This window comes from Mycobacterium sp. NTMscope_MAC_269 (assembly GCF_976985695.1).
This window is the reverse complement of sequence record NZ_OZ335668.1, coordinates 3,465,902-3,577,084: the sequence shown is the minus strand read 5'-3', so window position 1 is coordinate 3,577,084 and position 111,183 is coordinate 3,465,902. Positions and strand designations below refer to the sequence as shown.

Sequence of the window (111,183 nt, the reverse complement as noted above, 5' to 3'; positions counted from 1 at the left end):
TTCGGGGAACTGTGTCATGAATGCGCCCGAAGTGTTCGACCAGCGTGACGACGACGGCGTGGTCGTCTTGCTCAATCCCAGTCCAACGGCCGACCAGGCCGAAGGCGCGCGGCGGGCGGCGGCCGCCTGCCCCGCCCTGGCCATCCACGTTGAAGAGTGAAATACGGCGAGGAATAAAAAATGTCAGACATTCTGACGAGTGCCACAACAGAGCAGACCTCCGAGATTCCGGACTACCCGATGGCCAGGCAGCCGCGCTGCCCGTTTGCCCCGCCACCGGATGTCATGGCACTGGCCGAGGCCAGGCCGCTGTCGCGGGTGCGCATCTGGGACGGCAGCACGCCGTGGCTCATCACCGGTTACGAGCAAGTGCGCGAGCTGTTCTCGGATTCACGGGTCAGCGTCGACGACCGGGTACCCGGCTTCCCGCACTGGAACGAGGGCATGTTGTCGACCGTGCACAAGCGGCCCCGCTCGGTGTTCACCTCCGACGGTGAGGAACACACCCGGTTCCGCCGCATGCTGTCCAAGCCGTTCACCTTCCGGCGCGTGGAGGGTCTGCGGCCGACGATCCAGCAGATCACCGACGACCACATCGATACGATGCTGGCCGGCCCGCAGCCGGCGGACGTCGTTGCCGCCATTGCGCTTCCGGTCCCGTCGCTGGTGATCAGCCAAATGCTCGGCGTGCCCTACGAGGACGCCGAGATGTTCCAGCACCACGCCAACGTTGGCCTCGCGCGCTTCGCCGCCGCCGAGGACACCATGAAGGGTGCGATGAGCCTGCACAAGTACCTGGCTCAGCTGGTCGAAGCCAAGATGGAAAACCCCGCGGAAGACGCTGTTTCCGATCTCGCCGAGCGGGTCAAGGCCGGCGAGCTCAGCGTCAAGGAAGCCGCGCAGTTGGGCACCGGACTGCTGATCGCCGGGCACGAGACGACCGCGAACATGATCGGGCTCGGAGTGCTTGCGTTGCTGGAGAATCCGGACCAGGCCGCCGTCATCCGCGACGCCGAGGACCCGAAGATTCTTGCCAACGCGGTGGAGGAATTGCTGCGCTACCTCAGCATCATTCAAAACGGACAGCGCCGCGTCGCTGTGGAAGACATTCATATCTGTGGCGAGACCATCCGCGCGAACGAAGGCATCATCATCGACCTGGCGCCGGCGAACTGGGACGCGCAGGCGTTTGCCGAACCGGATCGCCTGTACCTGCATCGCTCGGGAGCCGATCGCAACGTCGCCTTCGGCTACGGCCGCCACCAGTGTGTCGGACAACAACTGGCGCGGGCGGAACTGCAGATCGTGTTCCAGACGCTGCTGCGCCGCATCCCGACCATGGCCCTGGCCGTGCCGATCGACGAGGTCCCGTTCAAACATGACCGCCTCGCCTACGGCGTCTATGAACTTCCGGTGACCTGGTAGCCCAGCTCGCTGCCTTGAAAAAACTGCTGAAAAAACTGCGGATCCGAATGGAGGGTCAAAGATGACGACTCAAGCAAGCACGCTCTACCCGCCCGGAGGCTATGGCGCTCCGAAGGATCGGCGTGGCCACGCCGCCGGCAGCGATGTGGGACTGCCCGCGGGAACCGTGGTCTTCTCGGCCGACAACCACATCTCGCTCGCCGATGACATTTTCTACCAACGCTTCCCGGACGACATGAAAGACAAGGCGCCGCGGATCTGGTACGAGGACGGCGCCTACCAGGTCGGCCGCAAGGGGCAATCGTTCCTGCCGGGTGATTTCAGCGCGGTCCTGATGCAGTACGACGACCTGCCCGGCGCCGCCAGCACCAACATCGAGGCCCGGATTCAGGAATTGCACGACGACGGGGTCGAGAAGGAACTGGCGTTCCCCAACGCGGTGCTGGCGTTGTTCCACTACCCGGACAAGCAGCTTCGCGAGCTTGCCTTTCGCATCTACAACGAATACATCGCCGAACTGCAGGAGCGCTCGAACGGCCGCTTCTACGGCGCCGGCCTGATCAACTGGTGGGATCCGCAGGGCACCCGCAAGACTCTCGAAGAGCTGAAGTCATTGGGGCTCAAGACGTTCCTGCTGCCGCTCAACCCGGGCAAGGACGACGACGGCAACATCATCGACTACGGCAGCACCGCGATGCGGCCGGTGTGGGACGAGATCGAAGCCGCCGGGCTTCCGGTGACCCACCACATCGGGGAGACCCCACCGAAGACCCCGTGCCAGTTCAATAGTGTGGTGGTCGGCATGATGATCAACATCGACGGCTTCCGCGAGCAGTTCGCCAAGTATCTGTTCACCGGAATTCTCGATGATCACCCGGGCCTGCGGATCGGTTGGTTCGAGGGCGGAATCGCCTGGGTTCCTTGGGCTTTGCAGGATGCCGATCACCTGATGGGCTCGTACCAACACATGTTCAACCGGACGCTCGAGCACGAACCGCGCTACTACTGGGACACCCACATGAGCGCGTCGTTCATGGTTGACCCCCTGGGTCTGCAGCTGATCGATCAGATCGGGGTGGACAAGGTGATGTGGTCCAGCGACTATCCGCACAACGAGAGCACGTACGGCTATTCCGAGAAGTCGCTGAAGGCCGTTGTCGACGCGGTGGGTCCGGCGAACGCGGCGAAGATCGTCAGCGACAACGTCACGAAGTTCCTGGGTCTGTAGGGATGACGCTCGCGCAACTGCACACCAACACCGGTAACGGACTGGTGATTCCCGAAACGCCCGACCTCGCGCGCCTGCGCCGCGAGACGGGAGCCCGGCTGCGGTCGGCGATGACCGAGCGTGGCGTCGACGCGATGATCCTGCTCGGCAACAACGCCGTCGTCTACGCAACGGGCGCCAGTTGGCCCCTGGGCGACGCCGGGCTGTCTTATGTCGAGCGTCCTGTGGCCGTGGTACTCGCCGACGACGAGTGGCCGCACCTGTTCCTCCCGTTCCGGGAGGGGGCTTCACAGGAGTCGGACCTGCCCGCCGACCACCTGCACGGGCCGGTCTATCTCGAGTTCGACGAAGGCGTGGCCCATTTCGCGCGGACGATCGCCGAGCTGATTCCGGCCAAAGCGGTGGTCGCGGTCGACGAATGCACGGGGGCGATGTCGCGCGCCGCGAAAGCCCTGTTCCCGAACGGTGCCCCGGTCGACGCCGCGGCCATCGTCAGCGCGGCCAAGTCAGTCAAGACGCCGGATGAATTGTCGTGCATGCGCACCGCCATCCGGATCACCGACGAGGCCATGGTCGAGGTGCAAAAACGCCTGGCGCCCGGGATCCGTCAGATCGATTTGTCCGCAAGCTTTTTGCGTCGCGCCTTCGAGTTGGGCGCCACGGCCAGCATGCTCGAACCGATTTGGCAGGTGATGCCGCCGAGCAAGGCCGAAGGCGTGTGGACCACGCACGGCGACTTGGCGCTGCCACTGCTGAGCACCGAGCGCGAGCTGGCCGAGGGTGACGTGCTGTGGACCGACGTCAGCATCACCTACCAGGGCTACTGCTCCGACTTCGGACGTACCTGGATCGTCGGGCGCGACCCCTCCCCGCGCCAACAGGCGCAGTTCGACACCTGGTTCGAGATCATGACCGCCGTGCTGGGCGTCGCCAAGGCCGGAGCCACGGCGGCGGATCTGGGCCGGGCCGCGATCAAGGCCAACGGCGGCACCAAGCCCTGGCTGCCGCACTTCTACCTGGGCCATGGCATCGGCGTCAACGCCGCCGAAATGCCCATGATCGGAACCGATCTCGGCCAGGAGTTCGACGAGAATTTCGTTCTTCAATCCGGAATGGTGCTGGTCCTGGAGCCGGTGGTGTGGGAGGACGGCACCGGCGGCTACCGCAGTGAAGAGGTCCTGGTGATTACCGAGGAAGGCTGGATCCGTTTGACCGACTACCCCTATGACCCCTATGGGAACTGAAGTCCTGCCCGACGAGCGCACGCTGCGCTCGGGCCGTCGCCAGCGGGCTCTTGACCAGATGGCGGCGCACGATCTCGATGTTCTGGTCCTCGGTCGGCAAGCCAATGTCCGTTACGTCACCGGCGCGCCGCAGTTGTGGGTCGCCGGCACCCGGCCGTTCGGCCCGACCTGTGTGGTGGTGCGTGAGACCGGAGCCGTGCACCTCCTCAGCACGTGGGACGAGGGCGTGCCCGACGACATCCCCCACGAGAACCTTTACGGCATCTCCTGGAACCCGATGAACACGATGTCGGCGCTGCAGCGCATCGACGGTGCGGCCTGTGCTCGGCGCGTCGGAACCGATGCGCTCTCACCGGTTTTCGCCCAGCTGCTGCCGACCGCGTTCCCCAACGCACAGCTGGTCGACGGTGAGCTCGCGATGCGGGCGGCGCGCCGTGTCAAGACGGCCGAGGAGATCGCCGCGGTGCGGGAATCCGTCACGGTGGCCGAAACGGCGCTGGCGGCCGCGGTCGCCGAGTTGCGTCCGGGGGTCAGCGAACAAGCGCTGGCCGGTGTCGTGTTGGAGGCCTCGGCGGCCGGCGGCGTGAGCACGCCGTCGAATCAAGACGTGGCATGGGTGACCTCGCGCACGCACCCGTGGCGACGCGCCGACGCCGACAGCCGCATCCGGGACGGCGATCTGGTGGCGTTCTCCGCCGGAGTCCTGGCCGGGGGCTATGTCGGCGAGGTGGGACGCACCTGGCCGGCCGGCAAGAAGCAGGTGCCCGGCGGCGTGGCGCTGTACCGGCGCTGGGACAGCCTGTGGGACAGGCTGATCGAAGCCTGCCGGCCCGGCGCCGGAGCGAGCGAACTGATGGCCGCCTACCAAGCCGCGGGGGAGCCGGACCCACCGATGCCGGTGGCCCGCGGCCTGGGCATGGGGTTCGACCCACCCGTCGTCTCCCAGCATCTGCCCGCGACCGCGGCCGAAGAACGCTTGGAGCCCGGAATGGTGCTCGCCGTGACCGGCTATGTGTGGGAAGAAGGAGTCGGCGCGGTGTTCGGGCGAGAAGCGGTCCTGATCACCGCCGACGGCCCCGAAGTGCTCACCGCGAGCCCGTTCTGGCAGCCCTAGCCATGCCCGACCCTGCCGAGCCCTCCGGGCCGCCGGCCGAGGAGATCATCCGGTACGACAAAGACGTCAAGACGCGGATCGCCACGATCACGTTCGACCGGCCGGATTACCTCAACGCGCCGACGATCGCGGCGCGCCTGCGTTACGCGGATCTGTTGCACCGCGCGAACATTGACGACGACGTCAGGGTTCTGGTGGTCCGGGGGGCCGGCGACGACCTTGGCTCCGGGGCCGACCTGGTCGAGGTGATGCGGGTCCGCGATGAGGCCGACCAAGGGCCACGGCTCGCCGAATACCGGATCGGCGCCGAGGAAGTCAGGCACCCGCCGGAGGGCTCGTTTCGCAACGGTGCCACGCTCGGTCAGTGGTATGCCAATCCGAATTCCGGCATCCGCGGCCTGCAGGATTTCAAGAAGATCAGCATCCTCGAGGCCAAGGGCTACTGCTACGGCTGGCACTTTTACCAGGCCGCCGATGCCGACCTGGTGATCGCCAGCGACGACGCCCTGTTCGGGCATCCGTCGTTCCGGTATTACGGCTGGGGTCCCCGCATGTGGTGGTGGGCGCAGACCATGGGCATCCGCAAGTTCCAGGAGATGGTGTTTACCGGACGGGCTTTCACCGCTGCCGAGATGTACGACTGCAACTTTCTCAACAGCGTGGTGCCCAGGGATGAACTCGCGGCGGAGGTCGAAAAGTACGCCTTGGCCTGCGCCCGCAATCGTCCCACCGACACCGTCTTCATGCAGAAGGTCTTCTTCGAAATCATGAAGCAGTTCCAGGGCGAGTATCTGGGCAGCATGCTCAGCGGCGTCTTCGAGTCGATGGGCGGCATGGTCCGCCCTGATGCCGGTGATGAACTGACGCTCGCCGGCGCCATGGAACAGGGTCTGGGGGATGCGGTCAAAGACAACGACGGCAAGTTCCCCGCCGATTGGCGGCTGAGCAAGAAGGCGCGCAAAAAAGCCAAGTCGAAGAAAAAGAATCCGTGACGCAACACCTGGCCGACCCGCCGCTGACCGGCTATACGGTGATCGATCTGTCCACCGGCATAGCCGGCGCCTACTGCACCAAGTTGCTCTGCGACGGCGGCGCCGACATCGTGAAAGTCGAACCCCCCGACGGCGATCCGCTACGCAAGTGGTCGGCCTCGGGCGCGACCATCCCGGCTGCTGGCGACGGCGCGTTGTTCAGCTTCTTGGCTGGTGCAAAGCACAGCGTCACTGCCGATCCGGCCGGCCACGACGACACCGAGCTGGTGAACCGGCTGCTGGCCTCCGCGGACGCGGTGGTCTGGTCTGCCGGTTCGGCGGTGGCCGACCACCCGGCTTTTTCGCCCGGCACCATCCATCGGCGCCACCCGCACTTGACCGTCACGGCGATCACACCGTTCGGATTGGAAGGCCCCTGGCGCGACCGCGCCGCAACAGAATTCACCCTGCAGGCGTGGTCGGGAGGAATCGTCGGGCTCGGCCGCGGCGAGCAGGAGCGCCCGCCCGTCTTCGTCGGCGGTCAGGTCGGCGAGTATCTGGCCGGCGCCTATGCCAGCGCGGCCACGCTCGCGTCGCGATGGCGCCGAATCGACGGTGGGGCAGGGGAACTGCTGGACCTGTCAATCCTCGAGACCCAGATCCTCTGCCTCACGTACTACCCGGTGTCCTACTTCGAGGTGCTCGGTCGGCCGTGGCGAGACATGCGACGGCCGACGATCCCGGGGGTGGCCCGGGCAAAAGACGGCCTGGTGGATCTCGGCTGCGGGACCGCGCCGCAGTGGTTCGACCTGTGCGCGATGGTGGGCCACCCGGAGTGGATCGACGAGGATTCACCGCTGTCGATCACGGAGCAGGCCAACATCCACGCCGACGAGCTCTTCGGCTGGCTGGCCGACACCACGGTCGACGAAATCCGGGAACTGGCATCGGCCTTTCGCATCCCGAACGCGCCCGTGGCCAACGGCGCGAACGTCACGTCGTTCGATCAGTTCGTGGAACGCGGTTCATTCGTCCGAAATCCGCGCGACGGCTTCCAGCAGCCGAGTCACCCCTACCGGATGCGGCCGGCGCAGTTGCGCACGCCGCAGCCGGCGCCGCGACTGGGGGAGCACACCGAGCATTACCGGGCCGCGGACCTCCCTGCGCGGCCCGCGCCGGCCGGCGTAGTGAAACCGTTGCCGCTCAATGGTCTTCGAGTGTTGGATATGACGACGTTCTGGGCGGGGCCCTGCGCCACGCACCTGCTGGCCATGCTCGGCGCCGAGGTCATCCACGTCGAATCCACCCGGCGCCCGGACGGCACACGGCTGATCGCCGGCGTGCCGGTCACCGAGGACCAGTGGTGGGAGAAGTCGCCTATCTTCGAGGCCCTGAACACCAACAAGAAGGGCCTGACGCTGGACCTGCAGAGCCCGCGCGGCAAGGAGTTGTTGCGCCGGCTCATCGCCACCTGCGACGTGGTCGTGGAAAACTTCACCCCGCGGGTGCTGGACCAGCTCGGGCTGGATTTCGCCACCGTTCAATCGATTCGGCCCGACGTGGTGATGGTGCGGATGCCCGGATTCGGTCTCGAAGGGCCATGGCGTGATAATCCGGCCTTCGCCTACGTCATCGAGGCCGCGTCCGGAGTCAGTTGGCTCACCGGCTACCCGGATCGCACACCGTATGACCCGTATTCGATCGGCGACCCCAACGCCGGCGTGCATGCGGCCAACGCGCTGCTGCTGGCGCTGGAACATCGCCGCCGCACCGGCGAGGGCGTGTTCGTCGAGGCGGCGATGGTCGATGCGGCCCTGAGCATCTCCGCCGAGCAGGTCATCGAGTACTCGGCGTACGGGGCGCTGCTGGAGCGTGCCGGCAACCGCGGGCCGACGGCGGCACCACAGAACCTCTACCGCACCGCGGATATCGACGAATTCGGCCGGCTCGACAGCTGGGTGGCCATTGCCGTGGCCCGCGACGAACAGTGGGTAAACCTGTGTCGTGCCATCGGATCACCCTCCTGGGCAACCGCTCCGGAGTTGTCGACGCACACCGGCCGCAGCGAGCACCACGATCTGATCGACGCACAGCTCGCAGCGTGGTGCGAAGGCCGCACCCGCGACGAGATCGTCGCCACCCTCTGGGGTGCCGGGGTGCCGGTGGCCAAGGTCATGCAACCGCATCGCCAAACCGAGTTGGAACAGTTGGCGTTCCGCGGTTTCTTCGAAGAAGTCGACCACCCGGTCAACGGCCCGGCTAGGCTCAGCACCGTGCCGATGAGATGCTCCGCCGGGCCCACCGCGTTCCACACCGAGCACGCGCCACTGCTGGGGCAGCACAACCACGAGCTGCTTACCGGACTCGGGTTGTCCGACGCCGAGATCGCCGCCCTGGAATCCGACGGTGTCATCGGCCGCGCCCCGGCGATGCACACGGCCGGCTGAGCGACGATGGCGATCGACCCCTCGAATATCCTCCTCACTGGTCGCGTCGCGGTGGTGACCGGCGGGGGCGCGGGCATCGGCCGCGGCATCGCGGCCGGGATGGCCGCTTTCGGCGCCCGGGTGGCGATCTGGGAGCGCGACCCCCAAACCTGCACGCAGGCAGCCGAATCCATCGACGGACTGGGAATCGTCACCGACGTCCGAGACAGCGGCCAGGTGGACGCCGCGCTGGAACGCACCATCGCAGATCTGGGCACTCCGACGATTCTGGTGAACAATGCCGGTGGCGTGTTCTCTTCGCCGCTGCTGGAAACCAGCGAGAACGGTTGGGACGCGCTCTATCGCGCCAACCTGCGCCACGTGCTGCTGTGCAGCCAGCGGGTCGCCCGAAAGATGGTGTCGGAGAGCCTGCCCGGCAGCATCATCTCGCTGACCTCGATCGAGGGCGTACGAGCGGCGCCGGGCTACGCCGCTTACGCGGCCGCCAAGGCCGGTGTCATCAATTACACGAAGACCGCGGCGCTGGAATTGGCTTCCCATGGGATCCGGGTCAACGCGATAGCGCCCGACATCACGCTCACCGAGGGGCTCGCGCAGCTCGGCGGCGAGGCCGCGACGAGCGCAATGCGCGACATGGTGCCGATGGGACGTCCCGGCCATGTCGACGAAATCGCCGGCGCTGCGGTGTTTCTGGCCTCGGACATGGCGACCTATCTGACCGGGCAGACGCTGCACATCGACGGCGGAACCCAAGCCTCCAGCGGGTGGTATCACGACCCACAGACCGGCGACTACCGGCTGGGCCCACCGAGCCATTCGGGCTAGTGCGTCCAGCCCTCGGCGGCCTGTTCGTCGAAGGTCTGGTCGATGCGCTCGAACCTGCGGCGAATCGAGGCCCGCGCGGCCGCATGCGGCAGGATATACAGCCGGTTGGCCAGAATGGCATCGGCGGTCAGCCGCGCGACATCGTCGGCGGTGACGCTCTCGTCCTGGGTGGGCAACGTTCCGAACGCTCCCTCGGGACTGGCCGACAGCCCGTAGTCCGCGCCGCGAATCCGTTCCGAATTCGAGACCAACTTGGTTTCCACGACCATCGGGCACAACACCGACACGCCAATGCCATTGGCCTTGACCTCACGCGCCAGCGTTTCGGCGAGCCCGACCACACCGTATTTGGCGACGCCGTAGGTCCCCAGACCGGCGTTGGGCACCAGGCCGGCGAAGGACGCGGTGAACGCGATGTGCCCCCCACTGCCCTGCTCGATCAACCTGGGCACGAATGCCTCGACGGCATGGATCGATCCCCACAGGTCGATGTCGATCACCCAGCGCCAGTCCTCGTGGTTCATCTCGCCCATCGCACCCGCGACGACGATGCCGGCATTGCTGAAAACGACGTCGACGCTGCCGAGCAACCGGAAGGCCTCGTCGGCGAGGTGAACCATCTCGTCGAGATTCCGGACGTCACAGACCACGCCGTGCGCGTCGAAGCCCTCGCCGCGCAGCCGATTCACCGCCTGGTCCAGCGCGGGCGCATCGACGTCGGAAAGCACCAAGCGGGCGCCGCGGCGGGCGAACTCGGTGGCGGTGGCCAAGCCGATGCCGCTGGCACCGCCGGTGACCACGGCCCCGCGGCCGTCGAAGCTAGACAGAAATCCGTCCATGGGACGGAACTCTATTTCAGGCAGCTACCCGCGTCGATCGGCAGGGTGACACCGGTGATGTAACGGGCCTCGTCGGAGGCGAAGAACAGCACCGCGTTGCTGATGTCGATCGGCTCGACCCAGGGGATCGGCAGCGTGTGGAACAACTGACAGATCGGCGCCATGTCGTCGGGACCCGGGTTCTCCAGGTCCGGCCGGAACATCTTGAAGGTGCCTTCGTTGTGCAGCATCGGAGTCTTGACATGCGTGGGGTGCACGGAGTTGACGCGAATCATGTGCTGTCCCAACTCAACTCCGAAGGCGCGCATCAGCCCGACGACACCGTGCTTGGCCGCGACGTAGTGGCCGGTGTGGGGGTAGGCCTTCAGCCCGCCGACCGAGCTGGTCAGGATGATGGATCCGCCGTTGCCGCCGGCAATTAGGTGCGGCACACCGGCTTTCACGGTCTTCCACACCCCGGCCAGGTTGATGTCGATCATCTCGGTCCAGTCTTCTTCGCTGGTCTTGTCCAAAGTCTCGCCGCCGTTACCGATTCCGGCGTTGGCCACGATGATGTCGAGCCGGCCGAGTTGTTCCACGCCACTGTCCACGGCCGCCTTGAGGGCGTCGTAGTCGCGCACGTCGACCTCGGCCGTGAAGATCCTGCGGTTATGCCCCTTGACCAGGTCGGCGGTCTCGGCCAGGTCCTCGGGTGTCGACGCCGGGATCGCGGTGTCCACCACGCCCTCGCGGATGGGCTTGCAGATGTCGACGGCGATGATGTCGGCGCCCTCCTCCGCCAGCCGCACCGCATGGCTGCGGCCCTGGCCGCGCGCCGCTCCGGTGACCAAGGCGACTTTGCCCTCAACACGTCCGGTCATGGCTACCTCAACTCCTGACTTGATCTGATCGGCACGCCTGCGCGGAGAACAATCGCGTCCCCGGATCGTGGGTCTTGCCGCTTTTGAACTCTGTCATTCGGCCATCACGGGTGTCAATGACGAATCCGTTTCGGCTATTCGTGGTTCTAGATATTAGAGAATCTCATTCTCACCGGCAAACGGCGTGCGCTATTTGGTCAGCTGTGGAGTGAGGAAGATTACGGCCGCCGGCGACGGCGCCCGGGCGCTACGCGACGAAGCCGCGCGAGCAGAAGTCCCAGACCTCTTCTGCGGTGATGGGGTGGGTCGTCGCGTCGTCGGGCCCGCCGCTGGACTGCGCGATGAACATCACCGTCTGCATCGTCATGGCCGCCACGCGCTTGGGGTTGATGGTGTTGCGCAGCTTGTCCGCCTCGTGCGCCGCGTCCATCAGTTCCGTCAGCAACGCCAGTAACGGCGCGTGAGCGACCTTGACCTCGGCCGGATGCGTCACCAGCAGTCGAGGAGCAAAGTCGGTGAACAGGGGGCGCTTGGCGGTCGGATCCGGGCGGGAGGCCTCGTACAACAGTTGTACGGCGACCTGCAGCCGCTCCAGCGGATCGGTGTGGCTCTCTGTGGCGGCGCGGATCTGGTCCGCGGAGCGGCTGAGCGCATCTTCGAACAGCGCCAGCAACAGTTCGTGCTTGCCGTCGAACTGCAGGTAGAAGCTGCGCAGCGACTGGCGGGAACGGTCGACGACCTCCTGCACGGTAAAGTCGGTGCTGCCCTTTTCGATGATGATGGCTTGGGCGGCGTCGAGGAAGCGCTGAACACGTTGCGCCGCCCGCAATTTCGCAGTCTTGATGGACCGCTCGACAGCACGCTGCTTCCAGGCCGGCTCTTCGCTCGGATTGGTCACGGCCGACTCAGGTGATTGCCGCGCTGGGAGAACATGGTTGGACTCTACCGGAGAACGCCGTGACATCGCTGCGCTCGACCCCCTCACGGATCACGTGTCGGAGATTATAACTTTCTTGCCACGAGAATACTATTCTCTTAGACGTGTGTAGGGAAGCGTAATCGCAAGAGTGAACCGCGCCGTTGGCGGAAAGCCTGATTTACCGCCGGCGCACGTACGCTCAGGACCACTCCGGGAAGTGCCGTGCAGCTGACGTTTGACGCCAACGTGGAGGCGTTCCGCGCCGAATTCGTCGCTTTCCTCGATGAGCATCTTCCCGCCGCGGCCGAGGCGCTGGATCGGCCGCAGTCGAGCTCGGACATCCCGGCGTGGGCACGCCAATGGCAACGCCTGCTGTTCGACAGCGGGTGGCTACTGCCCGGCAACCCGCCGGAGTTCGGCGGGCGCAACGCGACACTGCTGCAGCAATACGTGTACCAAGAAGAGTTGTCGCGACGTCGGATCTACCAAAGTTTCAACCCGCAGGGCGTGGGCATCATCGCGGCGTCGCTGTTGACGTTCGGCACCCCGGAACAGAAGCAGCGATGGGCGGTGCCGATCCTGCGGGCGGAGATCACCGCGTCGCTGGGCATGAGCGAACCGGGCGCGGGATCGGACCTCGCGTCGCTGAAAACCCGGGCGGTGCTTGACGGTGACCACTTCGTCGTCAACGGGCAGAAGGTGTGGACCTCGGGCGCCCACCACGCCGATGTGCTGTTGACATTCGTGCGCACAGATCCGGACGCACCAAAACACAAGGGCATCAGCGCATTACTGATTCCCACCGACACCCCAGGTGTGGTCCGCCGTCCGTTCGCCTCGGTCGGCGACATCGAAGACGTCGACTTCAACGAGGTCTTCTTCACCGATGCGCGGGTGCCGGCCGAGAACCTGGTGGGTGAGCTCAACGCGGGCTGGCGCGTCGCGACCGGTTCGCTCGGTCACGAACGCGCGATGCTGTGGCTGGATTACGCAGACATGTTGCACGCGCTGACCGTCGAGTCCCGCCCCTCGGGGCCCGTCCAGCGGGACCGCTACGCGACGCTGGTGATGGACTTCTACGCGATGCGACTGCTCGGGTCGGCGACGCTGGCCAAGGCGGCGCGCGGTGAAGAGGACGTCCCGGCCCAGTCGGTGCTCAAGCTGCTCGGCTCGGAGGCGATGCAGCGCGCCTGCGAGGACGCGCTGGCCGCCAAGGGCGGCGACGGACTGGTGTTGCACGGGATTACCGCGCCGTTCGCCCCGCTCAACCTGGACAGCCACTACGGTGCCTGGTTCGACCGGTACACGCGCACCTTCGCCGCGACTATCGCCGGCGGCACCTCGGAGATTCAGCGCAACATCATCGCCGAACGCGTCCTCGGGCTACCGCGGAATTGATCGGCGCGTCAGTGCTTCTGGACGTCCAGGCTGGCGTAGTAGCCGATAGCGACGAGACCCACCAGGATCGCGATCACCCCTAAAACCATTCCGGCCGACGCGGTTCGGGGATTGTTCGCCTCGCCACGGGTAACGCGGCGCCGGGCGATGTCGCCCGTCACCACCGCCGCGATGCCGAACGGCACTCCCAGCATCATCCAGCACGTGATGAGCCCGACCAGACCCAGCAGCAGCGAGGCGACGCCGACCTCGTTTCGCGGTGCCTCGGGGTGACTCATTGCGTCCCATCCTTGTGGTGTCGGGACGAGTCTACGTGGATATCACCTGGCAACTGTCAGGGCGCAGGCAGCGCCGTCACAGCTGGGCAAGCCGCAGCGCGGATCCCGTTGCCACCAGCGCGCTTCCGGCTTCGCGGGTGAGTTCTCGCGCGCTTCCCAGGAGGCCGTCGAGGATGAGCGAGCGCTTGATGTGATGGTGCAGCGGGTGTTCGGCGGTGAATCCGACACCGCCGAGCACCTGCTGGCAGTGACGTGCGGCGGTCAGCGCAGCCTGGCCGGCCGCGGCTTTGGCCAGCAGGGAGGCCAGCCCCTCGTCGTCGCACTCGGTGGCGGCCTGCAACGTCGCCTCGGCACCCTCGATGGCCACCAGTGTCTCGGCCAGTCGGTGTCGGATCGCCTGGAAGGAGCTGATGTGCCGACCGAACTGAACGCGGTCCAGGGCGTGCTGACGGGCCAGCGAGAGCATCGCGCGGCTGGTGCCGACCAGCCACCACCCCAGGGCCCGCCAACCCGCCTGCAGTGCGGCCGTGGGCAACGGATCGCCCTGCGGCACAGGGTGTATGGGAAGCAGCTCGTCGATCCCCGAATCGGACTCGTCGCGGCGCTCCCAGAGCACCCAGGACCCGCCGGCGAACGGCAGCGCCAGCGCGCCCCCGGGCGCATCACCGGCGGCGCACAGCACCACGTCGTTGAGCACGGGCGCGTGCGAGCCTGTCTCGCCGAGCAGCCTGAACACCAACGGTATTGCGATGTCGGGCATTTCGTCGAGCATGTCGCGCCATCCGAGATCGGTCAGCGCGGCGTCCAGCTTGGCTCCCGACGCCGCGCCCATCGTCGTCCGCAACGAGTCGGTCAGCAGCCGCAGCGACTCGGCGTCTGACTCGTTATCCGGCGAAGACGTCACGGTTCACTCCTTCCCGAGGTCGAGCAGCCGGCGGGCGATGATATTGCGCTGAATCTCGGCGGTGCCGCCATAGATCGTCGCCGCGCGCGAGTACAGGTACTCCGAACGCCACGGTGTGTCTTCGAGTTCGAGCTTCCCCGGCAACAGGTCGTGGACGGTGTCGTAGAGCCGCTGCTCGGCGGCGGCCAGCAATACCTTGTCGATGGAGGTTTCGGGGCCCAACCGGGCCCCGTCGCGCATCCGATGCTGAGTGGCGCGCGACCGGCAGCGCAAGGTATGCAGCGCCAGATATGCTCCGCCAAGCGCGGATTCGTCGGGTTCATTGTTTTCGGATGCTTCGGCGATGAGGTCGTCGAAGCGGGAATAGAGGTAGGCGATCCGCTGCCAGAAGCAGGACGAACGCTCAAAGGGCAGCAGGTCCATGGCGAGTCGCCACCCGTCCCCGGGCCGGCCGAGCATCCGGCTCGCCGGAATCACCACGTCGTCGTAGTACACCTCGCAGAATTCGTCCACGCCGTGCATCGTTCGCAGCGGCCGGACGGTGATGCCGGGGGTGTCGAGGTCGACGAAGAAGGCGGTGATGCCGTCGTAGCCGGGCTCGGTGCGGGTGAGCAGGACGCACCGCGTCGAGAACTGCGCGAAGCTCGTCCACACCTTTTGCCCGTTGACGATCCAGTTGTCGCCTTGTTGGGTCGCGCGGGTCGTCAGCGAGGCGAGGTCACTGCCGGATCCCGGCTCGGAAAAGCCCTGACACCATTGCTCTTCGCCGCTCAGCAGCCGCGGCACCATTTCCGCGGCGAGCTCTGGGGGTGCGTAGTCGATCATGGTGGGCGCGAGCACTTCGAGCATCGAGTACGGCCCGGGTTCGGCCAGGCGGCGACCGACCACTTCTTCGCCGACGACCGCCCGCAGGACCGCCGGACCGCCCAATCCGCCGACTTCTTTCGGCCAGCCGTAACGCATCCAATCGGCGTCGTAGAGCGCGCGACTGACCCGGGCGAACTGCTGCATATGGCCCTGCAGCGAGTGGTCGGGCCCGGGTGTCAGGTCGTTGTCGTCGAGCCACGCGCGCAGGTCTGCTCGGAACTGCTCGACATTCACCGCACTGTCGATTGCGTGGCTCCTTAGGTCGTTGCCTGCGCCGCCGAGTCACCGGCGGGACGCCCGATGGCGTGCGGGCGCCCGGAATCGTGCACACCGCTGCGCCGGATGAAGGTCATCGCGCGGGTCTTCAGGCGCCACCCGTCGGCGGTCCGCACATAGGTGTCGCGATAGTAGCCGATCCGCATGTCGTGACTGGAATGGTCGATGAAGCACAGCGGTTGGGTTCCGGTTGCCGCGTCACCGTCAAGGTCGACCACCGCGGTCCCGGTGAGGAACAAGCCCTTTGGGGCTGCGGCCACCAGTTCCGGGAAACGGTTCAGGCTGTAGGTTTCGCCGAACGCGCTGTAGGTTCCGTCCGGGGTGAAGACGGCGACGAGTCCGTCGATGTCCTGCTGGGTGATGGTCACCGCGTAGCGGCCGAGCAGCTGCTGGATCTCGACGAGGTCGTCAGTTTTGGTCGGCTTTGTTGACATAGACCTTGCCACCTTTCATCACGAAGCTGACGTTACGGGTAACGGTGATGTCTTCCAACGGGTTTCCGGGCACGGCGATGATATCGGCGAGCTGGTCGGCCGCGAGGCGTCCCCGGTCGGTCGAGTTGATGAGCTCGGCCGCGGTGGTGGTGGCCGCGCGCAGCACCGCCAAAGGCGGCAAACCCCACTCCACCAGCGTGACGAGTTCGTCGGCGTTCTTGCCGTGGGGTATCGCCGGTGCGTCGGTGCCGACCGCGATTTTCACGCCGGCCTCATAGGCGGCTTTGACCGATGTCTTCGCCTTCGGGAACATCTCGGCGGCCTTGTCCTGTAACTCCTTCGGGGCGCGGGACACGTCCATCGCCTCGGCGAGCCTGCGGGTGGTCACCAGGAACCGGTCGTTGTCGACCAGCATCTGGATGGCCTCGTCGTCCATCAGGAAGCCGTGTTCGATGCAGTCGATACCGCACGCGACCGCGTGCTTGACCGCTTCCGCACCGTGGGTGTGCGCGGCGACGCGCAGCCCGCGCCGGTGCGCCTCGTCAACGATCGCGCGCAGCTCCTCATCCGAATAATGTTGTGCGCCAGCCTCACCGGTCAACGACATCACGCCGCCGGAGACACACACCTTGATCAGTTCGGCGCCGTGCTTGATCTGGTATCGCACCGCCTTGCGGATCTCGTCAATTCCATTGGCGATGCCCTCCTCGACCGTGAGCTCGAGTGCGCCCGGCATGAAGGCGGCGAACATCGTGGGGTCCAGGTGCCCGCCGGTGGGCGTGATGGCGTGGCCGGCCGGGACGATTCGGGGCCCCTCGATCCAGCCCGCGTCAATCGCCTTGCCCAGCGCGACATCCAGCAGGTACCCGCCGGTCTTGACGAACAGACCGAGGTTGCGCACGGTCGTGAACCCGGCGTGCAGCGTGCGTCGGGCGTTCCCGACCGCACGCAGCACCCGCGTCGGCGGGTCGTCCTGCACCTGCGACAGCCCGGGCGTCTCGCCCCGGCCGCCCATCAGGAGGTTGACCTCCATGTCCATCAGTCCCGGCAGCAGAATCTGGTCGCCGAGATCGATGATTTCGCCTTCGGGGTCGCCCCCGATACCGACGATCCGGTCACCCTCGATCCGCACGATGCCGGGCCGAACGATCTCGCCGCTATCAACGTCGAGAAGCCCGGCGGCCTTGAGCGTCAGCACGTGTCAGATCACCGGTTCCCGAAGCACTTCGACCCACGCCGCACCGCTGTCGGGGACGCGCGGCTGCTTCCATGCCTCGATCGGGAACGACACCATGACCAACGATTGCATAATGTGCATCAGGGTCTTTGCGTCATCCGGCAGATCGTCCAGCGGATACTTGTCGCAGTACGCGATTACGTCGTTCAGCAACGGGAAGGCGGCGTCGTAGAACTCCTGCATCTGAGGCATCGTCGAGGCCAGCCGTTTGGCGTAACGCTCGGGCTCAGTGGCCAGATCCCAGTCCAAATAGGGCTCGAGGGCGGCGAATTCAGACGGTAGCGCCATTGCGCTGGTACTCCTTCACGTAGTTGCTGGTCGTGTGGTGCAGATGGCGGATCAGGACTTCCTGGTCACACAGCAGGAACTCCTTGACGGCCCGGGTGCCGATCATGGTCTGGGTCGCTTCCAAGGTGTTGGCGTCCTGCAACGCATACTCCTTGAACGTCACGGCGGCCAGCTCCTGGGCCAGGCGTTCCCGCGCATTGCGCGGCGGGACGAAATACAGCGTGGACTCGAAGATGTGCTTGTCCACCGCGGTCGGCCAGTAATGGTAGGTCAGGTACCAGCCGGGTTCCCAGATCAGCAGCATGAAGTTCGGGTAGAACAGCCACGAGTCGATGCCCCACTGCGGCACCCGCTTCACGTTGACACCCGAAGGCAGCTCGAGCTTTTCGATGATCTCGGGCTTGTCCCAGGGGCCGAACAATCCGCTGCGCAACACCTGGTCCATCGGCTTGACCATGGACATGTCCGGGGGTGGCGCCTGACCGCCCCAGGTCGACTGCAGGCTGTGCGGGCCGGCTACCTCGTAGTGCAGCGCCTCGTAGCCGAACTTCTGGATCTTGGCGGCTTCTTCCTTGGTGTACTGCCCCTGGTGCAGGATCGGCGCGTGGTAGAACTCGACGAACGCGTCGATGAACAGCTTCCAGTTGCTGCCGACCTCGGCCCGGTAGGAGTAGGCCTCCGTCATCTCGCCGAAGGGGTAGCCCTCGATGCTCTTGGCCAGCGGCCCGAGGTAGTCGGTGAGTGGCGCCGCGTTGTCGTCGAAGTTGATGAAGATGAAGCCTTCCCACACTTCGCAGCGGACGGGCGCGAGGCCGTAGTCGCCCTTGTCGACATTGAAGAACTCTTCTTCTTGCTGGATGAAGGTCAGGTCACCGTCGAGGTTGTAGCGCCACGCGTGGTACTTGCAGGTGAACTGCCGGCAGGTGCCGGAGGTCTCCTCGTTGGGAAAGTCGTTCCACACCAGCTTGTTTCCGCGGTGGCGGCAGACGTTGTGATATGCCTTGACCGAGCCGTCCTTGGTCTTGACGATGATCACCGACGTGCCCTTGCCTGCGGACGGCAGTTCTCGGGTGAAGTAGCTGCCGGTGCGGGGGAGCCGGTTGACCCTTCCGACGTTCAGCCACATGCGCCGGAAGACCGCCTCACGCTCGGCTTCGAAGAATGCGGGATCGATCGAGTCGGTGTAGTCGACCGGCTCGGTGCCCAGTTCGGGATAGTTTTCTGTCCAGCTGCCGGCGGCTGGCTTGGGGAAGTGCGGCAACGTTCTTACTCCTCTTACTCGGCGTTGTTCGTGGCTGTGGCGGGGTGTTCGAGCTCGATGCCAAATGTGTTGAAGGCCATGGCCAGCAGGGCGTAGCAGCCGACCGTGAAGACGAAATCCATGCGTTGCTGGTCGTTGAGGCGCTCGCCCAGCGCCGCCCACGTGCGGTCGGACATTTCCGAGTTGTCCTCGAGTTCGTCGACCGCGGTGATCACGGCTTGGTCGAACGCGTCGAGGCCCTCCCCGCGTTGCACTGCCGCGATCTGGTCGTCGGTGATCCCTTCGTCCTTGGCCATGCTGACGTGGTGGGACAACTCGTAGGCGCACTGCCGACGATGGGCCACCCGCAGGATGGCCAGTTCGCGGATGCGAGGCGGCAGGGTCGACGACGTCAGCAGGTGCACATTGAATCGAAGGAACGCCTTGGCGAGCGCCGGGTGGTGCGCCAGCGTGGACAACGCGTTGTTGGTGTCCGCTGCACGCATGGCCGAGAGAGCCTGCTGGGTAGCCTCGTCCCACTGATCGGCGGGGAGTGGCCGCAAGCGCATTGGCAGTGTCCTCTCGGTGAAAGAGAATCATATTCTCATTTGCAACTAACAGACTGGCACGAAACGTGCGCCCGGTCAATGCCGGCGTGTTGTCCGAGCACAAGCGCGGTCACCGCGCGGTCTCCGCGGTGGTCGGGATGGCTGCCGTAGTGATGAGAGGTGCGGCGCCGTCGCGTCGCTGCGTCGCCGCGGGTCCTACCTCACCGCATCGCCGCTCGGCGGCGGCAAAGTCGCCGGTTCCTTCGGCCGCTGGTCAGGCGGGTGCAGGCGTGCCGGGCCAGCTATGGATGTTGATTCTCGCCTGGCGAGAAGATAGTTTTCATTTTAGTGATCTTGGCACGGGACAGCGTTTCGCCGAGGCTGTGATCGATTCGGTGAGACCGACGGAAGGGACGGCCATGAACAAAGAAGACATGATCCTGATCAGCGTCGACGACCACACCGTCGAACCGCCCGACATGTTCAAGAACCATCTGTCGAAGAAGTACCAGGACGACGCGCCACGGCTGGTGCACAACGCCGACGGGTCGGACATGTGGAAGTTCCGCGACACCGTCATCCCCAATGTCGCGCTGAACGCGGTGGCCGGGCGCCCCAAGGAGGAGTACGGCATCGAGCCGACGGGGCTCGACGAGATCCGGCCGGGTTGTTACAACGTGGACGAGCGCGTCAAGGACATGAACGCCGGCGGCATCCTGGCCTCGATCTGCTTCCCGTCGTTCCCCGGCTTTGCGGGGCGCTTGTTCGCCACCGATGACAACGACTTCTCGATCGCGTTGGTGCAGGCCTACAACGACTGGCACATCGACGAATGGTGCGGCGCCTACCCGGCACGGTTCATCCCGATGGCGATCCCGGTCATCTGGGACGCCGAGGCGTGCGCCGCCGAGGTGCGACGGGTCGCCAAGAAGGGCGTGCACGCCCTGACGTTTACCGAGAACCCGGCCGCGATGGGTTACCCCAGTTTCCACGACGACTATTGGGCCCCGCTGTGGAAGGCGTTGTGCGACACCGACACCGTGATGAACGTGCACATCGGTTCTTCGGGGCGCCTGGCGATCACCGCGCCCGACGCACCGATGGACGTGATGATCACGCTGCAGCCGATGAACATCGTGCAGGCCGCCGCCGACCTGTTGTGGTCCAAGCCGATCAAGGACTACCCGGACCTGAAGATCGCGCTGTCCGAGGGTGGGACGGGCTGGATCCCCTACTTCCTGGAGCGCGCGGACCGGACCTTCGAGATGCACTCCGCCTGGACGCACCAGGACTTCAACGGCAAGCTGCCCAGCGAGGTTTTCCGCGACCACTTCCTGACCTGCTTCATCAGCGACAAGGTCGGCGTGGCGCTGCGCAACATGATCGGGATCGACAACATCTGCTGGGAAGCCGACTACCCGCACAGCGACTCGATGTGGCCGGGTGCGCCGGAGGAGCTCTGGGATGTCTTGTCCATCAACAGCGTTCCCGACGACGAGATCAACAAGATGACGTACGAGAACGCGATGCGCTGGTACTCGTTCGACCCGTTCACGCACATTTCCCGCGAACAGGCGACCGTCGGCGCGCTGCGCAAAGCCGCCGAGGGGCACGATGTGTCCATCAAGGCCCAGGGCCACGAAAAGGACGGCCGAGGCGGCTCGTCCTTCGCGGATTTCGCGGCCAACGCCAAAGCCCTTTCGGGTAACAAGGACTGATCTGGCGAGCAGACGCAGAATCGCACTGCTCGGGCGAGATTCGTGCGATTCTGCGTCTGCTCGCGCTGAGGACGAGGAGTGCCACCAGTGGGTGGAATGAACTTTGAGCTGACCGAGGACCAGGAACTGATCCGACGGTCCGTCGCGGAGTTGGCGCGCAAGTTCGACGACCAGTACTGGATGGAAAAAGACCAGGCGCACGAATTCCCGACCGAGTTCTACCGCGCCATCGCCGAAGGCGGCTGGTTGGGGATGACCATCCCCACCGAATACGGCGGCCACGGCCTCGGCATCACCGAAGCGACCATCTTGCTCGAGGAGGTCGCCAAGTCCGGCGGCGCCATGAACGCCGCCAGCTCGATTCACCTGTCCATCTTCGGCATGCAACCCGTGGTGGTGCACGGCTCCGATGAGCTCAAGGCACGGACGCTGCCCGCGGTCGCGACCGGCGAGGTTCATGTCTGCTTCGGGGTGACCGAACCCGGTGCGGGACTTGATACTTCGCGCATCACCACGTTCGCCAAGCGCGACGGCGACAAGTACATCGTCAACGGTCGCAAGGTGTGGATCTCCAAAGCGTTGGAGTCCTCCAAAATCCTGTTGCTCACCCGGACCCAGAGCTATGACGAGGTCACCAAGAAGACCGACGGGATGACGCTGTTCCTCACCGACCTCGACCGTAGCCGGGTCGACATCCGCCCGATCCGCAAGATGGGCCGCAACGCCGTCAGCTCCAACGAGCTGTTCATCGACAACCTCGAGGTGCCGGTCGAGGACCGAGTCGGCGAGGAGGGCAAGGGATTCCAGTACATCCTCGACGGTCTGAACCCGGAGCGGATGCTGATCGCCGCCGAGGCCCTCGGTATCGGCCGGGTGGCGCTGGAGAAGGCGGTGAAATACGGCAACGAGCGCGAGGTCTTCGGGCGGCCAATCGGGATGAACCAGGGCCTGCAGTTCCCGCTCGCCGATTCGCTGGCCCGGCTCGACGCCGCCGAGCTGATGCTGCGCAAGGCGACCTGGCTGTATGACAACGGCAAATCCTGTGGGCGCGAGGCCAATACGGCCAAATACCTGTGCGCCGATGCCGGCTTCACCGCCGCCGATCGGGCGTTGCAGACTCACGGCGGCATGGGTTACGCCGAGGAGTACCACATCACCCGCTACTTCCGCGAGGCCCGGCTGATGAAGATCGCGCCGGTAAGCCAGGAGATGATTTTGAATTTCCTGGGAGCCAACGTGTTGAAGTTGCCGAGGAGCTACTGATGCGGGGCGGCTGCCGCCGGTCGACGGCGGCATGGTGATGTGACGCGCGCTCGACACCGATGACTTCCGCTTTTGGGGCCGACGGCCCGCTGTTGCTGTCGGACGACCGCGACGGGGTGCGCACACTCACCCTCAACCGGCCGCGACGCAAGAACGCGATCAACCCGCAATTGTGGGTTGCATTGCGCGATGCGCTCGATGCCGCCGGTCGTGATCCGCGCGTGCGCGCACTCGTGCTCACCGGCTCCGGGGGCAGCTTCTGCTCGGGAGCGGATATCTCGATGCCCGAGGACATCCATCCGAAGTACAAGCTGCAGCGCCTGACCGACGTGGCGCTGGCGTTGCATGAGCTTTCGATCCCGACGATCGCCAAGGTGACCGGGGTGGCCGTCGGGGCGGGATGGAATCTCGCGCTGGGTTGTGACTTGGTGGTCGCGACCCCGGAATCGACGTTCTGTCAGATCTTTTCCAAGCGTGGCCTGTCGATCGACCTCGGCGGTTCCTGGCTGCTGCCCAAAATAGTTGGCCTGCAACAGGCGAAGCGGCTCGCCTTGCTGGCGGACACAATCGACGCCGCGGAGGCGTGCGCGCTGAACCTGGTGACCTGGGTGGTGTCGGCGGCAGAGATCGACGCCTTCGTCACGGATCTCGCCGATCGGCTGGCCGCCGGACCCCCGATCGCGCTCGCCCACACCAAGGCGTTGCTCAACGAGGGCGCCGACCGCACCTTGCGCGAGGCGCTGGCCGGCGAGGCCCGCGCACAGGGAGTCAACTTCGCCACCGCGGACGCCGCGGCGGCCTATGTCGCTTTCGCGCAGCGGCGGGAGCCGTCGTTTACTGGTCGGTGGGCCCTCTCGAAATCCGGCGCGGAGCCGGATTCGGGCGAGAAACAATCGGAGTAGAGATATGCGTGAAACAGTCATCGTCGAGGCCGTGCGGACCGCGGTCGGGAAGCGCAACGGCGCCCTTTCCGGCATGCACGCCGCCGACCTGTCCGCGGTCGTCCTCAACGAACTCGTGGAACGCACGGGCATCGGGCCCGAGATCATCGACGACGTGGTGTGGGGCTGTGTCTCCCAGGTGGGCGACCAGTCCAGCAACATCGGCCGCTACGCCGTGTTGGCCGCCGGCTGGCCGGAAAGCATTCCCGGGACCACCGTCAACCGCGCCTGCGGTTCCAGCCAGCAGGCGCTGGACTTCGCCGTGCAGGCGGTGATGTCGGGCCAACAGGATGTCGTCGTGGCCGGCGGTGTCGAGGTCATGAGCCGCGTCCCGCTCGGTTCGGCGCGCGCCTCCGGCATGCCGTATGGCCCGAAAGTGCTTGCCCGCTATGACGATTTCTCCTTCAACCAGGGGCTGTCGGCGGAGATGATCGCCACAAAGTGGGGCTTCTCGCGCACCCGGGTCGACGAATACAGCGTCGAGTCCCACGAGCGGGCCGCCGCAGCCCAGGACGGCGGCGCGTTCACCGACCAGATCGTGCCGGTGTTCATCGACGGCGCCGAGAACAACGTCGTGGCCGCCGACGAGGGCGTGCGGCGCGGGAGCAGCGTGGAGAAGCTGGCCGCGCTCAAGCCGGCCTTCGCCGAGGACGGCGTCATCCATGCCGGCAACTCCTCGCAGATCTCCGACGGTGCCGCCGCGCTTCTCGTGACCACCGCCGAGATGGCCGTCGAGCTGGGCCTGACCCCGATCGTGCGGTACGTGGCGGGCGCGGTCACCGGGGCGGATCCGGTGCTCATGCTCACCGGGCCCATTCCCGCGACCGAGAAGGTGCTGCGCAAAGCTGGCGTCGCTCTGTCCGACGTGGGCGTGTTCGAGGTCAACGAGGCCTTCGCGCCAGTGCCGCTGGCGTGGCTGGCGGAAACCGGCGCGGACCCCGCCCGGACGAATCCGCTGGGCGGCGCCATCGCGCTCGGACACCCGTTGGGCGCTTCGGGCGCCGTGCTGATGACCCGCATGGCACATCACATGCGCGACAACGGGATTCGGTACGGTCTGCAGACCATGTGCGAGGGCGGCGGAACCGCCAACGCGACGCTGGTCGAGCTTGTCGGCTAGGGGCGGCCCTCACGAAAAACCACCCCCGGGTGACCCTTGTCACAGCGCGCAAACTAACCTACTGTGTGTTCACTAGGTTGGTTGAGCCGCCAGCCGAAGCCATTCGCTTCAGGGAGTCCAGTTGGCCGTCGCACGGCGCTACGACACGCTTCTCGCCAAGGGCGAGGACCGCAAGCAACGGATCCTCGACGTCGCCCAACGCCTGCTCACCCGCAACGGTTGGCGCAGCACGACGCTCGCCCAGATCGCCGGTGAGGCGGGGGTGACCCCGGCCGGCCTGCTGCATCACTTCGAATCGAAGGAGCAGCTGCTGCACGCCGTGCTCGACGCGCGCGACCTCGACGACGACACACACGCCGACCGGACCGGCGATCTCTTCGACCAGATCGCCCAGGTCGCCGATCGCTTCAACCGCGCACCAGAACTGGTCGGCACGTTCACCGTCTTGCTGGTCGAAAGCATCCTGCCCGACGCCCCACTGCACGACCGCATGCTGGCCAGGCACCGGGCCGCGGTCGACATCATCGCCGAGCAGATTCGGCGTGGTCAGGCCGAGGCCCGGTATCGGCAGGACATAGACGCGGTCGCCAAGGCCGTAGAGATCCTCGCGTTCGTCCACGGAATGGAAACCACATGGTTGCTCGATCCTTCGATACCGCTCCCCGCGGTGTTCAAGCAGTACGCCGAGACACTGGCGCGGGACTTCGCACCCGCGAAGAAACCCGCGACGACATGAGATACCGGCTCGACGTCGTCGCCGCCACGGTCATCGACGTGGTGCGATTCGCCGGCGGCTGGATCTTCGACCGGTCGATGGCGGGATGGGACGTCACGGTGTTGGTCGCGGACCACCCCGATGACCGGCCCCTGCAGATCGTCGGCGCCCAGGTGCTCGATCTCGAGGACGCCCTGACGGCGGTGCATTCACGACCCCGTCCGCAGGCCCTGGCGGCCGCGGCCGACCTGTTCGGCTGCGATCCGCGGGTGCGCCAGGGCGTGCTGCAGGCCCTCGATCACGGCGTCACCGAGGTCACGCTGTGGGGCGAGAACTGGCCGTCCGAACTCGACGAGAGCGTCGGCCTGGTGCAACACCAGCTGAGCATGGCCGCGCAGACGTTCAAGGCCAAGGCGCTGGCGGCCGCGTCGAACGCCGCGGGCGCGCCGCACCTGCCCGTGGGGCATGTCGAGACCTTCCGGAGCGGGCTTTTGGCGTGGCCGTCGGTCGCCGCCGATCTGGTGCCCGCCAGCTGAGCCGGTTTGCGGGCGGCGCGAGGCGCCCATTCCCGCGTGCGCAGCGGGACCCCGCGTTGACGACCACCCCGCCCTATGGAAATGTAATACTCATCTGCGAGAGGCACGTTCTCACTAGCCGAGATTCAAGGAGCAGGAGATGACGAACGAATTCTCCGAGTTGGACTTCTTCCGCGGCAGCGAGCTCATCGAGGACCCGTACCCGTACTACGAGGCGCTGCGCCAGCGGTGCCCGGTCACGCGGGAAAGCCATCACGACGTCACCATGATCACCGGCTGGGACGAGGCGTGCGCGGTGCTCAACGACGCCGAGACGTGGTCGTCGTGCATCTCGGTGACCGGACCTTTCCCGGGCTTTCCGGTGCCGCTCGAAGGTGACGACATCACCGAGATGATCGAGCGGCACCGCGACGAGCTGCCCTTCAGCGACCAACTGCCCACGCTCGACCCGCCGACCCACACCAACCACCGCTCCCTGCTGATGCGGCTGATCACCCCCAAGCGCCTCAAGGAGAACGAGGACGCGATGTGGGTGCTCGCCGACCAGGCGCTCGACGAGTTCCTGGCGCCCGGCCACGGCGAATGGATCAAGGGCTTCGCCGGTCCCTTCACGCTGCTGGTGATCGCCGATCTGCTGGGCGTGCCCATGGAAGACCGCGACAAATTCGTCAAGGGCATCCGCGAACACTCGGGTGGCGGCGTCGGCGGCACCGGCAAGGAATCGCTGGCCCACAGCCCGCTGGAATTCCTCTACGGCCTGTTCTCCGACTACATCCGCGACCGTCGCCGCGAACCCCGCGACGACGTGCTGACCGGCCTGGCCACCGCGACCTATCCCGACGGTTCGACCCCCGACGTCGAAGACGTGGCCCGCGTCGCCAGCAACGTCTTCTCGGCGGGCCAGGAGACCACCGTGCGGCTGCTCGGTGCCGCGCTGCAGACCCTGGGGGAGCGGCCCGACGTCCAGGCGCAGTTGCGCAAGGACCGCAGCCTGATCCCCAACTTCATCGAGGAGTCGCTGCGCCACGAGAGCCCGGTCAAGGGTGACTTCCGGATGAACCGGGTGCCCGTCAATGTCGGTGGCGTCGACCTGCCCGCCGGCACCACCGTGATGATCGTGCAGGCCGCGGCCAACCGCGACCCGCGCCGGTTCGAGGACCCCGCCAGCTTCGACCCGGCCCGCAAGAACGCCCGACAGCACATCTCCTTCGGCCGCGGAATTCACAGCTGCCCGGGCGCGCCACTGGCGCGGGCCGAAACCCGGGTGGCGCTCGAGCGGCTGCTCGACCGCACGACCGACATCAGGATCAACGAGGACAAGCACGGTCCGGCGAACGACCGCCGCTTCCAATATGTTCCGACGTACATCCTGCGCGGTCTGACCGAACTGCACCTGGAGTTCACGCTGGCATGAAGGTCTGGGTAGACGATCAGCGGTGTCGCGGCCACGGGATGTGTCTGACGCTGTGTCCCGACGTGTTCAGCCTGACTGACGATGGCTACGCCGAAGCGATAGATTCCGATGTCCCAACGGAACTGGAAGCCGACGCCCGGGAGGCCATTCAATGCTGTCCCGAGCAGGCGATCAGCGAGAAGTAACTAATCCACAGGCAGGCAAGGAGATTCGGCGTGGCAAAAGGTTATGTCATCCTGACCGAGGCGATCAAGGACCCGGAGGGCATGAAGGCGTACGCCCAGGCGGCCGGATCGGCGATGAGTGGTGCCACGATTCTCGCGGTGGACACCGCACCCAAAGTCATCGAAGGTGACTGGCACGGCGACCAGACCGTCGTGCTGGAATTCGAATCGGTGGACGCCGCGCGCGCGTGGTACGAGTCCGAGGGCTATCAAAAGGCGGCGAAATTGCGCCAGGCGGCCGCCGATTGCAACGCGGTCATCCTCTCCGGATTCTGATCGCTACTCTCCGACGATGGAGATTGCCTGCCGAGGGCACTGACGGACGGCCTCGCGCACGTCCGCCTCGTTCTCCGGTGTGACTTCTTCCTGGTGGACGGTCAACATGTCGTCGTCGCCGAGTTCGAAGATGTCCGGGTTGATGCCCATGCAGACACCGTTGCTCTCGCAGAGTCCCCAATCGACTTCGATCTTCTTCGTCATCGTGGCCCCCTCAACGAAGCACCTTGACGGGCACGTTCTTCCAGCCCGCGACGTTTTGCATGTTCACCCGTTTGCATCCGGCCCAGTCCACCTCGTAGCGCGGCATGAAGTCGAGCAGCCGTTCGAGCGCGATCCTGCTTTCCAGGCGCGCCAGCGCGGCGCCGAGGCAGCTGTGAATCCCGTACCCGAGGCCGAGGTGCTGCGCCTCGGTCTGGTCGCGCTCGATGTCGAAGGTGTCGGCGTCCGTGAAGGCCTCCGGGTCGCGGTTGGCCGCGGCACCGCACAGGAACACCGGTTTGCCCGCCGGAATGACGCCGCCGCTGACGTGCGCCTCTTTAAGGGTGTAGCGAACGTTGTACTGCACCGGCCCCTCGTAGCGCAGTAGCTCCTCGACCGCGCCGGGGATCTTGTCCCGGTCCTCCTGCAGCTTCTGCCACTGGTCGGGGTGGCGGGCGAAGATCACCGCGGCGTTGCCCATCAGTTTGGTGACGGTCTCGGCGCCCGCGCCTCCCAGAAGGGTTGCGAACCCGCAGATCTCGATGTCGTCGAGCTTACGTAGCTGGCCGTCTTCGCCGGGGATCTCCGCCGCGATCAGCCGACTGATCATGTCGTCCTGCGGTTCCTGGCGCCGCTCCTGGACCAGGCTGAAGTAGTACATCGCCGTGTCGATGTTGGCCTGCACGCCGGCTTCGCTGACCTCGATCTGGCCGGGCTCATGATGCAGGCTGGTGTCGATCCAGTGGCGGACCTGCTGACGGTATTCCTCCGGCACCCCGGCCATCCGGGTGATGACCTCCACCGGGAACGGCCCCGAGAAGTCCTGCACGACGTCGAAGTTGTCCGAGTCGACCGCGCCCAGGTACTTGTCGATCACCTCGATGATGGTCTCGCGCTGCGACTGAATCGCCCTGGGCGTGAACGCCTTGTTGAGCAGGCTGCGCATGTGGCGATGCTCCGGCGGATCCATGAAGATGATCGACTTCTGTTCGGCGGTTACACCCCGGCGCACCATCGCCAGGTCGCAGCCGCGCGCCGACGAATACGTCTCGAAGTCCTTGAACGCGGCCGACACGTCTTCGTGGCGGGTCAGCGCGTAGAAGTCCTCTTTTTCGTCGTAATACAGGGGCGCGTCTTCGCGCATCCGCCGATAGATGTCGAACGGATTGTTGAAGTAGTCCTCGGAGTACGGATCGAAGACGACCTTCGGTTTTGTCACTGCATCCTCCTGCGCGGCGAGGTCGGGCTGAAACCTTTACAGCGGAGTCCCTGACTGTAACGCTAACGGTAATACCTTCGTGACGAACCGGGAAGACCAAAACGCTGGCATCTCAAACACTCTTCGCGACGTCGATCGTCGTGATGACGCCCTCCAGCGCACCCAGACCGCTGCCCAGTTCCGCGGCGATGTCGCGGACGACCGCCACGTCCTTGCCGACGAAGTCGCCGGTTACCTCGATGAACGACGTGACGGACCCGCACCCCGCGACGAGGTCCAGCACCCGGCTGGCCGCGCTGCCGTGGCCCAGCGCGGTCAGCAACGCTGATTCGGGCACGCCCAATCGCTCGCCCAGGCGGACGGCCTCCGCGAGCAGCCCGATCTGTCCCGCGAAAAGGGCGTTGTTGACCAGCTTCACCTTCTGGCCGGCGCCGACGGGCCCGACGTGTAGGACCGGATCTCCGTAGCAATCCAGCAGCGGCCGCACCCGGTCCACCGCCGGCTCGGCGCCGCCCACGAACAGCGTGAGCCGGCCGGCCGCGATGTCGTGCGGGCCCCCGCTGACCGCGGCGTCGACGACGTCGACGTGAGCGGCGCGCGCGGCGATGGCTTCGACCGTATTGGGGCTGGCGGTGGTGTGCACCACCAGCGTTGCACCCGACGGCATGGCCGGTAGCAATTCCCCGCCCAGGCACACCTGGCGTACCTGCTCGTCGGTGAACACGCAGAGCACCACCGCGTCGGCGTGTGCGCCGGCGTCGGTCGCCTCCGCGACGACGTGCGCGCCCAGTTGCTCGAGCTCGCGGCGCTTTTCAGCGGTCCGGCCCAGGGCGTGCACATCGTGACCGGCCGCCATCAGGCGACTCATCATGGGACGGCCCATCCGCCCCGCGCCGATGAATCCGACCCTCAACGGGGGTGCTCCATCAGCGTCAGCGCGGCGTCGGCCGCCGCGAGCACGGCGCCGCCGTCGGCGCCGGCCTGATCGGCAAGGTCGACGACCAGCCGGACATCCTTTTGCAACAGCCCCCCGGCAACACCGGCCAGCCGATCCAGCCCGCCGATGCCACCAAGGGCATTGAGCGCAAAGCTGTTTCCGCTGCTGCGCGAGACGACCTCGGTGAGGCGCTCGGGGGCGACGCCCAGCGCGTCCGCCAGCGACAGGGCGGCCGCGGCGGTGGCGAGGTTGGCGGTGAACAGCAAGTTGTTGAGCAGCTTGGTGGTTTGCCCCGACCCCAGCTCGCCGAGATGAACGACCGGATCGGCGTAGGTTTCGAAGACCGGACGGCAGCGTTCGACGGCCTCGGTGTCACCGCCGGCCATCACGAGCAAGCGGCCTTCCGCCGCCGCCCCGCCGCCACCGCTCACCGGCGCATCGACGATCGAAACGCCGACCGCCCCAGCCCGCTTCGCCAGCTCTCGGCACGTCGTGGGATGCACGGTGCTGTGCACCGCGATGATGCCGCCGGGCGCCATCGCCGACAGCAATCCGCCTTCGCCGCCGGTGAGTTGGTCGATGTCGGCGTCGCCGACGACACAGAGGCAGACCAGGTCACTGGCCGCGGCGAGTTCGGCCGGCGAAGCGGCGATCTCGGCCGGGGTGTCGGCGAACGCTTCGAGGGTCGCGGGCCGGCGCGCCCACAGCGTGGTGGGGTAGCCGCCCTCGGCGATCCGTCGCGCCATTGGCCCGCCCTGACTGCCCAACCCGATGAACCCGACGCGCATCAACCGGCCTCCTCGTCCGCCGAGCGTGACGCTGCAGTCACATTCGTGCTCGAAAGTGACTGTGGCGTCACAGTCGAGGAGCCGTCCGGGCGTGAGGCTGCCTCAGCCACGCATTCGTCCGCGAACGCCAGGACCTTGGCGTGGTAGGCGGGCGCCGTGTGGCCCAAACTGATGTTGTGTCCCGCATCGGGCTGTCGATGAACGGTGAACCGGGGTGTTGCGGAGAACAACTCCGCAATTTCGTCCATCGCCGAAGCGTCGTTCTGCCACACCTTTTCGTGCTCCGCGATGCTGAACTGCACCGGCACACGGATGGTGGGGGCGAGCGCCGGGAAATCCTGGCGTGCCCAGTTCGACACCATGCGGTCCTCGTAGGACGGGGCCGTCGGGGAGACCGTCGCCCCGTTGAGAACCTCGGGCGGATACAGGCTTTCGGGCTGCCACAACAGGTCACGCAATCCCGCGGGACGACGTTCACGCGTCGCCGCCTTCAGGATGTCGCGGGCCGCCGGGTGATAGTGCCGGCCGGTCCCGGCCAATTCGATGCCGAGCAGATCCGCGCCGCGCGAGACCCCTCCCTCCGAGGCCATCCGCATGACAAGTTCGCAGCCGCCCGAATGGCCCATCAGGAAGAGCCCGGCGCCGCGAGGCTTTTGCCCGAGGATGCGATCCACCGCCCCGTAGGCGAGATCGACTCGCTGCTCGGGTTCGGCCATTGCCTCCGGATAGGGGGCCGAACTGCCATAGCCGGGCCGGTCGAGTGCGATGACGGTGAATCCCGCTGCGGCGCCGGTGCGTAACAGTGAGGACGACGGGTGGCCGGGACAATCAAAGTACACGGCGGTGGTGCCGCCGCCGTGGATGGCCACGAGCACGGCCTTCGGGTCGGGGGTCTCGGCGACGATCGCCGACATCGGTACCCCGCCGACGATGACGAGCCTGGGGCGCGGAGTGCTCACGTGCCGGACCGCAGCAGGATCGCGCCGCTGGGAGTGAGGCCACCGCTGCTGACCACACCGACGCGGGCGTCGGCGACCTGGCGGTCACCGCCCTCCCCGCGCAGCTGGGTGACGGCTTCGTGCAGCAGGCCCATGCCGTGGGTGCGGCCGTGCGACAGCTGACCGCCGTGCGTGTTGAGCGGAAGCTGGCCATCGCGGGCAATGTTCTTGCCGCCGTCCAGGAATTCCTTGGCCTCACCGATCCCGCAGAATCCGAGCGCCTCGATCCAAGACAGGCAGTTCATGGTGAACCCGTCGTACAGCTCGGCCACGTCCACGTCGGCTGGTCGCAGCGAGGTTCGCGTCCACATGTGCGCCGCCTGGCCCAGTACCTGCGGCTCGTGCGTGAGAGTGCTTTGATCCCAATCGATTCGCTCGATGATCTGGGTTCCCACTGCCTCCACCAGCACGGGCGGCTTGGCCAGGTCGCGGGCGGCGTCGACGGCGGAGACGATGACGGCGATCGCGCCGTCACAGGGCACATCGCAGTCGTAGAGGCCGAAGGGCGTGGTGATCGGCCGCGCGCCGAGGTAGTCCTCCATCGTCATCGGAGACCGGTAGATCGCGGTGGGGTTGAGCTCGGCGTTGGCTCGCTGGTTGAGCGCGATCCAGCCCAGCGTCTCTTTGGTGGTGCCATAGCGGTGAAAGTGCCGCTGCGCGTTCATCGCCAGGGTGTGCGCCGCGGAGGTCGCGCCGAATGGCATCTGCCAGCCCGACATCCGGCCCGCTGAAGCACCGGGCGGGGCGATCTTGCCCTGCTTCATCAGCTCGCCGTGAGTGGCTTCCCACAGCGTCCGGAAGCACAGCACGTGACGGGCCAACCCGCCCGCGACGGCGAGCATCGCGGCGATCACCGAGCCGCCCGGGCCGAAGGTCTCCATGGCGCCGTTGTGCCATGTCGGCCGGATGCCCAGCGCGGCCTCGAGGGCGGTGACGCCACCCTCCCCGAATCCGGCGACGTTGATCGCGCCGGGGTAGGTCGACAGGCCGTCGATGTCGGCGAGCGTCAGTCCGGCGTCGGCGACGGCCGCCTCGCAGGCCCGCACCGTCAGCGCCAGCGGATTCTGCATCAGACGGCGTCCGATCGGCGACATGCCGATCCCGGTGAGCGCGACCTTGTCTTCGAACTTGTCCGTGGTGAGCATGGGGCGGACGTGTTCACCGAAGCGCTCAGGCGCGATCTCGTCGACCGGCAGGGGAGCCGGCTCAGCGTCGGCCACGGGCCGAAACAGCGGAAACCACACGTCCTCGACGTGTTCGAATACCACCTCGACCTGTTGGCCGAGTTCGAGATGCTCTGGCTCGCAGTCCACGATGTTGGTGGTCAAGCGCACCCGCGGATCTTCGGCGATCGCCACCTGCGCGATCACATACGGGGCCGCCAGTCCGGGCAGGCTGAAGCGCTCGTTGATGGTGAATCCGGCGAGGGTCGCCTTGCCGGAGACCGCACGGACGCCCACATCCAACGAGCGGCAGTATCGGCACACCGGTGCGGGCGGATGGATCAGCGATTCGCAGCCCTTGCATTCCTGCAGGCGTAGCTTTCCGTCGGCGCCCGAGGTCCAGAAGAACTCGTTGTCCTCGGTGATCAGGGGCAGTGGGCGTGCGGGTGACACGTCACCTCCGGGAGTCGCGCGGCCGGCCCGGTAGGGCCGTTATACGAATCGGAGAATCACGTTATCACCTGCGAGCAGGCATGACCTAGACCGCACCTGAGGTGCGAGCACCGTCAGTACGGCACCCAGGTCCCGGTGAAATAGGTACCCCATTGCTGAAAGCCGACGCTCCACATCGGTTCGTTCGGTGACCACGATGGCCGTGGCGGAGGTGGCGGCGGCACATCCTGCGCCGTAAACGACGGCGCGTATTCCGGCGCAGCGGTGTACCAGTCGGGCAGTGGCGGCGGCGGTTTGCACTCTTCGGTAGTCCGATTCCACGACATGTTGCGATCGCACTCCGCCGAGCCGATCGCCGGGGTTGCGATCACCCCGACCGCCATTGCCGCGAAGGCGACCGCAACGACGGCGGTCGAACGACGAACAAACCACTGCATGGTGGGCCTCCTAGTGGGGCCTTTCCGACGTTGGCGGGTTCTAGCTTATTCCGTCGATACCGCCACGACCAGGAGAAGTTCATCCGCGAAAGACACCGCACTCTCGTGGCTTTTCCGTTCGGTCGACAGTTATGCTCCAAGCGCGGTATCAAGTACTTAACATTCGGAGGGCTGATTGCTCGAAGCGGAGAAGGTCCTGATCACCGGGGCGACGGGCAAGATCGGGTTTCCCATCGCGCGCGCTTTGGCCGCCGCGGGAAACGAGGTGTGGGGCGCCGCGCGCCTGAAAGACGCCACTGCCCGGGAAAAACTTGTTGAGGCCGGCATCAAACCGGTCGCGCTGGACGTCGGTGCCGGCGACTTCTCCGGTCTCCCTGACGATTTCACCTACGTCTTTCACGCGGCGGTGGAGCCCGGCGCGGATGACTGGGGCCACTGCGTCGAAACCAATGCGCAGATGTCGGGCGAATTGCTCTACCACTGCGGGGCCGCCAAGGGCTTTGTATTGTGCTCGACCGGCTCGATTTACGCGTACCAGGGGCACCGCCCCTTGAGCGAGGCCGACCCGCCGGGGGTACCGCTGCGCGCCAACTACAGCTTCTCCAAGGTTGCGGCAGAGGCGGTTTGCACGTGGATCGCCAGGCATTTTCGCATTCCGCTGACCATCATCCGGATCTGTTCGACCTACGGGCCGCAGGGCGGTGCGCCCGCCGACCGCCTCGATGCGATGCTGGCGGGCAAGGCCATTCGACTGCATCCCGACCGGCCCAACAACTACAACCCCATCTATGAAGACGACTACGTGGAGCTCGGTGTCCGCGCCATGGAAGTGGCCGCGACACCCCCGGTCGTGGTGAACTGGGCCGGAAGCGAAACGGTCAGTGTCGAGGACTACTGCAACTTCATGGGTGAGCTGATCGGCGTCGAGCCCATCTTCGAATACACACCCGACGCGCACACGCCGCTGTGGCCGGACGTCACCCACATGCACGAGGTGCTCGGCCGCACGAAGATACCGTGGCGTGAGGGCTTCCGCCGCATGATTGCGGCCCGTCACCCCGAAATAGCGCTGCCCCAGCGCGATTCGGCACGACCGTGAGGACGAACGCGATGCATCTTCCCGGCACACCCTCGGACGAGGTCACCGAGGTCCTGGCCACCGGCGACGGCGGGATCACCACCCTGTTCGTGTCCATGGCGACCCGCCACCCAGAAGGCAAGGACGCCGAATACCTACGCTGGCACACCCTGGACCACCGCCCGGAACAACACCGTCTGGCCGCGGTGCGCGCCTCGTTGCGCCTGGTGTCGACGCCGGCCTGCCGCTCGGCGCGTGCGTTTAGCGACGGGCCGCTGAACGCTGTCGACCACGTGATGACCTACTTCTTCGCCGACACCGCCGGCCTGCACGATTTCAACGAACTGTCCACCGCCCTCGGCAACGCCGGCCGCAAGCTGCCCCTGCTGCCCCCGGTGGAGCGCGGCGTGTACGACGTCCAGCGCAAGGCGGCGGCGACCCGGATCAAGGCCGGATCTGACGTCCTGCCCTGGCTGCCCGCGCGGGGCGTGTACCTGTTGGTCGAACGGGGATCGGCATCGACGAACCCGCTGCTCCACATCGACGGCGTCACCGGCGTCTGGTCCGCGCTTTCGCGCCAGGTCGACGCCAAACTGGCCAGCGCCCAGGGCAATCAGTCGATCACGTACTGCTTCCTGGACGACGACCCGATCGCCACCGCGGAACGGATGCGGCCGGCGCTGACTGACCGCTGGGCCGGCGACGGCGTCGAACCCCTGTTCGCCGCACCGTTTTTCGCGGTGGTGCCCTACGAGTGGGACCGATATGTCCCATAGGCAAGGAAAGACGAGGGCCGCATGCGCATCGGCTTGATGGTTGGCTCCGACAAGGAGCGCTCGCGTGCCGACCGGCTGGCCGGGCTGATCGACGACGGCGCCGGCGCCGAAGCCGCCGGCTTCACCGCGTTCTGGATCCCCCAGGTCCCCGGGTACCTCGACGCGATGACCGCCGTAACACTGATCGGGCAGGCAACCGACCGCATCGAGATCGGGACGGCGGTCGTGCCGATCCAGACGCGCCACCCGATGATCATGGCGCAACAAGCCTTGACCACTCAGATCGCGTGCGGTGGGCGGTTCACGCTCGGCATCGGCCCGTCACACCATTGGATCGTCAGCGGCCAACTGGGACTGCCCTATGACCGCCCGGCGCGCCTGATGGGCGACTACCTCGACGTGCTCGCCGCGTCGTTCGCCGGGCCCGGCGCCGTCGATATCGACAACGAAAGCTATTGCGTCCATTCGCCGGTGGACGTCACGGACGCCTACGGCGTGCCCGTCTTGCTGTCGGCGCTGGGACCGGCGATGCTGCGACTCGCGGGCGAGCGGGCCGCCGGCACCATTCTGTGGATGGCCGACGAGCGAGCGATCGGTGACCACGTCGTTCCGCGCATCAGCGCGGCGGCGACCAGGGCGCAGCGGTCCGCGCCACGAATCGTCGCCGGGGTCCCCGTCGCCCTGTGTTCGGCCAACGACATCGGCGATGCTCGCGCCTATGCCAGCGAGGTGCTCGGGCACGCGGATTTCTCGCCGAACTATGTGCGGCTGCTCGAACACGGCGACGCCGAGGACGTCGGCGACACCATGGCGGCCGGCGATGAGTCGGCCGTCCTGGCGCGGCTGCGCCGCTACCGTGACGCCGGCGTGACCGATCTGGCGGCGCGAATTGTCCCCCTGGGCAAGGATGTTGACGAACGGGCGAAATCACGGCGCCGAACCCAGGAGTTCCTGTCCTCGCTGGGTCCCGAGTTGTGACCTCGTCACAGGGTCCCGCTTCGTGACTAGCGTGTCGGCAGGCCGAGGACCCGCTGGGCGATGATGTTGCGCTGAATCTCCGAGGTGCCGCCGGCGATGGTGCCCGCGTAGCTGCTGATGTAGCGGGCAAACCAGCTGGCGGTGAAAAGGTCGGGGGCGTAAGGGTTGTACGGGGCCGTCAGCGCCTTGGCGCGCAACCCGTCGAGGCCGGCCGCGTCCAGCGCGTGCCGCAGCGCGCTCTGTTCGGCCTCCGACCCGAAGACCTTCAGCACCGACAGAGCCGCGACGTCGACGTCGCCGCGGGCCGCGCTCCCCAGCGCCGCCGAACCGAGCAGCCGCAGCGCGTAGTAGTCCATCACGATGGTGGCGTAGTGGTCCGCGTTCACCTCGTCGGTCGGCTGGTAGTCCTCGAGCAGTTGCTCGAACCGGTTGGCGAACGCCATCCACATCAGGGTGCGCTCGTGGCCGAGCGACCCGTTGGCGACTCGCCATCCGCCGTTGAGCGGGCCGACCAGGTTGTCCGCGGGTACCCGGACGTCGTTGAAGAACACCTCGTTGAAGTCGAGTTCGTCGCGGTCATAGACCGAGGCGAAGGGGCGGCGCTCCACCCCAGGGGTATCGGTCGGAATGAGCAGCGCGCTGATCCCCTTGTGCCGCGGCGCATCTGGGTCGGTACGAACGAATGTCAGGATGACGTCGGCGTCATGGGCCCCGGAGGTCCACACCTTCTGCCCGTTGACCACGAAGACATCGCCCACCAACTCGGCCTTTGTCCGCAGCCCGGCCAGGTCGGAGCCGGCTCCGGGCTCGCTCATTCCCAGTGACGCGGTCTTGTCGGCCCGCAGAATCGGGACGGCCCAGCGCTGCTTTTGCTCCTCGGTCCCGAACGACAGCAGCGACGCGGCGATGATGCCGACGCCCTGGGGATTGAAGCAGTGATAGATCCGGCGCCGCGAGAGTTCTTCGCGGTGCACGAACTGCTGCAGGATGTTTGCGCTGCGGCCACCGAATTCCGGCGGGTTGCCGGGCAGCAGCCATCCGTGGTCGAACTGGAGCCGCTGCCAGCGCCGCGACCATTCGGGCACGTGCGACGTCGATGAGGGGCGCTCCGCGGCCTGCGCCTCCGGCGGCAGATGTTCGTCGAGAAAGGCGACGAACTCCGCGCGGAAGGCTTCTACCTCGGTGTCAAAGGTGAGCTGCATCGTCGCTAAAAATCAGACCCGTAGCGGCTCAACGCGTGAAACCCCATTCGGCTTCGTTCTCTTCGGTTTTGAGGTTCTCGGCCGGATCCTCGGTATCGGCGAGTGGCGGCTGGGGGGAGCGAACGGTGCGCTGGCCGATTTCGGTGATCGCGTGCACGGGGCAGTCGAGTAGCGCCCGCATGACCGCATCGCGGTCCGCCTCCGCCACCGTGCCGTCACCGATGAGGGACGCGTACCCCCAGTCGTCCAGCGAAAAGTATCCCGGCGCGTGTTTGGCGCAGATGCCGAAGCCGTCGCAAATCGTGCGGTCCAGACGGATTTTCATGCTTGCCTCGCGCCTTCCGCCTCGTAGGGGCGATCGGCACGGAATGCGCCGCGGGCACAGCCCGGGCACGTGCCGCCGAGGTGCGCACCGACCTCGTCCGGGAACTGATCGAGCAGGCTGGCGGCCACATTGGTGGCGGCATCCAGAGTGGCGCATGCCCCGCGCCCGCGCAGCACCACCGACCAGCGGCGCAACCGCTCGACGTCCTCTGTGGTAGCGGCGCCGTCACGCAGGGCGCCGGCCGCGGCGGCCATCGCCGCCGTCCCGTTGAAGCACGAGCCGCACTGTCCGGCGTTTTCGCGATCGAAATAGGCCAGCACCGAGGCCGCCACCGCCACGGGACAATCGTCGGTGATGACCGAGATCGCGCCACAGCCCAGACCGCTGCCGACCCGCCGCATCGTCTCGTGGTCCAGCGTGGTCTCCAGCACAGAGCGGTTGAGCAGGCCGGCGAAATAGCCGCCCATCAACGCTCCCCGCACCTGGTCGGCCGGGACGCCATGCAGGGCAAGCAATTCGGTGAACGGCAGCCCGTGGGGGAGTTCGTAGAGGACCGGCGGACGCCCGGCCCCGCTGATCGTGGCCAGGAAGGTGCCCGGCGACAGCGGTGTGCCCTGCGCCCGGAACGCCGCCGCGCCGTGCCGTTGCAGGTAGGGCAGGTTGGCCAAGGTCTCGACATTGCTCACCAAGGTGGGCCGGTCATCGACGCCCGCCTCGAAGGGGCGCGGCGGCTTGTCCGTTGGCTTGGCCGGTCCGTCGTTGATCGCGCGGACCGCGGCGGTCTCCTCGCCGGCCACGTAGCCGGCCGGCACGGTCAGCATAGTGATCGTCACGCCGAGAGCGTCGGGACCCAGTTCGCCAAGCGCTGTTTCGACGCTGTGCGCCGAATCCGGGTCCGACACATAGATGTAGGCGCGATCGGCGGCCACAATCGTCGCGGCCAATCGCAGTCCGTCCAGGACCAGGTGGGGGCGGTTGCGCAGCAGCCAGCGGTCCTTGATCGACGCCGGTTCTCCCTCTTCGCCGTTTGCGACGACGACGGGGCCGCCGGTGTCCGCCAGCAGGCGCCCGTTCTCGCGCACCGTACGCAGTTTCACCGCAAGCGGGAAGGCCGCACCGCCCCGGCCGACCAGCCCGCCGTTCTCCACCTCGCTCAGCAACGCGTCGGTGTCGGTCAGCGGGTGATAGCCGCCGGCCTGCCGGTAGGCGGCCAGGTCTTCCCGACCGGCCTGCTCGGACAGCAGCCGGGGTGTGCATCCGGCGGGGACGACGGTGGTGGTGGTTGTGGACTGAGTGGTGTTCAAAGCTGGCCTGCCATCGTCTTAGTTAGGCTTGCACGCATGCGAACTGCGGTGGTGCGTGTCAACGTCGACCCGGAAAGCGTGCTCACGCCCGCACAGCTACGTGACGGCATGGCAGCTCTCCACGAGCTCGCGGCCGCGGTCGGCGCCGACGTGGTCAAAAACGACCTCGCCACCATGCCGGTGCGCCGCCGCGAGGTTGAATTGCTCATTGCGGCCGATGACGGCGGCGCTGCCCAAAAAACCGCAATCGGTGTGTGCGCCAAAGCGTTCGGCAACGCCCCTCGCCCGGGCGTGATCACCTTTGTCAGCCGGGGGACCAACGACGACGCGCACGGGGTGCTGTCCGCGTTCGGGCTGACCGGTGAGATCGAGCGGACCCCGGGCGACGACGGCTTCGACATCGTTTACGTGACGCTTCGCGAGGAGGACCTCGAACGGATTCCGGAAAGCCGGGTGCACACGGCGCTGGAGGCGTCGCTCAACTGCGAGGTCCACATTCGGACTAGGTAGGAGTTTCACAAGACGACGTAGCGCCATTACGAGCCCAGGAATTCGAGGATCGCGGGTGCCGCCTGCACCCACGTGTCGAACATGTTGAAATGCTGGACCCTGCCGGCGGCGCGGTCTTCGGACGCGCGCTCCCAGGCGTCCTCCGGCCACGGCGGATCGATCAGCTTCGATCCCTTGATCAGGCAGCTCACCTCCAGCGACGTCCGCTTGGGGTGATCCATGTCGTTCTCGCCGCCACGAATGATCAACGTGGGCACCGTGATCCGGTCGAACATCTCGTCCTCGACGCCCGGAATCGTTTGCCCTGGCTTGGAGACGAACGCGTTGAGCCAGCGCAGCATCACCTTGAGGAATTCGCCGGAGTCGAAGTCGAGGAACCGCTGCTTATTGTCCGGGTTCTCCTCGATGCGTTCGCGCCACTCGGTCACCTTCACCACGCCGTCCATCCCGGTGCCCCGCACCGCGAGGATGCTGGGAATGATGTAGAAGGAGCCGAGCACGAAGGTGCCGTAGGTGCCGCCGACGATGTTCCACACGACGAGCTTGGTGACCATCTCGGGGTAGAGCATCGTGGTCAGCATGGAATCCCTTGCCCCACCGGAGCCGCCGGCCAGGATGCAGCGCTCGAAGCCCAGGCCCGTCACCAGCTTGTACAGCGTTTCGGCGCGCATGTGGGATTCGCTTTGCCCGTAGAACTGCACATCTGAGGCGCCGCAATTGGGCCGATCCCACAGCAGCACCCGGTAGCCGCCCGCGACCAGGGCGTCGGCCAGCGGGCGCAGGCCGGGGATCTCCTTGCTGAACCGGCCGCCGGGCGTCAGGGCAATGAGATCGCCTGAGTCACCGAGGATTTCGTAGACGACATTTCCCCCGTTGATCTCGATAGAAGGCACCCGATTCTCCTGTAGTTAGGCCTGTACCAACACGTCGTTGCCGACGACGCGCACCGGATAGGTGCGGATGCTCCATTCCGGCTTCACCGCGGTGGTGCCGGTCGCCAGCTCGAAACCCCACTGGTGCCACGGGCAGTAGATGTATTCCAGGTCGCGCACCATCACCGAGTCACCGGGCGCGGTCTCGTCGACGATCGTGCGTCCCCGGGCGCGTCCCGAACACAGCGGACCGCCTTGGTGGGGGCAGTAATTCGCGATGGCGTAGAAGGTGCCGTTGACGTTGTAGACGCCGACTCCGTGCCGTCCGATCGGTACCAGTTTGTGTGTGCCCGGCGGGATTTCGTCCACCGTGGCAACAACATGCTCGCGGCCCTGGGCGAGACGGGGCTCGGGGCGCCTTGTGGTTGCCCCTTCCTCTTGAGTCGTCAATTCAAAGCACCCGGGTCTGACCCTCGAGAACCGGAACGGTCTCGGGCAGGTGATACGTCGCGATGCCGTTCTTGTACATCACCGCGTCCCGTGCGTGCTTGGGTAGGTGCTTGACCAACCAGCGGGGGTCGTCGAACGTCCAGTGCGGGTAGTCGGAGGAGAACAGCAGGATCTTCTCGCACTCCATCCATTCCAGCGCGCGGGTCAGCTCGGTCTTGTCCTCCGGGTAGTCCAGCGGCTGCGTGGTGAACTTGATGTGGTCCTTGACGTATTCGGACGGCTTGCGCTTGATGTCCAGCCACGACTTGCGCGCCTCGTAGATCGAATCCATGCGCCACATCAACGGCAGAATCCAGCTGAACGCGTGCTCGACGAACACGATCCGCAGCGTCGGGAAGCGGTCGAACGTTCCGTCGAAGATCAGGCTCATCACCTGGTTGGCGGCCAGCAGCGAGTAGGTGACCATGAAATCGTGGTTGTAGCTGGGGTACCCGACCGGCGGCATGGGCAGCTCGTCGAAGTGGCTGCGCGACAGGTGGCAACTCACAGTGATGTCGTGCTTGGTGGCGGCCGCCCAGATCGCGTCGTACTTGGGGTTGCCCCATGATGGCCGTGGCTCGGCTTTGATCAGGATCTGCGCCATGTAGGGGTGTCCGGCCCAGCGCTCGATCTCGCGGACCGACTCTTCGGGCTCCTCGATGGCGAGGCAGATCGAACCGCGCCACCGCTCGTGCCAGTTGTTGTGGCTGTCCAGCCAGTGATTGGCCTGCCAGTCGTTGAGTGCGACCGACATCGCGTGCTGCGCTTCGGGAATGCGCGCCGGATACGCGGCCGGTTCCAGGATCGCGATGTCGGAGCCGGCCTCCATGATCAGCTGTCGGAACGCCAAGTCCGGGTCGCTGCAGGGGAATTCGCCGTTGGCGGGGAAGGAGTCCACCCGCATCGCGTACGAGTGCGCGTAGTCCGGGGCGTCATAGTAGATCTGCTCACCCACGTTGCGGGTGAGGAAGTACTTGCTGCGCCAGGGCTCGGGGATGTACGGGAGGAGCTCTCCGCGCTTGGGTGCCGGGTGGACGTCCGAGTCGACGCACCGGACGGCGATGCGCTCGGCAGCGGGAAGCCGCTCCTGAGAATGGGTCAAACTCATCTGAAACTCCTCGTCTTTTTCGGTCCGCCCGCGTCCACTTCTACTGTGCGCCCACCCCGGCGGGAATGTCTATGCCGTAGAGCTGCGCCGCGTTACGCCAGCACAGCTTCTCGCGCTGTTCGGCAGAGATCGCGCTGGGCAGCTTTGTGATATCGCCGCACTGCCAGTGCGGATAGCTGGAGCCGAACATCACCATGTCGTCCTTGCCGGTGAAGCCGAACCACTCGCCGGCGAACTCGACGTCGCCGGGGCCGTCGAGGCTGCCCTGGACGAAATACACGTGACCGGGCAGGTAGTCGCTGGGGATCCGCGGGGACCACGGCGTCTGCTCCAGGTGCGGCCGGCCGAACGTGTCCATCCGCCAGATGAAGGGCGTCACGAAGTCGGCGGCGCCATCGCCCCACACGAACTTGAGGCCGTCGAACCGCTCGAAAACTCCCTCGGCGATCATGTTCATCAGGTGATACAGATAGTTCAGCGCCATGAAGCTGACGTAGTGCTCGTAGGTCCGGGTGTTCCCGGACGGCGTCGGGGGAAACGCGACACCCGACCCGACCTCGATGTGCGCGGCCACCGGCAGGCCGGCGTCGACCGCGGCTTCCCAGATCGGCCAGAACTGCGGTTTGCCGTACAGCTCGCGGGACTGCAGCGGGACGCCGATCTGAACCACGCGGGGATGGGAACGCCATCTCTCGATCTCGCGCAAAGCGCCGGGGATGTCGTCGGGGTTGATCCGGATGGTGCCGCGGAAGCGGTCGCCGAACTCGCTGGATTCCAGCCAGTTCGACACCATCATTTCGTTGTGCGCGGCGTGCAGCGCGGTGCCCAGGTGCCGGTCCGGCATGATGCCCCGGGCCATCGGGTGCAGGACCGCCACGTCGACCCCGCGCTTCGTAAACAGTTCGGTGGCAACGAAATCCGGATCCGACCCGGGGTACTGCCGGTCCGGCCCCTCGGTGTTGGGCGCGTACTCCCCGCCGGGGGCGCCATACCAGTCCATCTCGTAATCGGGGAAGCCGCGGCTCTTGAACGGCTCGCGCAGAGTCTTCCGCAGTGCCTTGTTGGACGGGAAGAAGATGTGCACGCTCGCGTCGATCAGCGGTGTGCTTGTCCCGTCAGCGTGTGTGATCACGAGAGCCACCCTTCGGCTCCGGCGCCGGCCGAAACGGGCTGCGCGAGGTCATATGATAGCCAATCTAACATTTTCGTGAGCGGTCAATCAATGGGTTTCCGGTAAGCATTTCGTTTAGTCATTATCGCTGGTAGTAAGCTTTTTGTGGGCTCGTGAGCAAGTGTCGTTCTTCATTCCGGATAATACCATTCTCCGGGTTGGTGAGCGATAGGATCCGCGTGCCCGACGCGGCGGACACCCGCAACAAACGCGACGGGACGGCCCGCGAAAGCTAGGCCGGGGGCTGGCCCACGGTGACGCCTGCGGCCCGCTCCAGCGGTTTGATCACCGTCGTGAAATCGGACTCGGGCCCTTCGTCGCGGGCGACCGCCTCCCACATCCGGGCGGTCGTCTCCGCGACCTCAGCGGGCACGCCGAGCGCCTTCGCCTCGTCGAGGTAAAGACGCACATCCTTGACCATCAGGCCGGTGGCAAAGCCGTAATCGAAGGTGCGCGGCAGGATCGCGCGGGGAAACTTGTCGCGGCTTGCGCTCGTCGCGCCCGAGCCCGCGTTGAGCACCTCGATCATCACAGCGGGGTCGAGTCCGGCTTTGACTCCCATGACGACCACTTCGGCGGTGGCGGCCAACACGTTGGCCGCCAAGATGTTGTTGGCCAGCTTCATCGTCTGCGCCGAACCGGGTTTGTCTCCGACATACACGGGCCGGCCGAGGGCTTCGAGCACCGTTCGGATGGCGTCGAATTCGCCGCGCGGGCCCGACGCCATGAGCGCCAGCGTCCCCTTCTCGGCGCCGCCGACGCCGCCGCTGACCGGGCTGTCGATCCGCACGATGTTCCGTTCGGCGAGGAGGTCGTGGATCTGCATCGCCATTTGGCTGCCGACAGTGGACAAGTCGACGAAGCGCTTGATCCGTTCGCCCTCGATCACGCCCGCCGCGCCGGTGGCCACCTCCAGCGATGCGCCCGGCGTGGGCAGGCTGGCCAGCACCGTGTCGGCGCGATCGGCGACCTCTTGGGGCGACGACGCCGGGCGCGCGCCCAGCGCGACCATGCGCTCGAGTGCCGAGCTGCGTGTGTCGAAGGCGACGACGTCGTGCTTTTCCTGAATCAGGCGGCATGCCATGGGAAAGCCCATGTTTCCCAGCCCGACGAACCCGAGCTTCATGACTGTTCCAGCTCGGCGAACGCCTCGCGCGCGATGCGAAAGCTGTCGACCGCGGCCGGCACGCCGCCGTAAATGGCCACCTGCAGAAAGATCTCGCGAATCTCCTCGCGAGTGACACCGTTGGTCAGCGCCGCTTTGACGTGCATCCGCAATTCGTTGGGGCGATTGAGCACCGCGATCATGGCCAGGTTGAGCATGCTGCGGGTCTTGCGCGGCAGTTCCTCGCGGCCCCACACGGCGCCCCAGCAGTACTCGGTGACGAGATCTTGCAGGGGGCCGGTGAAGTCGTCCGCGCCGGCCAGCGCGCGCTCGACGTACTCCGCGCCCAGGACGTCCGAGCGGATTTGGAGGCCCCGCCGGTAGGTTTCGCGATCCACTGCGTTCTCCTTCAAAGACGCACCACGACAGTCTTGGTGGCGCTGAATGTGTCGAGGGCTTCATAGCCCTTCTCGCGGCCATAGCCCGATTTCTTGAAACCTCCGAAAGGCAGTTCCACCCCGCCGCCGGCGCCATAGGTATTCACGTAGACCTGGCCGGCGCGGATGTTTGCCGCGAGTCGGTGCGCACGGGACAGTTCGGTGGTCCACACCGCGCCGAGCAGGCCGTACGGCGTGCCGTTGGCCAGCTCGACCGCTTCGTCTTCGGTGCAAAACCGGTTGACGGTCAGCACCGGACCGAAGATCTCCTCCTGAGCGATCGGCGACGCGGGGTCGGGGTCGTCGATGATCGTCGGGCAGAAGTATGCGCCCTCGGCCAAGCGTGGGTCGTCGGGAGGTGCTCCACCGCAAAGAATTTCGCCCTTGACGTTGGTGGCGAGCATGGATCGCACTCGATGCTGTTGTTTTCGCGAGATCAACGGTCCGAGGTCGTGGTCCTCGATACCGGGCCCGATCGTGGCCGAAGTCAAACGTTGGCGGACCATCTCGACGACGGTGCCGTGAATCGCGTCGTGTACCAGCAGGCGTGAGCCGGCCGAGCAGGTTTGACCCGCGTTCTGCAGAATCGCCTTCGCGATCGACTCCGACGCGCGGGCCAAATCCGCATCGGGAAAGACGATCTGCGGGGACTTGCCGCCCAACTCGAGCGTCGTGGGTGTGACGCGATCGGCCGCGGCGTGGGCGACCACCGAACCGATCTGAGTCGACCCGACAAACCCAAGGTGATCGACATCGGGGTGTGCCGTAAGGGCCGCACCGGCTTCGGCGCCGATGCCGGTCACCACGTTGAACACTCCCCGTGGCAGTCCGGCCTGCACCGCCAACGTGGCGAGTTCCACTGCCGTTCTGGGTGTTTCGTCGGCGGGTTTGACCACCGCGCAGTTACCCACCGCGATGGCGGGCGCCACGGCGCGGGCGAGCAATTGCATCGGGTAGTTCCAGGCGATGATGTGACCGGTTACCCCGAAGGGCTCGCGACTCGTATAGACATGCAAATCTGTTGAGAGCGGGATGGTTTGGCCGTAGTAGGAGTCGATGGCGTGGCCGTAGAAACGGAAGTAACGCGCGGCAACAGCGGCGTCCGCGCGGGCCTGGCTCAGCGGTTTGCCGGTGTCCTCGCTCTCCATCCGGGCTAATCGCTCGTGATTCTGCTCGATGCGATCGGCGATCCGCGTCAACAGGATTGCCCGCACTTGCGGCGACGTGTCTCGCCACGGGGCCGACGCCGCTCGGGCCGCCTTGACGGCGTGATCCATTTCGTCGACGCCGCCGCGCGCCACCGGTCCGAGGGATCGTCCGGTGGCTGGATCGATGTTGTCGTACACGTCTGCCGAAGCAATCGTTTCGCCGTTGATGAACGACTGTGTGATGGCCACGGTGCCCCTTGACGTCTTTCGTCGTGCCGACGGTTATCTACACGTTAATGTATATTTCTGCGGCATACTCGATGGCGTGGTCACCGCAGCCCGGCGAGGACGTCCGACGCAGGCCGAAGCCAAGAAGCTGCAACAAAAGCTGCGTAAGGCCGCCGTCGCGACGTTCGTCAAGCATGGCTACGACGGCGCCAGCATGGACGCAATCGCCAAAGCGGCCGGCATCACCCGGCGCACGCTCTATGCGCGCTATCCGGACAAGCGCGCGGTCTTCCTCGACGTCATTCCGTGGGCGCTGACGCGCCGGACGGAGCGTGACGCCACCCAAGACGTCGGTGACGGTGATCTGCGGACCGCCTTGGTCGCGGTCGGTCGGGCCGGTCTGCAGCGGGCGATCGATCCGGACATCGTCCGCCTGACGCGGATCGCGATGAACGAATCCGCACGGTTTCCCGAGTTCGCCGTCAGCGCGCACTCGATGACGTGGTCGCCGCGCCACCGGCAGGTGATGGACCTGCTTCGCCACCACCAAGGGGCCGGGACCATCGAGGTCGACGATCTCGAATTGGCCGCCGGCCACTTCATCGCGCTGGTCGAGCATCTGCCCGCGCGGCTCGCGGACTGCGGAATCTATCGCAGTGCGGAGGAAGAGGAGCGTCACTTGCAACACGCCGTCGACCTCTTCATACGCGGCGTACTGCGCAACCGCTGAGGGCACGCGATCCTCAGGCGGCGGCCGCCTCGAATTAGCAAGTTGTGCAACGAAATCTGCGCGTTATGGCCGGCAGCCCTGGACCATTAATATCCATTAGTGTTTACTTAACTGCGATGGCATCAACCTAAGGAGCACCGGATGGCATCAGCGGTAGAGCGCCTAGTGCAGCTGGTCGGGGCAGACGACTGCTTCGACATCGACCCCGCCGAACTGCGGCCCCTGCAGTTGCAGGCCGCCAACGAGCGCCTTGCGGCCCAGGCCCAGCGCATTCCGCTGCTGGCCAACCGTGTGGAATCCGGCGGGATCAAACACATCACCCAGCCCGCCGACTTGGTGCCACTGCTGTTCGCGCACACCACCTACAAGACGTACGCCGAAGGGTGGCTGAACGACGGCCGCTGGGACCGCATGGGCAAGTGGCTGGCCACCGTCTCCACCCGTGACGTGGAGGGCCTCGACACGGCCGAAGTGCAGACGCTGGATGACTGGCTCAAGCGGCTGGAGACCGTCGGGCATTATCTGTCGTGTTCGAGCGGCACCACCGGCAAGCCCGCCATGCTCTCGTGCACGGAGGGTGATATCGAACTCTCGGCTCGAATCAACAGCGCGGCGCTGCTGTGGGCCACCGGCATCACCCGCGGTGAGGACCGCAAATTCCTGGGCCTGGGCCCGCAATTCGCCGCCCCTCGCGAGGACGCGATCCGGCAGGCGATGGTCGATTGCTTTTCGTCGCGATACCCGCCTTACCAATTCGGCGACGGGGAACCGATCACCGTCGGGTCGATGGTCGACATGATCACGCTACGGCGCAAGCTCGCCGACGGCACCGCACGCCCGAATGAGATCGCGGAGTTCGAACGTATCGCCACCCAGCGTGCGAGCGACATGGACCTCTCGGCCAAGAAGGCGATCGACGCAGTGATCGAGGCCCGAGAGCTGCCCCTGCTGGCGACCGGCATGTTCGCCACGCTCTATCAGATCGCCGAAGGCGTCCGGGCCAAGGGGCACGGCGGTGACGATTTCAATCGCGATAACGCGATGATGGTCGCCGGCGGTCTCAAAGGCGCTGCGCTACCGGAGAATTATCGCGAATACGTGCTCGAGACGTTCAACATCGCCGCAGAGCGGCTGTATCACGCATACAGCATGCGTGAAATCAATGCGACGTTCCCGCTGTGTCACGCCGAGCGGTACCACGTCTCGCCCTGGGTGATCCTGCTGCCGCTGGATACCGCGGGCGAGAAACTAAATGATCCCGACGATGATGAATTCGAGGCCCGCGCAGCATTTTTCGACGCCTCGATCGAAGGCCGCTGGGGCGGGGTAATCAGCGGAGACCGGGTCAGTGTGCGTTTCGGCACGTGTCGGTGCGGCCACCAGGGACCCACGGTCGGCCGTGACATCACGCGCTATTCCGACCTGCCGGGAGGAGACAAGATTACCTGCGCGGGCAGCATCGACGCCTATGTGCGTGGTGTTTCATGACGACAGCCGATGTCCTGATGGCGCCTCATTTCGTCCAGGGAAGGCTGGTTGAAGGCGCGGCGACCCGGCACCGCTCGCGCGATCTGGGCGCTGACTTCGCCACTCCCGCAATCGACCTCGATGCGCTGGTGATGCCTCGGTCGCAGTTGCCGCCCCTGCTGGACGTCAAGCTCGAGGAGATCATCGATTTCCTGGCCGAAACGGGCGAACGTCTGCAGCTGGAGCGCAATCCGCATTTGCAGCAATGCCTTGACCTGATCGCCGCCACGAATCCCTTGCCGCGCCGCGTTGTCGAAAGCCTCTACCGCCAAGCCCCGACGTATCTGACCAAGCCGCTGCTAAAGAGCATGGTCGATGCGAATTTCGCCGATCGCGAGGCTTTGGACGGATGGGTGGAGCGGGTCGACATCTACGGCAACAAGGGTGCGGTGCGGGCGTTTCCGTCGCGAATGGTGCACATGCTTGCCGGCAACGCTCCGTCGGGATGTGTCGCGTCGATCGCGCAGGGCGCCCTGGTCAAGGCGGTCAACCTGTTCAAGCTGCCGTCAAGTGATCCCTTCACCACGGTCGCGGTGCTGCGCACCATGGCGGAGATCGACCCGAAACACCCTGTGGTGCGGTCGATGTCGGCGATCTACTGGCAGGGCGGCGACACCACCATTGAACGCACCCTCTATCGGCCGCAGTACTTCGACAAGATCGTCGCCTGGGGAGGCGGCGAGGCGATCAACAACGTGATCCAATACCTGGGCCCGGGGATTCAACTGATTTCTTTTGATCCGAAGTCCTCGATTTCGATGATCGGGCGCGAGGCCTTCGAGTCCGAAGACCGCACCATCGATGTCGCCGAATGGCTGGCCACTGACACGACGGTGTTCAACCAGGAAGCCTGCCTGGCAAGCCGCTTCGCGTTCGTGGAAGGTGAACGGGCCCAAGTCGAATCGCTGTGCGAGGCGCTGGCGCGGCGCCTGGCCGTGGACCGCGATTTCGCGTCTGCGGTGGGCCCCCCGGTGCCGTCGGAAATGCGCGACGAGATCCAGGTGGCCGAAGCGATGGGTGATCTCAAGGTTTGGGGTGACTTCGACGGGCACGGGTTGGTGATCCTGTCGGACCGGCCGGTCGAGTTTCAGCCCGCGAACAAGACATCGAATGTCGTCATGGTCCCGTCCCTCGACGACGCCGTCCGCTACGTCAACGTCGCCACGCAAACGATCGGGGTGTATCCGTACGAACGCAAGGCGCAGCTGCGGGATCTGTTGGCAAGCGCCGGCGCTCAACGGCTGTGCCGGCTCGGCACCGCGAATGCGCATGTCCTGGGCAGTCCACACGACGCGATGTATCCGTTGCAGCGATTCGTCCATTGGATGGGCGACGACGACATCACTGCGGCCGACGTGTGAGGCCGGCCCCCGCCGCACGCTAGGTTGCGTCAGGGAGCCGACGTTGAGGAGAAGCGATGACCGGAGCAAGCGCTGACGTCTGGGAAGTGATGGCGACCGCCCGAACGATCCGGCGCTTCACCGACGAACCGGTGGACGACGCGACCCTGACGCGGTGCCTCGAGGCGGCGCGGTGGGCTCCCTCGGGTGCCAATGCCCAGGGCTGGCGTTTCGTGGTGCTGCGCTCGCCCGAGCAGCGCGCCGTGGTGGCCAAGGCCGCCGCCCACGCGCTGGAGGTGATCGAGCCGGTCTACGGGATGTGCCGGCCCGCCGACGGCGACGACAGCCGTCGCGCCCGCACCTACCGTGCGACCTACGAATTGCACGACCGCGCCGGCGAATTCACGTCGGTGTTGTTCGCGCAGGCGCACTATCCGACGGCGTCGGAACTGTTGCTCGGCGGTTCGATCTTTCCCGCAATGCAGAACTTTCTGCTCGCCGCCCGCGCCCAGGGGCTCGGCGCCTGCATGACCAGCTGGGCCTCGTACGGCGGTGAACAACTGCTGCGCGACGCCGTCGGTATTCCTGAGGGTTGGATGGTCGCCGGCCACATTGTGGTCGGGTGGCCCAAGGGCAATCATGGGCCACTGCGCCGCCGTCCGCTCGCCGAGTTCGTGAACCTCGACCGCTGGGATGGTGCCGCCGACGGGCTGCTGACCAGCGGCTAGCTCGCGGGAGCAATTCGGCTCGTCATGGACAGTTCGGTGATCCCATGCCCGGATTCAGAGATTATTACTTCCGCAACCGAGAATGATATTCTCGCCGTGACAGTCACGACGAGAGGCGGCGCGGATGCTGTTGGAGTTCGATGCTGACCAGCGACTGTGGCAGGACACGGTGCGCGATGCCGTCACCAAGCAGTGCCCGCCGTCGTTGGTGCGCAGCGTGGCCGAGGAGGGCGTCGACCCGAGCCCGCTGTGGAAGTCGTACGTCGATCAGGGTTGGACCGAGCTGAACGACCCGGAGAGCACGGTCGAGCTCGCCATCGTGCTCGAAGAACTGGGCCGCGCGACCGACCCCACCCCGTTCCTGGCGACGATGAGCCAGTTCGCGCCGCTGGTGGCGGAGCGCTTCGACCCGCACGAGTCGGGCACGGCCGTGTACGGCGGGGTGGTCGCGTACCGCGACGCCGACGGCTGGGTGTTGGACGGCACGGCGCGCCATGTGCTCGACGGCGACCGTGTCGACCGCCTGGCGGTGGTGACCGATGCGGGCGTGTTCCTCGCCGCGTCGAGCCAGGTGTCGGCCCGCCGCTCGGCGGTCTTCGACCCCGTCCTGCACGTGGCCGATCTGTCGTTCAGCGAGGTCCGGGTCCCCGATACCGCCCGGCTCACGGTCGACCACGAGCGCGCACACCATATTGCGTTGACGGGCATGGCGATCACCATGGTCGGCGCCTGCCAGCGCATCCTCGACCTGGTCCTCGAGCATGTGGGGAGCCGCCAGCAGTTCGGTGTGCCGATCGGATCGTTCCAGGCGGTGCAGCACAAGGCCGCAGACATGCACGTCGCGGTGCAACGGGCGAGGGCGTTGGCCTACTTCGCCGCGCTGACAATCGCGGCCGACGATCCGCGCCGCCGGCTGGCGGCCGCGATGGCCAAGGCCTCGGCGGGGGAGTGCCAGTCGTTGGTTTTCCGCCACGGCCTGCAGCTGCACGGCGCGATGGGATTCACGTGGGAGAACGACCTGCAGTTCGCGCTCAAGCGTGCGAAAGCGGGCGAACTCATGTTGGGCGGCGCGGGAGAACATCGGGCGCGGATCGCTGAGGAATATCGTGCAGCTGACTTTTGATCCCGACGTCGAGGAGTTCCGGTCCGAGTTTTCGGCATTTCTCGACGAAAACCTGCCTCCCGCAAGCGAAACGAGCGAGCGACCGCGATCGGTTTCGCACATGCCCGACTGGGCTCGCCGTTGGCAACGGCTCCTCTTCGACAACGGCTGGTTGCTGCCCAGCCAGCCACCGGAATACGGCGGCCGCAACGCGACGGTGCTGCAGCAGTTCGTCTATTTGGAAGAGCTGAGCCGCCGCCGCATCTATCACAGCTTCAACCCGCAGGGTGTGAATATCGTTGCGGCATCGCTATTGTCGTTCGGCAGCGACGAGCAGAAGCAACGCTGGGCCGTGCCCGTCCTGCGCGCCGAAATGACGGCGTCGCTGGGGATGAGCGAACCCAGCGCGGGTTCTGACCTGGCGTCGCTGCGTACCCGCGCGGTGCGAGACGGTGATCACTTCGTCGTCAACGGGCAAAAGGTGTGGACGTCCGGGGCCCACGACGCCGACTTCTTGTTGACCTTTGTGCGGACGGATCCGGATGCGCCCAAGCACAAGGGAATCAGCGCGCTGATCATTCCTACGGACACCCCCGGCGTCGTCCGCCGGCCCTTCCCGTCGATCTGCTCGATCGAGGACACCGACTTCAACGAGGTGTTCTTCACCGACGCGCGGGTGCCCGCCGAGAACCTGGTCGGTGAACTCAACCAGGGATGGATGGTGGCCAACGGTTCACTGGGCCACGAGCGCACCATGATGTGGCTGGGCTTCGCGGACCGTCTCGAGAACATGATCGACGATTTCCATCCCGCTACCGACGTCGAACGCGACCAGTACGCCACGACGATCATGGACCGACAGGCGCTGCGCCTGCTGGGCTCGGCCGCCTTGGCCCGCACCGCCCGTGGCGAAGACGACGTGGCCGCGATCTCGGTGCTCAAGCTGCTCGGTTCCGAGGCTGAATTGCGCGGGATGGAGCTGGCGCTGACCTCCGCGGGCGCCGACGGGCTCATTCATCCCGGTCAGACCGGGCCGTACGCGCACATGAACCTCGACCATTACTTCGCCAGCTGGTTTGAGCGCTTTGCCCGCAGCTTCTCCGGGACCATCGCCGGCGGCACGTCCGAAATCCAGCGCAACATCATCGCCCAGCGGGTGCTCGGCCTCCCCCGCGGCTAGGGCTTCAGAGTGCCTGTCCAGAGACCCTGCTGGGCAACGGGATTCGGGGCGCGCCCGGGGTACCCAGCTGGCCGGCCAGCCAGGGCAGCGCGGTGGCGAAGGCCATGCCCGCGGTCGGCCAGTCGTGTTTTCCGCTCTGGGCGACCACCGCGCAGTCGATGCCCTGCGCCCGGCCCAGCGCGCACAGGGACGCCGCGGCCGCTGCCTGGTTGGTCGGGTCGGTGACGCCGCGGCTCGCGAGAGCCATTGCGGCGGAATCGATCGCGGTGACGTCGCGACGCGGTGCCGGCGAACCGCCCGACGAGATCGCGAACCAACCGGAGACCCCGGTGTACTGGCCATGGCGGTTTATCACCGTCGTCGGATCGAAATCCGCCCATGCCTCGGCGTTCCCGCCGAACAGGTCGGCGATGGTCTGTTCCTTGGTTCCGGTGTTCGGGGTCAAATCGCCCTCGATATCGACGAACGCGCTGAACTGGGTGGGTTGCTTGACGGCCAGGTTTACCGCGCATGTTCCGCCCATCGACCAGCCGACGACGCCCCAGCGCGACGGGTCCGCGCTGACGCCGAAGTTCGAGACCAGGTAGGGCACAACGTCTTTGGTGAGATGGTCGGCGGCGTTGCCGCGCCGTCCGTTGACGCATTCGGTGTCGTTGTCGAACGCCCCTCCCGGGTCGGCGAAGACCAGCACCGGCGCGTTGCCGCCGTGCGCAGCCGCGAAGGCGTCGACCGTGTCCACGGCATTGCCGGCGCGCACCCAATCAGCGGGCGTGTTGATCACGCCGCCGATCATCATCACCGCCGGCAGCTGCGGGGGCGGATAGCTGGCGAACCACGCCGGCGGCAGGTACACGAGTTCCTCGCGATGTTTGAAGTGCGATGCGTCGGCGGGGATCGTCACCGGCACGAGGCTGCCGCGGGCCGGCTTGGCGCCCTTCGCCGCCATCGTGGTGATGGTGGCCTTGTCGGTCTGGTCGGGCAGCGGTACGGAGGTGAAGTGATTCCACGCGCTCTGCACCGTCTGGAAATAGCCGACCCATTGGTTGAGCACCAGCAGTGAACAGAGCAGACACAGCGGGACTGCCAGGATCGACAGGCCCCGCCGCCACCAGCGCGCACCGCGCCAACCCAGGATCAGGACCGCCGCGGCCATACCGGCCAACGCCATCCACACATACAGTGCCCGCGGCACCGGCGCGCTGATGCAACGGTGGGCCCCGACGGCCGCCACGGCCCCGACGGCGGCGGCGACCGGCAGCGAGAGCAGGCGCCAACGACGCGATCGCCACCCCGCGGCCAGCCCGACCGAGATCGGGGCGATGACCTGGGCCGTCACCGGCACCCAACCGTGCATCAGCGATATGTGGTTGCCCAGTACCGACATGGCGATTCCTCCTCTCAGGCGCCAGCCTTGAGGCGGCGTGAGGAAAGGATCGGACGGCGGGCTCGGGGAAACCTTGGTGGATTCTTGGAGCGTGGGCAGGCGGCCGCCGCCCGGTGTGAAGCCATGGCTTTGAGCGTGACGCCACGGTGGCTTTCCTCGGCGTGTCGCCGCCCTCAGCGCACAGTCAAAGCCGTGGGTTCACACTCGACGAGAAGCCGCCGGGCACATCTAGACGGGGTCGAATTTGGTGATCAGCCACTTGCCGTTGACCTGGCTCAGGCTCACCAGCACGCTGCTGGAGGCCATCGCCGGGTCGGGGTTGTCCTTGCTCGTGGTGCTCTGATCGACCAGCACCAGCACGACTGCCGAATTCGGATGCAGCTCCTGAACCGCGGCCCCCAGCACCCGGGCGTTGGTTTTCAGTGACTTCTGTTTGGCTGCCGGGGCGACGATTTGTTCGGTGAACTGGTTGTAGTACGACAAGAAGTCGCCGGACAGGTGCGACTTGGCGGCGGCGAAGTCCTTATCGAGTGATTCCGGCGAGTAGGAGAGCAGCGCGACCGTTCCGTCGGACGCCGCATTGACGACCGCGCTCGCGACGCCGGCGTCGGTCTGCTTGTCGGGCCGGTACTGCTTGAAGTACAGCCACGCCGCCCCGCCACCGGAAAGCAGCAGCAGCACAATCAGAATCACCGGAACGATTTTCGCCCCGCGCCGCGTGCGGGGGGCACCGGTTTCGCTGGGCTCGGTTTGTTCGATCGAGTCGTCGGCGGTGTCGATGCCGGGCTCGTCCTCACTCATGGGATGAACTCCACGTTGGACATCTTGTATTGCCCACCTTCGTCTTTGACGGTCACCTTGAGCCGCCAATTGCGCGGCTCGTCCTTGGCGCCAGCGGCGTTGGTGATGCGCGAGGTCGCGGCGACGAGAACCAACGCGAAATCCCCGTTGATGGATTGCACGGCCGCCGCATTCACGGTGCCTTGAGTAACCACCTTGGACTGCTCGACGACGGTCGTGAAATCTTTTGCGCGCGCCTGGAAATCGTCGTGGAACTGGCCGGTCGAGCTGTCGATCACCCGCTGGACATCCTCCTTGGCCTTATTGAAGTCCATGGACGTCAAGTTGACGACACCCTGTCTGGCTCCCGCGAGAACGTTCGCGACGCGCTGGCTGCGCTCGTTGACTTGATGGCGGTTCCACATCATGTATCCGCTGGCCGCGACGAAGGCGCAGATGAGCAGGATGACGGCCGCTTTCCACGCCACCGACCAAGAGGGCAGCCGCACGCGTCGCCGGCGGCCGGCGGGCTCAGCTTCCGATTCCGCGCCTTCGGCGGTTTCGTCGGAGACTTTTTCGTGCTCCGCCTCGACGGCGTCGGCAGTGTCGGCGACGTCCTCGTCGGCCTTTGCCTCGGCACCGTCGGGTGCTTCCTCGTCGGCAACTACCGTTTCTTGGGCTTCCGAGGCCTCCTCCTCGGCGGCCGCTGCCTGAGCCTCTTTCTCGGCTTCGGCGAGCGCCTCGCGCCGCAGTCGGGCGGCGCGGGCGCGGGCACGCGCCGCGGCGGCCAGCGCTTCGGCTTCGGCCGCCTCGGCCTCGGCTTCCTCGAGCAACGCATTGACGTCGGCTTTCGAGGTGGTCGAATCTTGGGGCGCTTTCTTGGCCTCAGCCATCGTGCTTGCCGACTCCTCTAGGTCTCACGCGGCTAGAATCGCACGAGCGAAAACGGCCAGCTGTTGGTGCCCCCCGGTCCGCCCCCGCAGCCGGTGTCGAACGTCGAGTCGACCTGACCCTCCAGCGTCACCGCATCCCACGAGTACACGTCATGCGAGGGAAAGAACTGGACCACGCAGCGCACACCGTCGGGCACATCAACAGCCATGGTGTAGCGACCGTTGGACAGGTGGGCCTCTCCCCGGTAGACCGTCGCCTGCCCATTGGGCTGCGGAGTCGCGTATATCTGCAGGCATCCCGGCTGATTAGGGACGCACGGGTTGATCGACCAAACCCAGAAATGGCCGGGATCCCGGTCCGAGTTCACGCTGTAGTTGGCATACAGCATGTCCGCGTGGGCGGCGGGCGTGATGGTCAGCGCGGTCATGGCAAGCGCAAGGCTCAATGCGAATCGCTTCACCCGGTGCGTCTCCCATCTCTGCTCACGCAATTGGCCCCAATATAGGGCTTGGTCATGCTGAACAGGCCTACTCGTAGAAATTGTGAGCGGCTCAGTCGATGACCGCGGTTTCCTTGCGTTCGGTGATCGGCCGTGCGAGCTCTTGCTCGTCGCAGATGCGTTGCAGCTTTTCGAGCGTCTCGTCCAGGCCGGCTCCGACCTTGCGGCCGGGCGTGAAGGTGGCCGGCAGCTTACGCATGCCCTGGATGACACCGATGGTCTCGTAGTGGACGGTTCCCTCCGGATCGCACTGGTAGTCGGGCATCCGGTCGAGTACCGCGGTCAGCATGGATTTGAACACGGTCCGCGCCACGTTCGACCCGATGCACCGGTGGACCCCCAGCCCGAAGCTGAAGTGCCGATTACCTTTGCGGTCGAGCACAATCTTGTCCGGATCGGCGAACACCGCCGGGTCGCGGTTGGCCATCGCCCACGAAATCCACAGCCGCTCACCCTCTTTGAACCTGATGCCGTCGAGCTCGGTGTCGTCGGCGAAGGTCCTGCCGTCCCCGGCCGCCGGGGTGAAGTAGCGCAGGAACTCCTCGGTCGCGGGGTCGAGCAGAGTCTTGCGCTCGTCGCTGAGCAGCTGCCGTTGATCGGGGTGCTCCGAAAGCCATTCCAGCGAGTGGGCGGTCAGCGCGGTCGTGGTGTCGAATCCGCCGCCGATGACCAGCCCGAGGTTCCCCAGGATTTCCAGCTCCGGCGCGGGCTCGCCATCGATGCGCATCTCAAGCAGGCCGTTCACGATGCCGGGCCGCGGGTTTTCGCGAATCTCGATCATGTTGTTGACCATGTCGAGCCCCATCTCCCGGTGCATCGCGGTGACCCGCTCGATGTCGGGGGAGTGCTCGGGCGTGTACACCGCGGCGTGCACCGGCTCGCTGTACATGTTCCACTTCTTCAGCGGGATACCGAGCATGGCCAGGGTGAAGACGGCGGGAACGATGTTGGCGAGATCGTCGACGAAGTCGATGCTGCCGCTCTCGATCTTCTCGTCGAGGCAGGCGCGCGTCACGTCGTCGATGAACGGCTCCCAGCGCTTGATCGCCGCCGGCGACAAATAGGGGTTGAGCACGGTCCGGTAGGTGCGGTGCTCGGGGTCGTCCATTTCCAGGATGCCGCCGCGTACCGCGCTGACGCGGTTGGCCGTGGGGATCGAGATGCCTTTGTAGCCACGGCGTTCGCCGTGGATATCGTGGTCGTTGGAGACCGCGGGGCAGCGCGCCAGCTCGAAAACCTCGTGGCTGCCGGCTGCCACCCAGTGGCCGCCGTAGGTTTCCGTCCAGGCCATGGGGCACTTGGCGTGCATCTCTTCGGTGATCGTCTTGAACTGCGACCGGTACTCGGAAGAATGCCGATCGAAGTGGTATCGGTTCTTTTTGCGGTCGCCGTCGTTGACGACGTCGTCGACACTCAACGCTTTGTCTCCCTCAGTGTTTCGTTTCTACGACTTCGGTGCCGGCTCAGTCTTCGGTGATCATGATGGCCTGCTCGGGACAGGAGTGCGCCGCCTCACGCACCTGGTCCTCCCGATCGGCGGGCACCACTTCGTCGATCGCCGACGAGCTTCCGTCGATATCGCTGAGCTGAAACGAATCCGGAGCGATCATCGCGCACAAGGTATGGCCCTGGCATCGTTCCGGATCCACCCAGACCTTCACGACTTTCTCCTCTCACCTGATGCTGGTTACCGGGGCTGACGAATCGCTACCGCTCAGGTGTTGCGACCGCCGTTGACGCCCAAAATCTGACCGGTGATGTAGCCGGCTTCCTCGGACACCAGAAACGCGCATGCCGCGGCGATGTCCTCGGGCGTGCCGATCCGGCGGACCGGGGTCCGGGCGATGGTGTCGTCGATGTCGCCGAGGAAGCCGTTCTTCTCGGCGGCGCGCAGCATCGGGGTGTCGATGAAGCCGGGCGGCACGGCGTTGACCGTGATGCCCTTGGGTCCGTACTCGAGTGCCAGCGACTTCGTCAGGCCGTTGACCGCCGACTTGGCCGCCACGTAGTGACTCATGTAGGGCGCGCCGGAATGCGTGCTCGACGAAGAGATATTGACGATGCGTCCCCACCCGGCCTCGACCATGTCGGGCAGCACCGCTTGCACGGTGTGGAAGACGCCGTTGAGGTTGACGTCGATCACCCGTCGCCAATCCTCGAAGGTGATGTTGTGGAACTTCTTGAAGCCGTCGAGTCCGGCGGCGTTGACCAGAACCGTCACCGGGCCGAGTTGCGCTCGGATGGCCGACATCGCGGCGTCCACTTGCGACCGGTCGGTCACGTCGGCGGTGAAAGTGAAGTCGGCGTCCGACGGTCGCAAGTCGATGGTGGCGACGTTCAAGCCATCGGCGCGTAGCCGCTGCACGACGGCAAGCCCGATGCCGGATCCGCCACCGGTGACCACCGCAGTCTTCATGTTGAGGCCTCTACTCCGACGGGGGCCATTTCAGCCACAAAGAATCTCCCTTACAATTATGAGAACCTTACTCTCCACGCGGAGTGGCGTGCAACACGCCCGCGAAACCATGTTCGGCCTGCGTCGAGAGCGAGGCAGCGGCGACTTCTGGTCGTTTGCGCCGCTGGTCAGCACCTCGATCTCATTCCTGAGACTTTCTTGAATTATCGAAACTCGAATGTAAGATTCGCCGGGGAAGAGAATGAAATTATCGTGATCGTCACCACACCAGGGGGTACCGGCATGCCTGCGCAGGACACGGCAGAACCCGCCGTTGGGTCCACAGCGACCATCGCGGAAGCCGCGCCTGAGTCGGGCCCAGAGCGCCGTCTGTTGATCGACGGCCGGCTCGTCGCCGCCGGCGAGACATTCCCTTCGATCAACCCCGCCACGGGCGCGGTCATCGGGCGGGCCCCCGACGCCGGCGCCGCGGAAGCCGAAGCGGCGATCGCGGCCGCGCGGCGCGCCTTCGATGACACCAGCTGGGCCACCGATGTCGAGTTGCGCATCCGCTGCCTCGACCAGCTGCATTCCGCACTCGTCGAGCACGCCGACGAGCTGCGTGAGCTCACCATCGCCGAAGTCGGCGCCACTCGCGCGCTCACGCACGGCGCACAACTCGACGAGCCGATCGGCATCGTGCGCTTCTACGCGGATCTGCTGCGCACCTATCAGTTCTCCGAAGACCTCGGAGAACGGGAATCGCGGGGCATGCGCCACCACCGCTGGGTGGAAAAGGAAGCCGCCGGGGTGGTCGGCGCCATCATCGCCTACAACTATCCGAATCAGCTCGCGCTCGCCAAGCTGGCACCGGCGCTGGCCGCGGGATGCACGGCCGTGCTCAAGGGCGCCCCGGACACTCCGCTGATCACCTTGGCGCTCGGCGAGCTGATCGCCAACCACACCGACATTCCCGCCGGCGTGGTCAACGTGCTCAGTTCGTCGGACCCCGCCTCCGGAGTCGCGCTGACCACCAGCCCGGACGTCGACGTCATCACCTTCACCGGATCGACCGATGTCGGGCGCAAGATCATGGCCGCCTCCAGCGAGACCGTCAAGCGCGTCTTCCTGGAGCTGGGTGGCAAGTCCGCGGCGATCATGCTCGACGATGCCGACTTCGCCAACGCCGCGCTGTTCGCGGCCTTCAGCATGGTGACGCACGCGGGCCAGGGGTGTGCGCTCACGTCCCGGCTCCTGGTGCCCCGATCGCACCACGACGAAATCGTCGACCTGATCGCGCAGAATTTCGCCAAGGTCAGTCACGGCGACCCGGCCGACCCCAAGACCTACATGGGGCCGCTGATCAACGAACGGCAGCGGGACAAAGTCGACGGCATGGTCCAGCGCGCCGTAGCCGCCGGGGCAACCCTGGTCACGGGTGGCAAGCGGCTCGATCCCGGCTACTTCTATGCGCCGACGCTGCTCACCAACGTCGACCCCGACAGCGAGATCGCGCAGGAAGAGGTCTTCGGGCCGGTGCTCGTGGTGATCGCGTTCGACGATGACGACGATGCGGTGCGCATCGCCAACAATTCGATCTACGGACTGGCGGGCGCGGTGTTCAGCCGCGACCAGGACCGGGCGCTGGCAGTGGCGCGCCGGATCCGGACCGGATCATTTTCGATCAACGGCGGCAACTACTTTGGCGCCGACAGCCCGTTCGGGGGCTTCAAGCAGTCGGGCGTCGGCCGCGAGATGGGAGTGGCGGGGTTGGAAGAGTTCCTGGAGCGCAAGACCTTCGCCGTTCCCGCCGCGCCGGCCAAGGGGGCGGGCGCGTGAGGCCGCTCGAGGGCATCAGGGTCTTGGAAGTCGCCATGTACGGGTTCGTCCCGTCGGCGGGCGCGGTGCTCGCCGAATGGGGCGCCGACGTGGTCAAAGTCGAGCACGCCGTGACCGGCGATCCGCAGCGCGGCCTCCGCCAGACCGGCATGTTGCGCGTCGACGGCGATCCCAACCCCAACATCGAGCACGCCAACCGGGGCAAGCGCAGCATTGGGCTGGACATGTCGGTGCCCGAGGGCAAGGAAGTGCTCTACGAGCTCGCCCGCCGCGCCGATGTATTCCTCACCAGCTTCCTTCCCGCTCATCGGAAGAAGTTCGGCATCGACGTCGACGACATCCGTACGGTCAATCCGAACATCGTCTACGCCCGCGGTAGCGCACTCGGCCCGCGTGGCACCGAGTCGGAAAAGGGCGGCTACGACATGACCGCTTTCTGGTGCCGCGCCGGAACCGCGGCGACCATCACCCCCGCGGGGATGCCGGGGATGATCGCGCCGCCCGGCCCCGCCTACGGCGACACCATCTCGGGCACCAACCTCGCCGGCGGCATCGCAGCGGCGCTGCTCAAACGTGAGCGCACCGGCGAACCCTCCGTCGTCGATGTGTCGCTGCTGGGCAGTGGGCTGTGGTCGATGGGGCACACCGTCGCGCTGACAAAGCATCTTGGGCAGCGGCTCGAGGCGCCCCCGCCCGGCGTGCACGGCGCGCCCAACAATCCGCTGGTGGGCCTGTACACAACATCCGACGGCCGCTACATCTCGTTCGTGATGATGCAGCCCACCAAGTTCTGGGCTGACGTGTGCCGCCACGTCGACCTGCCGGAGCTGGCCGACGATCCGCGTTTCGTCACGGCGGAGGAGATCGCCGCCAACACGGCGGATGCGGTGGAGCTTTTGAGCAAGGCCATCGCAACCCGCACCCTGACCGAGTGGAGCGAACGCTTCGCCACGCTGTCCGGGCCGTGGGCGCCGGTGCAGGACACCCTGCAAGCCGTCGACGACGCGCAGATCCGCTCGAACGAGTACCTAGTGCAAGCGGGTGAGCTCGAGTTGGTTGCCAACCCGGTACAGTTCGACGTCGCCGCGCCACAGACCGGACCGGCGCCCGGGTTCGCTGAGCAGACCGACGAAATCCTGATGGAACTCGGGCTCGATTGGGATCGCATCATCGAGCTCAAGACGGCCGGCGCCGTCACCTAGAACCGGAGCCGCCTGCAATGTTTCAGCCCAGCAACACAAGTGACGATGCCTGTCGCCGCGCAGCGGTTACGGGTTGTCGCATAACGCTTATTCACTTTTCACTCCGCCCGGACGCAGCATGAGTCATAATCGCCGGACGCTTCAAGACGTGGAGCCCCTCGTTTTGCAGCGCCAACTCACGCAACAGAACGGAGGACTGGCGTGAGCGAGGCCGCCGTTGTCACATCGAAGGTCGATGCCGGAAATTGGCTGCCCTCTGAGCATTTCGCCCTCGTCAGCGCGGCTTTACACCTGTCAATGCTGCCGAATGTACCGCACTCGTTGCGCCACAACAAGACTGTCGGTCTCGTAGCGCGGGAAGGGGCTGGCGCCCATGGCAACCAAGGGAGCTGACCACTGGTCGACGGGATTGCCCGCGCTCAAACTCAAGTTCGACCTCTCGGGTCCCATGCACGCCGTCGGGGCCTTGTTCGCGATGTCGGCCGACGCGGTCAAGTTCCTGTTCCGCCGGCCGTTCCAGTGGCGCGAGTTCTTGGAGCAGTCCTGGTTCGTCGCGCGGGTGTCGCTGGCTCCCACTCTGTTAGTAGCGATCCCGTTTACCGTCCTCGTCAGCTTCACGCTCAACATTCTGTTGCGCGAACTCGGCGCTGCGGACCTCTCCGGCGCGGGTGCCGCGTTCGGTGCCGTCACCCAGCTCGGACCACTGGTCACGGTGTTGATCGTGGCGGGCGCGGGTGCCACGGCGATGTGTGCGGACCTGGGGTCGCGAACGATTCGTGAGGAAATCGACGCGATGGAGGTGCTGGGCATCAACCCGATCCAGCGGTTGGTGACACCGCGCATGCTGGCTTCCGGGTTGGTCGCGTTTTTGCTGAACAGCCTCGTCGTCATCATCGGCGTCCTTGGCGGCTACGTCTTTTCGGTGTTTGTCCAAGACGTCAATCCCGGTGCGTTCGCCGCGGGTATCACGTTGCTCACCGGCGTTCCGGAGGTCGTCATTTCCTGCATCAAGGCAGCGCTTTTCGGACTCATCGCCGGCTTGGTCGCCTGCTATCGGGGCCTGTCGATCACCGGCGGTGGCGCCAAGGCCGTGGGCAACGCGGTGAACGAAACCGTGGTCTATGCCTTCATGTCGCTGTTCGTCGTCAACGTGGTGGTCACCGCGATCGGCATCAAAATGACGGCGAAGTAGGGCTGCGATGGCATTGAGGGCCGTATACCCGCGACTGACCCGGCAGTTCGAGAGGCCGGTCGCCTTCTTCGGGCGGATCGGTGACCACAGCCTGTTCTACGGTAAGGCGCTCGCCGGAGTCCCCTTCGCGGCCACCCGTTACACCCGCGAAGTCGTTCGACTGGTTGCCGAGATCAGCATGGGCGCGGGCACTTTGGCGATGATCGGCGGAACCGTGGTGATCGTCGGCTTCCTGACGCTCGCGGCGGGCGGCACGCTGGCCATTCAGGGTTACACCTCGCTGGGCAATATCGGCATCGAGGCGCTGACGGGCTTCTTGGCCGCATTCATCAACGTGCGTATCGCGGCACCGGTGGTCGCCGGGATCGGCTTGGCGGCCACCTTCGGCGCCGGCGTGACCGCTCAGTTGGGTGCGATGCGGATCAACGAAGAGGTCGATGCCTTGGAGAGCATGGCGATTCGGCCGGTCGCCTACTTGGTCAGCACCAGGATCCTGGCGGGAATGATGGCGATCACCCCGCTGTACAGCATCGCCGTGATCCTGTCGTTCGTGGCCAGTCAGTTCACCACGACGTTCTTGCTCGGGCAGTCGCAGGGCTTGTACCAGCACTACTTCAACACGTTCCTGAACCCGATCGACCTCTTGTGGTCGTTCCTACAGGCCATCTTGATGGCGCTCACCATCCTGCTGATCCACACCTACTACGGCTATTTCGCTTCGGGCGGGCCGGCCGGTGTCGGCAACGCGACCGGCAACGCGGTGCGCACCTCGCTCATCGTCGTGGTGTCGGTGACGCTGTTGGTCTCGCTCTCTATTTACGGTACGAACGGCAACTTCAACCTGTCCGGTTAGCAGAGGAGGTGGAACGGAAGTGACGCAGAGTGTGCCAGCGGGTCGCGGCGCGGTCGCCGGCCGACCGGCGCGCACCGGCCATGCGCGGCCGCCGGCCGGACGGAGTTATTTGCCACCCCTGCTCGGGCTGGCCACCGTTCTCATCATCGGTCTGATCTTCGCCGTGGCGGTGGGTCTGTTCCAGGGCTCCTTCACCGAAACCGTGCCGGTGACGGTGATCTCGAAACGGGCCGGCCTCGTCATGAACCCCGACGCCAAGGTCAAGATGCGCGGCGTGCAGGTGGGCAAGGTCGCCTCGATCGAACCCCTGGCCAATGGGGAAGCGGCCATTCATTTGGCGATGGATCCGTCGCAGTTGCACTTCATCCCCGGCAACGTGCTCGTCGACATCGCGTCATCGACGGTGTTCGGTGCCAAGTCAGTCCTGCTGGTAGAGCCTGACCAGCCCTCGGCGCAGCGGTTGCACAGCGGCCAGACGCTACAGGGTCAGCACGTCATGGTCGAAATCAACACGGTGTTCCAACAACTGGTGTCGGTCCTGAGCCACATCGATCCGCCGAAGCTCAACGAGTCGCTCGGTGCGCTGGCGCAGGCGTTCAGCGGGCGGGGTCCACAGCTCGGCCAGTCGCTGAGCGACCTGGATTCCTTTCTCGCCAAGCTGGAGCCGAGCCTGCCCGCATTCAGACATGACCTCTCCGTCTTACCGGTGGTGTCCAACGCCTATGCCGACGCGGCACCCGACCTCATGAAGACCGCCTCCAACGCCACCCGGATCAGCAAGACGCTTGTCGACGAGCAGCACAATCTCGATGCATTGCTGATCAGCGCGATCGGCCTGGCCGACATCGGCAACGACGTCTTGTCGACGAACCGTCAACCGCTGACGGACGTGGTGCATTTGCTGGCGCCGACCACCGATCTGACCAATGAGTACGCGCCCGCGCTCAACTGTGCTTTCGCCGGACTCGCAGTGATAACGCACGGGGCGCCGTTGTCGGAACCCAGCATCAATATCTCAGCGAGCCTCACGTGGGGCGCCGAACGCTATCGGTATCCGACGAACCTGCCCAAGGTCGCGGCCACGGGTGGTCCGCAATGTGTGGGTCTGCCGAAGCTGCCGTTCAATACGGCCCCGCCGCAACTGATCGCCGATACCGGCGCCAACCCGGTGAACTACGGAAACCCACAGCTGTTGCTCAACTTCGATGGTCTCAAGCAGCTGTTGTACGGACCGATCGCCGGCCCGCCGCGCAACCCCGCTCAGATCGGACAGCCCGGATGAGAACACGCGCCACGCTGATCAAGTTCGGAATCTTCGCGGTCGTGATGGCGATCCTGACCGCGTTCCTGTTCTTCATCTTCGGCCAGTACCGGACGGGTTCGACGAACGGGTATTCGGCGGTCTTCACGGACGTATCGCGGCTGAAGCCGGGACAGTCGGTGCGGGTCGCCGGGATCCGTGTGGGCACGGTCGACAGCGTTTCCCTGCGGCCCGACAAAAAAGTTGTGGTGAAGTTCGACGCCGACCGCAACGTCGTGCTCACCGAGGGCACCAGGGCCGCGGTGCGCTACCTGAACCTGGTGGGCGATCGCTACCTCGAACTCGTCGATGGGCCGGGCTCACCCAAGCGCCTGTCCGCCGGGGGTCAGATTCCCGTCAGCCGCACCGCGCCCGCGCTTGACCTCGACCTGCTGCTCGGTGGACTGAAACCCGTTACGCAGGGCCTGAATGCGCGCGACGTCAACGCGCTGACCTCGGGACTGCTGCAGGTCTTCCAGGGTCAGGGCGGGACTATCGAGTCACTGTTCACCAAGACGACGTCGTTTTCGAACGCCTTGGCCGACAACGATCAAACCGTGCAGCAACTGATCGACAACCTCAACATCGTGATCGGCACGGTTGCCAAGGACGGCAAACAGTTCTCCGGCGCAATCGATCGCCTCGAGCAGCTTGTCAGCGGACTGTCGGACGACCGCGACACGATCGGGTCCGCCATTGACGCCCTGGACAAGGGAACCGCCTCGCTGGCGGATCTACTTGCCGAGGCCCGTCCGCCGCTATCGGGCACCATAGCCCAGCTGAATCGTCTGGCACCCATTCTCGATGGCGACAGGGACCGCCTCGATACCGCAATCTCCAAGGCGCCGAAGAACTATCGCAAGCTGGTTCGCCTCGGCGTGAACGGCGCCACCATCCCGTATTACATCTGCCAGTTCGGACTCCGCGGTACGGATCTCAACGGCAAGACTGTGCGCGCCAATATCTTCAGGTCAGATGCAGGAAGGTGCACGGAACCCTAATGCTGAAGTATCGCGGAGCTGGGCTGGTCAAGCCCGGACTGATCGGCGTCGTCCTGGCGGTGATGGTCATCCTCGTGGGCCTGTCGCCCGACCGATTCATCACGTGGGCGACGATGGTCAGGTACCAGGCGCTGTTCACCGAAGCCGGGGGCCTTGCGGTGGGCAACCCCGTCATCGTGTCGGGCATGAAGGTCGGCACCGTGTCGGATGTGAAGCTGCGCCACGGCGACGCTCTGGTGACGTTCGCGATGAGGGGCAACGTCCTGCTCGGGTCGGAGACCTCCGCGCACATCCGCACCGGCACACTGCTGGGCGAGCGGATGCTGACGGTGGAATCGGCCGGCAGCGGCACGATGCATCCGATGACTCTGATTCCCGTCTCACGCACCTCTTCGCCGTATTCGTTGACCGAAGCGGTCAGTGACCTGACATCGGACACGGCCGGCACCAACACCGCGGCGCTGAATCAGTCGTTGGACACGCTGGCGGCGACACTCGACCAGATCGCACCCCAGATGGGGCCGGCATTCGACGCGCTCACCCGGCTATCCCGCACCCTCAACGGTCGCAACAAGAACCTGGGCGAGCTGTTCAAGAGTGCCGGCGACGTCACCGGGATACTTTCCGAACGCAGCATGCAGGTCAACAAGCTCATCCTCAACTCCGATTCCCTGCTGCAAGTGCTGGTGGCACGCCGGCAAGAGATCGTGGACCTGCTGGCCAACACCTCCGCGGTGGCCAAGCAGCTGACCGCGTTGGTGCACGACAACGAAGCCACCTTGGCACCGACGCTGGAGCGGCTGAATCGGGTGACCGGGGTGCTGGAGAAGAACCGCGACAATATCGCCAAAGCGCTGCCAGGCCTCGCCAAGTTCGAGATCACGGTCGGTGAGGCCATCGCCGGTATGTACGCCTACCAGGCGTTCGCCCCGAACTTCCTTATCCCGCAACTCTTCCAGGAGTTGTTCGACTACCTCTGGGGATTCCGCACCTTCGATCCTGCCAAGGGCCCCGGTTTCCCGTCGCCGGTACCTCGGGCGCTGACCCCCTGGCCGTACAACTCCATTCCAATGTGCCCTGGCTGCACGTTGGGCGGACGGATCGGAGGATCGCAGTGATTTCTGGGGCCTCTCGGATCCCGCGCAAGCGGCTGGCGGCCGTGACGGCGGTCGCCCTGGTCGGGCTGCTGGTCGTCGGAGCCGCCGTGGTCGTCCGCAATACGTTCTTCGGTCAGAAGACGATCACCGCCTACTTCACCACCGCCACCGCGATCTATCCCCATGACGACGTGCGGGTTTCGGGTGTCAAAGTCGGCAGCATCAAATCCATTCAGCCGCAGGGCACGCAGGCCAAGATGATCCTCAAGGTCGACCACGACGTGCCGATTCCGGCGGACGCGAAGGCGGTGATCGTCGCCTCGAACCTGGTGTCCGCCCGCTACGTTCAACTCTCGCCAGCCTATCGGGACAGCGGACCGGTCATGCGCGACGGCGCAGTCATACCGGTCGAGCGGACCGCGGTGCCGGTCGAGTGGGACGAGGTCAAAACCCAGTTGATGCGGCTGGCAACGGATTTGGGACCCAAGAGTGGTGTTTCGGGCACATCGGTCGGTCGGTTCATCGACAGCGCCGCCAACGCCCTCGACGGCAACGGTGACAAGCTGCGGCAAACACTCGGTCAGCTGTCAGGCGTGGGCCGGATCCTGGCCAACGGCAGCGGCAACATCGTCGACATCATCAAAAACCTGCAGACCTTCGTCGGCGCGCTGCGCGACAGCAATGTGCAGATCGAGCAGTTCAACGGTCGCCTGGCCACGCTCACCAGCGTCGTCAACGACAGCAAATCCGACCTGGACGCGGCGCTGACCGATTTGTCGACGGCGGTCGGCGAGGTGCAGCGCTTCGTCGCGGGGACGCGCAACCAGACCAGCGAGCAGATTGCCCGGTTGGCCGACGTCACCCAGAACCTGGTCGATCACCACATGGCCCTGGAAAACATTCTGCACGGCGCGCCGAATGCCTTCGGCAACTTCTTCAACGACTACAACGCCGACACCGGAACCATCGTGGGAGGATTCGGGCTCATGAACATGGCGAATCCCACCTGGGGCGGTCAAGTTCTGCTGGGCGTACCGGGCTGCACGCAGATCGGCGCCATCGGCAACATCACCTCGGTCGAATCGGGCAAGCTGTGCTCCCTGTTCCTCGGTCCCGGATTGCGGCAGACCAACTTCAACAACTCGCCAATTCCCATCAACCCGTTCATTGCCAAGTCGATTGACCCGGCCAGGGTTCTCTACACCGAACCGCGCCTGGCGCCTGGCGGTGAGGGACCGAAACCCGCAGCACCCGAAATCCCGCCCGCGGTGTCGGCCTACACCGGCCTGCCGGGCGACCCGGTGGGTCCGCCGGGGGCCGTACCGCCGGCGCGGATCCCGGGCGCGGCGATGCCGCTGCCGCCCCCACCGTCGACACCGGTGCCCCCACCGCCGGCGCCGAGCGCGTCGGAGATGCTGCTGCCGGCAGACGGGCCGCAGCAATGATCGCGCGGGTAGCGGCACGGCGAGTGTTCACCGTCGGCTGTTGCGTGGTGTTGACGGCGACCGGATGCGCTTTCCACGGCCTGAATTCACTACCGCTGCCCGGCGCGGTCGGGCGCGGGCCGGGGGCCAACATCTACCACGTCGAGCTCCCGAATGTCGGGACGATGGAGTCGAATTCGCCGGTGATGATCGACGACGTCGTCGTCGGCAGTGTCGGTGCGATGAGGGTGCAAGGCTGGCACGCCGACGTCGAGATCTCGGTCAAGCGCGACGTGGTGGTCCCGGCCAACGTGGTTGCCACCGTCGGTCAGACCAGCCTGCTGGGCTCGATGCACGTCGAGCTCAATACTCCGCTGGGCCAGCAGGGAAGCGGACGGCTGCAGCCGGGCGCCACCATCCCGCTGAGCCGGTCGTCGGCCTACCCGTCGACGGAGCAGACGCTGTCGTCGCTGGGCGCGGTCGTCAACGGTGGTGGCCTGGGACAGATCGGCGATGTCATCCACAATTTCTCGGCCGCCCTGTCCGGCCACGAGGGTGCGGTGCGCGATCTGATCACCCGCCTGGACACGTTCGTCGGAACTCTGGATGACCAGCGGGACAACATCGTTGCGTCGATTCAGGCGCTGAATCGGCTGTCGGCCACCTTCGCGGACCAACGCGACGTTGTCACCGACGCGCTGCGCAAGATTCCGCCGGCGCTCGAGGTGCTAGTCAAGGAGCGGCCTCGTCTGACGGCTGCGCTGGATCACCTTCGCGTGTTCAGCAACACCGCCAACCGGCTGGTCAACGACGCGCAGGCCGACCTGGTGAGGAACCTCAAAAACTTGGAGCCGACGATCAAGGCGCTCGCCGACGTCGGACCGGATTTCGGCGCGGCCATCGCGGCGTCGTTCGTGTTCCCGTTCACCCAGAACTTCGTCGACCGAGCGGTCCGGGGCGACTTCTTCAACCTGCATTTCGATTTCGACCTGACGATCCCACGACTCAAGAAGAGTTTGCTCCTGGGGACCCACTGGGGGCAGCTGGATATGCCCATTCCACCGGTGCCCGGCGATCCGTACCGCCTCAATTACACGCTCGACCCCTTGCATAACCCGTTGCGGCCACCGTGGGTCGATCCCGACGCGTTGCCACTGCCCCCGCCGCCTCCGGGTGCGGTGCCGGGGCCGGGGCCGGGGAACTATGGACCGCGGCCCGGGCCGGCACCGGCGCCTGACGCGAGTCTTGGTCAAACGCCACCGCCGGCGGAGGCACCTTCGACGGAAGCGGGTGGATAGATGCTGACGCGCTTCGTTCGTATCCAGCTGGCGGTCTTCGCGGTCGCCGGGACCATCGGCGTGATCGCGATGGTTCTCTTCTACATCCAAGCACCGACCCTGCTGGGCATCGGCCGGATGACGGTGACCCTGGAATTGCCGGCCACCGGTGGCCTCTACCAGTTTTCCAACGTGACCTACCGCGGGGTTCAGCTCGGCAAGGTCACCGCGGTGGGTTTGACGCCGACGGGCGCGAAAGCGACGCTCTCGCTGAGCACTTCACCCAAAGTCCCCGCGGACCTGACGGCGGAGGTGCTCAGCGTCTCGGCGGTGGGCGAACAGTACGTGGACCTGCGGCCCAAAACCAATTCGCCGCCCTACCTACATGACGGCTCGGTAATCTCCGTGCGCGACACCACGATTCCGCAGCCCGTCGCCCCGATGCTCGAGCAGGTCAATGCGTTGGTCCAAAGCATCCCGAAGACCAAACTCGGCCAATTGCTCGACGAATCCTTCGAGGGCTTCAACGGCACCGGTTATGACCTGGGGTCGCTGATCGATTCCTCGAAGACGTTGTCCCGCGACGCCAACGGCGTCGTCGACCGCACCCGTGCCCTCACCGAAGACACCGGGCCACTGCTGGACACCCAGGCGCACACCACCGATTCGATCAGAAAGTGGGCGCATAGCTTCGCCGGCATCTCGGATGTCTTGGTGAACAACGATTCCCACTTCCGGACCATCCTGCAGAACGGTCCTGACACCGCGAACGAAGCATCCCGGCTCCTCGAACAGATCAAGCCGACGCTGCCGGTGTTGCTCGCCAATCTGACCACCATCGGGCAGATCGGCGTCACCTACCACCCTTCGATCGAGCAGCTGCTGGTATTGCTGCCGTCGGGGGTTGCCATCGAGCAGGCCGCTACCGGTGAAAACCATCCCGACGGTAGGGCTTACGGAGACTTCGCGGCCACGGTCGACGATCCACCCATCTGCACGGTCGGCTTCATGCCGCCCAACACCTGGCGATCCCCGGACGACCTGTCCGACATCGACACACCGGACGGGTTGTACTGCAAACTCCCGCAGGATTCACCGATCGCGGTACGCGGTGCCCGCAACTATCCCTGCATGGGCCACCCGGGCAAGCGCGCGCCCACCGTCGAAATCTGCAACAGCGACAAGCCGTACATGCCGTTGGCGATGCGCCAGCACACCACCGGACCCTACCCACTGGATCCGAACCTGATCTCCCAGGGCGTGCCGCCCGATGACCGGATTACCGTCAACGACAGGATCTTCGGCCCGGTCGAAGGAACGCCGCTGCCCCCGGGGGCGGTGCCGCGCGGCGACGCGGCGGGGCCGCGGGGAGAAAATCCACCACCTGGCACGGTGGGAGCAGCCGTACCCCCCGTGCCGTCGTCGGGACCGACGCTGGCGCCGATGACGAGAATGTCGGCTGACATACCGTCTTTTGCGCCACTCGATGTCGCTGCACCGGGCGAGCTTCCGGCGCCGCAGCCACCACCACCGGCGCCCGCACTAGAGCCCACACCGCCGGATCAGGTCGACGGTGGACAACCCCAGGCCGCGCCAAGCTCGTTCGGGGCCGACGCATCTAAGCCCGCGCCCTCGGTCGTGGTGGCCAAGTATGACCCGCACACCGGTCGTTATGTCGGCCCGGACGGAAAGTTGTACCAGCAGTCTGATCTCGTTGCTCCGAAAGCGCCCAAGACGTGGAAGGACATGATTCCCACCTGAATTCGCGCTGAGGCGATTCGGGCAGCGAAGCGACCCGAGGGGTGGGGCTAAAGCTACGAGGAGCTTACGGCCGCTGGGTCAGGAAAGCTGGTCCAGGCGCAGTGGCATCGCGATATCAAGCCACTGGTTCTGCCCGCAGGCACCGCTGGGGCCGACCGTCTTTTCCTTACCCGAGAAGACTCGAGACCCGAGTTGCCATCCGCCATTGTCGTTTACGGGGTAGAAAAAGGAGGTCTGCACCCCGGTGAACGTGCTGCCGTCTTCACATCGTTCCCAGTTCGGCACTTCGCGTCGCACCTTCCACATCTCCCCATCGGTCATGTACAGCGGCGCGGTCCAGCCCTGGTCGCTCGTCACCTGGCCATGGCATTCCAGGGTTGAGTCGCACGTCGAGCTGATGGTCCACGTTTGGTAGACCGTCGGCTCACCCTTGTACTGGTCGTTCGTCTGGGCATAGTCGCCGATGGACGTGACACGGAAAGTTCCGTTGATGGCGACGTCTTCTTTGGTTATGGCCCGGGCCGTGGGGGCAGTACTCAAACCGCCGAATGCGGTGGCAGCCACCAGCGTTGCGATGGTGAGCGTTTTGGCTGAACGCATCAGGTGCTCCTCGAAGCGCGTAATCCGAGAGTGCCGATGGCACCTTTTCGCCGTCGGTTGCGGCGTTCTCGAGCGATGACGTTACACCGCTTCGCCCGGCCCGGTAACGGTTAGGACAAGATCTGCCGCGTCAGCCGGACGGGACGAATTTCGAGATCAGCCAGGAACCGTCGACTTTTGTCAGCGAGACGAGGACGCTGCTCTGCGTCTTCTCGGGATCCTTCTTTTGCACGCTTGCCGTGGTCTGGTCGACGAAAACCAGCACGGTGGCCGAATCCGGATGCAATTCCGAGACCGCGGCCCGAACCACCTTGGCGCTCGCGGTCAGTTGCCCCTTCTGCGCCGTCGGCGCGACCACCTCGTCGGCGAATTTGCTGTAATAGGCGAGAAAGTCGCCGGTGAGATGGGATTTCGCGTTGTCGAAATCGCGGTTCAAGTGTTCGTACGAATACGACAACGCCGCCACGGCACCGTCTGACGCCGCCCGGATTGCCCGGTGCGCCGCCGCGTCACCGACCTGCTGATCCGCCCGATACACAAAGAAATACACGCCGGCAGCGACTCCCACCGCGGCAATAGCCAACGCTGTCGCAACGATCGAACGCCACCTCGCCAGATACCGGTGGGGCCGACGCCGAATCGCCACCAGTCGGCGCGAGCGTGCCGGTCCCTCGCCGGAGGGTGGCGCCTTTACGTCGTCGACCGCGTCGTCCGTGCCGTTCGGCGATGAGCCATGTTCGACAGTCATCGCAAGAACTCGATTTTCGACATCTTGAGATGGCCGTCATCGCGGTCCATGTTGACGCTGAGCCGAAACAAGGCCGGTGGCGGTTTGGCGTTATCCGGCCCCGTGGGAGTCGTTTTCGCCGCCACCAGCACGACTCCGGAGTTGTCGCTCAACGACTGGACGGCGACGGCTTCGATGGTCACCTTGGTACCGACCTTCGTTTCCTCGGCCTTGTTGACTATCAGGGGAGACAGCACGGATAGCTGGTTCTTCTGGTCGCCGGTGGAGGCATCGATTGCGCGCTGGACATCCTCCTTGGCGTGGTCGGGGTCGATCGACATGAATGCCGTGACCCCTTGCCGGGCCGCCGCACTGAGTTCCGCGGCGAGTTGGCGATTGTGCACCGCGGTGTGGTGCTGCCACAGCATGTAGCCCGTCGCGGCGACAGACGTGGAGACGAGCATGATCCCGACGCCAACAGCGATTGTTTTCCGCGCCGGGCGCCGCAGCCACCCCGGCCGCCGCAGCCATCCGGGACGTCGCAACCGAAGCCGTTTGCGGGTCGACTTCGCGGCGCGCTGCTCGTCACTTTGGGCATCGTCGGCGCCCCCGGTTTCGGCTGCGCGCAATTTTGCGAGGCGTTCGCGGGCCGCTTCGGCGCGCGCTTCGGCCTTGGCGACTTCGTCTTCTGCGTCCGCTTCTGATGCGGCCGCTACGTCGCTTTCGGTCCCTGCGCTGGACGGTGGTTCGTCGGGATCGCTCACATCCCTCGGGTCACCACAATCGTCGGCGCTGGGCCCCTTCGGATCGTGCACAGAGAAGCACCTTATCACTGAGGGCTGAGCGCAAACGCCGTCGTCGGATGGCTCCTCACATGCGGAAATGCTCATTTGCCGGCGAGCGGGGAGGGTGGCCTTCTTGGTCGTCTTGCGCCGATCGCAGTGCGGTCCAAGTGATCTTCTCCAACCAGGAGAATTTTCTTTTCAGGTATGGCAGAGTAATCGGGTGCGATCAATCGTGGCTCTGGTTGCCGCGTTGCTGGGCGCCTGTGTGGTAGCGGCGCCGCCAGCCTCGGCAGGACCGACTGTCTGCGACTACCCCGCCTGCACCCCGGGCATCATGCCCCATCAGGTTCTAGGCGCGCCGTGTGACAACACCACCTACTATGCCTTCGGTGTCGCCGACGGATACGTTTCCTTCGCCTCGGAACCCGGACGGTTGATGTTTTGCGGCTCGCCGAGGCGATACCAGCCTCGGTGGTTCCGCTCCCCGCCCATGGCTGGGGTCAAAGAAGAAAACGCCGACTGCACGAACTATCTGAACTATGTCGCGCAGGCGCCCGATGGCCTATTCCTGATCTGTATTGCTCACGACGGCATATCGAGCTGGGTCCGCGCCGACACGTAGCCGCGTCAGTCACGGCTCTGTCGAGGCAGGCCGAGCAGCCGGCGGCTCAAATCGGTGACCCGATCGAGCAAGGTCTCGTCGTCGATATCGGCGACCAGCGGATGCATCACTGCGGTGCTGAGCGCGCCGGAGAACATCGCCGCCTCGATCCGCCCGTCGAGACCCGCATCGCTCAGCAGCACCCGATACAGGCGGTCCATGAAAAGTTGAAACGGCTTGTGCTCGGCCAGCAATCGGACGACGACGGGGTCAAATTGCAGCGTGCGCACCAGCCGGCGGTCGCGGACGGCCATCTCAATCACGCCCACCAACAAGGCATCTCGCGCTTGAGGTCCGTCGTCGTAGGCCTCGGCCGCCTCGAGCGCCGGCGCCAGGCGGCCGAGTTCGCGTTCGGTTACGGCGATGACGATCTGTTCTTTGGTCCGGAATTGATGGTAGACAGCAGCTTTCGTGATCCCGACGGCGTCGGCAATCATCTGCAGCGACGTACCGCTGACCCCGTGGGTGGCGATCAGATCCAACGCCGCATCAAGCACCCGCGTACGGGCCGCGCTGTGCGCGATCAGCCAGAACTGCTCATCGGTGACCGGCCGCCGTGCTGTTCCCACGCACCGAGACTAGACGACGCTATTGACCGTGGCTAGCCGATCGGCTAGCTTCGCTCACTAGCCGAGCTCTTGCGGTTATTTCGTGCGGGGAAGGAGAACCGATGCCCGACGTCGGCGGAAACGATGCAGGCGGTCACCAATCTGCGCGCGCCGCGCACCGGCGGTCCGACGGCGAGTTGATCCTGCTCTGGACATTGCCGGTGGCGCTGATTCTGTGGATCGCCTCGTTTTTCCTGTTTCCGGGTTTCAATCCGCCGATGTCACCCACCATGCCGGCGGATCAGGTTGCCGCGTTCTATCGCGATCCGGCCCACCTGCCCGAGATCCGCTACAGCATGATCCTGTTCAACTGGTTCGGCGTGTGCCTGGTTCCGATTCTGGCGCTGATCGTGCTGCAGATCCGCCGCATGGCACACCGGACGCCGATCTTCTCGTATGCGATGTTGGGTTGTGTGGCCGGCGGTCCGACACTGTTCCTCGTCGCCAACGTCTGCTGGCTGCTCGCCGCCTTTCGCCCGGAACGCAGCCCGGCGCTGACCCAGCTGCTCAATGATTTGGCTTGGATGACCTTCACCATCCTCGTTCCATTTCTGATCGGGCAAAGTGTAATCCTGGCCTTGGCAATCTATTTCGATAGTCAGCCGCGTCCCGTATTTCGGCGCTGGGTGGCCCATTTCAATCTGGTGGTGGCGGCCGCGCTGGTTCCCGCCGCCTTCGTCGGCGTGTCGTTGACCGGTCCGCTGGCGTGGGACGGGTTCTTGTCCTTCTGGGTCAAAAACGTTGCGATCGCGGTCTGGATCGTCGTGATGGGCGTGGTGTTGGGGCAAGCCGTCTACCGAGAGCGCGCCGAGAACGCCGGGCGCGAAGGGGAATTGGTCAACGCATGAGCGCGGTGATCGCACCGCCGACAGCGCCGGCCACACCGCCCGTGGGACCGTTGCGTCAGCGGCTCGCCTGGCATCTGCGGCACAACCCCAAGCGCGAACTCTGGCTGGCGTGGTGGACGCTCGTCGTGTTCTACAACATCTTCTTTCCGATGTTTTTCATCGTGGCCCAAGTCCAGCCGCCGCCGCAGCCCACGTGGGACCTCGCGACGCAGGCCCACTGGTTCTCCGAGCGCCACCTCGGCATACCGTTCGGCTTCGGCGTCATCTTCGCCATCAGCGGCATGATCGCGATCAACAACGCCCTCATCGCGTATTCGATGCGGCGCATGTCCGTCAGCCCCGCGTTCGGCTACACCTATCTGGTCATCTACTCGCTCAGCGCGGTTCCCGGCATGCTGCTGCTCAACATCGCGCTGATCGTGGGGACGCTGCGACCCGAGCGAGACCCCGAAGCGCTCGGTTGGCTCTACGACTTCGCGTTCCTGTCCTTCGACGGAACCATGGGGGTCTTCCTGATCGGTTCGCTGATCTGGATGGTCGCGATCCTGCTCGACAAGAATCGCGTGTTCCCCAAATGGTTTGGCTATCTCAACCTGTGCAACGCGCTGACCGAGGTCGTCGTGGCGCCGTGCTGGATCTTTCGGCGGGGCATCCTGGCCTGGAACGGCCAGATCGCCTGGTGGCTGGACATGGTGGTGTTCGGCATCTACCAAGTCACGTTCATCGTCATGCTGTTTCAGATGATCCGGCGCGAAGACTTCGGTACCGGGCCGCTGCCCGACCGCGCCAGCAAGGAGGCGACCGGCCGATGACGGACCTCGCCGACCGGAACAAGCGCGCCGTGCCGGGCCAGCCGGACATGTGGGCCTTCGTGCTGTTCGAAACACTGGTCTTCACAGCGTATTTCGGGTTCTACCTGTTCTACCGCGCCCACAATCCCGAGCTTTTCATGCACTCGCAAGCACACCTGGATTTGCGGATCGGGGTCTTCAACACCCTCGTCTTGCTGCTGAGCTCATGGTCGGTGGCGCGCTGCGTTCAGTCGGCACGTGCCGGCGCCTACCGCGCGGCGCTGCGAGACGTGTACATCACGGCCGCGTTCGCCGCGGTTTTCCTCTTTTTCAAGGTGTTCGAGTGGGCCCGGTTGGTCGGCATCGGAAACGGATTCGACAGCAACGACTTCTTCACCTACTACTTCTTTCTCACCGGCATCCACTTCGTGCACCTGCTGATCGGCTTTGTGGCGCTCGGCGTCATCGTCTACCAGATCCGCAGGGCGGCGCGAAAAGCCCAGGAGCCCACGGAAGCCCAGCAACTCGTCGAAACCTGCGCTACCTATTGGCACACCGTTGATTTCCTGTGGGTGCTGATCTTTGCGCTGCTGTACGTGGTGAGGTGATCGGAATCAAATTCAACAAGCGGCTGATGATCGTATGGCTCGTCCTCTCGGCGCTCACGCTCGCCTACCTATGGATAGATCACTCCGCGGGCGGATTGTTGAAGTCCAGCGCGCTGGTGACGTCGAGCGTCATCGTGATCGCACTCATCAAGGTGCGCATCATTTTTCGCGAGTTCATGGAGGTGCGAAACGCTCCAGTCCTGCTGTGCCGGCTCACCGATGCCTGGGTGGCGCTGATCGGCGTCGTCCTGCTCGGCTGCTATTTCGTCGGCATGCAGGTCTGACTCAGGCCACGGGCGCGATCGCGTCGGCGGTCGTGAACGTCAGGTGCAGCTCGCTCAAACCGCGCAGGATGTACGTCGGCTCGTAGGTGTAGCGACGTTCGGTGGCCGGCCCGTGATGGGCTTCGTTGATTTCGATGTGCGGCATCCGATCCAGGATCCGCTCGATCGAGACCCGTCCCTCCACGCGGGCCAGCGGTCCGCCGGGGCAGGAGTGGACACCGCGGGCGAACGCCATGTGCTCGCGCACATTTTTGCGGCGCAGGTCGAACTCATGCGGGTTGTCGAACCGGCGGGGATCGCGGTTGGCCGCTCCCGGCAGGATCATCACCACGGTGCCGGCGGGGATGTCGACACCGCCGATGGTGGTCGCCTTGCGGGCCAGACGTGAGTCGCTCTTCACCGGGCTGTCCATGCGCAACGATTCCTCGATGAACCCGGGGATCAGGCTGCGGTCCTCACGCAACTGCTGCTGGATCTCGGGACGGTCGCCGATCACCTGCAGGGCGGCGCTGAGCAGCTTGGCCGTGGTTTCCTGCCCGGCGGCGAACAGGAACGTCGCCGAGCGGACGACCTCGATCACCGGCGGAGTCGATCCGTCCGGGTACTTCGCTTCCGCCAGGGAGGTCAGCACGTCGCCGCGCGGCTCGCGCCGCCGGTCTTCGATGTAGTGGCAGAACTTGTCGTCGAGCCACTCCAGCGGGTTGATGCCGACCGACTCGTGGTCCAGGGCGCCTACCCGTGCCTCGGGACGGTCGGCACCCAAGACCTTGCGGAACTCCTTGTGGTCCTCCTCCGGCACGCCGAGCAGGTCGGCGATCACCAGGGTGGCGAATGGCTTGGAATATTCGGCGATGAATTCGCACTCACCGAGGCTCAGGAACTCGTCGAGCTGGCTGTCGGCGAGGCGCCACATGAACTCCTCGTTCTGCTTGAGCCGGCTCGGGGTCAGCAGCTTGGCCAGCACCGAACGGGCTTTGGTGTGATCCGGCGGGTCCATGGTCACCATGTGCTCGTACATGGGGAACGAACTGCGATGCGCATCGATCTGGGCGCTGATGTCGTCACCTTCGGGGGTGAACGGGAGCGGTGGGAACGGCCCGCCGAGCGCGACGATGTTCGAGAAGGTCTCGGGGTCCTTGTAGATCTCGCAGGCTTCGTCATAGCCGGTGATCGCAACGACGCCGTAGTGCGGCAGCCGCAGCACCGGGTTCTGGCTGCGTAGATAGTCGAAGTACGGGTGCGGATCTGGGACCAGAGACGGATCGGTGAAGAAATCGATCGACTCGAACGTGCTCATCGGATTGCGTCTCCCTGGGCTGGGTTTTACCGGTGGTATCGCCGGCAAGCGGTACCGCCGCGGTGATCTCGAAATCGAAAATGTGCTGAGCACCTGCTTAGCATGGCGGTAATGTCAGGGTCAAGATCACCGCGCCGCGCCACGATACGATCCGTGTGGTCGGCACGGGATGGCACACAGTACGGAGCAGGGACATGACATCTGCCCGCAGGATCGGGGCGCCGGACGCGAAGAATCGCGCGTTGTTGCTCGATGCCGCCGAGCAACTGATGCTCGAAGAGGGCTACGCCGCGGTGACGTCGCGGCGCCTGGCAAACAAGGCCGGGCTGAAGCCTCAGCTGGTCCACTACTACTTCCGCACCATGGAAGAGCTGTTCCTGGAAGTCTTCCGGCGTCGGGCGGAAGAGGCGCTCGTAGCGCACGCGCAAATGCTGAAGTTGCCCCAGCCGCTGTGGGCGTTGTGGCGATTCGGCACCGATCCCGCCTTCACGCGGATTTCCATGGAATTCATGGCGCTGGCCAACCACCGCAAGGACATGCGGGCCGAAATCGCCTACTACGCAGAGCGTTTCCGGGAAGAACAGCGCCAGGCGGTGGCGGCGGCGCTGGATCGCTACGGCTCCAGAATTCAGGACGAAGGCCAGGACATCGAGATCGCCCCGGTGGTGTGGACGGTGCTGATGAGCAGCCTGTCGCGTTTTCTGGTGCTCGAGCAGGCGATCGGTATGTCCGCCGGCCACGCGGAAACCGTGGAACTGGTCGAGAGCTATCTGCGGCGCCTGGAAGGCGAACCGCAGCCGATCGAGGGTGTGCCGGAGACCTGGGTGGTTCACCAATTCCGCAGCGAGCAGAGCACACCTTTGGCGCCATCCTTGGACACGACGACGGCTCCGTCTACCGCCAAGTCGCAATGAAGGTTCGGCGTCCCGGGTTCGGTCCCCGTGCTCGCCACGACCATCGCGTACACGTCGGGTTTTGACAGTTCCAGCTCGTAACTCCACGGCTTGCCGGGGGCGAGGTCGATGTCGGCGTGCGGCGTGAACGCGTAGGGGTTGTGACTGTAGTCGGCGAAGATGGCCGGCTCATGATCCAGGTAATAGATGCTGGTGTAAATCGGATTCTGCGTGGACACCGTGTACTTGACGTGATGCATGACGGCTTCGTCGGCATGTGCGTGGCCGCTTCCCGCCAGCACGCCGGCTGCCACCAAGAGGGAAGCCGACGACACGACGGACCCGATGCCCATCGCCGTCCTCAGATTGATGGTCATGACGCTCCTCCGGCTGACGGGCGAGGTTTGCTGTTGCGGGTCATGACCCGTTCCGCGGCCTGCCAGTGCGGGTCGGCAACCCAGAGCCGTGCAAAGGATGCTATCGCCTCCTCAGGGGAAACTCCGCGGATTACGCGCTTTATCTCCGTCGCCGGCTGACGGGCGAGCGACCGGGCCACCGAACGCCACCCTGCGTCGGCCGAGTCGAAAGCGGCGCGCGGCAAGACCCGATCTATCAGGCCGATCTGCTCGGCGGCCGCCGCGCTGAGCGCGGTTCCCGAGCCGGCCAACAGGAGCGCCTTACTCTTTCCGACCAGCGCGGCCAACCGCTCGGCCCCGCCCCAGGCCGGCATGATCTCGAGCTGCACTTGGTTGAAGGCGATCTTGATGTCGTCGGCGGCCACCCGGATATCGGCGGCGACGGCGACCTCGGCGCCCCCGCCGAACGCATGACCGTTGAGCGCGGCGACGACGGGAGCGGGGAAGTCTGCCAGCTGATCGCAGATGGACCGCATCCGCCGGGCCATTGCCGCGGCGCCGGATTCGGTCCGCAGCGCGCTCAATTCCTTGAGGTCACCGCCGGAGACGAAAGCGTGCTCTCCGGCGCCCTTGATCACCAGCGCGTGGGCGCCCGCCGCCGCATCGATCGCCTTCTCCAGCTGGTCCATGGTGTCCAGGCCAATGGCGTTTCGCGCGTGCGGGCGGTCGATGGTGAGCACCGCCAACCCGTCGTCGATCTCCAGGTCCACCATGCGTTATCGCTCCTCGACAACCACCCGATATTGGCATTCTCTTTTCGCGAGAATAACATCATCGCTGCAGGCCCAAGAATTTTCGTCGGGAGATGGAGGTGACTCGGTGCGGAACCGAACAGTGGCCACCGCCGCGGTCCTCGCCGCTGCCTTGCTGGGGGCATGCGCGTCGCACCCACCAACCCACATCTCCAGCTCGGCGTCGGTGACCGTGAACGGTATCGACCGAAACTTCCACATCGTGAAGTGCGGTCAATTGCAGTGGACGCGGACGATCGACATCGGCAGCGAATTCTCCGGCGCCAAGGTCATCGTCGACGAGGGCGAGCAACCGGCGACGACCCAGTCTGTGCACATCCGGAACGTGGGCGGGTTCAGCGGGATGTATTCCCGGGGCGGCGACGGCAGCGCCGACATGAGCATGACCGGCGACAAGTTCACCATCAGCGGCACCGCCAACGGCTACAAGACCGACAAATCGAATGAACCGGCCACCGCCACGTTCAAGATCGTCGTGACGTGCTGACACCGTGCCGAACCGGGCGCGGCGGGGCCCACGTTGCGGTTGGGCACCTGTAGAGAATAGTATTCTCACAAATTGCAAAGGAGGATCTCATGGGCCAGTTGTCGCACAAAGTGGACGTCCCGTTCCCGATCTTTGACGCGGATAATCATCTCTACGAGCCGCCGGAGGCGCTGACAAAGTTCCTGCCCAAGGAGTACAAGGACTACGTCCAGTACGTGCAGATCAACGGGCGCACCAAGATCGCCATCCGCGGCCAGATCAGCAACTACATTCCTAACCCGACCTTCGAGGTCGTCGCCCGGCCGGGTGCATGGGAGGAGTACTTCAAGTACGGCAACCCGGACGGCAAGAGCAAGCGCGAGCTGTTCGGTGAGCCGATGCGCGCCATCCCGGCGTTCTTCGAGCCCGGCCCGCGCTTGGAGACGATGAACCAGCTGGGTCTGGACAAGACGCTGATGTTCCCGACCTTGGCCAGCCTGTTGGAAGAGCGGCTGCGTGACGACCCGCTGGCCATCCACGTGCTGGTGCACGCGCTCAACGAATGGCTGGACGAGGTCTGGGGCTTTAACTACCAGAACCGCATCTTCACCACACCCGTCATCACCTTGCCGATCGTCGAGAAGGCGATCGAGGAGCTGGAATGGGCGGTCAAGCGTGGTGCCCGCGCCATCCTGGTGCGCCCCGCTCCGGTCCCCGGCTTCCGCGGTCCGCGGTCGTTCGCGGTGCCCGAGTTCGACCCGTTCTGGGAGCGGGTCGTCGAGCACGACGTGCTGGTCGGCATGCACTCTTCCGACAGCGGCTACTCCCGGTACACCTCCGAGTGGGACGGCGCCGACCAGGAGATGCTGCCGTTCCAGACCAACGCGATGGGCATCCTCAACGAGTGGCGGCCGATCCAGGACTCGGTGGGCTCGTGGGTCATTCACGGCGCGCTCTACCGGCACCCGAAGCTGAAGGTCGCGATCGTCGAGGCCGGTTCGAAGTGGATGACCCCGCTGCTGGACGGCCTGGCCGAAGTCTTCCGGAAAGCCCCGGAGGCGTTCCCGAGCGACCCGGTCGAGATGGTCAAGAGCCGGATTCACGTCAGCCCGTTCTTCGAGGACGGCATCGACGATCTGGTCAACCTCGTCGGTGTCGATCAGGTGCTCTACGGCTCGGACTGGCCACACCCCGAGGGGCTGGCGGAGCCGACGTACTACATCGAGGCGCTGTCGCACCTGAAGCCGGAAGATCAGGCAAAGATCATGGGCGGCAACCTCGGTCGACTTGTCACGGTGTGACGCCAGCCAGTCAACCCGGGCGGTGACGATGCAGAGCGCGAAGCGCGATGAGGAGGAACCGGCCAATGTGAGATGGCGGTGACGATGCAGAGCGCGAAGCGCGATGAGGAGGAACCGGCCAATGTGAGATGGCGGTGACGATGCAGAGCGCGAAGCGCGATGAGGAGGAACCGGCCAATCTGAGATGGCAGACCATCCCCGAGATGGTCTTGAGCGCGGCGGACCGCTTCGGCGATGCGGAAGCGATCGTCGACGGTCCGCTGCGCCTCACCTTCACCGAAGTTGTCGAGCGGATACGTTGTGCCGCAGGTTCTTTCGCTGACCTCGGCATCGGTAAGGGTGACCGCGTCGCGATCTGGGCGCCGAACTCGGCCGAATGGATCATCGCGGCGTTCGGGTTGCTCACGGCGGGCGGCGTGCTCGTCCCGGTCAACACACGCTTCAAGACCGAGGAAGCCGGCGACATCATCGTCCGCAGCAAGGTGAAGGCCGTCCTGGTCCAAAAGGGGTTTTTGGACCAGGATTACACTCTGTCCACTTCGAAGCCCTTCGGGCTCCCGCCGGTCATCGATCTGAAGTCCGACTTTTTGTCCAGCGGTTCGCCATTCGAGCGGCCGGTCGCCGGCACCGACATCTCCGACATCATCTTCACGTCGGGCACGACCGGGCGCCCCAAGGGGGCGATGCTCAATCACGGCCAGACGCTGCGGATGTATGAGGAGTGGGCGACGCTCGCGGATCTGCGCGAGGGCGATCGGTACTTGCAGATCAACCCTTACTTTCACACGTTCGGCCTGAAGGCGGGGCTGGTCACATCATTCCTGCGCGGCGCCACGATGCTGCCGGTCGCGGTCTTCGACATCGACACGGTGGTGGATCTCATTGAGCACGAACGCATCACGATGCTCCCCGGGCCGCCGACGCTGTACCACTCCTTGCTGGGCGTCGGTGACAAGTCCAAGCTGTCGACGCTGCGCGCCGCGGTGACCGGCGCCGCCGACATCCCGGTCGAGCTGGTCCGTCGCATCCACGGCGAACTGCCGTTCGAGACGTTGATGACCGGCTACGGGCTCACCGAGGCCGGCAACGTCACGCTGTCCCGGCCCGGGGATTCCTTCGAGGATGTCGCGACCACCGCGGGACTGCCCTGCGACGGCGTCGAGGTGCGCATCGCCGACGACGGCGAGGTGGTGGTGCGCGGCTACGGCGTCATGCAGGGCTACCTCGACGACCCCGCCGCCACCGCCCAGGCGATCGACGCCGAGGGGTGGCTGCACACCGGCGATCTGGGAAGTTTCGACGACACCGGCCGGCTGCGCATCGTCGGCCGCAAGAAGGACATGTTCATCGTCGGGGGGTTCAACGCCTACCCCGCCGAGATCGAGGGCTTCCTGCTCAACCATCCCGCCGTCGCGCAGGCGGCCGTCATCGGTATCCCCGACGAGCGGATGGGCCAGGTGGGCAAGGCGTTCGTGGTCCGCAAGGGCGAGGTCGGTGCCGACGAATTGATCGGCTGGTGCCGTGACCGCATGGCCGGGTTCAAGGTGCCGCGCGCGGTACAGTTCCTTGATTCACTCCCACTCAACGCGACGGGGAAAGTGATGAAGGACCAACTTCGATGAATAACGGCGACATTCATTCGATGGTGATCGCGTCGGACTACCGTGTCCCGGATCCGTCCCGCGTATGGCCGCTGCTGGAACGCAACAAGGCGGCCCTGGCCGATATCGGCGCGCACCACGTGCTGGTCTACACCTCGACCCACGACCACGGCCGGGTGCTGGTGATGATCGGAGTTCACAGCCGTGAGCCGATCGTCGAGCTGCTGCGTTCGCGCGTCTTCTTCGATTGGTTCGACGAAGCCGGCGTCGACGACATCCCGGCGGTGTTCGCCGGCGAGATCATCGACCGGTTCATCGCCCAGCCACCGAAAACTCCGGCGGCCCCCGGCGTCGTGGTGGCCGCCATCGCCTCCGTCAATGACGTGACCCTGCTGACCTCCGAAGTCAGCACGGCCATGGACAGATTCACCACGGCCGGCATCCGGAAGACCTGGGTATTCCAGGCTTTCGACGATGATCACGAGGTGCTGATCCTGCAGGAGTTCCCCGACGAGGAAAGCGCGCGGGCGTGGATCGACCACCCTGACGCCGCGGCCCAGTGGATGTCGGGAGCGGGCATCGGCGCCTATCCGCCGCTGTTCGTCGGCCGGTTCTCCGACATGATGCGCATCGAGGTGGACTGAGGTTCGCCGGTGTTCGTATGCCTGTGTAACGGCGTCACCAGCCAAACCGTGTGCGAAGCGGTGGAATGCGGGGCGTCGACCACCAAGGAAGTCGCCCAGGCATGCGGGGCGGGCGCCGATTGCGGTCGCTGCCGGCGGACGGTGCAGGCCATCCTGCGATCATCGTCGCCGGAGCGGACGCCCAACTCGCGCTAGACCTTCAGCGGCGCGGACTGCCGTCCGCCGACGTCGGTTGAACGAGTTCGACGAGCAGGTGTGGGATCTCGAGCCGTGGCAGCACCACCTCGACGAAAACCAGGCAGTCTTTGTGTTCGGCGGCGGCGGTCAACGCCTCGTCGAGTTCCCCGTAGGTCTGGACCCGGAACGCCAGGTGGTCGGTGACGCCCAGCGCGTGGGGAATGTCCGTCCACTTCCAGCTGACGATGTCGTTGTACGGCGCCGTCTCGCCGTGGATGGCGCGCTCGACGGTGTAGCCGTCGTTGTTGACCACCACGATGACGGGGGAGAGCCCCTCGCGTGAGAAGGTGCCCAGCTCCTGGATGGTCAATTGCGCGGCGCCGTCCCCGATGAGCAACACCGTGCGGCGGTCCGGGTGTGCCACCGCCGCGCCCAGCGCGGCGGGCAATGTGTAACCGATTGAGCCCCATAGTGGTTGGCCGATGAAGGTGACGCCTTGCGGCAACCGGTGGTCGGCCATGCCGTAGAAGCAGGTGCCCTGGTCGGCGAGCACCACGTTGCCCGGTGTGAGGGCCCGGCACAGCCGATCCCAGAGCATCTTTTGGGTCAGGGGCTGATCGCCCGGCGGGGCCGGCGGCGGCGGCTCGGCCGGCGGCGACGCCACCGGTGGCGACGAGACTCCGCGCCGGACCAGGATGGTGGCCAGCGCCTCCAGCGCGGCGCCCATTTCCAACGGCGCGAAGACTTCTCCGGCCACCCTGCTTTGGTACTGCCCGACGTCGATGGTCCGTGCCGGGTCGATCCGCTGGCTGAAAAAGCCGCTCACCATGTCGGTGAACACCACGCCGGCGGTGACCAGCACGGGTGCCTCTTCGATCGCGGTGCGCACCGCCGGCGCGCTGGCCGATCCCGCGTAGATCCCCAGGAAATGCGGTGAGCTCTCGTCGAGCAGACTCTTCCCCCACATCAGCGTGGCGTGCGGCACGACGTCGGCCGCCAGCAACGCCTCGAGTTCTTTGATCGCCTGCAGGCGATGGACCAGCAGGTCGGCGAGCACGGTGAGCTGGTGATCGCCGATGAGTTCGGTCGCGGCCTCGACGAACATCGCCAGCGCGCGGGGGCTGGTGCCACCGCTGTAGCGGGACAGCGGAGCCTCGGGCGGTTCGGTGGGGAAGCGGGCCACGTCGGTGGACAGCAGGATGTATCCCGGTCGCTTCTGCTCGCGCACCTCGCACAGCACCCGATCGATCTCGCGGCGCGCGGTGGCGGGCATGAGATTGGCTTGAGCGCAGGTGATTTCGCGGCTGACCCGGAAGAAATGCTCGAAGTCCCCGTCACCGAGCGAATGGTGCAGCGCCCGGCGGGTGCCCTGGGCATCCTTGGAGGGGCCGCCGACGATGTGCACGACGGGCACCTGCTCGGCGAAGCTGCCCGCGATCGCATTGGCCGCAGACAGCTCACCGACCCCGAATGTCGTTACCAAAGCCGATATTCCGCGCAGCCGCCCATATCCGTCGGCGGCGTAGCCGGCGTTCAGCTCGTTGGCGTTGCCGACCCACCGCAGGTTGGGGTGGGCGATGATGTGGTCGAGGAACTCGAGGTTGTAATCACCCGGGACGCCGAAGATCTCCGAGACGCCGAGTTCGGCGAGACGGTCCAACAGATAGTCGCCGACGGTGTATGTGGGTTCGGTCGCGGCATCAGTCACAGGCACGACGGTACGCTCGGGCGAATCCATTCCGGGCGCGGCGCCGTGCCAGTATCGTTCGGGCCATGGCACTCAAAGAATCCCGCGACATCGTGATCGAAGCCAGTCCCGAGGAGATTCTGGACGTCATCGCCGATTTCGAATCGATGCCCGAATGGTCGGAACCGCACCAGAGCGCGGAGGTCCTCGAGACCGGCGACGACGGGCGGCCCCGCCAAGTGAAGATGAGGGTCAAGGTCGCCGGGATCACCGACGAACAAGTGGTCGCCTACACCTGGACCGACAACGCGGTGAGCTGGACGCTGGTCAGCTCCTCGCAGCAGAAGGCGCAGGACGGGAAGTACACCCTGATACCGCAGGGCGACAAGACTCTGGTGAAGTTCGAGCTGCTTGCGGACCCGAATGTGCCGCTGCCCGGCTTCGTGCTGAAGCGTGCCGTGAAGGGGACCATCGACTCCGCCACCAAGGCGCTGCGCGAGCGGGTGCTCGAGGTCAAGAAGGGCAAGTAGTCACCGTGAGCGGGGGCCCGCTGGCCGGGGTGAGAGTCATCGAACTCGGCGGCATCGGACCGGGGCCGCACGCGGGAATGCTGCTCGCCGATCTCGGCGCCGACGTGGTGCGGGTGCGCCGCCCCGGCATGGCGATCGCGAGCCCGGCGGAGCCGGGCGCAGCGGGTCGCCACCGAGCCGGCGGCCTCGAAATGCCGGCCGAGGACCGGGACTTGTTGCACCGCGGCAAGCGGATCGTCGACCTCGACGTCAAGGCGCAACCGCAGGCACTGCTGGAGCTCGCGGCCAAGGCCGACGTGCTGCTGGACTGTTTTCGCCCCGGCACGTGCGAGCGACTTGGCATCGGCCCCGGGGAATGCGCGGAGGTCAATCCACGCCTGATCTTCGCGCGGATCACCGGCTGGGGTCAGGACGGTCCCCTGGCGCGCACCGCCGGTCACGACATCAACTACCTGTCGCAGACCGGCGCGCTGTCGGCGCTCGGCTACGCCGACCGTCCGCCGATCCCGCCACTGAACCTGGTCGCCGACTTCGGCGGCGGCTCGATGCTGGCGCTGCTCGGCATTACGGCCGCGCTCTATGAACGGGAACGCTCGGGCGAGGGGCAGGTCGTCGACGCGGCGATGGTCGACGGGGTGAGCCTGCTGGCCCAGATGATGTGGACCATGAAGTCCACTGGCGCACTGCGTGACCGACGCCAATCGTTCCTGCTCGACGGTGGCGCCCCGTTCTACGGTTGCTACGAGACCGCCGACGGCCGATACATGGCCGTCGGCTCCATCGAGCCACAATTCTTCGCGGCGTTGCTCGACGGGCTCGGCCTGTCACCCGAGGACGTGCCCGGCCAGTTCGACAGGGATTCCTACCCGCAGATGCGCGACGTTTTCACGCAACGGTTCGCGAGCCGGACCCGTGACGAATGGGCGCGGACGTTCGCCGGCACCGATGCGTGTGTCACCCCGGTGCTGACGTGGACCGAAGCCGCGACCGACGACCACCTGCGGACGCGGTCCACCGTCATCACCGCCCACGGCGTCGACCAGGCCGCACCCGCCCCGCGCTTTTCGCGGACACCTGCCGGAGCCGTGGGTCCGCCGCCGGCGGCCACCACGCCGCTTGACGAAATCAACTGGTAGACCATCGATTACGTCGAAGCGATCCATGCCCGGTCCTGCGTTGCTAGATTTGATCTCAGTGGCCGTAAAAGCATCACGAGAGTTTGTCGTCAACGCGCCGCCAGAAGTGGTCATGGAGGCGCTGACAGATGTCGGCGTCCTCTCGTCGTGGTCACCGTTGCATAAACACATCGAAGTGATCGACCGTTATCCCGACGGCCGGCCCCACCACGTCAAGACCACCATCAAGATTCTGGGGCTCGTCGACAGGGAGATCCTCGAGTACCACTGGGGCCCGGACTGGGTCTGCTACGACGCCAAAGGAACCTCCCAGCAGCACGGTCAGCACGTCGAGTACAACCTCAAACCCGAAGGCGTCGGCCAGACTCGGGTGCGCTTCGACATCACCGTCGAACCGGGCCGGCCGATGCCCGCGTTCATCGTCCGGCGGGCGAGCGAAAGCGCCCTCGACGGCGCGGAAAAGGGATTGCGCGAAATGGTGATGCGCAGCAACCGTTCAGCCGAGCCGGAATAGTCGGCGTCCGCGGTTTTCGTCCTTCGCCGGCGGCGTCGCTGTTGTTAACTTATAAGCAGTGGCTGTACAAGCATCGTCGGAAATCGTGATCGATGCGCCTCCCGAGGTCATCATGGAGGCGCTCGCCGATATGGATGCGGTGCCGTCATGGTCGTCGGTGCACAAGCGGGTCGAGGTCGTCGACAAGCACCCCGACGGGCGACCGCACCACGTGAAGGTCACGATCGCGGTCACCGGCATCCACGACACGGAACTGCTCGAATACCACTGGGGCCCCGACTGGATGGTGTGGGACGCCCACAAGACCGCCCAACAACACGGCCAGCACGGGGAGTACAACCTGAGCCGACTGGCCGACGACAGGACCAGGGTGCGGTTCACCATCACCGTCGAACCGTGGGCCCCGCTACCGGAGTTCTGGGTTGCGCGGGCCCGCAAGAAAATCCTTCATGCCGCGCTGGAGGGATTGCGCAAGCGGGTGATGGGCCTCGAGGGCTTCGGTCCGGCTAGGTAGCGTCGCGCAGTGCGGCGAGCCGCTTGATCGCCTCATCGAGCGTGGCGTCGCGTTTACAGAAGGTGAAGCGCACCAAGTGATTCCACACGTCTGCCGGCCCGCGTGTGGTGTCCGGGTCGCAGAAGGCCGACATCGGGATGGCGGCGACCCCTACCTTTTCGGGTAGCGCGGCGCAGAACGCGGCGCTGTCGTCGTAGCCCAGGGGGCGCGGATCGGCGCACAAGAAGTACGTGCCCGCGCTGTCGTGTACCTCGAACCCGATGTCGATCAGCCCCGCGGCCAGCCGATCGCGCCGGGCCTGCAACGTGGCGCGCAGGTCGTCCACCCACGCGCCCTCTTTCTCCAACGCCAGAGCCACCGCCGGCTGGAATGGCGCGCCGCCGACATAGCTCAGATATTGTTTGGCCGCGCGCATTCCGGCGATGAGTTGCGCTGGGCCACAAGCCCATCCGATCTTCCAGCCGGTGCAGTTGAACATCTTGGCCGCGCTGGAGATGGTGATCGTCCGCTCGGCCATGCCGTCGAACCCGGCCAGCGGCACGTGTTGGCGGCCGTCAAACACAAGGTGTTCGTACACCTCGTCGGTGATCACCAACAGGTCGGCCGCGACGGCGATCTCGGCGATGGCGGCCAGTTCGGTCGCGCTGAGCACCGTGCCGGTCGGGTTGTGCGGGGAGTTGACGATCAGCGCGCGGGTCCGTGGCGTCACCGCCCGTCGCAGTGCGTCAGCGTCCAGGGCGAAGCCGCGGCCGTGGGGGACCAACGGCACGGCGACCCGCCGCGCGGAGGCCATCGCCACCACGGGTGAATAGGAGTCGTAGAACGGCTCGATGAGGACGACCTCCGAGCCGGGCTCGATCAGGCCGATCACCGCCGAGGCGATGGCCTCGGTCGCCCCGACCGTCACCAGCACCTCGGTGTCGGGGTCGTACTCGATGCCGTACTGGCGGTGGCGCTGGGCGGCGATCGCGTGTCGCAGCGGCGCGATGCCGATCCCGGGCGGGTATTGGTTGACACCGTCGGCGATGGCCTCCTGCGCGGCCTTGAGCATGGCCGGCGGCCCGTCTTCGTCGGGAAACCCCTGGCCGAGGTTCACCGCTCCGATCCGCGCGGCCAGCGCCGACATCTCGGCGAACACCGTGGTCGCGTACGGACGCAGTCGCGAGACCGTCATGGTCGTCGAGCTTAAGCGGAGCATGGGTCCGCGAATTCACGCCAGCGTGGCGCTCGCCCGCCGCAGCCGCGCTGGCGTGACGCTCGAGCGCGTGGCGTCTCACGCTCAAGAGGCCTGACCAGCGCCAACATGCCCAACCAACAGGTTGGACGGGCCCTGCTGTTAGGGTGGTGCGGGACCTAGTCTTGAAGACGGGATTCGAACCCTATTCGCGAACAAGGAAGTCGTCATGTCCGAAGAAGCTTTCATTTATGAGGCCATCCGCACACCGCGAGGCAAGCAGCGCAACGGCTCGCTCAACGAGGTGAAGCCGCTCAACCTGGTCGTCGGCCTGGTCGACGAGCTGCGCCGGCGCTACCCCGACCTGGACGAGAACCTGATCAGCGACATGATCCTGGGCGTCGTGTCCCCGGTCGGTGACCAGGGCGGCGATATCGCACGCACCGCGGTGCTGGCCGCCGGGCTACCCGAGACCACCGGCGGCGTGCAGCTCAACCGGTTCTGCGCCTCCGGCCTGGAAGCCGTCAACACCGCCGCCCAGAAGGTGCGTTCCGGCTGGGACGACCTGGTGCTGGCCGGCGGCGTCGAGTCCATGAGCCGCGTGCCGATGGGCTCCGACGGCGGCGCGTGGGCGACCGACCCCGAGACCAACTACCAAATCGGTTTCGTGCCGCAGGGCATCGGTGCCGACCTGATCGCCACCATCGAGGGCTTCTCCCGCGAGGACGTCGACCGCTACGCCCTGCGCTCGCAGGAGAAGGCGGCCGCGGCGTGGTCCGGCGGCTACTTCGCCAAGTCGGTCGTGCCGGTGCGCGACCAGAATGGTCTGGTCATCCTCGACCACGACGAGCACATGCGGCCCGACACCACCCTCGAGGGCCTGGGCAAGCTGAAGACCGCGTTCGACGGTATCGGCGAGATGGGCGGCTTCGACGACGTGGCGCTGACCAAATACCACTGGGTCGAAAAGATCAACCACGTCCACACCGGCGGCAACAGCTCCGGCATCGTCGACGGTGCCGCGCTGGTGCTGGTCGGTTCGGAGGCCGCCGGCAAGTCGCAGGGGCTGACCCCGCGGGCCCGCATCGTCGCCACCGCGACCAGCGGCGCGGACCCGGTCATCATGCTGACCGGCCCGACGCCCGCCACGCAGAAGGTCCTCGACCGCGCCGGCCTGACCGTCGACGACATCGACCTGTTCGAGCTCAACGAGGCATTCGCGTCGGTGGTGCTGAAGTTCCAAAAGGACCTCAACATTCCCGACGAGAAGCTCAACGTCAACGGCGGCGCCATCGCGATGGGCCACCCGCTGGGCGCCACCGGCGCCATGATCACCGGCACCATGGTCGACGAGCTCGAGCGCCGCAACGCGCGTCGCGCCCTGGTCACACTGTGCATCGGCGGCGGCATGGGTGTCGCCACCATCATCGAGAGGGTTTAAGACCATGGCAGAGAACACGATTCAGTGGGATAAGGACGCCGACGGCATCGTCACGCTGACGCTGGACGACCCCACCGGGTCGGCCAACGTGATGAATGAGCACTACAGCGAGTCCATGCACAACGCCGTCGAACGCCTTGCCGCCGAGAAGGATTCGATCACCGGCGTCGTGATCACCAGCGCGAAGAAGACCTTCTTCGCCGGCGGTGACCTCAAGGGCATGATCAACCTCGGCCCCGAGAACGCCGGCGAGGCGTTCGACACCGTCGAGTCGGTCAAGCGCGACCTGCGTGCGCTGGAGACCCTGGGCAAGCCGGTGGTGGCCGCCATCAACGGCGCCGCGCTGGGCGGCGGCCTGGAGATCGCGCTGGCCTGTCACCACCGGATCGCCGCCGACGTCAAGGGATTGGTCGTGGGTCTGCCCGAGGTGACGCTGGGCCTGCTGCCGGGCGGTGGCGGGGTGACCCGCACCGTGCGGATGTTCGGTATCCAGAAGGCATTCATGGAGGTGCTGTCGCAGGGCACTCGCTTCAAGCCGGGCAAGGCCAAGGAGATCGGACTGGTCGACGAGCTCGTCGGGTCCGTCGAGGAATTGGTGCCTGCCGCCAAGGCATGGATCAAGGCCAACCCCGACTCGCATGAACAGCCTTGGGACAAAAAGGGTTACAAGATGCCCGGCGGCACCCCATCCAGTCCCGCGCTGGCGGCAAACCTGCCGGCGTTCCCGGCGCTGCTGAAGAAGCAACTCAAGGGCGCCCCGATGCCCGCGCCGCGGGCCATCCTGGACGCGGTTGTCGAGGGCGCGCAGGTGGACTTCGACACGGCCAGCCGCATCGAAAGCCGTTACTTCACCCAGTTGGTCACGGGCCAGGTCGCCAAGAACATGATCCAGGCGTTCTTCCTTGACCTGCAGCACATCAACGGCGGTGGTTCGCGCCCCGACGGCATCGAGCCGGTCAAGATCAACAAGATCGGCGTGCTGGGCGCGGGCATGATGGGCGCCGGCATCGCCTACGTGTCGGCCAAGGCCGGCTTCGACGTGGTGCTCAAGGACGTCAGTGCCGAGGCCGCCCAGAAGGGTAAGGGCTACTCGGAAAAGCTTGAGGCCAAAGCACTTCAGCGTGGGAAGACCACCGAGGAGAAGAGCAAGGCGCTGCTGGACCGCATCACCCCGACGGCCGACCCGGCCGACCTGGCGGGCGTCGACTTCGTCATCGAGGCCGTGTTCGAGAACCAGGAACTCAAGCACAAGGTCTTCCAGGAGATCGAGGACGTCGTCGAGCCCAACGCGCTGCTCGGGTCGAACACCTCCACACTGCCGATCACCGGTCTGGCGACCGGCGTCAAGCGCCAAGAGGACTTCATCGGGATCCACTTCTTCTCGCCGGTCGACAAGATGCCGCTGGTGGAAATCATCAAGGGCGAGAAGACTTCTGACGAGGCCTTGGCCCGGGTGTTCGACTACACGCTGGCGATCGGCAAGACGCCGATCGTGGTCAACGACAGCCGCGGGTTCTTCACCAGCCGCGTGATCGGCACGTTCGTGAACGAGGCGCTGGCGATGCTCGGCGAGGGCGTGGCCCCCGCCAGCGTGGAGCACGCCGGTTCGCAGGCCGGCTACCCGGCACCGCCGCTGCAGCTGTCCGATGAACTGAACCTGGAGCTGATGCACAAGATCGCCACCGCCACCCGCAAGGGCGTCGAGGACGCGGGCGGCACGTACGAGCCGCATCCGGCGGAGGCGGTCGTCGAGAAGATGATCGAGATCGGTCGGCCCAGCCGTTTGAAGGGCGCCGGCTTCTACGAGTACGTGGACGGCAAGCGCACCCGCCTGTGGCCGGGCCTGAGCGAGACGTTCAACTCGGGCAGCGCGGATATTCCGTTGCAGGACATGATCGATCGCATGCTGTTCGCCGAGGCGCTCGAGACGCAGAAGTGCCTGGACGAGGGCGTGCTGACCTCGACGGCCGACGCCAACATCGGGTCGATTATGGGCATCGGCTTCCCGCCGTACACCGGTGGTAGCGCGCAGTTCATCGTCGGCTACTCCGGTGCCGCCGGCACGGGCAAGGAAGCCTTCGTGGCCCGCGCCAAGGAGCTGGCCGCCCGCTACGGCGACCGATTCCTGCCGCCCGCGTCACTGAGCTGACGTAAGGTTCCGCGACCAGACGCAGAATCGCACGCGATGGGTTCCCACAGTGCGATTCTGCGTCTGCTCGCGCGTTAACGGCGCTTTTGGAACAGGTAGTAGCGAGCCGGGGTTTTCTCGGCGCGGTCCAGCTCGCGTTCCGCACCCGCCGACAGCAATGTCCAGTTGGGAGTGAAGCGCCGTTCCATCTCGTCGTGATCAACGCCGCGCACCCCGACCCGGCCTCCGGGCACGAACGCGACGATCAACAGCCGGGCATCGGGGGCCGCCACGGCGCTGATCTCCCGGGCGTAGGCGTCGCGATCCGCATCGCTCATGTTGTGCAGGCACCCGTTGTCGAGGATCAACTCGAAATTCGCGCCGACTCCCGCCCGGCTCAACTATGTGACGTCGGCCTGGACGAAGTCGACCGCCGCGCCGGCCGCGCCGGCCTTGGCCCGCGCCCGCTCGAGAGGCTTGGCGACGAAGTCGACCGCGGTGACATTCCAGCCGTGTTGGGCGAGGTAGATCGAACAGTCGCCGGTCCCGCATCCCAGTTCGAGGGCGGACCCGGCGGGAAGCGCGGCGGCATCGCCGGTTCCCTCGACGAGGTCCCGAACGCTTTGGGCGAGCGGATGACCGTCCCACGGGGTGAAGCCGAGGCGGTAAAAGATCCGAAACAGCGTCTGTTTGGAAGCCATGGCTCACCCTAAGGCCCGCCGCGGGTCATCTCCTATCGGGTGGCCGCGGCGATTCGGCGCCATTCCTCGCGCGGGAAGGCTCGTGGATCGGCCCGCAACACCTGGACGCAGACATGATCAGCGCCGGCGGAACGATGCTCGGCGACCCTGCGCATGATCGCGTCTTCGTCACCCCAGGCGATGATCGCGTTGAAGAGCCGATCGCTCACCTGCGTCACATCATCTTGGGAAAATCCGCTGCGCAGCAGGTTGTTCGCGTAGTTGGGCAACGCCAAATACGACCGCAGCCAGTCGGTTCCGATCTCACGCGCCTCGTCGGCGCTGTCGGTCAGGATCACCGTCTGCTCCGGCAACAGCAGGGGACCCTGGCCCAAAGCCGCACGCGCAGAAGCGGTGTGGTCGGGAGTGACCAGGTAGGGGTGGGCGCCGGCGGCGCGGCTCGCGGACAGCGCCAGCATCTTCGGGCCGAGTGCGGCCAGAACCCGCCGCTCGGTGGGAACCGGCCGTGGTGCGGCATCCAATCCGTCCAGGAATGTGGCCGTGGCAGCCAGCGGCTTGCGGTAGCGCCCGGGCTGGCCGGCGTCGATCAGCGGCGCGTGGCTGACGCCGATTCCCAGCAGGAAGCGGTCCCCGTGCTCGGCGGTCAGCGTCGAAAAGGATTCGGCGACATCGCCGGGCGCATGCATCCACAGATTCAGGATGCCGGTGGCGATCACGGTCCGGTTCGTCGCGGCGAGCAGATGGCCCACCGAGTCGAACACCGGCCCGCCGACGTCGGGTATCCACAGCGCGGGGAAGCCGAGTTCATCGAGTTCGGCTGCCGCGTCGGCGGATTCGGCCGGGTCGCCGTAGCGCAGTTGACTGCTCCAGATCCCAACGCCGGTCAGTTCCATCTGAGGCCTTCCCTTCGTGCGTGCGCGCGCCGCGGCCGCTGAGGTCCGCGGCCTACTGGACATGCTGTCAGACGTCGCTCCCGGCGTAGTCGGGGACCGGCATCGAGTCGTGCATGCGGACACCCTTGGTGTTCAGCTTGGCCAGCGACCGGGACAGCCACCCCGGCATCGCCGAGATCAGTTGGGCTCCATGGGTTAACGCCCAGACCCCAGCGCGGGAATCGGGGATGATGCCCTTGGCCGCGCCGCGGGCGAAAGACCGGCTGCGGTGCACCGGTTCGCGCATCTGCAGTTCGTAGGCCGCGAAGGCGCGCAGGTGGTCGCCGTCGGCCCGGGCGAGCTCTCCGGCCAGCACGTAGGCGCCGAGGACCGCGAGGCTGGTGCTGCCGCCCACCGCCGGTCCCGGGCAATATCCGGCGTCGCCGACCAGGGTGACGTGCCGACGCGACCACCTGTCGGTGCGCAGCTGGGTGATGGAGTCGAAGTAGAAGGTGGGCGTGCGTTCGGTGTGGGCCAGCCAGCCGTCCACCTGGTCATGCATCCCGGTGAACGCGTCGCGCAGTAAATCCTTCTGCCGCAACACATCGCGATGGTCGTAGTCGAGTTCGTCCCGGTGGCGAAAGAGAAACACCACCCGCGCGTCGTCCAGGTGGTCCGCGGTGTAGATGCCGGCGAAGCGGCCGACGCCGACGTGGCCGACCATCGCCCCGGGCTCGACCAGCGTCTTGGGCGCCGACAACACCGACAGGTATCCCCCGAGGAAGCGGGTCAGACCGGCCTCGTCACCGAAGGTCAGGCGTCGGACGTTGGAATGCAGGCCGTCGGCGCCGACGACGACGTCGAAGGTGCGTGCCGGCGAGCGCTCGAATGTCACGGTGCCGTCGTGCTCGATCGCGGTGATCGAGTCGCCGAACACGTACTCGACGGCGTCGCGGGCGGCGTCGTAATAAATCTCGCTGAGGTCGTCGCGCATGATCTCCACGTGCCGGTCGGAGCTGGCGGCGTAGATCTTGGTGAGGTCGACGTCGACGGCCCGCGGCCGGCCTTCCCGATACAGCGTCAGCCGGTTCGTCCCGGTGGCCAGAGCCTCGATGCGCGGCAGGACGCCCATCTTCGCCGAGATCTCCATCGCGGGACGGAACAAGTCGACGGCGTGGCCACCCGTTTTGCGCAGCGTCGGTGCGCGGTCGACGACGGTGACGTCGAAGCCGTACCGCGACAGCCAGTACGCCAGTACCGGGCCGGCGACGCTGGCGCCGGAAATGAGTATCCGCATGATCCACCTCCCGCACTTACTTAACGTTCGGTAAGCATAGCATCGCGCTTACCAATCGGTAAGTCAGATAAACTCGGAGGGTGAGCAGGCCCCGGTCAGACACGCGCGAGCGGATTCAAGAGGCCGCCCGCGAGCTGTTTTTGCAGCGGGGTGTTCAGCGCACCAGCCTGCAGGACATCGCCAACCAGCTGGGCATCACCAAACCCGCGCTGTACTACCACTTTCCATCGCGCGAGGACCTGGTGCGAAGCATCCTGGTGCCGCTTATCGACGAAGGTGAGCGGTTCGTCGCGGACCACGAGAATCGCGGCGCCGTCGATGTTCGCGAGTTGTTGGAAGGCTATTTCGATTTCCACTACCGGCACCGCCGGGATCTGGTGCTGTTGCTGACCGAGCTGTCGACGCTGATCGACCTGGACCTCATCGACACCGTGCTCGCGTGGCGCGAGCGGTTGTCCAGGCTGGTGTTCGGCGAGGCGCCGACGCTCGCGCAGTCCACCCGGGCGGTCGTCGCGTTCGGCGGTTTGCAGGACTGCTGCGTGCAGTTCGTCGACGCGCCGCAGGAGGAGCTGCGCGAGAAAACGGTCGCGGCCGCGCTCGATGCACTGAATGGCTGAATTCTGGCCGGGCTACAGTCCGTTGGTATGCGCTTCGGTCTCTTCATTCCGCAAGGCTGGCGAATGGATCTCGTCGGCATCGAACCCGAGAAGCACTGGGCGGTGATGCGCGAGCTGGCCGACCACGCCGACCGGGGCGGGTGGGACTCGCTGTGGGTCTATGACCATTTCCACACCGTCCCGGTGCCCACCGGGGAAGCCACCCACGAAGCGTGGTCGCTGATGTCCGCGTACGCGGCCACCACGTCGCGCATCAAGCTCGGCCAGATGTGCACGGCGATGAGCTACCGCAACCCGGTCTACCTCGCCAAGGTGGCCGCCACGGCCGACATCATTTCCGGTGGCCGGATTCAGATGGGGATCGGCGGCGGCTGGTACGAACATGAATGGCGCGCTTACGGTTACGGATTCCCGGCGGCGGGCGTGCGGCTGGGTCGGCTGGACGAAGGTGTCCAGATCATGCGCGACGCCTGGCGCGACGGCAGGGTCAGCTTCGACGGCAAGCACTATCAGGTGGACGGCGCGATCGTCGCTCCTAAGCCACTGCAGGACAACGGAATTCCGCTGTGGATCGCGGGCGGCGGCGAGAAGGTGACCTTGCGCATTGCCGCCCGATACGCGCAGTACACCAACTTCACGCCCGAGCCGGACGCGTTCGCCCACAAGTCGCAGGTGCTGGCTGGGCACTGCCGTGACGTGGGCACCGACTTCGACGCCATCGTGCGTTCGGTGAACGTCAACGCTGTCGTCGGGCCGTCGGAGGCCGATGTCAAAGGCCGGCTGCAACGCGTCCGCGACCGCATGGTCGGTTACGTCGGCGAGGCTGCCGCGGATGCGATGATCGCCGGCACCAGCGGGCCGGACTCGGCAACCGGCACGCCCGAACAGGTCGTCGAGCGTTTGACGAAGCTCCGCGACCTCGGATGTGACTACGTCATTTGCTATTTCCCCGAGGCCGCCTACGACCGCTCCAGCATCGAGCTGTTCGAACGAGAGGTCGTGCCGGCGCTGAGCTAACCCGTCACACGTCGCTGGTGAGGTATCTGGTCTTGGCCGGGGGCGCGGCGAGCAGCGGGGGAAGCTGCGTCAGCTTGCCCTCGCCGGCGCGAAACGCGCGGTAGGCCTCGTCGTTCTCGACGGTCTCCCAGATCTCGTAGATGAGCCAGTGCGCTTCGTCGTCCTCGTCGACGAGCACGTCGGTGCGGACGTTGCCCTCGAACGCCCGAGTGTCCTGCAGCGCCCGGCCCATCAGCTCGCGCCCCGCGGCGACTTCTTCGGGCTTGAACCTGAGCTCGAGTATCACGGTGACCGTCATGGCGCCAACATATCTCCCCCGCGCGGGGCGGGTGTGCTCAGCCATTGAGCGATGAGGAGAATGTGGTTTCCACTTTTCGGAAAGCTGTTATACGGTTCAGTGAGTTCTGTTGGCGGATTGTCGACGATCCTGGAGGACCCCTCGATGCAGAAGGCACTAGCCCCCGAGATCTCTACCTGGCCGGATGAGAGCCCACAGCTGATCGGCAGCCGATGCGGCAGCTGTGAGGCCACCACCTTTCCGGTGCAGCAGTGGTGCCCGCGGTGCAGCGGCGGCGAGATGTCCGACGTGTTGTTGCCCCGCCGCGGGACGCTGGTGGCGTGGACGACGCAGGGCTTTCCGCCTGGGGCCCCCTACGCGGGCCCGGCCGGCAAGGACTTCGTGCCGTTCGGAGTGGGTCTGGTCCAGCTCGGTGACGTCATCCGTGTCGAAGGGCGGTTGACCGAGAACGATCCGGCCAGGCTGCAGTTCGGCCAGGAGGTCGAACTCACCATGGTGCCCCTCAACACCGACGACGAGGGCGCCGAAATCATCACGTTCGCGTTCCAGCCGGTCTGAGTGAGGATTTGAGATGACCAACGACGTCGCCATCATCGGCGTAGGCCTCCACCCGTTCGGCAGGTTCGAGAAGACCGCGATGCAGATGGGCGCCGAGGCCGTCCAGCTGGCGCTCAAAGATGCCGGAGTGGACTGGAAAGACATCCAATTCGGGTTCGGCGGCAGCTATGAGGTCTCCAACCCCGACGCCGTGACCCGCCTGGTCGGGCTCACCGGCATCACGTTCACCAACGTGTTCAACGCCTGCGCCACCGCGGCCAGCGCCATCCAGCAGACCGCCGACACCATCCGGCTGGGCAAGTACGACATCGGCATCGCCATCGGCCTCGACAAGCACCCGCGCGGTGCGTTCACCGACGATCCCGCCAAGCTCGCGCTTCCGCAGTGGTACGCCAACAACGGGCAGTTCGTCACGACCAAGTTCTTCGGCATGAAGGCCAACAAGTACATCCACGACCACAACATCTCCCAGGAGACGCTGGCGCGGGTGGCCAACAAGAACTTCCGCAATGGTGCGCTGAACCCGAATGCGTTCCGGCGCAAGGAGATTTCCGTCGAGGAGATCCTCAAATCGCCCGCGCTGAACTACCCGTTGACGCAGTACATGTTCTGCGCGCCCGACGAGGGGGCGGCCGCGGTCATCATGTGCCGCGCCGACATGGCCGAAAAATTCACCGACAAGCCAGTCTATGTGCGCGCCTGCGAGATTCGGACGCGCCGGTTCGGCGCCTACGAGGTGCACGCCACGTCGGCCCCCTTGGACGAGGACGCGTCACCGACGGTGTACGCGGCCAAGGCCGCCTACGAGGCGGCCGGCATCGGACCCGAGGACGTCGACGTCGCGCAGCTGCAGGACACCGACGCCGGCGCCGAGGTGATCCACATGGCCGAGACCGGCCTGTGCGCGGACGGCGAACAGGAGAAACTGCTGGCCGACGGCGCCACCGAGATCCACGGCTCGATACCGGTCAACACCGACGGTGGCCTGATCGCCAACGGCGAGCCGATCGGCGCATCGGGGCTGCGGCAGATGCACGAACTGGTGCGGCAGTTGCGCGGCGAGGCCGGAGAGCGCCAGGTGCCCGGGGATCCGCGCGTCGGCCTGGCCCAGGTGTACGGCGCGCCCGGCACCGCATCGGCGACCATCCTGTCTCGGTAGCGACAACAGACGCAAGAGCCCCCGAAACAACGGAGTTTCGGGGGCTCTTGCGTCTGCTCGTGCTAGATGGCCGGACCCAGGAGGTCGTCGGCGTCGCGGATGATGTAGCCATAACCCTGCTCGGCCAGGAAGCGCTGCCGGTGCGCGGCGTATTCGGCGTCCAGGCTGTCGCGCGCCACCACGGAATAGAAGATGGCGCCGCCGCCGTCGGCCTTGGGCCGAAGCAGCCGGCCCAGCCGCTGCGCCTCTTCTTGGCGTGAGCCGAAGGTTCCCGAAACCTGCACGGCCACCGCGGCTTCCGGCAAGTCGATGGAAAAGTTGGCGACCTTGGACACCACCAACGTGTTCACCTCGCCGCGGCGGAATCCGTCGAACAGCTCCTCGCGTTCCTTGGTCCGCGTGGAGCCCTGGATCACCGGGGCGTCCAGTTCGGCGCCCAGCTCGTCGAGTTGATCGAGGTACGCGCCGATCACCAGCGTCTGCTCACCCGGATGCTTCGCCAGAATCGATTTGACCACAGCGATTTTGGTATGCACCGTCGAGCACAGCTTGTAACGCTCTTCGGGCTCGGCGGTGGCGTACATCATCCGCTCGTTGTCGGTCATCGTGACCCGCACCTCGACGCACTCCGCCGGGGCGATCCACCCCTGCGCCTCGATGTCCTTCCACGGCGCGTCATAGCGTTTCGGGCCGATCAGGGAGAACACGTCGCCCTCGCGGCCGTCCTCACGAACGAGCGTGGCGGTCAGCCCGAGACGCCGCTTGGACTGCAGGTCGGCGGTCATCCGAAACACGGGTGCCGGCAACAGGTGGACCTCGTCGTAAATGATCAGCCCCCAGTCCCGGCTGTCGAAGAGCTCGAGGTGGCGGTACTCACCTTTGGTGCGACGAGTGATCATCTGGTACGTCGAAATGGTGACGGGCCGAATTTCCTTGCGCTCACCGGAGTACTCGCCGATCTCCTCCTCGGTGAGCGAGGTGCGGGCGATCAGCTCGCGCTTCCACTGCCGCGCCGCGACGATGTTGGTGACCAAAATCAGCGTTGTCGCACCGGCTTTCGCCATCGCGGCCGCTCCCACCAGTGTCTTGCCGGCCCCGCAGGGCAGCACCACCACGCCGGAGCCGCCAGCCCAGAACGAGTCGGTGGCCATCTGCTGATAGTCGCGCAGGTGCCAGCCGTCCTGGGCCAGGCTGATCGGATGCGCCTCTCCGTCGACGTAGCCCGCGAGATCCTCTGCAGGCCAACCGATCTTGAGCAGCATCTGCTTGACGCGGCCGCGCTCGCTGGGATGGACGATGACGGTGTCGTCGTCGATCCGGGCGCCGAGCATCGGCGCGATCTTCTTGTTGCGCAGCACCTCCTCGAGCACCGCGCGGTCCAGGCTCACCAGCGTCAGGCCGTGCGCCGGGTTCTTCACCAGCTGCAAGCGGCCGTAGCGGGCCATGGTGTCGACGATGTCGACCAGCAGCGGCTGCGGCACCGCGTAGCGGGAGAAGGACACTAGCGCGTCGACGACCTGTTCGGCGTCGTGGCCGGCGGCGCGCGCGTTCCACAGCGCCAGCGGCGTGATGCGGTAGGTGTGCACGTGCTCGGGTGCGCGTTCCAGCTCGGCGAACGGCGCGATGGCGGCCCGGGCCGCGCCGGCCTGCTCGTGGTCCACTTCGAGCAACACCGTCTTGTCGGACTGCACGATCAACGGTCCGTCAGACATGGTCAGCGTCGCTCCTTTTCGTTTCCTGGTCGGCGTGAGTCATTCCATTATCGGCCGGAGCCCGACACCACCGACGTGATACGGTGGATGGCGAAGTCGCGCAGCCTTCCCGACGCCGAATCAAAGGCCACCAGCTGGCCGCCCCGGACGCTGATCGGCGACACAACGCGCTGGGTGGCCACGCCGGCCGCGTCTAGATAACCGATCACCAGGGTGTCTTGTTCCCTGGCGGCGCGCTGCAAGAGGGTCATGGTGGTTGCCGGGTCGACGCGGACGTTGCCGAACGGTGCGGCGGTGACCTTGCGCAGCACCGCGACGACCGCGTGCAGGCTGTCGCTGTTGGGACGCCGCGCCGGGCGATAGGGGCGGCGTTGCTGCGGGGCGGCCAGCCGGGCGCCGCGGGGCCGCACGTCGACGATGGCGCCCGTGGAGTCTTCGGCGGCCGGGGCGAAGCCCGCGGCCCGCAGCGCGGCGAGCACCTCGCCGATCGGCGCCGGGGACACCGCCACCGTGGGGGCCAGGGCGCGCAGCTGCACCTCGTCGGTCGCGGGTGCGGCCACGGCCTGGGCCAGCAGGGCCGGGTCCTCGCAGCGCACGAACGACGCGGCCATGCCGATCCGCAGCTGCCCGTGTCGGCGCGCGACGTCGTCAATGAGGTAGGTAAGCCCTTGGGGCACCGGCGTTTTGGAGTGGTTGGCGAACAGGGCATGCATCCAGTCGCGGGTCTTGCCGACGTCGAGCGCATGCCGGATGGACTGCTCACTGACGCGGTACACCATCGCCGTGCCGGCGGATTCGACGGTGGCCACCGTGGCGAGTTGCTCGGCCAGGTCGCGCTGCAGCGGCCCGGGCACCACCACCGTCAGGTCCGCCTGCACCAGGAAGTGATCGACGGGTTTGGGGAGCGCGCGGGTCATCGCATCGATCGCGACCTGCGGATCGTTGTCCTCGTCCAGCAGCGCCCGACCGGGCGTGCTGATCGCCCCGCGCCCCACCAGGCCCATGGCGTGGCTTTCGGTGAGCAGATCCCCGACGGGCCCCGGCTGTAATCGCTTGGCCCAGCGGGGACGCCGCCAGATCAGCGCGGCCGATGCTTCCGCCGCGTCGACGCCGGCGCCGGGCGGGAGCTCCGCGAGCATCCCGAGCAACAGCCGGCGATCCAGCGGCGCGGCCGTCGAATACAGGGCATCGGTAAGGGCCCCATAGGGTTTGGCGTCGGGGCCACGAGTGCCGATCAGCGCGGGCCGGCTGGGGAGGTCGAGCCAGCTGCTGGCCAACAGCTGCCAGCGCTCGGCGGTGGACAACGCGGCGAACCGGTCGGTGGCGACCGTCGGAGCCCAGTAGGGCGCCTCACCGGCGGCCGGTTCGGGGTCAGGCATGCCACTGGCGATCAGTCCGGCCGCGGCCGCGACTTCGAGGACCAAACCCAGCCGCGGCTCGTCGATGCCGGTCGACTTGCTCAGCCGTTTGACGTCCCGAATTCCCAGCCCGCCACTGCGCAGCTCGGAAATCGGTGCGGCGGAAAGTGTTTCGAGTAGGACGTCGAGCTCCCGCAAAAGGTCGATGGCGGCGCCGGCGGCCGTCGCGTCGGTGTCGTCGGCGGTGGTGGTCGACACCACCGGGTCGGGTGCGGTCAGCTGCATCGGGCCGGGCGTCTCGCCGCGCAGCACCTGTCCCACGTGGCGGGGCAGGATCACGGTCTCGGCGTCGACGCGCCGCAACAGGCCCATGGCCAGCAGTTGGGGGACCGGGCGGTCCGCCGCCGCGCCGGGCGCGGCGTCACGGGTGCGGCCCATCGGCGAGCCTTCGAGGAGTTTCTCCAGCACGTCGAGCTGCGGCTGGTTGAGGTCGTCGATCAGGCCGGTGATCTGCTCGGCGTCGCGCGAGGTGTCCTCGAGGATGACCTGCCCCGGATGCCACGGCATTCCCGTCCCGGCGTCCGGGGCGAGCCGCAGCGCGGTCTCGCCCCAGACCAGGACGCGTTGCCGGAGGTCGTCGACCGCGTCGAGGACGTCGACTTCGGGGGCGCGGTCGCCGATCAGCGCCAGCAGCTTGGCGGTCGGCACCGGTTCCGCGTCGGCCTGCAGCACCAGTAACGCATCGAGCACGGCCAGCCGCAGGAAGTCGAGATCGTCGGTGGCAGCCTTGATCGACTGGCGGGCCTGGGCTCGGGCGGCCAGCGCGGCGATGCTGCCGGGCGGGGGCTGGGCGAGGTCCGGCCGCAATTCCAGCAGTCGAATCAGGCGCTCATCGGATAACTCGGCCAGCCACGACCCCAGCGGGATATCCGGGGTGTTGTCGGTCATCGCTGACCAGCGTAAAGCAGGTCATGAATACCGGGCGGACAGCGATGGGCGGCGCAAACCTACGGTCTTGCGCCACGCGCTTTCGGGCCACCTGTCAGAATGGACAACGTGGCTGACACTGCTGAGGGCAAAGCTCGCAAAACCAAGTATGTCGACAACGGCTGGCCGACGACGGACCCCGACGACCACGCGGTCAGCGAACTCGTGACCGACCGGACGGGTGCGCTGTCGCCCTTCGGCGAGCTGACGTTCCCGCTGCCCTCCGCCGAGCTGCCCTACCTGCACCCGGTCACCGTGGTCAATCGGTAGGTCTCCACATGGCTAGGGCCCCTGAGGCCTCGAAAGCCTCGGCGACCTGGGTGTCGGGAGAATCCCGCTCAGGTGCGCTGTCACACGTGGACGAGCAGGGGGCGGCCCACATGGTCGACGTCAGCGAGAAGGTGGCCACCAAGCGGACCGCCGTGGCCGCGGGCGCCCTACGCACGTCGGCGCACGTGGTGGCGCTGATCTCGACGGGGGGCCTGCCCAAGGGCGACGCGCTTGCCACCGCCCGGATAGCGGGTATCCAAGCGGCAAAGCGCACCAGCGATCTCATTCCGCTCTGCCATCAGCTCGCGCTGACCGGGGTCGACATCGACTTCGACGTGGCCGAATCGGACATCGAGATCACCGCGACGGTGCGCAGCACGGACCGTACGGGGGTGGAAATGGAAGCGCTGAGCGCCGTCAGCGTCGCGGCTCTGACGCTCTACGACATGATCAAAGCGGTCGACCCGGCCGCGCGGATCGATGACATTCGAGTCCTGCGCAAGGAAGGCGGCAAAACCGGAATGTGGACGCGGTCATGAGCACTCGATCGGCCCGCGTCATCATCGCCTCGACCCGGGCGTCGGCCGGACAGTACGAAGACCGATGCGGGCCGATCATCACCGAATGGCTGACGCAGCGGGGCTTTTCGCCCGGCGAACCGGAGGTGGTCGCCGACGGGTCGCCGGTCGGCGATGCGCTGCGCAAGGCGATCGATGACGACGTCGACGTCATCCTCACCTCCGGCGGCACCGGCATCTCACCCAGCGACAGCACCCCGGACCAGACCGTGGCCGTCATCGATTACCTCATTCCCGGCCTGGCAGAGGCGATCCGCCAGTCGGGCCTGCCCAAGGTGCCGACGTCGGTGTTGTCCCGCAGCGTGTGCGGCGTGGCCGGGCGGACCCTGATCGTCAACCTGCCGGGGTCACCTGGCGGGGTGCGCGATGGGCTCGGGGTGCTCGCCGACGTGCTCGACCACGCGCTCGACCAACTTGCCGGTAAAGACCACCAGCGATGACGCTGGTCGTGCGCGCCGCGATGACCGAACACCCGATTCTCCTGGCTGAGCATGAAGAGCTGGTGGGCCACCAGTCGGCGGGGGCCATCGTCGGGTTCGTCGGCATGATCCGTGACCATGATGTCGGGCGCCGCGTGGTGCGGCTGGAGTACTCCGCACACCCCTCGGCCGCCCAGGTCATGGCCGATGTGGTGGCCGATGTCGCGGCGCAGTCCAGCGGCGTACGCGCCGTGGCCGCCAGCCACCGCATCGGTGTGCTGCACATCGGAGATGCGGCATTGGTGGCGGCGGTCGCCGCCGACCACCGGCAGCAAGCATTCGCCACCTGCGCGCAACTGGTCGACACCATCAAGGCGCGGTTACCGGTGTGGAAACACCAGTTCTTCGCCGACGGCTCCGAGGAGTGGGTGGGCTCGGCGTGACGCCGTAGCTAGCTGAGCCGCCGAGATTGGTGCGCCGTGCCCGACACGCCCCGAACAGGAGGGTTTTCGGGGCGTGCGGGGAATCTGTGGCGCCGGAGGCTCAGGCGTTGGACGACGGCTGAGCCAGGGCGTCCAGCGCGTCGTTCCCCTGAACGTCCTGTGCCCGAATCGCTTCCCAGAGCTGCTGGGTGTAGCTGGCGTCGGGCGTGAGCTCCGGCATGCCGACCGGGACGAAACCTTGGAAGTCCGCGTCCGCGACGGGCGCGTCCGCCGGAGGCGCGGGCGGCATCGCCTCGGCCGGGGGCTCAGGCGGCAGGTCGGCCGGAGGTGCGGCCTCCGCGGGAGGTGCGGCGTCCGCGGGGGGTGCGGGCGGCATCGCGTCGGCCGGGGGCGCCGGCAGTTCTGCCGGGGCTTCCGGCGGTGCCGGACGGTCGAAGGAGGCCAGCTGCACCGGAGCGGGCGGCGGGGCGTCCTGCGGGGCCTGCGGCGCCGGTGCGCCGTTGACGCCGGGCGCATCCAGCGGGGCGTCCAGGCCGGCCGGAGCGGGCACCTCGCGCGGGCTGGGGGCCGACAGCGGGCCGCCACAGACGGGCCACGCGCCGCGGCCCTGAGTCGCCAGCACGCGCTCGGCGACGGCGATCTGCTGTTCCTTGGTGGCAAGTTCGGCCGACGGGGCGTATTGGCCGCCACCGTGTGAGGACCACGTGCTGGCGCTGAATTGCACCCCGCCGTGGTAGCCGTTGCCGGTATTGATGGCCCAGTTGCCGCCGGACTCGCAGCGGGCTACCTGGTCCCATTCGCCGTCGGTGGCCGCGGCCGCCTGGCCGGCGAGGGCGATGCTGCCGCCACCAAGCACTGCGCCGGTGAAGGCGATCTTGGCGACATTGACACTGGATGCGGTGGGCTTACGGTGACGTCCGCTCATGCGCGCCGATGTATTCCTCTCTCGTCACGCGCCTGCGAGGTCAGCTGTCGGGTTCGGGTTGGAGAGGCCACCCGGCCGGCGTGGTCGTCGAGGACGACGTCGGCTTCACCCCTAGGAGCCGCGGGCGGCTCCAGTCCGATCACGGTGGACCGGTGGGTCCCCCGTCTCCATCCATGAGTTGGTGGCCCCCGCCTATTGGATGGAGCTCGGCGCGATAGGGAGGGGAGGTCCGCCAATCGGGATGGCTGGCGAGCCTTCGGAGACCGTAACGGTTTCTGTTGGTCTCGTCACGTGTCGCGAAACCTGGCGTTTCGCTCTCGATAACGTGCGAAAACCGCAGGAGCACATGGTGTTTGCGCAGGTCATCGCACACGAGATTGGACCGTGACCGCGCCGTTATCGTTCCGTTATGTGAGATGTTTCACAGTTTCAGCCGCCGGAGAATGGCGGCAGAACATCGATCGTGTCACCGGATTGCAACGTCGTGGTCTCGTCGCGCACGGCGACGCCGTCGCAGAGGTACGAGCATCGGCTCAAGACGGTGGCGAGGTGTGATCCTCGCGCGGCGAGCCGCTCGACCAGTTCGCCGACCGTGGTGCCGGGGCGCACCACCAGCGTCTCGGACTCGACGCCCGCGGCCGCCTGGGCGGCCGCGAAGTAACGCACGGTCACTGAAATACCGGTTGCCTGGACGGGGGACTGCCCCATGGGGCTAGCCACCGATCGCGCTCATCGGGCGGTCGGGCTGGATGAAGTTGGGGTCGTTGATGCCGTGGCCGGCGGGTTTGCCCCACATCGCGGTGCGCCACGCCGCCTCGATCGCCTCGTCGGGCGCGCCGTTGCGCAGCAGCCCCCGAAGGTCCGTCTCCTCTTTGGCGAACAGGCAGCTGCGGATCTGGCCGTCGGCCGTCAACCGGGTGCGGTCACACGTCGAGCAAAAGGCATGCGACACCGATGCGATGACACCGACCTTGCCGCCGGGCGTGTCGGCGCTCTCGTCGACCAGCCAGAGCTCGGCGGGAGCGGAACCGCGCGGCGTCGGGTCGGGCCGTAACTGAAAGTGCGGGCGCAGCGCCGCCAGCACGTCGTCGGCGGTCAGCGTCGCATCGCGGCTCCATTGATGTCCGGCGTCCAGCGGCATCTGCTCGATGACCCGCAACTGATAGCTGTGTTCGAGGCAGAAGCGCAGCAGCTGCACCACGTCCTCGCGGCCGGTCGCGGGGTCGAGCACGGCGTTCACCTTCACTGGCGCCAACCCGGCCGCATGGGCGGCGGCAAGGCCGGCCAGCACGTCGTCGAGCCGGTCGCGGCGGGTGATGGCCGCGAAATGCTCGCGGTCCACGCTGTCCAGCGAGATGTTGACCCGGTCCAGGCCGGCCCGCGCGAGCGCGGCGGCGCGCCGCGCCAGCCCGACGCCGTTGGTCGTGAGGGAGATCTCGGGGCGGGGCCGCAGGGCGGCCGCCGCGGCGACCACCTCTTCGAGGTGGCGCGCCAGCAACGGCTCACCGCCGGTGAATCGCACGCTGGTGACCCCCAGCCGGGTGACCGCGATGTGCATCAGCCTGGCCAACTCGTCGGCAGTCAGCAGTTGCTCGCCCGGCAGCCAGTCCAGGCCCTCGGCGGGCATGCAGTAGGTGCATCGCAGGTTGCAGCGATCGGTCAGGGAGATCCGCAGGTCCGTGGCGATGCGCCCGTAGGTATCCACCAACGGGCCGGTGGACGGTGCCTTTCCGGGAACGACGCGGCCGCCCGCGGAGCGATCGGGGCGGCTCCGCACGGTCGGGAAATTCAAGGCTGTCAGGGTCATGCGGCCACCGGCGGCGCGTGGTGAAGCGGCGAGTCGACGGGAACGATCTCCTTGCCCAGCGGCATCAGCGACACCGGAATCAGTTTGAGGTTGGCCAGCGCCAGGGGGATGCCGACGATCGTCAGCGCCATCGTCAGCGCGCTGACCAGATGACCGATCGCGAGCCACACCCCGAACAGCACGACCCAGATGACGTTTCCGATCAGGGCGCCGGACCCTGCGGTCGGCCGGTCGACAATCGTGCGGCCGAATGGCCACAGCGCGTAGGAGGCGATGCGCAGCGACGCGAAGCCGAACGGGATGGTGATGATCAGCAGAAAGCTGACGAGGGCCGCAACCAGGTATCCGGCGGCCATCCAGAGGCCGCCGAACAGAAGCCAGATGATGTTCAGGATCAGGCGCATATCTCCTCCGCGGGGTAATACCAAGCGTACCGAGTGACCAATAACGGGGGTGCTCGTTAGGCCCGCGTCCGAGTAGGATCAGACTCTTAATACGGCGTCCTGCGCAGGCGGGACGCTTATTGTGTTGCCTATTTCTATTGATCCGTAAGACAAGCAGGTGAGACCAGTGCCGACCGGCAAGGTTAAGTGGTACGACGCTGACAAGGGCTTCGGCTTCCTGTCGCAAGAGGACGGCGAAGACGTCTACGTCCGCTCGTCGGCGCTGCCCGCCGGGGTCGAGGGGCTCAAGCCGGGCCAGCGGGTGGAATTCGGTATCGCCTCCGGACGGCGCGGGCCGCAAGCGTTGAGCCTCAAGCTGATTGAGCCGCCGCCCAGCCTGACCAAGGCGCGCCGCGATGCCCCTGCCGAGCACAAGCACAACCCCGACGAACTGCACGGCATGGTCGAGGACATGATCACGCTGCTGGAAAGCACCGTGCAGCCCGAGCTGCGCAAGGGCCGCTACCCGGACCGCAAGACGGCGCGTCGGGTGTCCGAGGTGGTCAAGGCAGTGGCACGGGAGCTCGACGCCTAACTGAAGCCAATTTGCAGACGACGGCTCGGTGGCGGGCCGCAGATGGGGTACTCACACCCCATGACGGTCGTCTAGCAAGGAGGCTGCGATGGCACAGCAAGCGCAGGTCACCGAGGAGCAGGCGAGAGCGCTCGCCGAGGAGTCTCGCGAAACCGGTTGGGATAAACCGTCCTTCGCGAAGGAACTATTTCTCGGCCGTTTCCCGCTCGAGCTGATACACCCGTTCCCCACACCCACTGAAGCCGACGAGAAGCGCACCCGCGCGTTTCTCGACAGCGTGCGCGGATTCCTGGACACCGTCGAGGGCAGCGTCATCGAGCGCGATGCGCAGATTCCCGACGAGTACGTGAAGGGTTTGGCCGACCTGGGCTGTTTCGGGATGAAGATTCCCACCGAATACGGCGGCCTCGGCATGTCGCAAGTCGCGTACAACCGGGCGCTGATGATGGTGACGAGCGTTCATCCCAGCCTTGGCGCACTGCTGTCGGCCCATCAGTCCATCGGGGTGCCCGAGCCGCTCAAGCTCGCCGGGACCCCGGAGCAGAAAAAGAAGTTCTTGCCGCGCTGCGCCGCCGGGGCCATCTCGGCGTTTTTGCTCACCGAACCCGACGTGGGCTCCGATC

At 66.1% G+C, this 111,183-nt stretch carries 118 protein-coding genes, 2 pseudogenes and 1 riboswitch (2 of these 121 only partly in view); of the genes and pseudogenes, 66 read left to right on the top strand and 54 right to left on the bottom strand.

What is annotated here, in order from left to right; genetic code table 11:
• The 8 genes from ACZ50Z_RS16685 to ACZ50Z_RS16650 all read left to right on the top strand — a co-directional run.
• Positions 1-160, top strand: the 3' portion of a protein-coding gene (locus ACZ50Z_RS16685; protein ID WP_464484542.1) for a ferredoxin. Its footprint begins 35 nt before the window's first position; only the last 160 of its 195 coding nucleotides appear in the window; its start codon lies beyond the left edge, outside the window; its stop codon occupies positions 158-160.
• 20 nt (positions 161-180) lie between these two features.
• Positions 181-1,425 (top strand): cytochrome P450, encoded by a 1,245-nt coding sequence (locus ACZ50Z_RS16680; RefSeq protein ID WP_464484541.1) that lies wholly within the window; start codon positions 181-183, stop codon positions 1,423-1,425.
• A 166-nt stretch (positions 1,426-1,591) separates the two neighbouring features.
• Positions 1,592-2,653: an amidohydrolase family protein gene (locus ACZ50Z_RS16675; RefSeq protein WP_464486280.1), complete on the top strand. Its 1,062-nt coding sequence runs from the start codon at positions 1,592-1,594 to the stop codon at positions 2,651-2,653.
• 2 nt (positions 2,654-2,655) lie between these two features.
• Entirely contained in the window at positions 2,656-3,897 is a 1,242-nt protein-coding gene (locus ACZ50Z_RS16670) for a M24 family metallopeptidase (RefSeq protein WP_464484540.1), read from the top strand.
• Positions 3,887-5,011: a M24 family metallopeptidase gene (locus ACZ50Z_RS16665; RefSeq protein WP_464484539.1), complete on the top strand. Its 1,125-nt coding sequence runs from the start codon at positions 3,887-3,889 to the stop codon at positions 5,009-5,011. Before ACZ50Z_RS16670 ends, ACZ50Z_RS16665 begins: the two co-directional genes overlap by 11 nt.
• 2 nt (positions 5,012-5,013) lie before the next feature.
• Positions 5,014-6,003, top strand: a complete 990-nt coding sequence (locus tag ACZ50Z_RS16660; protein ID WP_464484538.1) for an enoyl-CoA hydratase/isomerase family protein — start codon at positions 5,014-5,016, stop codon at positions 6,001-6,003.
• 8 nt (positions 6,004-6,011) lie between these two features.
• Positions 6,012-8,429, top strand: a complete 2,418-nt coding sequence (locus tag ACZ50Z_RS16655) for a CaiB/BaiF CoA-transferase family protein (RefSeq protein WP_464486279.1) — start codon at positions 6,012-6,014, stop codon at positions 8,427-8,429.
• 6 nt (positions 8,430-8,435) lie between these two features.
• The gene (locus tag ACZ50Z_RS16650; protein WP_464484537.1) at positions 8,436-9,254 is read left to right on the top strand and encodes an SDR family NAD(P)-dependent oxidoreductase; all 819 of its coding nucleotides are present in this window, start codon (positions 8,436-8,438) and stop codon (positions 9,252-9,254) included.
• Here the strand turns inward: ACZ50Z_RS16650 and ACZ50Z_RS16645 are convergent.
• The 3 genes from ACZ50Z_RS16645 to ACZ50Z_RS16635 all read right to left on the bottom strand — a co-directional run bounded on the left by ACZ50Z_RS16645 (position 9,251) and on the right by ACZ50Z_RS16635 (position 11,851).
• Positions 9,251-10,081 (bottom strand): SDR family NAD(P)-dependent oxidoreductase, encoded by an 831-nt coding sequence (locus ACZ50Z_RS16645; protein ID WP_464486278.1) that lies wholly within the window; start codon positions 10,079-10,081, stop codon positions 9,251-9,253. The two genes, ACZ50Z_RS16650 and ACZ50Z_RS16645, sit on opposite strands and share 4 nt — an antisense overlap.
• Positions 10,082-10,104: 23 nt before the next feature.
• On the bottom strand, positions 10,105-10,953 hold the full coding sequence (locus tag ACZ50Z_RS16640; protein ID WP_464484536.1) for a mycofactocin-coupled SDR family oxidoreductase: 849 nt from the start codon (positions 10,951-10,953) through the stop codon (positions 10,105-10,107).
• Positions 10,954-11,200: 247 nt separating this feature from the next.
• On the bottom strand, positions 11,201-11,851 hold the full coding sequence (locus tag ACZ50Z_RS16635; RefSeq protein ID WP_464484535.1) for a TetR/AcrR family transcriptional regulator: 651 nt from the start codon (positions 11,849-11,851) through the stop codon (positions 11,201-11,203).
• A 243-nt stretch (positions 11,852-12,094) separates the two neighbouring features.
• Between ACZ50Z_RS16635 and ACZ50Z_RS16630 the strand changes: the two are divergent.
• Together ACZ50Z_RS16630 and ACZ50Z_RS16625 are read left to right on the top strand one after the other, a co-directional pair.
• A pseudogene (locus tag ACZ50Z_RS16630) lies at positions 12,095-12,700 on the top strand (acyl-CoA dehydrogenase family protein); the annotation flags it as partial.
• Positions 12,701-12,844: 144 nt separating this feature from the next.
• Positions 12,845-13,270: an acyl-CoA dehydrogenase family protein gene (locus tag ACZ50Z_RS16625; RefSeq protein ID WP_464486277.1), complete on the top strand. Its 426-nt coding sequence runs from the start codon at positions 12,845-12,847 to the stop codon at positions 13,268-13,270.
• 8 nt (positions 13,271-13,278) lie between these two features.
• Here the strand turns inward: ACZ50Z_RS16625 and ACZ50Z_RS16620 are convergent, their stop codons facing one another.
• From ACZ50Z_RS16620 to ACZ50Z_RS16585, 8 genes are all read right to left on the bottom strand, one after another.
• A complete protein-coding gene (locus tag ACZ50Z_RS16620; RefSeq protein WP_464484534.1) occupies positions 13,279-13,548 on the bottom strand; it encodes a DUF4190 domain-containing protein in 270 nt (89 codons plus the stop codon).
• 76 nt (positions 13,549-13,624) lie between these two features.
• Positions 13,625-14,380: an acyl-CoA dehydrogenase family protein gene (locus ACZ50Z_RS16615; RefSeq protein WP_464486276.1), complete on the bottom strand. Its 756-nt coding sequence runs from the start codon at positions 14,378-14,380 to the stop codon at positions 13,625-13,627.
• A gap of 75 nt (positions 14,381-14,455) precedes the next feature.
• Positions 14,456-15,553, bottom strand: coding sequence for an acyl-CoA dehydrogenase family protein (locus tag ACZ50Z_RS16610; protein WP_464484533.1), 1,098 nt, complete (start codon positions 15,551-15,553; stop codon positions 14,456-14,458).
• Positions 15,554-15,576: 23 nt separating this feature from the next.
• Positions 15,577-16,029 carry a nuclear transport factor 2 family protein gene (locus tag ACZ50Z_RS16605; protein WP_464484532.1) on the bottom strand — a complete coding sequence of 151 codons (453 nt, stop codon included), beginning with the start codon at positions 16,027-16,029 and terminating at the stop codon, positions 15,577-15,579.
• Positions 16,004-17,227: a metal-dependent hydrolase family protein gene (locus tag ACZ50Z_RS16600; protein WP_464484531.1), complete on the bottom strand. Its 1,224-nt coding sequence runs from the start codon at positions 17,225-17,227 to the stop codon at positions 16,004-16,006. Before ACZ50Z_RS16600 ends, ACZ50Z_RS16605 begins: the two co-directional genes overlap by 26 nt.
• A gap of 3 nt (positions 17,228-17,230) precedes the next feature.
• A complete protein-coding gene (locus ACZ50Z_RS16595; protein ID WP_464484530.1) occupies positions 17,231-17,554 on the bottom strand; it encodes a hypothetical protein in 324 nt (107 codons plus the stop codon).
• Entirely contained in the window at positions 17,538-18,815 is a 1,278-nt protein-coding gene (locus tag ACZ50Z_RS16590) for an aromatic ring-hydroxylating oxygenase subunit alpha (RefSeq protein ID WP_464484529.1), read from the bottom strand. The genes ACZ50Z_RS16595 and ACZ50Z_RS16590 overlap by 17 nt, the downstream gene beginning before the upstream one ends.
• A gap of 14 nt (positions 18,816-18,829) precedes the next feature.
• Positions 18,830-19,363, bottom strand: a complete 534-nt coding sequence (locus tag ACZ50Z_RS16585) for a carboxymuconolactone decarboxylase family protein (RefSeq protein WP_464484528.1) — start codon at positions 19,361-19,363, stop codon at positions 18,830-18,832.
• A 398-nt stretch (positions 19,364-19,761) separates the two neighbouring features.
• Here ACZ50Z_RS16585 and ACZ50Z_RS16580 point away from each other — a divergent pair, with 398 nt between their 5' ends.
• From ACZ50Z_RS16580 to ACZ50Z_RS16540, 9 genes are all read left to right on the top strand, one after another.
• A complete protein-coding gene (locus tag ACZ50Z_RS16580) occupies positions 19,762-21,060 on the top strand; it encodes an amidohydrolase family protein (protein WP_464484527.1) in 1,299 nt (432 codons plus the stop codon).
• Positions 21,061-21,156: 96 nt separating this feature from the next.
• A complete protein-coding gene (locus ACZ50Z_RS16575) occupies positions 21,157-22,323 on the top strand; it encodes an acyl-CoA dehydrogenase family protein (RefSeq protein WP_464486275.1) in 1,167 nt (388 codons plus the stop codon).
• 59 nt (positions 22,324-22,382) lie between these two features.
• A complete protein-coding gene (locus tag ACZ50Z_RS16570) occupies positions 22,383-23,225 on the top strand; it encodes an enoyl-CoA hydratase/isomerase family protein (protein ID WP_464484526.1) in 843 nt (280 codons plus the stop codon).
• 4 nt (positions 23,226-23,229) lie between these two features.
• Positions 23,230-24,384: a thiolase family protein gene (locus tag ACZ50Z_RS16565; protein ID WP_464484525.1), complete on the top strand. Its 1,155-nt coding sequence runs from the start codon at positions 23,230-23,232 to the stop codon at positions 24,382-24,384.
• Positions 24,385-24,505: 121 nt separating this feature from the next.
• A complete protein-coding gene (locus ACZ50Z_RS16560) occupies positions 24,506-25,120 on the top strand; it encodes a TetR/AcrR family transcriptional regulator (RefSeq protein WP_464484524.1) in 615 nt (204 codons plus the stop codon).
• On the top strand, positions 25,117-25,635 hold the full coding sequence (locus tag ACZ50Z_RS16555; RefSeq protein ID WP_464484523.1) for a hypothetical protein: 519 nt from the start codon (positions 25,117-25,119) through the stop codon (positions 25,633-25,635). The genes ACZ50Z_RS16560 and ACZ50Z_RS16555 overlap by 4 nt, the downstream gene beginning before the upstream one ends.
• 139 nt (positions 25,636-25,774) lie before the next feature.
• Positions 25,775-27,049 carry a cytochrome P450 gene (locus ACZ50Z_RS16550; RefSeq protein WP_464484522.1) on the top strand — a complete coding sequence of 425 codons (1,275 nt, stop codon included), beginning with the start codon at positions 25,775-25,777 and terminating at the stop codon, positions 27,047-27,049.
• A complete protein-coding gene (locus ACZ50Z_RS16545) occupies positions 27,046-27,234 on the top strand; it encodes a ferredoxin (RefSeq protein ID WP_008253680.1) in 189 nt (62 codons plus the stop codon). Before ACZ50Z_RS16550 ends, ACZ50Z_RS16545 begins: the two co-directional genes overlap by 4 nt.
• Before the next feature lie 30 nt (positions 27,235-27,264).
• The gene (locus tag ACZ50Z_RS16540; RefSeq protein WP_067358497.1) at positions 27,265-27,549 is read left to right on the top strand and encodes a DUF1330 domain-containing protein; all 285 of its coding nucleotides are present in this window, start codon (positions 27,265-27,267) and stop codon (positions 27,547-27,549) included.
• Positions 27,550-27,552: 3 nt separating this feature from the next.
• Here ACZ50Z_RS16540 and ACZ50Z_RS16535 read toward each other — a convergent pair whose 3' ends face one another.
• The 7 genes from ACZ50Z_RS16535 to ACZ50Z_RS16505 form a co-directional block, all read right to left on the bottom strand.
• A complete protein-coding gene (locus ACZ50Z_RS16535) occupies positions 27,553-27,753 on the bottom strand; it encodes a ferredoxin (RefSeq protein WP_007777398.1) in 201 nt (66 codons plus the stop codon).
• Positions 27,754-27,763: 10 nt separating this feature from the next.
• Positions 27,764-28,969: a cytochrome P450 gene (locus tag ACZ50Z_RS16530; RefSeq protein WP_464484521.1), complete on the bottom strand. Its 1,206-nt coding sequence runs from the start codon at positions 28,967-28,969 to the stop codon at positions 27,764-27,766.
• 112 nt (positions 28,970-29,081) lie between these two features.
• The gene (locus ACZ50Z_RS16525) at positions 29,082-29,882 is read right to left on the bottom strand and encodes an NAD(P)-dependent oxidoreductase (RefSeq protein ID WP_464484520.1); all 801 of its coding nucleotides are present in this window, start codon (positions 29,880-29,882) and stop codon (positions 29,082-29,084) included.
• Positions 29,879-30,694 (bottom strand): NAD(P)-dependent oxidoreductase, encoded by an 816-nt coding sequence (locus ACZ50Z_RS16520; protein ID WP_464484519.1) that lies wholly within the window; start codon positions 30,692-30,694, stop codon positions 29,879-29,881. Before ACZ50Z_RS16520 ends, ACZ50Z_RS16525 begins: the two co-directional genes overlap by 4 nt.
• Entirely contained in the window at positions 30,694-31,608 is a 915-nt protein-coding gene (locus ACZ50Z_RS16515) for an alpha/beta fold hydrolase (protein WP_464486274.1), read from the bottom strand. Before ACZ50Z_RS16515 ends, ACZ50Z_RS16520 begins: the two co-directional genes overlap by 1 nt.
• A gap of 41 nt (positions 31,609-31,649) precedes the next feature.
• A complete protein-coding gene (locus ACZ50Z_RS16510; protein ID WP_464484518.1) occupies positions 31,650-33,308 on the bottom strand; it encodes a thiolase C-terminal domain-containing protein in 1,659 nt (552 codons plus the stop codon).
• Positions 33,309-33,421: 113 nt separating this feature from the next.
• Complete coding sequence (locus ACZ50Z_RS16505) at positions 33,422-33,745, bottom strand: hypothetical protein (RefSeq protein WP_464484517.1); 324 nt, start codon at positions 33,743-33,745, stop codon at positions 33,422-33,424.
• 175 nt (positions 33,746-33,920) lie between these two features.
• Between ACZ50Z_RS16505 and ACZ50Z_RS16500 the strand changes: the two genes are divergently transcribed.
• The 3 genes from ACZ50Z_RS16500 to ACZ50Z_RS16490 are packed head-to-tail and all read left to right on the top strand — an operon-like array spanning position 33,921 to position 36,577.
• On the top strand, positions 33,921-34,844 hold the full coding sequence (locus ACZ50Z_RS16500; protein WP_464484516.1) for an NAD-dependent epimerase/dehydratase family protein: 924 nt from the start codon (positions 33,921-33,923) through the stop codon (positions 34,842-34,844).
• 11 nt (positions 34,845-34,855) lie between these two features.
• On the top strand, positions 34,856-35,599 hold the full coding sequence (locus tag ACZ50Z_RS16495; RefSeq protein ID WP_464484515.1) for a hypothetical protein: 744 nt from the start codon (positions 34,856-34,858) through the stop codon (positions 35,597-35,599).
• Between the two features lie 21 nt (positions 35,600-35,620).
• Positions 35,621-36,577 (top strand): LLM class F420-dependent oxidoreductase, encoded by a 957-nt coding sequence (locus ACZ50Z_RS16490; RefSeq protein WP_464484514.1) that lies wholly within the window; start codon positions 35,621-35,623, stop codon positions 36,575-36,577.
• A gap of 26 nt (positions 36,578-36,603) precedes the next feature.
• On the opposite strand, the gene ACZ50Z_RS16485 is transcribed toward ACZ50Z_RS16490, so the two are convergent.
• Genes ACZ50Z_RS16485 through ACZ50Z_RS16475 form a run of 3 tightly spaced genes read right to left on the bottom strand, consistent with a single transcriptional unit; the run spans position 36,604 to position 39,408 of the window.
• Positions 36,604-37,779 carry an acyl-CoA dehydrogenase family protein gene (locus ACZ50Z_RS16485; RefSeq protein WP_464484513.1) on the bottom strand — a complete coding sequence of 392 codons (1,176 nt, stop codon included), beginning with the start codon at positions 37,777-37,779 and terminating at the stop codon, positions 36,604-36,606.
• 28 nt (positions 37,780-37,807) lie between these two features.
• On the bottom strand, positions 37,808-38,104 hold the full coding sequence (locus tag ACZ50Z_RS16480) for a ferredoxin (RefSeq protein WP_464484512.1): 297 nt from the start codon (positions 38,102-38,104) through the stop codon (positions 37,808-37,810).
• Positions 38,101-39,408 (bottom strand): NADH-ubiquinone oxidoreductase-F iron-sulfur binding region domain-containing protein, encoded by a 1,308-nt coding sequence (locus ACZ50Z_RS16475; RefSeq protein WP_464484511.1) that lies wholly within the window; start codon positions 39,406-39,408, stop codon positions 38,101-38,103. Before ACZ50Z_RS16475 ends, ACZ50Z_RS16480 begins: the two co-directional genes overlap by 4 nt.
• 36 nt (positions 39,409-39,444) lie before the next feature.
• Between ACZ50Z_RS16475 and ACZ50Z_RS16470 the strand changes: the two genes are divergently transcribed.
• On the top strand, positions 39,445-39,918 hold the full coding sequence (locus tag ACZ50Z_RS16470) for a hypothetical protein (protein WP_464484510.1): 474 nt from the start codon (positions 39,445-39,447) through the stop codon (positions 39,916-39,918).
• 26 nt (positions 39,919-39,944) lie between these two features.
• On the opposite strand, the gene ACZ50Z_RS16465 is transcribed toward ACZ50Z_RS16470, so the two are convergent.
• The 7 genes from ACZ50Z_RS16465 to ACZ50Z_RS16435 form a co-directional block, all read right to left on the bottom strand.
• A complete protein-coding gene (locus ACZ50Z_RS16465) occupies positions 39,945-40,811 on the bottom strand; it encodes an alpha/beta fold hydrolase (protein WP_464484509.1) in 867 nt (288 codons plus the stop codon).
• A 15-nt stretch (positions 40,812-40,826) separates the two neighbouring features.
• The gene (locus ACZ50Z_RS16460) at positions 40,827-41,240 is read right to left on the bottom strand and encodes a Rieske (2Fe-2S) protein (RefSeq protein WP_064933395.1); all 414 of its coding nucleotides are present in this window, start codon (positions 41,238-41,240) and stop codon (positions 40,827-40,829) included.
• A gap of 1 nt (position 41,241) precedes the next feature.
• Positions 41,242-42,387, bottom strand: coding sequence for an amidohydrolase family protein (locus tag ACZ50Z_RS16455; RefSeq protein ID WP_464484508.1), 1,146 nt, complete (start codon positions 42,385-42,387; stop codon positions 41,242-41,244).
• A gap of 40 nt (positions 42,388-42,427) precedes the next feature.
• Positions 42,428-43,519, bottom strand: a complete 1,092-nt coding sequence (locus tag ACZ50Z_RS16450) for an amidohydrolase family protein (RefSeq protein ID WP_464484507.1) — start codon at positions 43,517-43,519, stop codon at positions 42,428-42,430.
• Between the two features lie 271 nt (positions 43,520-43,790).
• A complete protein-coding gene (locus tag ACZ50Z_RS16445) occupies positions 43,791-44,684 on the bottom strand; it encodes an NAD(P)-dependent oxidoreductase (RefSeq protein ID WP_464484506.1) in 894 nt (297 codons plus the stop codon).
• Positions 44,681-45,061 (bottom strand): carboxymuconolactone decarboxylase family protein, encoded by a 381-nt coding sequence (locus ACZ50Z_RS16440; protein ID WP_464484505.1) that lies wholly within the window; start codon positions 45,059-45,061, stop codon positions 44,681-44,683. Before ACZ50Z_RS16440 ends, ACZ50Z_RS16445 begins: the two co-directional genes overlap by 4 nt.
• A gap of 11 nt (positions 45,062-45,072) precedes the next feature.
• Positions 45,073-46,497 (bottom strand): aldehyde dehydrogenase family protein, encoded by a 1,425-nt coding sequence (locus tag ACZ50Z_RS16435; RefSeq protein WP_464484504.1) that lies wholly within the window; start codon positions 46,495-46,497, stop codon positions 45,073-45,075.
• 76 nt (positions 46,498-46,573) lie between these two features.
• On the opposite strand from ACZ50Z_RS16435, the gene ACZ50Z_RS16430 reads away from it, so the two are divergent.
• The 6 genes from ACZ50Z_RS16430 (at position 46,574) to ACZ50Z_RS16405 (ending at position 53,083) form a co-directional block, all read left to right on the top strand.
• Positions 46,574-47,206, top strand: a complete 633-nt coding sequence (locus ACZ50Z_RS16430; protein ID WP_464484503.1) for a TetR/AcrR family transcriptional regulator — start codon at positions 46,574-46,576, stop codon at positions 47,204-47,206.
• A 141-nt stretch (positions 47,207-47,347) separates the two neighbouring features.
• A complete protein-coding gene (locus tag ACZ50Z_RS16425; RefSeq protein WP_464484502.1) occupies positions 47,348-48,694 on the top strand; it encodes a hypothetical protein in 1,347 nt (448 codons plus the stop codon).
• Entirely contained in the window at positions 48,691-50,094 is a 1,404-nt protein-coding gene (locus ACZ50Z_RS16420) for an acyl-CoA reductase (protein WP_464484501.1), read from the top strand. Before ACZ50Z_RS16425 ends, ACZ50Z_RS16420 begins: the two co-directional genes overlap by 4 nt.
• A 56-nt stretch (positions 50,095-50,150) precedes the next feature.
• Positions 50,151-50,801 (top strand): nitroreductase family protein, encoded by a 651-nt coding sequence (locus ACZ50Z_RS16415; RefSeq protein WP_464484500.1) that lies wholly within the window; start codon positions 50,151-50,153, stop codon positions 50,799-50,801.
• Between the two features lie 124 nt (positions 50,802-50,925).
• Positions 50,926-51,924, top strand: a complete 999-nt coding sequence (locus ACZ50Z_RS16410; RefSeq protein ID WP_464484499.1) for an acyl-CoA dehydrogenase family protein — start codon at positions 50,926-50,928, stop codon at positions 51,922-51,924.
• Positions 51,908-53,083, top strand: a complete 1,176-nt coding sequence (locus ACZ50Z_RS16405) for an acyl-CoA dehydrogenase family protein (protein WP_464484498.1) — start codon at positions 51,908-51,910, stop codon at positions 53,081-53,083. Before ACZ50Z_RS16410 ends, ACZ50Z_RS16405 begins: the two co-directional genes overlap by 17 nt.
• Before the next feature lie 4 nt (positions 53,084-53,087).
• On the opposite strand, the gene ACZ50Z_RS16400 is transcribed toward ACZ50Z_RS16405, so the two are convergent.
• From ACZ50Z_RS16400 to ACZ50Z_RS16370, 7 genes are all read right to left on the bottom strand, one after another.
• Positions 53,088-54,467, bottom strand: coding sequence for an alpha/beta hydrolase (locus ACZ50Z_RS16400; RefSeq protein WP_464484497.1), 1,380 nt, complete (start codon positions 54,465-54,467; stop codon positions 53,088-53,090).
• Positions 54,468-54,695: 228 nt separating this feature from the next.
• Positions 54,696-55,268 (bottom strand): hypothetical protein, encoded by a 573-nt coding sequence (locus ACZ50Z_RS16395; RefSeq protein ID WP_464484496.1) that lies wholly within the window; start codon positions 55,266-55,268, stop codon positions 54,696-54,698.
• On the bottom strand, positions 55,265-56,140 hold the full coding sequence (locus ACZ50Z_RS16390) for a hypothetical protein (RefSeq protein ID WP_464484495.1): 876 nt from the start codon (positions 56,138-56,140) through the stop codon (positions 55,265-55,267). Before ACZ50Z_RS16390 ends, ACZ50Z_RS16395 begins: the two co-directional genes overlap by 4 nt.
• Positions 56,141-56,172: 32 nt before the next feature.
• Positions 56,173-56,568 (bottom strand): hypothetical protein, encoded by a 396-nt coding sequence (locus tag ACZ50Z_RS16385; RefSeq protein WP_464486273.1) that lies wholly within the window; start codon positions 56,566-56,568, stop codon positions 56,173-56,175.
• 124 nt (positions 56,569-56,692) lie between these two features.
• Positions 56,693-58,057 (bottom strand): cytochrome P450, encoded by a 1,365-nt coding sequence (locus ACZ50Z_RS16380; RefSeq protein WP_464484494.1) that lies wholly within the window; start codon positions 58,055-58,057, stop codon positions 56,693-56,695.
• Between the two features lie 46 nt (positions 58,058-58,103).
• Positions 58,104-58,301 carry a ferredoxin gene (locus ACZ50Z_RS16375; RefSeq protein ID WP_464484493.1) on the bottom strand — a complete coding sequence of 66 codons (198 nt, stop codon included), beginning with the start codon at positions 58,299-58,301 and terminating at the stop codon, positions 58,104-58,106.
• A gap of 53 nt (positions 58,302-58,354) precedes the next feature.
• Positions 58,355-59,056 (bottom strand): SDR family NAD(P)-dependent oxidoreductase, encoded by a 702-nt coding sequence (locus ACZ50Z_RS16370; RefSeq protein ID WP_464484492.1) that lies wholly within the window; start codon positions 59,054-59,056, stop codon positions 58,355-58,357.
• 282 nt (positions 59,057-59,338) lie between these two features.
• Here ACZ50Z_RS16370 and ACZ50Z_RS16365 point away from each other — a divergent pair, with 282 nt between their 5' ends.
• The 10 genes from ACZ50Z_RS16365 to ACZ50Z_RS16320 all read left to right on the top strand — a co-directional run bounded on the left by ACZ50Z_RS16365 (position 59,339) and on the right by ACZ50Z_RS16320 (position 71,981).
• On the top strand, positions 59,339-60,874 hold the full coding sequence (locus ACZ50Z_RS16365; RefSeq protein ID WP_464484491.1) for an aldehyde dehydrogenase family protein: 1,536 nt from the start codon (positions 59,339-59,341) through the stop codon (positions 60,872-60,874).
• The gene (locus tag ACZ50Z_RS16360; RefSeq protein ID WP_464484490.1) at positions 60,871-62,076 is read left to right on the top strand and encodes a CaiB/BaiF CoA transferase family protein; all 1,206 of its coding nucleotides are present in this window, start codon (positions 60,871-60,873) and stop codon (positions 62,074-62,076) included. Before ACZ50Z_RS16365 ends, ACZ50Z_RS16360 begins: the two co-directional genes overlap by 4 nt.
• Before the next feature lie 373 nt (positions 62,077-62,449).
• A complete protein-coding gene (locus tag ACZ50Z_RS16355; protein ID WP_464484489.1) occupies positions 62,450-63,268 on the top strand; it encodes an MlaE family ABC transporter permease in 819 nt (272 codons plus the stop codon).
• 7 nt (positions 63,269-63,275) lie between these two features.
• Positions 63,276-64,121: an ABC transporter permease gene (locus ACZ50Z_RS16350; protein WP_008253752.1), complete on the top strand. Its 846-nt coding sequence runs from the start codon at positions 63,276-63,278 to the stop codon at positions 64,119-64,121.
• A gap of 19 nt (positions 64,122-64,140) precedes the next feature.
• Complete coding sequence (locus ACZ50Z_RS16345; RefSeq protein WP_464484488.1) at positions 64,141-65,403, top strand: MCE family protein; 1,263 nt, start codon at positions 64,141-64,143, stop codon at positions 65,401-65,403.
• Positions 65,400-66,422, top strand: a complete 1,023-nt coding sequence (locus tag ACZ50Z_RS16340) for an MCE family protein (protein WP_464484487.1) — start codon at positions 65,400-65,402, stop codon at positions 66,420-66,422. Before ACZ50Z_RS16345 ends, ACZ50Z_RS16340 begins: the two co-directional genes overlap by 4 nt.
• A complete protein-coding gene (locus tag ACZ50Z_RS16335; protein ID WP_464484486.1) occupies positions 66,422-67,540 on the top strand; it encodes an MCE family protein in 1,119 nt (372 codons plus the stop codon). Before ACZ50Z_RS16340 ends, ACZ50Z_RS16335 begins: the two co-directional genes overlap by 1 nt.
• Complete coding sequence (locus ACZ50Z_RS16330) at positions 67,537-68,964, top strand: MCE family protein (RefSeq protein ID WP_464484485.1); 1,428 nt, start codon at positions 67,537-67,539, stop codon at positions 68,962-68,964. The genes ACZ50Z_RS16335 and ACZ50Z_RS16330 overlap by 4 nt, the downstream gene beginning before the upstream one ends.
• Entirely contained in the window at positions 68,961-70,241 is a 1,281-nt protein-coding gene (locus tag ACZ50Z_RS16325; protein WP_464484484.1) for an MCE family protein, read from the top strand. The genes ACZ50Z_RS16330 and ACZ50Z_RS16325 overlap by 4 nt, the downstream gene beginning before the upstream one ends.
• The gene (locus ACZ50Z_RS16320; protein ID WP_464484483.1) at positions 70,242-71,981 is read left to right on the top strand and encodes an MCE family protein; all 1,740 of its coding nucleotides are present in this window, start codon (positions 70,242-70,244) and stop codon (positions 71,979-71,981) included. It begins immediately after the preceding gene.
• A gap of 78 nt (positions 71,982-72,059) precedes the next feature.
• Here ACZ50Z_RS16320 and ACZ50Z_RS16315 read toward each other — a convergent pair whose 3' ends face one another.
• From ACZ50Z_RS16315 to ACZ50Z_RS16305, 3 genes are all read right to left on the bottom strand, one after another.
• Complete coding sequence (locus ACZ50Z_RS16315) at positions 72,060-72,581, bottom strand: Rv2253/PknI dimerization domain-containing protein (protein WP_464484482.1); 522 nt, start codon at positions 72,579-72,581, stop codon at positions 72,060-72,062.
• A gap of 130 nt (positions 72,582-72,711) precedes the next feature.
• Positions 72,712-73,329, bottom strand: coding sequence for a hypothetical protein (locus ACZ50Z_RS16310; protein WP_464484481.1), 618 nt, complete (start codon positions 73,327-73,329; stop codon positions 72,712-72,714).
• Positions 73,326-74,123, bottom strand: a complete 798-nt coding sequence (locus ACZ50Z_RS16305) for a hypothetical protein (protein ID WP_464484480.1) — start codon at positions 74,121-74,123, stop codon at positions 73,326-73,328. The genes ACZ50Z_RS16310 and ACZ50Z_RS16305 overlap by 4 nt, the downstream gene beginning before the upstream one ends.
• Before the next feature lie 202 nt (positions 74,124-74,325).
• On the opposite strand from ACZ50Z_RS16305, the gene ACZ50Z_RS16300 reads away from it, so the two are divergent.
• Complete coding sequence (locus ACZ50Z_RS16300; RefSeq protein WP_464486272.1) at positions 74,326-74,715, top strand: hypothetical protein; 390 nt, start codon at positions 74,326-74,328, stop codon at positions 74,713-74,715.
• A 5-nt stretch (positions 74,716-74,720) separates the two neighbouring features.
• Here ACZ50Z_RS16300 and ACZ50Z_RS16295 read toward each other — a convergent pair whose 3' ends face one another.
• Complete coding sequence (locus ACZ50Z_RS16295) at positions 74,721-75,323, bottom strand: TetR/AcrR family transcriptional regulator (protein WP_464484479.1); 603 nt, start codon at positions 75,321-75,323, stop codon at positions 74,721-74,723.
• A 101-nt stretch (positions 75,324-75,424) separates the two neighbouring features.
• Here ACZ50Z_RS16295 and ACZ50Z_RS16290 point away from each other — a divergent pair, with 101 nt between their 5' ends.
• From ACZ50Z_RS16290 to ACZ50Z_RS16275, 4 genes are read left to right on the top strand one after another with little or no spacing between them, the layout of a single operon-like run.
• On the top strand, positions 75,425-76,210 hold the full coding sequence (locus tag ACZ50Z_RS16290) for a hypothetical protein (protein ID WP_464484478.1): 786 nt from the start codon (positions 75,425-75,427) through the stop codon (positions 76,208-76,210).
• Positions 76,207-77,022, top strand: coding sequence for a hypothetical protein (locus ACZ50Z_RS16285; protein ID WP_464484477.1), 816 nt, complete (start codon positions 76,207-76,209; stop codon positions 77,020-77,022). Before ACZ50Z_RS16290 ends, ACZ50Z_RS16285 begins: the two co-directional genes overlap by 4 nt.
• Positions 77,019-77,609 (top strand): cytochrome c oxidase subunit 3 family protein, encoded by a 591-nt coding sequence (locus ACZ50Z_RS16280; protein ID WP_464484476.1) that lies wholly within the window; start codon positions 77,019-77,021, stop codon positions 77,607-77,609. Before ACZ50Z_RS16285 ends, ACZ50Z_RS16280 begins: the two co-directional genes overlap by 4 nt.
• Complete coding sequence (locus ACZ50Z_RS16275; RefSeq protein ID WP_464486271.1) at positions 77,609-77,893, top strand: cytochrome C oxidase subunit IV family protein; 285 nt, start codon at positions 77,609-77,611, stop codon at positions 77,891-77,893. Before ACZ50Z_RS16280 ends, ACZ50Z_RS16275 begins: the two co-directional genes overlap by 1 nt.
• 1 nt (position 77,894) lies before the next feature.
• Here ACZ50Z_RS16275 and ACZ50Z_RS16270 read toward each other — a convergent pair whose 3' ends face one another.
• The gene (locus ACZ50Z_RS16270) at positions 77,895-79,190 is read right to left on the bottom strand and encodes a cytochrome P450 (protein WP_464484475.1); all 1,296 of its coding nucleotides are present in this window, start codon (positions 79,188-79,190) and stop codon (positions 77,895-77,897) included.
• Positions 79,191-79,384: 194 nt separating this feature from the next.
• On the opposite strand from ACZ50Z_RS16270, the gene ACZ50Z_RS16265 reads away from it, so the two are divergent.
• Positions 79,385-80,104 carry a TetR/AcrR family transcriptional regulator gene (locus ACZ50Z_RS16265; protein WP_464486270.1) on the top strand — a complete coding sequence of 240 codons (720 nt, stop codon included), beginning with the start codon at positions 79,385-79,387 and terminating at the stop codon, positions 80,102-80,104.
• Here the strand turns inward: ACZ50Z_RS16265 and ACZ50Z_RS16260 are convergent.
• Complete coding sequence (locus ACZ50Z_RS16260) at positions 80,020-80,385, bottom strand: hypothetical protein (protein ID WP_464486269.1); 366 nt, start codon at positions 80,383-80,385, stop codon at positions 80,020-80,022. The genes ACZ50Z_RS16265 and ACZ50Z_RS16260 overlap by 85 nt on opposite strands.
• 71 nt (positions 80,386-80,456) lie before the next feature.
• Positions 80,457-81,212 carry an enoyl-CoA hydratase/isomerase family protein gene (locus tag ACZ50Z_RS16255; protein WP_464484474.1) on the bottom strand — a complete coding sequence of 252 codons (756 nt, stop codon included), beginning with the start codon at positions 81,210-81,212 and terminating at the stop codon, positions 80,457-80,459.
• Positions 81,213-81,318: 106 nt separating this feature from the next.
• On the opposite strand from ACZ50Z_RS16255, the gene ACZ50Z_RS16250 reads away from it, so the two are divergent.
• From ACZ50Z_RS16250 to ACZ50Z_RS16230, 5 genes are all read left to right on the top strand, one after another.
• Positions 81,319-81,738 (top strand): lipoprotein LpqH, encoded by a 420-nt coding sequence (locus tag ACZ50Z_RS16250; RefSeq protein ID WP_464484473.1) that lies wholly within the window; start codon positions 81,319-81,321, stop codon positions 81,736-81,738.
• A gap of 89 nt (positions 81,739-81,827) precedes the next feature.
• The gene (locus ACZ50Z_RS16245; protein WP_464484472.1) at positions 81,828-83,018 is read left to right on the top strand and encodes an amidohydrolase family protein; all 1,191 of its coding nucleotides are present in this window, start codon (positions 81,828-81,830) and stop codon (positions 83,016-83,018) included.
• A gap of 140 nt (positions 83,019-83,158) precedes the next feature.
• Positions 83,159-84,640, top strand: coding sequence for a FadD3 family acyl-CoA ligase (locus ACZ50Z_RS16240; RefSeq protein WP_464484471.1), 1,482 nt, complete (start codon positions 83,159-83,161; stop codon positions 84,638-84,640).
• The gene (locus ACZ50Z_RS16235) at positions 84,637-85,263 is read left to right on the top strand and encodes a fatty-acid--CoA ligase (RefSeq protein WP_464484470.1); all 627 of its coding nucleotides are present in this window, start codon (positions 84,637-84,639) and stop codon (positions 85,261-85,263) included. Before ACZ50Z_RS16240 ends, ACZ50Z_RS16235 begins: the two co-directional genes overlap by 4 nt.
• 9 nt (positions 85,264-85,272) lie before the next feature.
• Positions 85,273-85,458: a (2Fe-2S)-binding protein gene (locus ACZ50Z_RS16230; RefSeq protein ID WP_163706028.1), complete on the top strand. Its 186-nt coding sequence runs from the start codon at positions 85,273-85,275 to the stop codon at positions 85,456-85,458.
• Positions 85,459-85,462: 4 nt separating this feature from the next.
• Here ACZ50Z_RS16230 and ACZ50Z_RS16225 read toward each other — a convergent pair whose 3' ends face one another.
• Positions 85,463-87,178 (bottom strand): alpha-keto acid decarboxylase family protein, encoded by a 1,716-nt coding sequence (locus tag ACZ50Z_RS16225; RefSeq protein WP_464484469.1) that lies wholly within the window; start codon positions 87,176-87,178, stop codon positions 85,463-85,465.
• A 35-nt stretch (positions 87,179-87,213) separates the two neighbouring features.
• On the opposite strand from ACZ50Z_RS16225, the gene ACZ50Z_RS16220 reads away from it, so the two are divergent.
• Genes ACZ50Z_RS16220 through ACZ50Z_RS16205 form a run of 4 tightly spaced genes read left to right on the top strand, consistent with a single transcriptional unit; the run spans position 87,214 to position 89,821 of the window.
• Positions 87,214-87,657, top strand: coding sequence for an SRPBCC family protein (locus tag ACZ50Z_RS16220; protein ID WP_464484468.1), 444 nt, complete (start codon positions 87,214-87,216; stop codon positions 87,655-87,657).
• A 5-nt stretch (positions 87,658-87,662) separates the two neighbouring features.
• On the top strand, positions 87,663-88,793 hold the full coding sequence (locus tag ACZ50Z_RS16215; RefSeq protein ID WP_464484467.1) for a CaiB/BaiF CoA transferase family protein: 1,131 nt from the start codon (positions 87,663-87,665) through the stop codon (positions 88,791-88,793).
• Between the two features lie 58 nt (positions 88,794-88,851).
• On the top strand, positions 88,852-89,307 hold the full coding sequence (locus ACZ50Z_RS16210; RefSeq protein WP_464484466.1) for an SRPBCC family protein: 456 nt from the start codon (positions 88,852-88,854) through the stop codon (positions 89,305-89,307).
• Positions 89,308-89,365: 58 nt separating this feature from the next.
• Positions 89,366-89,821 (top strand): SRPBCC family protein, encoded by a 456-nt coding sequence (locus tag ACZ50Z_RS16205; protein ID WP_464484465.1) that lies wholly within the window; start codon positions 89,366-89,368, stop codon positions 89,819-89,821.
• Here ACZ50Z_RS16205 and ACZ50Z_RS16200 read toward each other — a convergent pair.
• Positions 89,814-90,995 carry a pyridoxal phosphate-dependent aminotransferase gene (locus tag ACZ50Z_RS16200; RefSeq protein WP_464484464.1) on the bottom strand — a complete coding sequence of 394 codons (1,182 nt, stop codon included), beginning with the start codon at positions 90,993-90,995 and terminating at the stop codon, positions 89,814-89,816. The two genes, ACZ50Z_RS16205 and ACZ50Z_RS16200, sit on opposite strands and share 8 nt — an antisense overlap.
• 229 nt (positions 90,996-91,224) lie before the next feature.
• Between ACZ50Z_RS16200 and ACZ50Z_RS16195 the strand changes: the two genes are divergently transcribed.
• On the top strand, positions 91,225-92,436 hold the full coding sequence (locus ACZ50Z_RS16195) for an acetyl-CoA C-acetyltransferase (protein WP_464484463.1): 1,212 nt from the start codon (positions 91,225-91,227) through the stop codon (positions 92,434-92,436).
• Between the two features lie 4 nt (positions 92,437-92,440).
• Positions 92,441-94,585 (top strand): 3-hydroxyacyl-CoA dehydrogenase NAD-binding domain-containing protein, encoded by a 2,145-nt coding sequence (locus ACZ50Z_RS16190; RefSeq protein ID WP_464484462.1) that lies wholly within the window; start codon positions 92,441-92,443, stop codon positions 94,583-94,585.
• A gap of 74 nt (positions 94,586-94,659) precedes the next feature.
• Here the strand turns inward: ACZ50Z_RS16190 and ACZ50Z_RS16185 are convergent.
• From ACZ50Z_RS16185 to ACZ50Z_RS16175, 3 genes and pseudogenes are all read right to left on the bottom strand, one after another.
• Positions 94,660-95,265, bottom strand: a pseudogene (locus ACZ50Z_RS16185) (class I SAM-dependent methyltransferase).
• Positions 95,266-95,297: 32 nt separating this feature from the next.
• Positions 95,298-96,158 (bottom strand): LLM class F420-dependent oxidoreductase, encoded by an 861-nt coding sequence (locus ACZ50Z_RS16180; RefSeq protein ID WP_464484461.1) that lies wholly within the window; start codon positions 96,156-96,158, stop codon positions 95,298-95,300.
• Between the two features lie 67 nt (positions 96,159-96,225).
• The gene (locus tag ACZ50Z_RS16175) at positions 96,226-97,434 is read right to left on the bottom strand and encodes an FAD-dependent monooxygenase (protein WP_464484460.1); all 1,209 of its coding nucleotides are present in this window, start codon (positions 97,432-97,434) and stop codon (positions 96,226-96,228) included.
• A gap of 80 nt (positions 97,435-97,514) precedes the next feature.
• Here ACZ50Z_RS16175 and ACZ50Z_RS16170 point away from each other — a divergent pair, with 80 nt between their 5' ends.
• A complete protein-coding gene (locus ACZ50Z_RS16170; protein WP_464484459.1) occupies positions 97,515-98,051 on the top strand; it encodes a TetR/AcrR family transcriptional regulator in 537 nt (178 codons plus the stop codon).
• 27 nt (positions 98,052-98,078) lie between these two features.
• Positions 98,079-99,068 carry an LLM class F420-dependent oxidoreductase gene (locus ACZ50Z_RS16165; RefSeq protein ID WP_464484458.1) on the top strand — a complete coding sequence of 330 codons (990 nt, stop codon included), beginning with the start codon at positions 98,079-98,081 and terminating at the stop codon, positions 99,066-99,068.
• Between the two features lie 4 nt (positions 99,069-99,072).
• Here ACZ50Z_RS16165 and ACZ50Z_RS16160 read toward each other — a convergent pair whose 3' ends face one another.
• The gene (locus ACZ50Z_RS16160; RefSeq protein WP_464484457.1) at positions 99,073-99,366 is read right to left on the bottom strand and encodes a putative quinol monooxygenase; all 294 of its coding nucleotides are present in this window, start codon (positions 99,364-99,366) and stop codon (positions 99,073-99,075) included.
• A 144-nt stretch (positions 99,367-99,510) separates the two neighbouring features.
• Here ACZ50Z_RS16160 and ACZ50Z_RS16155 point away from each other — a divergent pair, with 144 nt between their 5' ends.
• The gene (locus tag ACZ50Z_RS16155; RefSeq protein ID WP_464486268.1) at positions 99,511-99,924 is read left to right on the top strand and encodes a Zn-ribbon domain-containing OB-fold protein; all 414 of its coding nucleotides are present in this window, start codon (positions 99,511-99,513) and stop codon (positions 99,922-99,924) included.
• Positions 99,925-99,937: 13 nt separating this feature from the next.
• Positions 99,938-101,083, top strand: a complete 1,146-nt coding sequence (locus tag ACZ50Z_RS16150; protein WP_464484456.1) for a thiolase family protein — start codon at positions 99,938-99,940, stop codon at positions 101,081-101,083.
• A gap of 62 nt (positions 101,084-101,145) precedes the next feature.
• On the opposite strand, the gene ACZ50Z_RS16145 is transcribed toward ACZ50Z_RS16150, so the two are convergent.
• Together ACZ50Z_RS16145 and ACZ50Z_RS16140 are read right to left on the bottom strand one after the other, a co-directional pair.
• Positions 101,146-102,795, bottom strand: a complete 1,650-nt coding sequence (locus ACZ50Z_RS16145) for a DNA repair helicase XPB (protein ID WP_464484455.1) — start codon at positions 102,793-102,795, stop codon at positions 101,146-101,148.
• Positions 102,796-102,842: 47 nt separating this feature from the next.
• Entirely contained in the window at positions 102,843-105,101 is a 2,259-nt protein-coding gene (locus ACZ50Z_RS16140) for a helicase-associated domain-containing protein (protein WP_464484454.1), read from the bottom strand.
• A 108-nt stretch (positions 105,102-105,209) separates the two neighbouring features.
• On the opposite strand from ACZ50Z_RS16140, the gene ACZ50Z_RS16135 reads away from it, so the two are divergent.
• From ACZ50Z_RS16135 to ACZ50Z_RS16120, 4 genes are read left to right on the top strand one after another with little or no spacing between them, the layout of a single operon-like run.
• Positions 105,210-105,410, top strand: coding sequence for a hypothetical protein (locus ACZ50Z_RS16135; protein ID WP_464484453.1), 201 nt, complete (start codon positions 105,210-105,212; stop codon positions 105,408-105,410).
• A gap of 8 nt (positions 105,411-105,418) precedes the next feature.
• Complete coding sequence (moaC, locus tag ACZ50Z_RS16130) at positions 105,419-105,949, top strand: cyclic pyranopterin monophosphate synthase MoaC (protein ID WP_464484452.1); 531 nt, start codon at positions 105,419-105,421, stop codon at positions 105,947-105,949.
• Positions 105,946-106,428, top strand: coding sequence for a MogA/MoaB family molybdenum cofactor biosynthesis protein (locus tag ACZ50Z_RS16125; RefSeq protein ID WP_464484451.1), 483 nt, complete (start codon positions 105,946-105,948; stop codon positions 106,426-106,428). The genes moaC and ACZ50Z_RS16125 overlap by 4 nt, the downstream gene beginning before the upstream one ends.
• Positions 106,425-106,850 (top strand): molybdenum cofactor biosynthesis protein MoaE, encoded by a 426-nt coding sequence (locus ACZ50Z_RS16120; RefSeq protein WP_464484450.1) that lies wholly within the window; start codon positions 106,425-106,427, stop codon positions 106,848-106,850. The genes ACZ50Z_RS16125 and ACZ50Z_RS16120 overlap by 4 nt, the downstream gene beginning before the upstream one ends.
• A gap of 100 nt (positions 106,851-106,950) precedes the next feature.
• Here ACZ50Z_RS16120 and ACZ50Z_RS16115 read toward each other — a convergent pair whose 3' ends face one another.
• The 4 genes from ACZ50Z_RS16115 to ACZ50Z_RS16100 all read right to left on the bottom strand — a co-directional run bounded on the left by ACZ50Z_RS16115 (position 106,951) and on the right by ACZ50Z_RS16100 (position 109,986).
• Complete coding sequence (locus tag ACZ50Z_RS16115) at positions 106,951-107,775, bottom strand: transglycosylase family protein (protein WP_464484449.1); 825 nt, start codon at positions 107,773-107,775, stop codon at positions 106,951-106,953.
• A 13-nt stretch (positions 107,776-107,788) separates the two neighbouring features.
• Positions 107,789-107,972, bottom strand: a riboswitch (cyclic di-AMP (ydaO/yuaA leader).
• Between the two features lie 232 nt (positions 107,973-108,204).
• Positions 108,205-108,483, bottom strand: coding sequence for a MoaD/ThiS family protein (locus ACZ50Z_RS16110; RefSeq protein ID WP_464486267.1), 279 nt, complete (start codon positions 108,481-108,483; stop codon positions 108,205-108,207).
• A 4-nt stretch (positions 108,484-108,487) separates the two neighbouring features.
• On the bottom strand, positions 108,488-109,582 hold the full coding sequence (moaA, locus tag ACZ50Z_RS16105) for a GTP 3',8-cyclase MoaA (protein WP_464484448.1): 1,095 nt from the start codon (positions 109,580-109,582) through the stop codon (positions 108,488-108,490).
• Positions 109,579-109,986, bottom strand: a complete 408-nt coding sequence (locus tag ACZ50Z_RS16100; RefSeq protein WP_464484447.1) for a YccF domain-containing protein — start codon at positions 109,984-109,986, stop codon at positions 109,579-109,581. The genes moaA and ACZ50Z_RS16100 overlap by 4 nt, the downstream gene beginning before the upstream one ends.
• A 166-nt stretch (positions 109,987-110,152) precedes the next feature.
• Here ACZ50Z_RS16100 and ACZ50Z_RS16095 point away from each other — a divergent pair, with 166 nt between their 5' ends.
• Positions 110,153-110,560 (top strand): cold-shock protein, encoded by a 408-nt coding sequence (locus ACZ50Z_RS16095; RefSeq protein ID WP_464486266.1) that lies wholly within the window; start codon positions 110,153-110,155, stop codon positions 110,558-110,560.
• An 88-nt stretch (positions 110,561-110,648) separates the two neighbouring features.
• On the top strand, positions 110,649-111,183 hold the beginning of the coding sequence (locus ACZ50Z_RS16090) for an acyl-CoA dehydrogenase family protein (protein WP_464484446.1). It continues 1,418 nt past the right edge of the window; the window shows 535 of its 1,953 coding nt (coding positions 1-535); it begins with the start codon at positions 110,649-110,651; the stop codon falls past the right edge of the window.

Bases quoted from the DNA above. Each gene is read 5' to 3' on its own strand.
- ACZ50Z_RS16680 (WP_464484541.1), top strand. From the start codon at position 181: ATGTCAGACATTCTGACGAGTGCCACAACAGAGCAGACCTCCGAGATT.
- ACZ50Z_RS16670 (WP_464484540.1), top strand. From the start codon at position 2,656: ATGACGCTCGCGCAACTGCACACCAACACCGGTAACGGACTGGTGATT.
- ACZ50Z_RS16665 (WP_464484539.1), top strand. From the start codon at position 3,887: ATGGGAACTGAAGTCCTGCCCGACGAGCGCACGCTGCGCTCGGGCCGT.
- ACZ50Z_RS16660 (WP_464484538.1), top strand. From the start codon at position 5,014: ATGCCCGACCCTGCCGAGCCCTCCGGGCCGCCGGCCGAGGAGATCATC.
- ACZ50Z_RS16650 (WP_464484537.1), top strand. From the start codon at position 8,436: ATGGCGATCGACCCCTCGAATATCCTCCTCACTGGTCGCGTCGCGGTG.
- ACZ50Z_RS16640 (WP_464484536.1), bottom strand. From the start codon at position 10,953: ATGACCGGACGTGTTGAGGGCAAAGTCGCCTTGGTCACCGGAGCGGCG.
- ACZ50Z_RS16625 (WP_464486277.1), top strand. From the start codon at position 12,845: ATGCTGTGGCTGGATTACGCAGACATGTTGCACGCGCTGACCGTCGAG.
- ACZ50Z_RS16620 (WP_464484534.1), bottom strand. From the start codon at position 13,548: ATGAGTCACCCCGAGGCACCGCGAAACGAGGTCGGCGTCGCCTCGCTG.
- ACZ50Z_RS16615 (WP_464486276.1), bottom strand. From the start codon at position 14,380: ATGGGCGCGGCGTCGGGAGCCAAGCTGGACGCCGCGCTGACCGATCTC.
- ACZ50Z_RS16605 (WP_464484532.1), bottom strand. From the start codon at position 16,029: ATGTCAACAAAGCCGACCAAAACTGACGACCTCGTCGAGATCCAGCAG.
- ACZ50Z_RS16595 (WP_464484530.1), bottom strand. From the start codon at position 17,554: ATGGCGCTACCGTCTGAATTCGCCGCCCTCGAGCCCTATTTGGACTGG.
- ACZ50Z_RS16585 (WP_464484528.1), bottom strand. From the start codon at position 19,363: ATGCGCTTGCGGCCACTCCCCGCCGATCAGTGGGACGAGGCTACCCAG.
- ACZ50Z_RS16580 (WP_464484527.1), top strand. From the start codon at position 19,762: ATGAACAAAGAAGACATGATCCTGATCAGCGTCGACGACCACACCGTC.
- ACZ50Z_RS16575 (WP_464486275.1), top strand. From the start codon at position 21,157: ATGAACTTTGAGCTGACCGAGGACCAGGAACTGATCCGACGGTCCGTC.
- ACZ50Z_RS16570 (WP_464484526.1), top strand. From the start codon at position 22,383: ATGACTTCCGCTTTTGGGGCCGACGGCCCGCTGTTGCTGTCGGACGAC.
- ACZ50Z_RS16565 (WP_464484525.1), top strand. From the start codon at position 23,230: ATGCGTGAAACAGTCATCGTCGAGGCCGTGCGGACCGCGGTCGGGAAG.
- ACZ50Z_RS16555 (WP_464484523.1), top strand. From the start codon at position 25,117: ATGAGATACCGGCTCGACGTCGTCGCCGCCACGGTCATCGACGTGGTG.
- ACZ50Z_RS16550 (WP_464484522.1), top strand. From the start codon at position 25,775: ATGACGAACGAATTCTCCGAGTTGGACTTCTTCCGCGGCAGCGAGCTC.
- ACZ50Z_RS16545 (WP_008253680.1), top strand. From the start codon at position 27,046: ATGAAGGTCTGGGTAGACGATCAGCGGTGTCGCGGCCACGGGATGTGT.
- ACZ50Z_RS16535 (WP_007777398.1), bottom strand. From the start codon at position 27,753: ATGACGAAGAAGATCGAAGTCGATTGGGGACTCTGCGAGAGCAACGGT.
- ACZ50Z_RS16520 (WP_464484519.1), bottom strand. From the start codon at position 30,694: ATGCGCGTCGGGTTCATCGGGTTGGGCAGTCAGGGCGGGCCAATGGCG.
- ACZ50Z_RS16515 (WP_464486274.1), bottom strand. From the start codon at position 31,608: ATGTCGGCGATCGTCGCCGAGACCCCCGACCCGAAGGCCGTGCTCGTG.
- ACZ50Z_RS16505 (WP_464484517.1), bottom strand. From the start codon at position 33,745: ATGCAGTGGTTTGTTCGTCGTTCGACCGCCGTCGTTGCGGTCGCCTTC.
- ACZ50Z_RS16495 (WP_464484515.1), top strand. From the start codon at position 34,856: ATGCATCTTCCCGGCACACCCTCGGACGAGGTCACCGAGGTCCTGGCC.
- ACZ50Z_RS16490 (WP_464484514.1), top strand. From the start codon at position 35,621: ATGCGCATCGGCTTGATGGTTGGCTCCGACAAGGAGCGCTCGCGTGCC.
- ACZ50Z_RS16485 (WP_464484513.1), bottom strand. From the start codon at position 37,779: ATGCAGCTCACCTTTGACACCGAGGTAGAAGCCTTCCGCGCGGAGTTC.
- ACZ50Z_RS16480 (WP_464484512.1), bottom strand. From the start codon at position 38,104: ATGAAAATCCGTCTGGACCGCACGATTTGCGACGGCTTCGGCATCTGC.
- ACZ50Z_RS16470 (WP_464484510.1), top strand. From the start codon at position 39,445: ATGCGAACTGCGGTGGTGCGTGTCAACGTCGACCCGGAAAGCGTGCTC.
- ACZ50Z_RS16455 (WP_464484508.1), bottom strand. From the start codon at position 42,387: ATGAGTTTGACCCATTCTCAGGAGCGGCTTCCCGCTGCCGAGCGCATC.
- ACZ50Z_RS16445 (WP_464484506.1), bottom strand. From the start codon at position 44,684: ATGAAGCTCGGGTTCGTCGGGCTGGGAAACATGGGCTTTCCCATGGCA.
- ACZ50Z_RS16425 (WP_464484502.1), top strand. From the start codon at position 47,348: ATGGCATCAGCGGTAGAGCGCCTAGTGCAGCTGGTCGGGGCAGACGAC.
- ACZ50Z_RS16420 (WP_464484501.1), top strand. From the start codon at position 48,691: ATGACGACAGCCGATGTCCTGATGGCGCCTCATTTCGTCCAGGGAAGG.
- ACZ50Z_RS16415 (WP_464484500.1), top strand. From the start codon at position 50,151: ATGACCGGAGCAAGCGCTGACGTCTGGGAAGTGATGGCGACCGCCCGA.
- ACZ50Z_RS16410 (WP_464484499.1), top strand. From the start codon at position 50,926: ATGCTGTTGGAGTTCGATGCTGACCAGCGACTGTGGCAGGACACGGTG.
- ACZ50Z_RS16400 (WP_464484497.1), bottom strand. From the start codon at position 54,467: ATGTCGGTACTGGGCAACCACATATCGCTGATGCACGGTTGGGTGCCG.
- ACZ50Z_RS16395 (WP_464484496.1), bottom strand. From the start codon at position 55,268: ATGAGTGAGGACGAGCCCGGCATCGACACCGCCGACGACTCGATCGAA.
- ACZ50Z_RS16390 (WP_464484495.1), bottom strand. From the start codon at position 56,140: ATGGCTGAGGCCAAGAAAGCGCCCCAAGATTCGACCACCTCGAAAGCC.
- ACZ50Z_RS16385 (WP_464486273.1), bottom strand. From the start codon at position 56,568: ATGACCGCGCTGACCATCACGCCCGCCGCCCACGCGGACATGCTGTAT.
- ACZ50Z_RS16370 (WP_464484492.1), bottom strand. From the start codon at position 59,056: ATGAAGACTGCGGTGGTCACCGGTGGCGGATCCGGCATCGGGCTTGCC.
- ACZ50Z_RS16365 (WP_464484491.1), top strand. From the start codon at position 59,339: ATGCCTGCGCAGGACACGGCAGAACCCGCCGTTGGGTCCACAGCGACC.
- ACZ50Z_RS16355 (WP_464484489.1), top strand. From the start codon at position 62,450: ATGGCAACCAAGGGAGCTGACCACTGGTCGACGGGATTGCCCGCGCTC.
- ACZ50Z_RS16350 (WP_008253752.1), top strand. From the start codon at position 63,276: ATGGCATTGAGGGCCGTATACCCGCGACTGACCCGGCAGTTCGAGAGG.
- ACZ50Z_RS16340 (WP_464484487.1), top strand. From the start codon at position 65,400: ATGAGAACACGCGCCACGCTGATCAAGTTCGGAATCTTCGCGGTCGTG.
- ACZ50Z_RS16335 (WP_464484486.1), top strand. From the start codon at position 66,422: ATGCTGAAGTATCGCGGAGCTGGGCTGGTCAAGCCCGGACTGATCGGC.
- ACZ50Z_RS16325 (WP_464484484.1), top strand. From the start codon at position 68,961: ATGATCGCGCGGGTAGCGGCACGGCGAGTGTTCACCGTCGGCTGTTGC.
- ACZ50Z_RS16320 (WP_464484483.1), top strand. From the start codon at position 70,242: ATGCTGACGCGCTTCGTTCGTATCCAGCTGGCGGTCTTCGCGGTCGCC.
- ACZ50Z_RS16315 (WP_464484482.1), bottom strand. From the start codon at position 72,581: ATGCGTTCAGCCAAAACGCTCACCATCGCAACGCTGGTGGCTGCCACC.
- ACZ50Z_RS16310 (WP_464484481.1), bottom strand. From the start codon at position 73,329: ATGACTGTCGAACATGGCTCATCGCCGAACGGCACGGACGACGCGGTC.
- ACZ50Z_RS16290 (WP_464484478.1), top strand. From the start codon at position 75,425: ATGCCCGACGTCGGCGGAAACGATGCAGGCGGTCACCAATCTGCGCGC.
- ACZ50Z_RS16285 (WP_464484477.1), top strand. From the start codon at position 76,207: ATGAGCGCGGTGATCGCACCGCCGACAGCGCCGGCCACACCGCCCGTG.
- ACZ50Z_RS16280 (WP_464484476.1), top strand. From the start codon at position 77,019: ATGACGGACCTCGCCGACCGGAACAAGCGCGCCGTGCCGGGCCAGCCG.
- ACZ50Z_RS16270 (WP_464484475.1), bottom strand. From the start codon at position 79,190: ATGAGCACGTTCGAGTCGATCGATTTCTTCACCGATCCGTCTCTGGTC.
- ACZ50Z_RS16265 (WP_464486270.1), top strand. From the start codon at position 79,385: ATGACATCTGCCCGCAGGATCGGGGCGCCGGACGCGAAGAATCGCGCG.
- ACZ50Z_RS16255 (WP_464484474.1), bottom strand. From the start codon at position 81,212: ATGGTGGACCTGGAGATCGACGACGGGTTGGCGGTGCTCACCATCGAC.
- ACZ50Z_RS16245 (WP_464484472.1), top strand. From the start codon at position 81,828: ATGGGCCAGTTGTCGCACAAAGTGGACGTCCCGTTCCCGATCTTTGAC.
- ACZ50Z_RS16240 (WP_464484471.1), top strand. From the start codon at position 83,159: ATGCAGAGCGCGAAGCGCGATGAGGAGGAACCGGCCAATCTGAGATGG.
- ACZ50Z_RS16235 (WP_464484470.1), top strand. From the start codon at position 84,637: ATGAATAACGGCGACATTCATTCGATGGTGATCGCGTCGGACTACCGT.
- ACZ50Z_RS16225 (WP_464484469.1), bottom strand. From the start codon at position 87,178: ATGGATTCGCCCGAGCGTACCGTCGTGCCTGTGACTGATGCCGCGACC.
- ACZ50Z_RS16220 (WP_464484468.1), top strand. From the start codon at position 87,214: ATGGCACTCAAAGAATCCCGCGACATCGTGATCGAAGCCAGTCCCGAG.
- ACZ50Z_RS16200 (WP_464484464.1), bottom strand. From the start codon at position 90,995: ATGACGGTCTCGCGACTGCGTCCGTACGCGACCACGGTGTTCGCCGAG.
- ACZ50Z_RS16195 (WP_464484463.1), top strand. From the start codon at position 91,225: ATGTCCGAAGAAGCTTTCATTTATGAGGCCATCCGCACACCGCGAGGC.
- ACZ50Z_RS16190 (WP_464484462.1), top strand. From the start codon at position 92,441: ATGGCAGAGAACACGATTCAGTGGGATAAGGACGCCGACGGCATCGTC.
- ACZ50Z_RS16180 (WP_464484461.1), bottom strand. From the start codon at position 96,158: ATGGAACTGACCGGCGTTGGGATCTGGAGCAGTCAACTGCGCTACGGC.
- ACZ50Z_RS16175 (WP_464484460.1), bottom strand. From the start codon at position 97,434: ATGCGGATACTCATTTCCGGCGCCAGCGTCGCCGGCCCGGTACTGGCG.
- ACZ50Z_RS16165 (WP_464484458.1), top strand. From the start codon at position 98,079: ATGCGCTTCGGTCTCTTCATTCCGCAAGGCTGGCGAATGGATCTCGTC.
- ACZ50Z_RS16160 (WP_464484457.1), bottom strand. From the start codon at position 99,366: ATGACGGTCACCGTGATACTCGAGCTCAGGTTCAAGCCCGAAGAAGTC.
- ACZ50Z_RS16155 (WP_464486268.1), top strand. From the start codon at position 99,511: ATGCAGAAGGCACTAGCCCCCGAGATCTCTACCTGGCCGGATGAGAGC.
- ACZ50Z_RS16150 (WP_464484456.1), top strand. From the start codon at position 99,938: ATGACCAACGACGTCGCCATCATCGGCGTAGGCCTCCACCCGTTCGGC.
- ACZ50Z_RS16145 (WP_464484455.1), bottom strand. From the start codon at position 102,795: ATGTCTGACGGACCGTTGATCGTGCAGTCCGACAAGACGGTGTTGCTC.
- ACZ50Z_RS16140 (WP_464484454.1), bottom strand. From the start codon at position 105,101: ATGACCGACAACACCCCGGATATCCCGCTGGGGTCGTGGCTGGCCGAG.
- moaC (WP_464484452.1), top strand. From the start codon at position 105,419: ATGGCTAGGGCCCCTGAGGCCTCGAAAGCCTCGGCGACCTGGGTGTCG.
- ACZ50Z_RS16125 (WP_464484451.1), top strand. From the start codon at position 105,946: ATGAGCACTCGATCGGCCCGCGTCATCATCGCCTCGACCCGGGCGTCG.
- ACZ50Z_RS16120 (WP_464484450.1), top strand. From the start codon at position 106,425: ATGACGCTGGTCGTGCGCGCCGCGATGACCGAACACCCGATTCTCCTG.
- ACZ50Z_RS16115 (WP_464484449.1), bottom strand. From the start codon at position 107,775: ATGAGCGGACGTCACCGTAAGCCCACCGCATCCAGTGTCAATGTCGCC.
- ACZ50Z_RS16110 (WP_464486267.1), bottom strand. From the start codon at position 108,483: ATGGGGCAGTCCCCCGTCCAGGCAACCGGTATTTCAGTGACCGTGCGT.
- moaA (WP_464484448.1), bottom strand. From the start codon at position 109,582: ATGACCCTGACAGCCTTGAATTTCCCGACCGTGCGGAGCCGCCCCGAT.
- ACZ50Z_RS16100 (WP_464484447.1), bottom strand. From the start codon at position 109,986: ATGCGCCTGATCCTGAACATCATCTGGCTTCTGTTCGGCGGCCTCTGG.